This window comes from Vibrio sp. LB10LO1 (assembly GCF_010092875.1).
Taxonomy (GTDB): Bacteria; Pseudomonadota; Gammaproteobacteria; order Enterobacterales; family Vibrionaceae; genus Vibrio; species Vibrio campbellii.
Genome location: NZ_JAADJW010000024.1, coordinates 1 through 82,710, shown reverse-complemented (window position 1 = coordinate 82,710; position 82,710 = coordinate 1). Strand labels below are relative to the sequence as shown.

Genomic DNA, 82,710 nt, shown 5'->3' with positions numbered 1-82,710 from the left:
TGTTAGGCCTGCCGCCAGCGTTCAATCTGAGCCATGATCAAACTCTTCAATTTAAGATTTTGTTCGGCTCAATGAATACTGAACATTACATAAAGTAATGTTTGAATTGACTGTGCTGAATCTTTCGATTCAATGGTCACTTCGTATCATTGAAACCTAATTTGAAGCCGAAGCTTCTAATTGGATTATCATCAACGAGTGCCCACACAGATTGATAGGTCTATATTGTTAAAGAGCTTTCCTATTGAGCTTTGCTCAAATCGGACGGCCATTTTAGCGAGTTAAAGTTTAGTGTCAATCACTTTTTTCAAACTTTTTTCAAGCGTTTCCGCTTGGCTAATTGGCTTGCTAACTCAACCTCGTTTCTTTCGAAGCGTTGCCGTGTCAGCGAGGTGGCATTATAGAGATTGCGATCACATTGGCAAGCCCTTTTTCTCGTTTTTTTTGATTTTTTTATCGTTCGGATAAATTTGCGTCAAAAGCGGTCAAAAGAGCACGTTATTTCTACAGCTCTTTGAATTTATCTGCGAAAAGAGCCACTTTTTCCCAATTGGTGTATTCCACTTCTTTGGTCGTATCGGTTTCGCCACCTGTCATCGACATAATGAACTTAATCATCGTTTTGTCGAACCATCCGTAACGTGGGTAATAAAGAGCACCAGCAAAAACACCGATTAAGGTTGGTTTCCAAGGTGACTTAATTAGGAACTTACGAATGTAAGCGCTACCTTCTGGCGTATCCTTTCCTTGTTCTTCTTTACGAGCGGTTAAGTTTACGCAGAAAAACGCCACTTTACTTTGTTCAAGTTGATTGAGATTTCGCTCAATAAACTGGTACAGCTTCTTATTAAGATGACCATAACGAATAGATGCGCCAATCAATACTCTGTCGTATTGGCTGAAATCCATCGCCTCTACATTATGTAAATCCACCAGCTCGCAATCGAAGTCTGGTAGTTGTTCATCTATATAGTGGAGAATTTTTTTCGTCTGCCCTTCACGGGAAGAGTATAGAAATAATGCTTTTGCCACGATTTCCCCTTAGCTACGCCAAAACGTCGGCGTCAGTAGTATAAGTAAGGTAAAGATTTCCAAACGACCAAACAGCATAGAAACAATCAATACCCATTTTGCTTTATCGTTAACATCACCAAAGTGAAGTGCCACTTCTCCCAAGCCAGGGCCAAGGTTATTCAATGTTGCCGCTACCGCGGAGAACGCACTTAGTTCATCCATTCCAGTAGCAATCAAACACAGCATGCAAACCACAAATACCAGCGCATAAGCAGAGAAGAATCCCCAAACCGCATCCACGACACGTTGTGGTAGTGCACTGCCACCCACTTTAATGGTGTAAACCGCACGAGGGTGGACCAAGCGCTTCAGCTCACGAGCACCTTGTAAGGTCAGTAACAGAATACGGATCACTTTCATACCGCCACCAGTCGAACCTGCACAACCGCCTATAAAAGACGAGAACAACAGCAACACTGGTAAGAACAATGGCCAATCAGCAAAACCGGTTGTGGTAAAACCAGCAGTAGTAGATATAGACACGGTTTGGAATAGCGCCTGATCAAAAGCGTCATATGACGAGTCATATGAGTGGTGATTCAACAATAATAGGAAGCACACCAAAAACAAGACAACTTGTATGAAGATGAACGCACGGAACTCTGGATCTTTCCAATAGTATTTAGGATGTACGCCGCCGGACGCAAACGCGGCGAAGTGCAAAGAGTAGTTACATGCCGAAATCAACAAGAAGACAACGGTAATCATGTTAATGGCATAGCTATCGAAATAGCCCATGCTGGCATCGTGTGTGGAGAAACCACCGATGGCAATAGTAGAGAAGCTATGACTTATAGCATCAAACGGTGTCATACCTGCTAACCAAAATGCCAAGGCACACGCAATAGTCAGACTCAAATAGATGTACCACAGTGCCTTTGCTGTCTCAGCAATACGCGGGGTCATCTTAGTATCTTTTACCGGTCCTGGTATTTCAGCTCGATACAGCTGCATACCACCGATACCAAGAACAGGAAGAATGGCTACCGCCAACACGATGATACCCATGCCGCCAAACCATTGCAGGAGCTGACGATAAAATAAGATCGCTTTTGGCAGTTCGTCGAGCCCGACAATGACCGTCGCTCCCGTTGTCGTTAAAGCAGAGAAAGACTCAAAAAATGCGTCAGTCACAGATACATTGGGATTATCTGAGATAAGGAAAGGAATAGAGCCAGCACTACCAAGTACAGTCCAGAAAAGAACAACAATAAGGAAGCCATCACGCGCTTTAAGCTCGTGTTTATGCCTGCGGTTTGGGAACCAACATATCCCACCACATACGAGAAGTACGAAGAAAGTCGTGACAAAAGGTACACCCGCACCATCTCGATAGATAAGCGCAACCAGCGCAGGCGCGAGCATTGTGACACTAAAAAGTGCGAGCAATAGCCCGACGATTCGAATAATTGAACGAAATTGCATGGATTGATTGACTAGCGAAGCTGTCCCTGTGGCTTCCTATTTTTCATTATTGTCCGTCTAGTGGGGTGACAATTGCCTTTGCACCACTTTTGTTGATGATAGCTTGGGTAAACGCGCTCACTTCACGTAGCTCAATTTCCACCACTAATACCACCTGATCGCTGTATTCAGCATCCACTTCAACCGCACCAAACTGGGGCATAAGCGACTGTGCGATAGGCATAAACCCATAGTCTAACTCTAGTCGGAGTTTTGTGGTTATTTTTTTCTCAATTGTTTGAAGCAGCTTGAGCGCTTGTTGCACGCCGCCGCCATAAGCTTTAACCAAACCACCTGTACCAAGCTTGATGCCGCCAGAATATCGAGTCACTACAGCCGTAATCTCTCCAACCCCGGAGCCAGACAGCTGAGCAAGGATCGGTTTACCTGCCGTCCCTGAAGGTTCTCCATCATCACTAAAGCCCCACTTCATCGAATCTTCTGGTCGACCTGCAACAAATCCCCAGCAGTTGTGTCTTGCATCAGCATGCTTGGTTTTGATCTGCTCAACGAATGCTTTCGCCGCTTCCACGCTTGGCGTGTGTGCTAAGTAAGTAATAAAGACACTCTTTTTGATCTCTTCTTCAAATTGAGCAGGCTGAGCAGGAATCAGATAAGGCAGGTCATTCATAGGATTAGGTCACTTTTCTCTTTGTTCAAAGTCTATCACGAGAGGTAATTGTGAGTCGCATAAGATCTGCCTTAGCGCACAATGTTAAACACTTGTTTAAAAAATGTATTGAAATTAACCAATCTGAAGTCCAAACTAACTTCACTGGTCTAACCAGAGCAATAAATAAAACGACTTTCCTCTATATCTATTTGCTGCCCTACAGGCGCTCAGCCCGCAACAAATCGGTATACAGACAATCCAAGATTGTATGTCATGGAGATAGACAATGATTTACCAAGCCGAAACCCTACAGGTAAAGGAAGTACAAGATGGCATTGCAGAACTAAGCTTCTGCTCTCCAAAATCCGTTAACAAGCTCGACCTAGCAACACTAGAGTCACTCGACAAAGCCCTTGATGCACTAAAAGCGCACCAAGGACTGAAGGGCTTGATGCTCACCTCAGATAAAGACGCGTTCATTGTTGGCGCAGATATCACCGAATTCTTAGGTCTTTTTGCCAAGACAGACGCTGAGCTCGATCAGTGGTTGCAATTTGCTAACAGCATCTTCAACAAGCTGGAAGACTTGCCTGTCCCAACTATCTCGGTACTAAAAGGCCACACGTTAGGTGGCGGTTGTGAGTGTGTGCTTGCAACTGACATGAGAATTGGTGACAAGACCACCAGCATCGGTCTACCAGAAACAAAACTGGGCATCATGCCGGGCTTTGGTGGTTGTGTACGTCTGCCACGTGTTATTGGCGCCGACAGCGCAATGGAAGTGATCACTCAAGGTAAAGCGTGTCGTGCGGATGAAGCGTTAAAGATTGGTCTTCTGGATGCGGTTGTTGATAGCGACGCACTTTACGAGTCAGCACTCAAGACAGTGACCTCGGCAATCAACGAGAAGTTGGACTGGCAAGCTCGTCGCAAGCAAAAGACATCACCTCTAACGCTAAGTAAGCTTGAATCAATGATGAGCTTTACCATGGCGAAGGGTCTGGTGGCACAAAAAGCGGGTCCTCACTACCCCGCTCCAATGACAGCCGTTATTACTATTGAAGAAGGCGCTCGTTTCGCTCGTAACGAAGCACTCGACATTGAACGTAAGCACTTCGTAAAACTGGCTAAGTCTGAAGAAGCAAAATCACTGGTTGGCTTGTTCCTCAACGACCAATACATCAAAGGGCTTGCTAAAAAATCAGCGAAGTCAGCGAGTAAAGACACGCAACGTGCGGCTGTGCTTGGTGCGGGCATTATGGGCGGCGGCATCGCCTACCAATCTGCATTAAAAGGCGTACCGGTGTTAATGAAAGACATCGCGCAACCTTCACTCGATTTAGGTATGACTGAAGCATCTAAGCTGCTAAATAAACGCTTATCTCGTGGTCGCATTGATGGCTTTAAGATGGCTGGTATTTTAGCGTCTATCACACCAAGCCTACATTACGCAGGCATCGAAGAATCAGACGTGATTGTTGAGGCCGTAGTAGAAAACCCGAAAGTAAAAGCAGCAGTGCTGAGTGAAGTCGAATCACATGTCGGTGACGATACCGTTATCACCTCAAACACCTCGACGATTCCAATCAATCTATTAGCAAAATCGCTGAAACGCCCAGAAAATTTCTGTGGCATGCACTTCTTCAACCCAGTGCACCGTATGCCTCTTGTTGAGATCATCCGTGGTGAGCACACCTCTGATGAAACTATCAATCGTGTTGTTGCCTACGCAGCGAAAATGGGCAAATCACCAATTGTCGTTAATGACTGCCCTGGGTTCTTTGTAAACCGCGTATTGTTCCCATACTTTGGCGGCTTCAGCATGCTACTTCGTGATGGTGCGGACTTTACGAAAATCGACAAAATCATGGAACGTAAGTTTGGCTGGCCGATGGGACCTGCATACTTGCTCGATGTTGTTGGTATTGATACTGCTCACCACGCACAGGCCGTTATGGCACAAGGTTTCCCAGAGCGTATGGGTAAACAAGGCCGTGACGCGATCGATGCACTATTCGAAGCAAGCAAATACGGTCAGAAGAATGGCAGTGGCTTCTACAGCTATACCATAGATAGAAAAGGTAAGCCGAAGAAAACCTTCTCTGAAGAGATCTTGCCAGTGCTCGCTGACGTTTGTGCCGATAAGCAGGACTTTGACGATCAGACCATCATTCAACGCATGATGATTCCAATGATCAACGAAGTGGTACTGTGTCTGCAAGAGGGCATCATCGCCACTCCACAAGAAGCGGATATGGCACTGGTTTACGGTCTTGGCTTCCCTCCATTCCGCGGCGGCGTATTCCGCTACCTAGATAGCGTAGGTATTGCCGAGTTTGTTGCCATGGCAAAACAATACTCGGATCTCGGTGCAATGTACCAAGTACCACAGATGCTGATTGATATGGCGGCGAAAGGTGAAAGCTTTTACGGTGCACAACAGCAAGGTTCTATCTAAGGAGGGATTCTAAAATGACTAATCAAACAAGAAATGTTGTCGTAGTCGATTGTCTACGTACTCCAATGGGTCGCTCTAAAGGTGGTGCTTTCCGTCATACGCGAGCAGAAGATCTATCCGCACGCCTAATGAAAGGTATTCTTGCGCGTAACCCACAAGTAAACCCAAGCGAGATTGAAGATATCTACTGGGGCTGTGTACAACAAACCCTAGAACAAGGCTTTAACGTGGCACGTAATGCGGCGCTACTTGCTGGTCTACCAATTGAGATTGGCGCCGTGACGGTTAACCGCCTGTGTGGTTCATCCATGCAAGCGCTTCACGACGGTACACGTGCCATCATGACGGGTGACGCTGAAATCTGCCTAATTGGTGGTGTTGAGCACATGGGACACGTACCAATGAACCACGGCGTAGACTTCCACCCAGGCATGTCAAAGACAGTTGCAAAAGCAGCCGGCATGATGGGCTTAACCGCTGAAATGCTTGGTAAGTTGCATGGTATTAGCCGTGAACAACAAGACGAGTTTGCTGCGCGCTCTCATGCTCGTGCACATGCTGCAACCGTAGAGGGTCGTTTTAAAAACGAAATCCTACCAATTGAAGGTCATGCGGCTGACGGCACGCTGTTCACTCTGGATTACGATGAAGTCATTCGCCCTGAAACATCCGTTGAAGGTCTGTCTCAACTTCGTCCTGTTTTCGATCCAGCAAACGGTACAGTTACAGCCGGTACATCATCGGCACTGTCTGATGGCGCATCAGCAATGTTGATCATGAGTGAAGAGAAAGCCAATGAGCTTGGCTTGAAGATTCGTGCACGTATTAAAGGCATGGCAATTGCGGGCTGCGATCCTTCAATCATGGGTTACGGTCCTGTACCTGCGACGCAAAAAGCGCTCAAGCGAGCTGGTCTTTCAATTGAAGACATGGATGTGGTTGAGCTAAACGAAGCATTTGCAGCGCAATCTCTACCATGTGCTAAAGACTTGGGTCTGCTTGATGTTATGGATGAGAAGGTCAACCTTAACGGTGGTGCGATTGCATTGGGTCACCCACTTGGTTGTTCCGGCTCACGTATCTCGACGACTCTGATTAACCTAATGGAAGCGAAAGACGCGAAATACGGCCTGGCAACCATGTGTATCGGTTTAGGCCAGGGGATTGCGACGGTATTTGAACGACCATAGTTTGCTTGAGAAACGCTAGGTTGTAGTGATCAATCCAACAATCACAAGCAAATGAACCAATACTGAAAATTTTTAGTATTACACTTAAGGGCGGCATCTGATGTCGCCCTTTGTTTTACGCTAAATATTGCTTACATGCACAAAAAGCATACATTAAATGCTCAAGTTTCATTTTATTCATAGACAAAGAAGACATACACTTAGCAGCAGTTGATATCTTGCTGCATGTGACCCAGAGTCACGCTACCGCACAATCGGAGAACCTTATGTTTAATGCTCTAGTTCTAAATCAAGAAGACAAACGTACTATCGCTAACATCGAGCAAATCGATGAAACACAACTGCCTGAAGGCGACGTTCTGATTGACGTTGATTACTCATCGTTGAACTACAAAGACGGTCTTGCAATTACAGGTAAAGGTAAAATCATCCGTAACTTCCCGATGGTGCCGGGTATTGACCTAGCAGGTACGGTAGTAAGCTCAGAAGACGACCGCTACCAAGCAGGCGACAAAGTTGTTCTTACTGGTTGGGGTGTAGGTGAAAACCATTGGGGCGGTATGTCTCAACGTGCTCGTCTAAAAGCGGATTGGCTAGTACCACTACCAAAAGGTCTAGACAGCAAGAAAGCAATGATGGTTGGTACAGCGGGCTTCACTGGCATGCTATGTGTTCAAGCACTGCTTGATGCAGGCATCAAACCTGAAAACGGCGAAATCCTAGTAACTGGCGCAAGTGGCGGTGTAGGCTCAGTAGCAGTAACGCTTCTAGCACAACTTGGCTACAAAGTTGCTGCAGTGACAGGTCGCGTAGAGAAAAACGGCCCACTACTAGAAAAACTTGGTGCTAGCCGCATCATCGACCGCGTTGAATTTGAAGAGCCAGCACGTCCGCTTGAAAAGCAAGTATGGGCAGGTGCGGTTGATACTGTGGGCAGCAAAGTACTAGCAAAAGTATTGGCACAAATGGATTACAACAGTGCAGTTGCAGCTTGTGGTCTTGCAGGTGGCTTCGATCTACCGACGACAGTAATGCCATTCATCCTACGTAACGTTCGTCTACAAGGTGTGGATTCTGTTTCATGCCCATTTGAAAAACGTACTGCAGCATGGGAAAAATTGGTTGAGTTACTACCAGACAGCTACTTCGAACAAGCTTGTACTGAGGTAGAACTAGCGGAAGCACCAAAATACGCTGAAGACATCACAAACGGCCAAGTAACGGGTCGCGTGGTTATCAAACTATGAGCGTTAACCCTTCTATAGAATAAACAAAGCCGGGTCATTACCCGGCTTTTTGCTATTTCGATTATCGGAAAAATTAGTCCAATCCCATATCTTCAATTCGCTTGGCAATAAGACGACTACATTCTTCACGAACCACGGCACGCAGCCATTCTTGAGCGGGAGAGTGCTCGCAACGCGCATGCCAAATCATCGAATATTCAAACGGCGTGAATTGGAATGGTAATGGCTTCACCACTAAGTCATAGCGATCAGCAACCAAGTACGCTAAATCGGCCGGTACGGTAATGATAATTGGCAGAGTATCGACGATCGCCAGTGCCGCTTCCAAGTGATAAGCACGCAATACCATCTGACGTTGCGGCTTCTCCACCAGCGCTTGCTCAATCAGCGCCTTAACCCCATCACTGATGGCAATCATGGCATGCGGATGACTAAGATAATCATCCAGACTCATCTCTTTATCGGCTAATGGATGCTGCTTTGAGAGCATGCATAGCACACCGACTCGCCCTAGCACTTCACTACGTAGTGGCTCCACAGGACCTGTAGGGCGACAAATCGCTAAGTCCGCGCCTTCATATGTTAATTGATCAGATAAGCGGTCGTGTTGCAGTGGCAAGAAGTTAAACGACACATTTGGCGCTTCTTGATAGATACGCGGTAAAGCGAAAGGCAGAATGGTTTGCATCGCGTAGTCAGTTGTCGCGATATTAAACGTCTGATCGCAACTGCGTGGATCAAACTCACGTGGAGACAGCAATTGGCGTAGTGACTCCAAAGGCTCACCCAAAGATCGATCAATTTCTAACGCTTTTTGAGTTGGGATCAAGTGCTGACCTTGACGCGTAAACAGCGGATCACCAAGCAGGTCGCGTAAACGCCCTAGCACACGACTCATTGCCGATTGGCTTAAATTGAGACGCGTTGCTGCTTTACTGACACTGCTCTCTTCGATCAACACACGTAATGCGACCAATAAGTTCAGATCTCGACGATAGATGTCTTCTAATTCCACGATTTGCCACTTACCATGTAGGGGATTTAGGTAAATTGTACTCTTCAGGCAAAAAAAATCCCGCCTTTCAGCGGGGAAGCCCAAGAAAAATGGGGATAGTGTCGGAATGAAGTGTCGTTAAACTTGGTGAGCGGTGTATCAATAGGTTCCGATTACAGCAAGAAGCGCTAATTTTCTTGCTCAGATGCACCTGACCATTTGTGCATCTCAATCCAAATCCCAATAATCGTTGCACTCATGCCTACAAGAGGCAGCAATGAGGTTTCAGCTGGTGTTCTGAGTACTAATGCGCAGAACGAGATGAAACACAAAACCGAATAGATGGTTAGTCTGTCTAACGCTGTTAACATCGTGTCCCCTTACCAGTTGTTACCAAATTGTTAATTTAAGGTAAATCAAAAAATTCGGTTTGCCAAGTGGTTATTGAATATTTTTTCAACGAAAGTAAAATTCACCGCTCAGTTAGTTACGAGAATCACATTATGAGCTTTAATCCTGAACTGGCGACCAAGACATTAGAGGCGGAAGGATTACGCTGCCCAGAGCCAGTGATGATGGTCAGGAAGACAATTCGAAACATGCAAGATGGTGAGGTGTTGCTGGTTAAAGCGGACGACCCATCCACAACTCGAGATATCCCGAGCTTCTGCCGATTTATGGATCACCAGTTGATTGCGGCACAAACGGAGCAGCTTCCATACCAGTACCTAATTAAGAAAGGTTTGGAATAATCTCAGCAAGATCAAAAACGGCAGCCCAAAAGGCTGCCGTTTGTTTATTCATCGTATTCTAGTGTGCGAACTTCAGATTGTAGCTTGTTCAATTGCTTCCGCATTGCACGCATTTCCTCATGCATCGGAATGATATGAGCCACCCGAATCCACGCTTCTACCGTCAGACCAGTAAGAATAAAGGACCCTGCTACAATTGGTAGCCACATATCAGTCAGCACCATTGCTAGCAAGCAAAGTGCCAAACCAAAGGTGAATAAATAACTCTGACTCTTTGGGGTCATCCCCATGTAACGTGTAAGCATACCTTTGCCCTCTCGCTATCATTCACACCATTAAATTACCATGACAAGTATGACACTAATATGTCATCCGTCACGGTCTTGAACGATTTTGAGTCAGAGTTTGAAGTTGTGTATTACTTCACTAGTTATTGATAATTCACACCATTTTACGTGCAACAGATCAGAACAATGCCGCTCCGATAGCTAGCGCGATAAACAGGAATGCGGTCACCTTACGAATCAGCCCTAAAGGCATCTTATCGGCCGACAATTTACCAATCAGGACCACAGGTACATTCGCCAGCAGCATACCGATCGTGGTGCCAAGAATCACCCAACTCAATGCATCTGCGTATTGCGCACCCAAGATAGAAGTCGCAATCTGAGTCTTGTCGCCAATCTCCGCAACGAAGAAAGCAATAAAGCTGGCAATAAATGGACCACGGTTGGAGATCTGCTCGTCGTCATCCAGTTTATCTGGGATCAACACCCAAGCCGCCATGGCGACAAAACTGACCACCAGCACCCATTTGAGAACTTCAGGCGAAAGATAATCGGCCACCACCACACCTAACCATGCAGCCAAAGCGTGGTTGGCAATGGTTGCCAAAAAGATTGCTGCAATAATAGGGATTGGCTTGCGGTAACGACTGGCAAGTAATAGAGATAGCAATTGGGTCTTATCGCCAATTTCTGCTAACGCTACAGTAGTAATTGAAATAGCTAAAACGCTCACGACATGCTCATTGGGGCGGGATAATTATTTTTAACCTAAGACAAATCTCACGCCCCACCCCGGTTCATGATGATTTGTCTAAGGTCTTGCTAAACTCATCGGGCTGATGAGTCTCGAACGCCATGGTGATTTTGCACCAATTATGTTGACGAACGAACTGGATGAAACAGACATTTCATCGAGTAAGCTACTCCCCAAAGACAGGCGCAATTCTAGCCATGTTTCCTCATCACCTCAAGAGTGAAAGCCAGTGAAAACTCCCTTTTAGGAAAAATTCAGCAGATAAAGCGGTAAAAATCCATTAAAGGAGAAAATTGCCCACGAATTAATCAAGATTAGCTCTACTCCCATGCTCAATATCTGGGTATACTTGATTGTTAATTTATTCAACCGTAATTACTTTGAATCGCCATTGTTGAGGCAAGAAAACCCAACAAAAAAGAGACGAATTCACGAGTAATAAGAGAATCGCGCGAACCTGACTTATGCAAAAATACGATATCAAAACCTTCCAGGGAATGATCCTCGCGCTGCAGGATTATTGGGCTCAAAATGGTTGTACCATTGTTCAACCACTAGATATGGAAGTTGGTGCGGGTACCTCTCACCCAATGACCTGTCTACGAGCACTTGGCCCAGAGCCAATGTCTACAGCTTACGTACAACCTTCACGTCGTCCTACTGATGGCCGTTACGGTGAAAACCCTAACCGTCTTCAGCACTACTACCAATTCCAAGTAGCGCTAAAACCATCGCCAGACAATATCCAAGAGTTGTACCTAGGTTCTCTAGAGGTTCTTGGTGTCGACCCACTTGTTCACGACATCCGTTTCGTGGAAGACAACTGGGAAAACCCAACACTAGGCGCATGGGGTCTAGGCTGGGAAGTTTGGCTAAACGGCATGGAAGTGACTCAGTTTACTTACTTCCAGCAAGTTGGTGGTCTTGAGTGTAAGCCAGTAACTGGTGAGATCACTTACGGTATCGAACGTCTAGCAATGTACATTCAAGAAGTAGACTCTGTTTACGACCTAGTTTGGAACATCGCACCAGATGGCAGCAAAGTGACTTACGGTGACATCTTCCACCAAAACGAAGTAGAGCAATCGACTTACAACTTCGAGCACGCAGACGTTGAATTCCTATTTGGTTTCTTCGAACAGTGTGAGAAAGAGTGTAAAGAGCTGCTTGAGCTTGAAAAGCCACTGCCACTGCCTGCTTACGAGCGCATTCTAAAAGCTGGTCACGCATTCAACCTACTAGATGCGCGTAAAGCGATCTCAGTAACTGAACGCCAACGTTACATCCTACGCATCCGCAACCTGACGAAAGCAGTTGCAGAAGCATACTACGCATCGCGTGAAGCTCTTGGCTTCCCAATGTGTAAGAAAGAACAAGCGTAAGGGGTAGAGTAACATGGCAAAAGAATTTCTAATCGAGCTAGGTACAGAAGAGCTACCACCAACGCAACTTCGCACTCTAGCTGAAGCATTCGCAGCAAACTTCGAAGCAGAACTAAAAGGCGCTGAGCTTGCTCACGAAGGCGTTAAATGGTTCGCGGCGCCTCGTCGTCTTGCACTTAAAGTAGCAGCACTAGCAGACAGCCAGTCTGACAAAGTTGTTGAAAAGCGTGGTCCTGCGGTTTCTGCAGCGTTTGACGCGGAAGGCAACCCAACAAAAGCGGCTCAAGGCTGGGCACGCGGTTGTGGCATCACGGTTGACCAAGCAGAGCGCATGGTTACAGACAAAGGTGAATGGCTACTGTTCAAACAAGAAGTGAAAGGTCAGCCAACGTCTGAGATCGTAGTTGAACTTGCAGCGAAAGCACTAGCAAACCTACCTATCGCAAAACCAATGCGTTGGGGTAACAAAACGACTCAATTTATCCGTCCAGTTAAGACGCTAACCATGCTAATGGGCAGCGACCTAATCGAAGGCGAGATCCTTGGTGTCGCTTCTAACCGCACTATCCGTGGTCACCGCTTCATGGGTGAGCAAGAGTTCACTATCGATTCTGCTGAGCAATACCCTGCGATCCTAGAAGAGCGCGGTAAAGTAATGGCAGATTACGAAGCGCGTAAAGCAATCATCCTAGCTGACGCACAAAAAGCGGCAGCAGCGGTTGGCGGTATCGCTGACCTAGAAGATGACCTAGTAGAAGAAGTAACGTCTCTGGTTGAATGGCCAGTGGTACTAACAGCGAAGTTTGAAGAAGAGTTCCTAAAAGTGCCTTCTGAAGCGTTGGTTTACACCATGAAAGGTGACCAAAAATACTTCCCTGTTTACGACGAAAACAAGAAGCTACTACCTAACTTCATCTTCGTATCGAACATCGAATCAAAAGAACCTCGTTACGTAATCGAAGGTAACGAGAAAGTGGTTCGCCCGCGTCTTGCTGACGCAGAATTCTTCTTCAACACAGACCGTAAGCGTCCGCTTATCGACCGTCTGCCAGAACTAGAACAAGCGATCTTCCAAAAGCAACTGGGTACGATCAAAGACAAAACAGACCGCATCACAGAACTTGCTGGCTACATTGCTGAGCAAATCGGTGCTGACGTTGAGAAATCAAAGCGTGCTGGTCTACTAGCAAAATGTGACCTAATGACCTCAATGGTATTCGAATTCACGGATACTCAAGGTGTTATGGGTATGCACTACGCTCGCCACGACGGTGAAGCAGAAGAAGTTGCAGTAGCACTGAACGAGCAATACATGCCTCGTTTCGCAGGTGATGAACTGCCATCAAACGGCGTTTCAACTGCAGTTGCAATGGCAGACAAGCTAGACACTATCGTAGGTATCTTCGGTATTGGTCAAGCGCCTAAAGGCAGCGATCCATTCGCACTACGCCGCGCATCTCTAGGTGTACTACGTATCATCGTTGAATACGGCTACAACCTAGATCTTGTTGACCTAGTAGCGAAAGCGAAGTCACTGTTTGGCGACCGTCTAACCAATGACAACGTTGAACAAGACGTTATCGAGTTCATGCTTGGTCGTTTCCGTGCTTGGTACCAAGACGAAGGCTTCAGCGTAGACATCATCCAAGCGGTTCTAGCTCGTCGTCCGACGAAACCAGCAGACTTCGACCAACGAGTTAAAGCGGTTTCTCACTTCCGTGAACTAGAAGCAGCAGAGTCTCTAGCAGCAGCGAACAAACGTGTAGGTAACATCCTAGCGAAATTCGACGGCGAACTAGCAGCAGACATCGACCTAGCACTTCTACAAGAAGACGCAGAGAAAGCACTAGCAGAAAGCGTTGAAGTAATGACGGAAGCGCTAGAGCCAGCATTTGCTACAGGTAACTACCAAGAAGCCCTAAGCAAGCTCGCTGACCTCCGTGAACCAGTTGATGCGTTCTTTGATAACGTAATGGTAATGGCAGACGACGAAGCACTTAAGAAGAACCGTCTGACACTACTGAACAACCTGCGTAACCTGTTCCTACAGATCGCAGACATTTCTTTGCTTCAAAAGTAATTCATTACTCTTAGAAGTGATTAAGAAATAAGTAAAAGGGAAGCAGATGCTTCCCTTTTTTGTTGCCTTCAAATCGATGAAGGTGACGCTTATTATTCATTTTGTGAACAAGACTAAAATTTGTAGGGTGAGACGCGTTTAACTTGTTGGTGTAGAGCTCGGATTGTAGAGGCACAGTTTTGCTATAACTGGACTGTTTATTCGGGGGAAGGACACAATGAAAAAAACAATTCTCGCACTCTCTATCGGTCTACTGAGCGCCTGCAGCCAGATTCCAGAAAATGCCATCGTATTAAGCGTTGGTGATGACACCGCTGTTTTTGAGGAAAACTCACAAGGCTTACTTGTCGCCGAGCAAAAACTCGAAAAAGGCAGTTACACCTTTACCATTGCTGACAGCAAGCAAAGCTGTGGCAGTAGCTTTGCCCTAGCAGAAGAAGATCGCATCAAGTTCAATCGTCCATTAAAAATGGATAACTGCGCCACTGATGCACAAATGCCGCTGCGCATCTTCAAAGCCAATACCTATCAATTTACGCTCAACCCAACCACCAACGAGCTAACGGTCAAAATCAAACCAAAACAGAGTCAGGACATAACCTACTCTTGCCCTGTCGCAACTGACGCGCCAAAAACCATCAACGTTGCTCAAACCTTTAATGATGGCACTGTCGTTCGTGATGCCTTAACCGGACAAGAAGCCACAGTCGCCAATGGCAGCGTCACCATGCAGCCGGGTCCTATGAGTCAAGGTCTGTTGTTACTAGAAGAGGTTGAACAGCAAGCCGATAAACCGTTCAGCTGGGATAATGCGACGGTGTACTTCGTCATGACCGACCGCTTCTACAATGGCAACCCAGACAACGACAACAGCTACGGTCGCAGCAAAGATGGAAAATATGAGATTGGTACCTTCCACGGTGGTGACTTAGCGGGTCTGACGAAAAAACTCGATTACATCGAATCACTTGGTGTCAATGCTATCTGGATAACTTCACCACTGGAACAAATCCACGGCTGGGTTGGCGGCGGCGATAAAGGCGATTTTAAACACTACGGCTACCACGGCTACTATCACCAAGATTGGACCAAGCTTGATGCCAACATGGGTACCGAAGATGAACTCAGAACCTTCGTCGATACTGCCCATAAGAAAGGTATCCGCGTGATTTGGGATGTGGTCATGAACCACACAGGTTATGCGACATTAGCAGACATGCAGGAATTCGGATTTGGTCAGCTTTACCTTGATAACCAAGAAGCCAAAGAAGTCCTTGGTGAAAAATGGACCGACTGGCAGCCAAAATCAGGACAAAGCTGGCACAGCTTCAACGACTACATCAAATACGGTGATAGCGAAGCGTGGGATAAATGGTGGGGCAAAGATTGGATCCGCACTGACATTGGTGACTACGATGCTCCGGGCTACAACGACATCACCATGTCTTTGAACTACCTACCGGATCTCAAAACCGAATCGACTCAGAAAACCGGATTACCAAACTTCTTCCGCAATAAAGACACCAATGCGCAAGATGAGCTGCAAACCCCACGTGAACATCTGATTACGTGGTTATCCGATTGGGTGCGCGACTATGGCATTGATGGCTTCCGCGTTGACACAGCCAAACACGTTGAAATGGAAGCGTGGGCAGAGTTGAAAGCCAGCACCACCCAAGCGCTTGCTCAATGGAAGCAAAACAACCCGGACAAAGCCTTGGATGACCTACCTTTCTGGATGACAGGTGAAGTATGGGCACACAGCGTGGTGAAGAGCCCGTATTTCGATAACGGCTTCGATTCCATCATTAACTTCGAGTTCCAATCTGACGTAGCACCAAAAGCACTGAAGTGTTTCGCTCAACTCGATAATGATTACCGCCGCTATGCAGAGCGCATCAATACCGATCCTGAGTTCAACGTGTTGAGCTACCTGCCTTCACACGATACACAGCTGTTTTGGTCAGCGCGCAGCCGAAGCTTTGATGACCAAGCACGTGCCGCGAATGCACTGATGCTTGCTCCCGGAGCAGTACAGATCTATTACGGTGATGAGATCGCCCGTGATTTTGGCATTACTGGTTCAGATGCTCACCAAGGCACACGCTCAGATATGCCATGGGATAAGATTCATGGCGAGCGTGAAGATCTACTGCAACATTGGCAAAAGCTAGGCGAATTCCGTAAACGCCACCCAGCGGTCGCTCAAGGTAAGCACATTACTCGCAACCAAGAAGGTTACTACGCGTTCGAACGCCAATACCAAGACGACAAGGTGTTGATTGTTTACACCGGTGAGTAAATCACACTCTCTCCACCAGCAAGGGAAGCATAAGCTTCCCTTTTTTGTTGCTCTTTTTGCCTTTTTATCTCGTACCTCTGGTCTGATGACACACTTTTTTCTTTTTCGGCTTAATTCACACTTTGCGTTAATTACGCATTGAGGTAAGGTCAAGGATTACTCGATAAGCCGATAAAACATCGGCACAAACATACACAAAGCAATCACAATGAATTAGGTATAACGACAAATGCAGTTCTCAAAGTTTGGTGAAAAATTTAATCAGTATTCAGGTATCACGCAGTTAATGGACGATTTGAATGATGGTCTGCGCACACCAGGTGCCATCATGCTCGGTGGAGGTAACCCAGCCGCCATTCCTGCCATGCTCGATTACTTTCGCCAAGCCAGTGAGGAAATGCTCGCCAGTGGGGAGCTCGTCGCCGCCCTCGCCAACTATGATGGCCCGCAGGGTAAAGACGCGTTCGTTAAAGCGCTGGCTCAGTTATTCCGTGAAACTTACGGCTGGGATATTTCCGAGAAAAACATCAGCCTAACTAACGGCAGCCAAAGCGGCTTTTTCTACTTGTTCAACTTGTTGGCAGGTAAACAGCCAGACGGTTCGCACAAGAAAGTGCTACTACCTATCGCGCCTGAGTACATCGGCTATGGTGATGCAGGCATTGATGAAGATATCTTTGTCTCTTACCACCCAGAAATCGAGCTGCTAGATAACGGTCTGTTTAAATACCACGTCGATTTTGAGCAGCTCACCGTCGATGACTCTGTTGCGGCAATCTGCGCGTCTCGCCCAACCAACCCTACGGGTAACGTACTGACAGATGAAGAAGTACGTAAGCTGGACAAGCTAGCACGTGAGAACAACATTCCGCTGATCATTGATAACGCCTACGGTCTGCCGTTCCCGAATATCATTTTTGAAGATGTCGAACCGTTCTGGAATGAAAACACCATCCTTTGCATGAGCCTATCTAAACTTGGCTTGCCGGGCGTGCGTTGTGGGATTGTGATTGCGAGTGAGGAAATCACGCAAGCGTTGACCAATATGAACGGCATCATCAGCTTAGCTCCAGGCAGTGTTGGTCCAGCGCTGGCAAACCACATCATTGGTAAAGGCGATCTGCTTAAACTGAGCTCAGAGGTGATTAAGCCGTTTTATAAGCAGAAGTCGCAACGTGCGGTTGAACTGCTCCAAGAAGCGATTACCGATGAGCGATTCCGCATTCACAAACCGGAAGGCGCTATCTTCTTGTGGTTATGGTTCGATGAACTGCCAATTACGACAATGGAACTGTACCAACGCTTGAAAGCGCGTGGGGTCTTGATTGTTCCGGGTGAATACTTCTTTATTGGTCAGAAGGACGAGTGGGATCATGCACACCAATGCTTGCGTATGAACTACGTTCAAGACGATGAGATGATGCAAAAAGGCATTGCGATTATCGCTGAAGAAGTGGAAAAGGCTTACCGCGAAGGTAAATAGACCGATTAAACTCAGCCGTTCTTCTCTTTGAATAGCGGCTTTGAAAGCCCCAAACTAAAAAGAGCGCCCTTTTCCATAATGGAAGGCGCTCTTTCTCATTCTATAACCGTGTGGTTAACTGCTGTGTCATCAGCTGATTAGCTGTTTTCAATCAGATTGTTGCCACCGATAGCAATCTTACGCGGTTGCATCGCTTCTGGAATTTCACGAACTAAATCGATATGAAGTAGACCGTTTTCCATTGATGCACCAACGACTTTTACGTAATCCGCAAGTTGGAATTTACGTTCAAAATCGCGCTCCGCAATACCTTGGTAAACGTAGTTTTTACCTTCTTCGGCTTTACGCTCGCCCTTCACGATCAACATGTTTTCGTTTTGAGTCAAATCGAGCTGATCTTCAGCAAAACCAGCGACTGCCATAGTAATACGGTAGTTATGCTCGTCTTTTTGCTCGATGTTGTATGGAGGGTAACCGCCAGAAGTGTTCTTCGCAGAGCTTGCTTCCATCAGGTTAAACAGACGGTCGAAGCCAATTGCATTACGGTATAGTGGTGAGAAATCTACATTACGCATAATCTATCCTCTTTTAAGCAATAGTCTTAGCCCAGATGAAGGTCATCCACGTGGCGCATTTATGCAAGAAAACGCCGAGCTAAGGGATCCGATGATTCATTCCTCTGACCTACTCTTTAGGTGCGGGGACATGATGTCGAATCTAGGGTCAAGTTGTGTGCTAAAACTGAGTACCCTCTCCTGAGCGATCTCGTTTAGCGATTCCAGAGGCGCTGTTCTTCTCTTGTTGAGCAAGTCAGCCATCCCTCTTCATAACTAGATATAAGGTCGAAAAATGGGCTTTCAAGGGCTCCAATGAAAATATTTTTAGATCCCCGACTCGATCCCCTCTCCCTCTCGAAGCATTCCCATATTCATAGGGCGCAGCCGTTCTCGTATCTCGCCTCTTTTATCTTGTTTCTACCCAATAAAAAACGCCACCTCTTGCGAGATGGCGTTTTTAGTATGGTTTGACTGAGTCTGTACGACTACACGTCTAGGTTTGCTACTTTCAGCGCGTTCTCTTCGATGAAGTTACGACGCGGCTCAACTTGGTCACCCATTAGCGTTGTGAACAATTGGTCTGCGCCTACCGCATCTTCAATGGTTACTTGCATCATGCGACGTGTCTCTGGGTCCATTGTGGTTTCCCAAAGCTGATCTGGGTTCATCTCGCCTAGACCTTTGTAGCGCTGTAGGCTTAGACCACGACGCGACTCTTTGATTAACCACTCAAGTGCCGATGCAAAGCTTGATACTGGCTGAGTACGCTCACCACGCTTGATGTAAGCACCTTCTTCTAGCAGACCGTCTAACGCTTCAGATAGATCCGCTAGCTTGCCGTACTCTTTCGAGTTCAGTAGGTCAATGCTCAGTGCGTAGTCGTGAGTCACACCGTGAGTACGTACGATGATCTTAGGTAGGTTTAGACCTAGCTCTTCGTGCTGCTCAACTTCGAAGCTGTATTGGCTTGCGCCTACTTCTTTTGCGTTTAGCTGTTCAACTAGCTGTTTTGTCCACGCTTCTACTGCTGCTGCATCGTGACATTGCTCCGCCGTTAGACGCGGCGTGTAGATTAGCTCATGAACTAGTGCGCTTGGGTAACGACGGCTCATGCGATCCGCCAGTTTGATACCTGCGTTGTATTGCTGAACTAGCTTCTCTAGCGCTTCGCCTGCCAATGCTGGCGCTTCTGCGTTTACATGTAGCGATGCGTTATCAAGTGCCAAAGCAACTTGGTATTGGTTCATCGCGTCTTCGTCTTTGATGTACTGCTCTTGCTTACCTTTCTTCACTTTGTAAAGCGGTGGCTGAGCGATGTACACGTAGCCACGCTCGATAAGCTCTGGCATTTGACGGTAGAAGAAGGTCAACAGTAGCGTACGGATGTGCGAACCATCGACGTCAGCATCGGTCATGATGATGATGTTGTGGTAACGCAGTTTGTCCGGGTTGTACTCGTCACGACCGATACCACAGCCTAGTGCCGTGATCAGCGTTGCTACTTCTTGAGAAGAAAGCATCTTGTCGAAACGCGCTTTTTCTACGTTAAGAATCTTACCTTTTAACGGTAGGATTGCTTGGTTCTTACGGTTACGGCCTTGTTTTGCGGAGCCGCCTGCCGAATCACCCTCCACTATGTATAGTTCAGAGAGTGCTGGATCTTTTTCCTGACAGTCTGCAAGTTTGCCTGGCAGACCAGCTAGGTCTAGTGCGCCTTTACGACGAGTCATTTCACGAGCTTTACGCGCCGCTTCACGAGCACGAGCTGCATCGATGATTTTCGAACAAACCATCTTCGCTTCTGCCGGGTTCTCAATTAGGAACTCAGACAGTTTCTCACCCATTGCTGATTCAACCGCTGACTTCACTTCAGAAGAAACCAGTTTGTCTTTAGTTTGGCTTGAGAACTTAGGATCAGGCACTTTAACCGAAACAACCGCAGTTAGACCTTCACGCGCGTCATCACCAGACGTTGCTGTTTTCGCTTTCTTAGAGAAGCCTTCTTTGTCCATGAAAGAGTTCAGTGTACGCGTTAGCGCTGCACGGAAACCGGCAAGGTGAGTACCACCGTCGCGTTGTGGGATGTTGTTAGTGAAACAGTAGATGTTCTCTTGGAAACCGTCATTCCACTGCATCGCCACTTCTACCGAGATACCATCTTCGCGCTCAAAGTCGAAGTGGAAGATTTTCTCGATGATTGGTGTTTTGTTGGTGTTTAGGTGCTCAACAAACGCTTGGATACCACCTTCAAACATGAAGTGGTCGCTCTTGTCTGCTTCACGCTCATCAACCAGTTTGATTGAAACACCAGAGTTCAGGAAAGAAAGTTCACGTAGACGCTTCGCTAGGATGTCGTAGTGAAATTCTGTGTTCGAGAATGTTTCTGCACTTGGCCAGAAACGGATTTGTGTACCAGTTTGGTCAGTATCACCAATTACTGCTAGTGGCGCTTGAGGCTCACCATGATGGTAAGTTTGCGTATGGATATGACCGCCGCGGTGGATAGTCAGAACCACTTTCTCAGACAGTGCGTTTACTACTGAAACACCTACGCCGTGTAGACCGCCTGATACTTTGTATGAGTTATCATCGAACTTACCACCAGCGTGAAGTACCGTCATGATAACTTCTGCAGCAGATACTTTTTCTTCTGGGTGCATTTCTGTTGGAATGCCACGACCATCATCCGTAACTGAAACCGAGTTGTCCTCATGAATTGTCACAACGATGTCTTTACAGTGACCTGCCAACGCTTCATCAATTGAGTTATCCACCACCTCGAAGACCATGTGGTGAAGACCAGTGCCGTCGTCCGTGTCGCCGATGTACATACCTGGACGCTTACGTACCGCATCCAGACCCTTCAGTACCTTAATACTCGATGAATCGTAATTTTCAGACATGAGTTTCTCTCTTCTAGTTTGACTCTATCCTGCCATGTTCCACATGAAACAATTTGCCCGTATCGTCCAACATATCGGCGATTTGGCTTTCAGTGATAGAGCTTACAAATACTTGTGCGCCCGTCTCTTTCAAGCAGTCAGCAAGACGCTTGCGACGTTGGCTGTCTAATTCCGACGCAAAGTCGTCAATTAGGTAAATACATTGTTTGCCGGTCATTTCGGTAAGGTGTTGCCCCTGCGCGACACGCAAAGCACACACCATGAGTTTTAATTGACCGCGTGACAAAACGTCTTCAACTGGCGTTCCGTTCACTTTAATGCGCAAATCAGCTTTATTTGGACCACTAAAGGTGTAACCCAATGACTGATCACGCTCGAAATTCTTTTCTAGTATCTCATGATAAGGGGTGTCTTTGTCCCAACCACGATAATACTTTAATTGGATCTCAAATTCTGGCAAAAACGTCTGACAGATGGTTTCTGCTACGGTTTTCATCTGTTCGATGTACAGCGCTCGCCATTGACTGATGTTTTCAGCCAAACGCGCCATCTCTTGATCCCAATAACTGAGTTCGCGATAACTTCTGGCGGTTTTAAGCAGTGCATTACGTTGCTTGTTAAGACGCTTGAAACGTCCCCATGCATCATAGAAAGCGGGCTCGGTATGAAACACTCCCCAGTCGATGAATGCACGACGATGTTTTGGACCATCCGTTAGTAGATCAAACCCTTCCGGATGTATCAACTGCAAAGGCAAAACTTGTGCAAGTTGCGCCAGTTTTTGTCCAGATTGACCGCCTATTTTAACCTCTGTTGAGCCATCACGCTGCTTATTAATGCCGATAGGTAGCTCAAATTGATCCGAGTTCAAAAAACGACCATGAACAAACAGTTCGTCACACTCATTTTGGATAACTCGACCCGTCAGCGAACTCTTGAAAGAGCGTCCGTGTCCGAGCAAGTAAATTGCTTCTAGAACACTGGTTTTACCGCTGCCGTTCGGCCCAATAAGAAAGTTAAAGCCTGCTGATAGGTCAATATCACAGGCTTTAATGTTTCGAAACTGCTGAATGATGAGGCGAGAAAGTGGCATTCAGATGGCTTATAGACGTATTGGCATCACCACGTACATTGCACTGTCGTCATCTGCGTTTTCAATCAACGCACTGGCGTTGGCATCCGACATCGACACACGCACGTTGTCGCAACGCAGGGTATTAAGTACATCAAGCACGTAGCTTACGTTGAAGCCGATCTCGATAGCGTCACCTTCAAAGGTCACGTCGAGCATTTCTTCCGCTTCTTCTTGCTCTGGGTTGTTAGCGGTAATGCGCATTTCACTGCCCGCAAGATTTACACGAACACCACGGAATTTTTCGTTAGAAAGAATCGCAGCGCGTGAGAAAGCCTGACGCAGTTCATCACAACCGGTTTCCAACGTTTTGTTGGTACTTTGTGGCAATACGCGGCGATAGTCAGGGAAACGACCATCAACCAGCTTAGAAGTGAAGATAAAGTTGTTCACTTCTGCACGCACGTTTGAGCTACCGATTTGTAGCACAACAGGTTGCTCTGGTGCGTCCATCAGTTTAACCAACTCTTGTACACCTTTACGTGGCACGATGATTTGCTTCTGCGCAAAATCCGCACCGAGCTGAGTTTGAGATACCGCCATACGGTGACCGTCAGTAGCTACGCTGCGTAGCGTCGTACCATCGATTTCAAACAACATGCCGTTTAGGTAGTAACGAACGTCTTGGTTCGCCATTGAGAATTGCGTTTTTTCGATCAGCGTACGCAGATCAGACTGAGTCAGTGATACTTCCACTTCACTCTGCCAATCTTCGATGTTCGGGAAATCGTTCGCTGGAAGTGTTGCCAATGAGAAACGGCTACGGCCAGAACGAACTTGCACGCGATCGCCTTCTAGTACGAAGGTGATGATAGAGTCATCCGGCAGACCACGGCAGATATCAAGAAACTTACGAGAAGGAACGGTAATGCTGCCCGCTTCGAAATCCCCTTCTAGAGTCACTTTGCTCACCAATTCCACTTCCAAATCGGTCGCGGTCATGGATAACACGTTCTCTTCTACTTTAAGCAGTAGGTTACCCAGAATTGGTAGGGTTGGTCGGCCACCTAGTGCGCCCGAAACCTGTTGTAGCGGTTTGATTAAATGACTACGTTCAATGGTAAATTTCATGCTTGGCTCTTTACGCTGTCAGCTCAATTAATGATTTGCTTAGAATACTGTCATTCTAACCGATTACGAAGACAGGGTGCGAATCAAGTTAGAGTAATCTTCTTTAATATCGTGGCTCTCTTCACGCAGCTGCTCAATCTTGCGACATGCATGCAGTACCGTGGTGTGGTCACGACCACCAAACGCATCGCCAATTTCTGGTAAGCTGTGATTGGTCAACTCTTTTGCCAACGCCATCGCCAACTGACGAGGACGAGCAACCGAGCGAGAGCGACGTTTAGATAGTAGGTCAGCAACCTTAATCTTGTAATATTCAGCGACCGTCTTTTGAATGTTATCGATCGTCACCAACTTCTCTTGCAGAGCAAGCAAATCGCGCAGCGCTTCACGAACAAAATCAATCGTAATTGGGCGGCCAGTAAAGTTTGCGTTTGCGATTACGCGGTTCAGTGCACCTTCCAGTTCACGAACGTTAGAGCGTAGACGCTTAGCAATAAAGAACGCCACTTCATCCGCTAAGTGGATTTGGTGGTCTTCGGCTTTCTTCATCAAGATCGCCACACGAGTTTCTAACTCAGGCGGCTCGATCGCGACGGTTAGACCCCAACCGAAACGTGATTTCAGACGATCTTCTACGCCGCTGATCTCTTTTGGATAACGGTCAGATGTCAGGATGATCTGTTGGTTACCTTCTAATAGTGCATTAAAGGTATGGAAGAATTCTTCTTGTGAGCGCTCTTTATTAGCAAAGAATTGGATGTCATCGATAAGTAGCGCATCAACACTGCGGTAGTAGCGTTTGAACTCTTCAATCGCGTTGTTTTGCAGTGCTTTCACCATATCTTGCACAAAACGCTCAGAGTGCATGTACACCACTTTTGCGTTTGGATTGTTATCCACAATCGCGTTACCTACCGCGTGCAAAAGGTGGGTTTTACCCAAACCTGTACCACCGTATAAGAACAGTGGGTTATAGGCTGCGCCTGGGTTATCCGAAACTTGACGAGCAGCAGCAAGACCCAATTGGTTCGACTTACCTTCTACGAAGTTGTTGAACTTGTGTTTTGGGTTCACGTTTGAACGGTGGTTGATATCAGCGATCGCTTGCGCGTCGTCATCCCACGTTTTATGCACAGGCTTACGTGCTTGCAGTTGAGCAGGCGCTGAAGATTCTGCAGCCACGTCTGCCGGCGTACGTGTCGGTGCCGGTTTTGGTGCTGCAACTGGGCGACTGCCCACTTCAAAGCGCAGGCTAGGTACGTCGTTACCACAGTATTCTTGCAGTAAACGATTGATGCTGTTCAGGTACTTGTCGCGAACCCAATCCAACACGAAGCGGTTAGGTGCGAACAGAGTGAGAGTATTGTCATTGAGCTCCGCTTGTAACGGACGAACCCACATGCTGAATTCTGTAGCTGGTAGCTCTTCTTGAAGCTGCTGCAAACATTGCAACCAAAGCGAAGATGACACGGTGCCCCCACTGAGTATTTGAATTATCGGAAAAGACTGGCAATTTTACCTGTTGATAACCAAGATCGCCAGCAATTGATCGACGATCCAGTGAATAAGATCTAAGTTATTCACAATATTTTCGCTCAACTTAGAGAGATCAACACATCTTGCCCCAAAATTGCCCACACAACGATCCACATTTGGGCAAAATAGGCCAGATCGAGTAATTGGTGATAACTCTGTGTATGAATTTCCGTTCACTGATATTTTTCGATCGTCATTTCTGCTCTTTCCGATCGTTTTTTCATCATTTATCCCTATATCTTGGCTACTATCTATACCAAATAAGATCTTATTACTCTGAGGTCTAGGTTATTGCACTTGGTTATTTCTTTAATTGAGCTAACTGACAGTAGTATTTCCAACCATAAAAGTATGGAGATGTATTATGAAAAACTGGATTAAGGTTGCCGTTGCAGCCATCGCTTTGTCTGCTGCGACCGTTCAAGCGGCTACTGAAGTAAAAGTAGGCATGTCTGGCCGCTACTTCCCATTCACCTTTGTGAAGCAAGATAAATTGCAAGGCTTTGAAGTGGATATGTGGGATGAGATCGGTAAACGTAACGATTACAAGATCGAATACGTCACAGCGAACTTTTCTGGTTTATTTGGCCTACTAGAAACGGGCCGTATTGATACCATCTCGAACCAGATCACCATGACAGATGCGCGTAAAGCGAAATACCTATTTGCTGACCCATACGTAGTAGACGGTGCGCAAATTACCGTTCGTAAAGGCAACGACAGCATCCAAGGTGTCGAAGATCTAGCAGGCAAAACCGTTGCAGTTAACCTAGGCTCTAACTTTGAGCAGTTGCTTCGCAGCTACGACAAAGACGGTAAGATCAACATCAAGACTTACGATACCGGTATTGAACATGATGTAGCGCTGGGTCGTGCTGATGCCTTCATCATGGACCGTTTGTCTGCTCTAGAACTGATTAAGAAAACCGGTCTACCGCTGCAACTTGCGGGCGAACCATTTGAAACGATTCAAAACGCTTGGCCATTCGTGGATAACGAAAAGGGTCGCAAACTCCAGGCGGAAGTGAATAAAGCACTAGCAGAAATGCGCGCAGACGGAACAGTAGAGAAGATTTCTGTGAAATGGTTTGGTGCCGACATCACTAAGTAAAACTTCTCTTCTTTTAGGACGCAGAGCTTTATCTCGCGTCCTTTTTTAACTCAATGACAAGGTGGAACTTCGTATTCCACCTTTTCTTTTCTCAAGGTAAGTCGTATGGGATTTGATTTTAATTACATGTTGGAACTGTTGCCGATACTGCTCAAGTATCTTGGCACAACCATGGAAATGGCCACATGGGGATTGGTCTTTTCACTGATTCTAGCCGTCATTTTAGCGAACATTCGCGTATTTAAGCTGCCAGTTCTCGATCAATTGAGCCAACTTTATATCAGTTTCTTCCGTGGTACCCCACTTCTAGTACAACTGTTTTTGCTTTACTACGGCTTACCGCAAATCTTCCCGTTCATGGTGGGCATTGATGCCTTTTCAGCGGCAGTGATTGGTTTGACATTGCACTTTGCCGCCTACATGGCAGAGAGCATTCGTGCCGCTATCATTGGTATTGATCGCAGTCAAATGGAAGCGAGCTTGTCAGTGGGGATGACAACACCTCAAGCGATGCGTCGGGTTATTTTGCCACAAGCAACGCGAGTCGCACTGCCTTCATTGATGAACTACTTCATCGATATGATTAAGTCCACTTCCCTCGCCTTCACGTTGGGTGTGGCTGAAATTATGGCTAAAGCGCAAATGGAAGCCTCTTCTAGCTTCCGCTTCTTCGAAGCTTTCCTTGCCGTCGCTCTTATTTACTGGGGTGTGGTGGTGATTCTGACTCGAGTACAAATTTGGGCAGAGGCAAAATTGAATAAGGCGTACGTACGATGATCAAATTAGAAAATATCCACAAACGCTTTGGCGAAACAGAAGTCCTCAAAGGTATTGATCTCGATATCAAACAAGGTGAGATCATCGTTATTATTGGCTCAAGTGGTACGGGTAAATCGACCCTATTGCGCACCGTTAACTTCTTAGAGCAAGCGGATGAAGGTCGCATTACCATCGATGACATCTCCGTAGATACACAAAAACATACCAAAGCCGAAGTATTGGCTCTACGCCGCCGAACTGGGTTTGTTTTTCAAAACTATGCCCTATTTACTCATATGAACGCGCGTCAGAACATCGCAGAAGGCTTGATCACGGTACGCGGTTGGAAAAAAGAAGACGCTCTCAAGCGTGCTCAAGAAATTCTGGATGACATAGGTCTTGGCGATAAAGGAGAAAGTTATCCAGCGGCTCTGTCTGGTGGACAACAACAACGTGTTGGTATCGGCCGAGCGATGGCGCTACAACCGGAACTGCTGCTTTTTGATGAGCCAACGTCTGCGCTGGATCCGGAATGGGTCGGAGAAGTTCTCTCATTAATGAAGAAGTTAGCTAATCAACATCAGACCATGTTGGTGGTTACACACGAGATGCAATTTGCCAAAGAAGTGGCGGATAGAGTGATCTTTATGGCCGAAGGCAACATTGTTGAACAAGGTTCTCCACAAGATATCTTCGATAATCCACAAGATCTTCGTTTGAAAAAATTCCTTAACCAAGTTGGAATAGAGTAAAGATCAAGCATCAAGATCAATCGATCCTTGAGATTTTACTCACACTACGTATAATCGCCCGGCCGGAATTTCGTACTCATGAGTCATTGACACATTATGTGAGTGTGATTACAATTCCGCCTCTTTGTTGAGAGGCGTCGGTTGTTCTTCTTTAATAAAGAGCTTCTTTATATAAAGAAAGCAAAATGCCCACGCCGGGTTTAACAAGAACCTAAAACTACTGATCAGTAAAGGTAATTATCATGAAACGCACTTTTCAACCTACAGTTCTAAAGCGCAAGCGTACTCACGGCTTCCGTGCTCGCATGGCAACTAAGAACGGTCGTAAAGTTATCAACGCACGTCGTGCAAAAGGCCGTGCGCGCCTATCAAAATAATCGCTAGTTTATTTTGAACACGTACGCGTTTAATCGGGAGTTACGCTTGTTAACTCCCGAGCATTATCAAAACGTCTTCCAGCAAGCTCATCGAGCTGGCTCGCCTCATTTCACCATCATTGCTCGCAATAACAAACTTTCTCACCCACGATTAGGTTTAGCTGTTCCGAAAAAGCAAATCAAAACTGCTGTCGGTCGTAACCGTTTTAAGCGTTTGGCTCGTGAAAGCTTTCGTAACAATCAACATCAGCTTCCAAATAAAGATTTTGTTGTGATCGCGAAGAAAAGCGCGCAAGATTTAAGCAATGAGGAATTATTTAAGTTGTTTGATAAGCTATGGCATCGCCTGTCTCGCCCTTCACGTGGATAGCCATTGGGCTCGTTAATCTTTATCGCTGGTTTATCAGCCCTCTGATTGGTCCTCGCTGCCGGTTCACACCAACTTGTTCCACTTACGCGCTAGAAGCTTTGAGAGCTCACGGTTTTGTAAAAGGATGTTGGTTATCAGGCAAACGTCTATTAAAATGCCACCCTTTGAATGAAGGGGGGTATGACCCCGTTCCACCAGTCCAAAAACAAGACAGAGATAACTAACGATGGATTCTCAACGTAATATCCTGCTCATTGCTCTGGCACTGGTTTCTTTCTTGCTGTTCCAACAGTGGCAAGTCGCAAAGAACCCAGCACCTCAAGCAGTTGAACAGGCTCAATCAAGCAGTACTCTACCTGCACCATCTTTTGCTGACGAGCTAGACCCAGTTCCTGGTCAACAGCAAGCTTCTGCAAAAACTATCACAGTAACGACTGATGTTTTAACTCTGTCGATCGACACCGTTGGTGGCGATGTGGTACATGCCGACCTAAACAAATACTCTGCTGAACTTGATTCATCAGACCCATTCGTTCTGCTAAAAGACACTAAAGGTCACCAGTTCATCGCGCAAAGCGGTCTAGTGGGCCCTCAAGGTATCGACCTAAGCAGCACTAACCGTCCTCACTACCACGTGAGCGCAGACAGCTTTACTCTAGCTGACGGTCAAGACGAACTACGCGTTCCAATGACATTCACTGCGAACGGTATCGAATACATCAAGACTTACGTATTCAAACGTGGCAGCTACGCGCTAAACGTAGAATACGATGTCGTGAACAACTCTGGTAACAACGCGACATTTGGTATGTACGCTCACTTGCGTCAAAACCTAATGGACGCTGGTGGTAGCATCACAATGCCTACTTACCGCGGCGGTGCTTACTCAACAGAAGACGTTCGCTACAAGAAATACAGCTTTGAAGATATGCAGGATCGTAACCTGTCTATCAACCTAGCAGATGGCCAAGGTTGGGCAGCAATGATCCAACACTACTTCGCTGCAGCTTGGATCCCACGCAACGAACCAGGTACTAACCTGTACACTCGCGTAATTGGTAACCTAGGCGATATCGGCGTACGTATGCCAAACAAAACTATCGCAACGGGTGACCAAGCGAAGTTTGAAGCAACACTATGGGTTGGTCCTAAGCTACAAAACGAAATGGCAGCTGTGGCACCAAACCTAGACCTAGTAGTGGACTACGGCTGGCTATGGTTCATCGCTAAACCACTGCACTCACTGCTTGCTTTCATCCAAAGCTTTGTGGGTAACTGGGGTGTGGCAATCATCTGTTTGACCTTCATCGTTCGTGGTGCAATGTACCCACTAACGAAAGCGCAATACACGTCTATGGCGAAAATGCGCATGCTACAGCCTAAGCTGCAAGCAATGCGTGAGCGCATCGGTGATGACCGTCAGCGCATGAGCCAAGAGATGATGGAACTGTACAAGAAAGAGAAAGTGAACCCACTGGGTGGCTGTCTACCTCTTATCCTACAGATGCCTATCTTCATCGCGCTTTACTGGGCACTAATGGAATCGGTTGAGCTACGTCACTCTCCATTCTTCGGCTGGATTCACGACCTTTCAGCGCAGGACCCTTACTACATCCTGCCTCTACTGATGGGTGCGTCAATGTTCCTAATCCAGAAGATGAGCCCAACAACAGTAACGGATCCAATGCAGCAGAAGATCATGACCTTTATGCCGGTTATGTTTACCTTCTTCTTCTTGTTCTTCCCATCAGGCCTAGTTCTATACTGGTTGGTGTCGAACATCGTTACGCTTATCCAGCAAACTTTGATTTACAAAGCGCTGGAGAAAAAAGGCTTACACACTAAGTAACCTTGATAGAAAAGCATAAGAAAGGCGGCCAAAAGGTCGCCTTTTTGTTTTTGGCTGATTACAATTCAGCTAATTAATTGGTTCTGGCTCCCTAGGGGTGTAACCCTATAGCCCAGCTCAAAAGGCAAGATTATGACTACAGATACGATTGTCGCTCAGGCTACCGCACCAGGTCGTGGTGGTGTCGGCATTATTCGTGTTTCTGGCCCTAAGGCCAATCAAGTGGCGCTAGAAGTCACAGGTAAGACGCTAAAGCCTCGCTACGCAGAGTATCTGCCATTCCAAGCGGAAGACGGCACAGTGCTAGACCAAGGCATTGCCCTGTACTTCCCTAACCCACACTCGTTTACAGGCGAAGACGTACTTGAACTGCAAGGTCATGGTGGCCCTGTTGTAATGGATATGCTGATTAAGCGTATCTTGGGTATTGACGGTGTGCGTGCCGCTCGACCTGGTGAGTTCTCAGAGCGCGCTTTCCTAAACGACAAGATGGACCTCACTCAAGCAGAAGCGATTGCCGACCTGATTGATGCCAGCTCGGAAGAAGCAGCAAAATCAGCACTGCAATCACTGCAAGGCCAGTTCTCACAACGCATCCAAACGCTGGTGGAATCGCTGATCCACTTACGTATCTACGTGGAAGCGGCAATTGACTTCCCAGAAGAAGAAATCGACTTTTTGGCCGATGGTAAAGTGTCTGGTGACCTACAAGCGATCATCGATAACCTTGATGCAGTACGTAAAGAAGCCAACCAAGGCGCGATCATGCGTGAAGGCATGAAAGTTGTGATTGCTGGCCGTCCTAATGCGGGTAAATCTAGCCTTCTGAATGCCCTATCTGGCAAAGAATCCGCTATCGTTACCGATATCGCCGGTACCACTCGTGACGTATTGCGTGAACACATCCATATTGATGGTATGCCTTTGCACATCATCGATACCGCTGGTCTGCGTGATGCTTCTGATGAAGTAGAGAAAATCGGTATCGAGCGTGCATGGGATGAAATCGCCCAAGCAGACCGTGTTCTGTTTATGGTAGATGGCACCACAACCGAGGCAACGGATCCAAAAGACATTTGGCCAGACTTCGTTGATCGCTTGCCAAACAGTATTGGCATGACGGTGATCCGCAACAAAGCGGATCAAACGGGCGAAGATATGGGGATCTGCCATGTAAATGATCCGACACTGATTCGCCTCTCAGCAAAAACAGGCGCAGGTGTGGATGCTTTGCGTACTCACTTAAAAGAGTGCATGGGCTTCTCAGGCAATACCGAAGGCGGCTTTATGGCTCGTCGTCGTCACCTAGATGCGCTAGAACGTGCTGCTCAGCATCTTCAAATCGGCCAAGAACAGCTTGAAGGCTATATGGCGGGGGAAATCTTGGCAGAAGAGCTGCGTATTACTCAGCAACACTTGAATGAGATTACTGGCGAGTTCAGCTCTGATGACCTTCTCGGCAGAATCTTCTCCTCATTCTGTATCGGTAAATAATCAAAACGCGCGGTGTTAAGCATAAGTTTAACGCCGCGTTTCTTTTTGTACTTACGCACGGTGGTTACCCAAGGCGTGAGTATGGCTCAATAAAGGAAGACACATGATCCACATTATTACAGGCAGTACGTTAGGTGGCGCAGAATACGTAGGTGATCACCTGAGTGATCTGCTCAATGAAAACGGTTTAGAAACGACGATCCACAACCAACCAGAATTGTCATCGATCGAGAACCAAGGCACTTGGCTAGTGATCACTTCAACTCACGGCGCGGGCGAATACCCAGATAATATCCAACCTTTTATTGCTGCGTTACAAAACACACCACCTAAAATGGCCGATGTGAAGTTCGCAGTGATTGCGATTGGAGATTCAAGCTACGATACATTCTGCGCTGCAGGTCAGCATGCTTATGACCTGTTAGAAGACATTGGTGCAACGCCTATCACAGACTGCTTGAAGATTGATGTACTCAGCCATGATGTACCTGAAGACGCCGCAGAGGTGTGGTTGAAGGAGAATCTGGCACGCTTTACCGCTTAATACCTCTCTTACAGAGTCGCATCGCGGCTCTGTTTCTCCTCTTTGTGAATAACTTCCTACAAAACTTTTTGTTCAACCGCTCAAAAAACAGCCAAACTCGCTGTGGATAAGTAAGGTAAGATCCGGTGACTTTCCTTTAGTTATCCCAATAACAACTTTGATCCGTTTTACCCCCTGTGTATAACCCCGCATTTTGATCTCAGGAAATCCTCGATCTGATCAAGTCATGATCACAAGATATGATCCAAAGAAGATCCATGATCTTGTTGATCATTTTCTAGTTATCCACAGAAACGGTCGATCCTAATAATAGATCCAATAAAAGATCATATATATAGATCTTATATATATAGTCTTAGGGACTAAAATTTGAAAAGCGAGAAAACGATTCTCTCTCACAGAGAAAAAAGGTAAAATACCGCTCTTTTTTATCTGTCCATTAAATCCTTTGAATACCTGAGGTCAGTTCATGCTTTATCACGAAAACTTTGACGTCATTGTTGTCGGTGGCGGACACGCAGGAACGGAAGCCGCGCTCGCATCTGCACGCACAGGACAAAAAACACTCCTTCTTACCCATAACATCGATACATTAGGCCAGATGTCATGTAATCCGGCGATTGGTGGTATCGGTAAAGGTCACTTAGTAAAAGAAGTGGATGCTATGGGCGGTCTGATGGCAGAAGCCATTGACCATGCGGGTATTCAATTCCGAACGCTAAATGCCTCTAAAGGTCCAGCAGTTCGTGCAACTCGCGCGCAGGCTGACCGTGCATTGTACAAGGCGTACGTACGCAACGCGCTAGAAAACGCACCAAACCTAACTCTGTTCCAACAATCGGTTGATGATCTGATTGTGGACCAAGATCGTGTGGTTGGCGTTGTGACTCAAATGGGTCTGAAATTCCATGCAAAAGCTGTGGTTTTAACCGTAGGTACTTTCCTTGGCGGTAAGATCCACATTGGTATGGAAAGCTCTTCAGGTGGTCGCGCTGGGGATCCACCATCGATCGCATTGGCGGATCGATTACGTGAACTCCCATTCCGTGTGGATCGTCTGAAAACGGGTACACCACCACGTATCGATGCTCGCAGTGTCGATTTCTCTGTGTTAGAAGCACAGCACGGTGACAACCCAACACCAGTATTCTCATTCATGGGGAAACGTGAGCATCAGCCGCGCCAAATCCCATGTTTTATTACTCACACCAATGAGCAAACTCATGATGTGATCCGCAATAACCTTGATCGCAGCCCAATGTACGCAGGCGTGATCGAAGGTATTGGTCCGCGCTACTGCCCGTCTATCGAAGACAAAGTGATGCGTTTTGCGGATAAAAACAGTCATCAAATCTTCATTGAGCCAGAAGGCCTAACCACGCACGAGTTATACCCGAATGGTATTTCCACCAGCTTGCCGTTTGACGTGCAAGTACAAATCGTTCGTTCAATGAAAGGTTTTGAAAACGCACACATCGTTCGCCCAGGTTACGCGATTGAGTACGATTTCTTCGACCCACGTGATTTGAAGCAAACTTACGAGACCAAGTTCATCAGCGGTCTGTTCTTTGCGGGTCAAATCAACGGTACGACTGGCTACGAAGAAGCTGCTGCACAAGGTTTGATGGCTGGCTTGAACGCAAGTTTGCACAGTCAAGGCAAAGAAGGTTGGAGCCCACGCCGTGACCAAGCTTACATGGGTGTATTGATTGACGACTTGTCGACCATGGGTACCAAAGAACCGTACCGCATGTTCACATCTCGTGCGGAATACCGTCTGTTACTTCGTGAAGATAACGCCGATCTACGTTTGACGGAAAAAGCGCGTGAACTTGGTTTGATTGATGATGTGCGTTGGGCACGATTCAACGAAAAAATCGAGAACATGGAAACCGAGCGTCAACGTCTGAAATCGACGTGGATGAACCCAAATTCTGCAGGTATCGATGAGCTGAACAAGCTATTGAAAACACCAATGGCACGTGAAGCAAGCGGTGAAGATCTTCTTCGTCGTCCTGAGATCTCATACTCACAATTGACGCAATTGGATGCTTTTGCTCCTGCTCTCGAAGATCAACAAGCGTCAGAGCAAGTTGAAATTCAAGTCAAGTACGATGGTTACATCAAGCGTCAGCAAGAAGAGATCGAAAAATCACTGCGCCATGAGCACACTAAGCTCCCTGCGGACTTGGATTACAAAGACGTGAAAGGTCTGTCCAACGAAGTAGTCGCTAAGCTGACGGAAGCGAAGCCAGAAAGCATCGGTATTGCATCACGTATTTCTGGTATCACGCCGGCTGCGATTTCGATTCTGCTTGTTCACCTGAAGAAGCACGGTTTGCTGAAAAAAGGTGAGGAAGAGTAATGAGCGCTTTACGCACAAGATTGGATGCTCTGATCGCCCAAACTGATTTGGAAGTGTCTGAAAAACAACGCGAGCAGTTAGTCGGTTACGTCGAGCTGCTCGACAAGTGGAACAAAGCATACAACCTGACGTCGGTTCGTGACCCACTTGAGATGCTAGTGAAACATATCCTTGATAGCATCGTCGTTAGCACTCACTTACCAGGTGAGCGTTTTATCGATGTTGGCACAGGACCAGGTTTGCCAGGTATTCCACTGGCAATCATGAATCCAGAGAAGACCTTCTTCTTGCTCGATAGCCTTGGCAAACGCATCCGCTTTATCAAGCAAGTTGTGCACACGCTAGGGCTGAAAAATGTGACGGCAATTCAAAGTCGCGTCGAAGAATTCCAGCCAGAAGAAAAATTTGATGGCGTTTTGAGTCGAGCTTTTGCTTCAATGACGGACATGGTGGAATGGTGTCATCATCTGCCTAAACAAGATTCTGGGGTGTTCTTGGCTTTGAAAGGTCTTCACCCTAAAGATGAAATAGATCTGCTTCCTGAATGGTGTAGTGTGACGGAGATCATATCTTTAGCTGTTCCTGAGTTGGAAGGTGATCGTCATCTAGTAATCTTATCGCGCAAGGAAAATTAGCGAGGTAATCGTGGGTAAAATTGTAGCAATCGCCAACCAGAAAGGTGGGGTCGGCAAAACAACAACGTGCATTAACTTAGCAGCTTCGATGGCGGCAACAAAGCGCAAGGTTTTGGTGATCGATCTCGACCCTCAAGGCAATGCTACGATGGCCAGTGGCGTCGACAAGTACATGGTTGACGCGACGGCGTATGATCTTCTGGTTGAAGATACCCCGTTTGATCAAGTGGTTTGTACTGAAACCACAGGGAAATACGATCTGATTGCAGCGAACGGCGACGTCACTGCTGCAGAAATCAAACTGATGGAAGTATTCGCGCGCGAGGTGCGTCTGAAAAACGCCCTTGCGTCAGTTCGCGATAACTATGATTTCATCTTTATTGATTGTCCTCCTTCTCTAAACCTTCTTACAATCAATGCTATGGCCGCAGCCGACTCTGTGCTGGTGCCGATGCAATGTGAATACTTTGCGTTAGAAGGTTTAACTGCGCTTATGGATACAATCAGCAAGTTAGCGGCCGTGGTCAATGAAAACCTCAAAATCGAAGGTTTACTGCGTACCATGTACGATCCACGTAACCGCCTGTCTAATGAAGTATCCGATCAACTTAAAAAACACTTTGGTAGTAAAGTTTACCGTACTGTGATCCCACGTAATGTGCGTTTGGCCGAAGCGCCGAGCCACGGTAAACCTGCAATGTACTATGACAAGTACTCTGCGGGCGCCAAAGCGTATCTTGCTTTAGCGGGCGAAATGCTCCGCCGTGAAGAAATCCCAGTTTAACTCTCTAACCTAAGGAATTCCTCCTATGTCTAAGCGTGGTCTAGGAAAAGGACTGGATGCGTTGTTGTCGACCAGTTCGTTGGCTCGTGAAAAACAGCATATTGCATCGCACAGCCAAGCATTGTCGGCAGACGGTGAACTGACTGATTTGGCGATTGGTCAATTGCAGCCTGGTGTTTACCAACCGCGTAAAGATATGGCGCCAGAAGCGCTAGAGGAGCTCGCAGCTTCAATTCAATCGCAAGGCATCATTCAGCCAATCGTGGTTCGCCAAGTGGCGAGTGGCCAGTTTGAAATCATCGCTGGTGAACGCCGTTGGCGCGCAGCAAAACAAGCCGGTCTAAAACGAGTACCTTGTTTGGTGAAAAAGGTCGAAGACCGTGCCGCTATTGCGATGGCGCTTATCGAGAACATTCAACGTGAAGATTTGAATGTGATTGAAGAAGCTCAAGCGCTTGAGCGTCTACAGGATGAATTCACGCTAACGCATCAGCAAGTGGCCGATGTGATTGGCAAATCAAGAACCACTGTTAGTAACCTATTACGTCTAAATCAGTTAGAAATTGATGTAAAAGGTCTGGTTGCAGACAAAAAATTAGAAATGGGTCATGCTCGAGCTCTGTTAGCCTTGGAAGGCGAGCAGCAGGTTGAAGTGGCTCAGCAAGTGGCTAAGAAGCAAATGACCGTTCGCCAAACCGAACAGTTAGTAAAAAAGTGCTTAGCCCCACAAAATGAGCAAAAAGCTCAACAAGAAGATACCGAAGCGGAGCAAATGTCGCATAAATTGAGTCAACTGCTTGATGCTAAGGTTTCTTTGGTCCGTTCTGCAAACGGCAAAGCGAAAGTGACGATAAGTCTTGATGAGCCTCACAAATTGGATCAACTGATTGCCAAGCTAGAGGCCTAAATGAGATAATTGATTTAGGTCAATTAATTAAAATAATCGAATTTTGTGTGAAAGTTGTCGGATTGTAAACAAAACTGTAAGTTTTTGATGCAATATAATTGCATTCAATTGTTCGCACCGTATAATTTTCGCCAATTTCCCTGCACAGAGAGTTTAGTGCAAAGTGGATATTACTAGAGGTACGAATACATGGTAGCTGCGTTAGCTAGACCAGGACGAGAGCTCGCAAAGCAATTGTTAATGATCCAGTCTGGCGCGGTTATTTTTGTGGCTGCAGGAATGGCGATAGCCGTGAATCCTGAATGGGGAATTTCAGCGCTGGTAGGTGGAGGCATCTTTGTTGTTGCCAATGCTGTCTTTGCGCTATGTGCTTTTATGTTTAGTGGGGCTCGCGCTGCCAAGCGTATCGCGGCGTCTTTCTATACAGGCGAAGTTCTGAAAATCCTCATCACGGTTGTGTTGTTCTACGTAGCCTACATGTATATGCAGGTGGAACTTGTTCCCCTCAAACTAACCTATTTGCTGGTACTAGGTATTAATATCTGTGCACCAGTGCTATTCATTAACAACAAAAAATAGGATGAGTTATGGCTGCGCCAGGTGAAGCGCTAACATCGTCCGGTTACATTGCCCACCACTTATCAAACCTATCTTTAGCTAAGTTAGGCTTGGTAGCGGATGAAGCAAGTTTCTGGAACGTACATATCGATAGCCTGTTTTTTTCTTGGTTTACTGGTTTAATCTTCCTCGGAATTTTTTACAAAGTAGCAAAGAGAACAACAGCGGGTGTACCGGGTAAGCTTCAGTGTGCTGTAGAAATGATCGTTGAATTTGTCGCGGAAAACGTCAAAGACACGTTCCATGGACGCAACCCACTGATCGCGCCTTTAGCACTGACTATCTTTTGTTGGGTATTTTTGATGAACGTGATGGACTTAGTTCCGATCGACTTCTTACCGTACCCAGCAGAGCATTGGCTAGGTATCCCTTATCTTAAGGTTGTACCGTCTGCTGATGTGAATATCACCATGGCTATGGCTCTAGGCGTTTTCGCATTGATGATCTACTACAGCATCAAAGTGAAAGGTCTAGGTGGATTCGCAAAAGAACTTGCACTACATCCATTCAATCACCCACTGATGATTCCGTTTAACCTACTGATTGAAGTGGTATCGCTACTAGCGAAGCCTCTATCACTTGGTATGCGTCTATTCGGTAACATGTTCGCGGGTGAGGTTGTATTCATTCTTTGTGCGGCAATGCTACCATGGTACTTGCAATGGATGGGTTCACTACCGTGGGCAATCTTCCATATCTTGGTTATTACGATTCAAGCCTTCGTATTTATGATGTTGACAATTGTTTACCTGTCAATGGCACACGAAGATTCTGATCATTAATTTTTTAAGCTTTTTATTTGGGCACATAAGCCAACAACTATAAATTGGAGATAGTAATGGAAACTTTACTGAGCTTTTCTGCAATCGCCGTAGGTATTATCGTCGGTCTTGCTTCTCTTGGTACAGCGATTGGTTTCGCACTACTAGGTGGTAAATTCCTAGAAGGTGCAGCACGTCAACCAGAAATGGCTCCTATGCTACAAGTTAAGATGTTCATCATCGCAGGTCTACTTGATGCGGTTCCAATGATCGGTATCGTAATCGCGCTACTATTCACATTCGCAAACCCATTCGTTGGTCAACTAGGTTAATCACCTTTAACTCGGGACGAGCTCAGGCTTGTCACTGATTAACACTAAGTCCAAATAGAGGGGTAGCTGTTGTGAACATAAACGCAACTCTGCTAGGTCAAGCAATCTCGTTCGCACTATTTGTGTGGTTCTGCATGAAGTATGTATGGCCACCGTTGATGCAAGCGATCGAAGAGCGTCAGAAGAAAATTGCTGATGGTCTTCAAGCAGCGGAACGTGCTGCAAAAGACTTGGATCTAGCACAAGCCAACGCTTCTGATCAGTTGAAAGAAGCGAAGCGCACAGCAACTGAGATCATCGATCAAGCGAACAAGCGTAAGTCTCAAATTATTGACGAAGCTCGCGAGGAAGCTCAGGCAGAACGCCAGAAAATCCTAGCGCAAGCAGAAGCAGAACTTGAAGCTGAACGCAATCGTGCACGCGATGAGCTGCGCAAACAAGTTGCTACTCTGGCTGTAGCTGGTGCTGAGAAAATCCTTGAGCGTTCTATCGATAAAGACGCTCAGAAAGATATTCTCGACAACATTACTGCAAAACTTTAAGTCTGGGGGCGCATATGTCTGATTTGACTACAATCGCACGCCCCTATGCTAAAGCAGCCTTCGACTTTGCTGTAGACAAAGACCAGTTGGACCAATGGGGCCAAATGTTGTCTTTTGCTGCTGAAGTCGCTAAAAACGAGCAAATGAACGAACTTCTAACGGGTTCGGTTTCTGCTGACAAAATGGCAGAGATTTTTGTTGCAGTTTGCGGCGAACAAGTTGATACGCACGGCCAAAACCTGATTAAGGTAATGGCTGAGAATGGTCGTCTAACGGCCCTTCCTGATGTTTGTGAACAATTCTTCCTATTGAAGAAAGAGCATGAGAAAGAAATCGATGTTGAAGTGATTTCAGCAAGCGAACTTTCTGATGAACAACTTGCAAACATTGGCAGCAAACTTGAAGTGCGTCTAGAACGCAAAGTGAAGCTGAATTGCAGTGTAGATGAGACCCTACTTGGTGGGGTTATTATTCGAGCCGGAGACCTAGTCATCGATGACTCAGCGCGTGGTCGTTTGAACCGCCTGAGCGATGCATTGCAGTCTTAATGGGGATTGGAGCATGCAACTTAATTCCACGGAAATTAGCGATCTGATCAAACAACGTATCGAATCTTTCGAAGTTGTTAGTGAAGCTCGCAACGAGGGTACTATCGTATCGGTAAGCGATGGTATCATCCGCATCCACGGCCTAGCGGACGTGATGCAAGGTGAAATGATTGAATTACCGGGTGGCCGTTATGCACTAGCACTTAACCTTGAGCGTGACTCGGTTGGTGCGGTAGTAATGGGCCCATATGCTGACCTTAAGGAAGGCATGAAAGTTACAGGTACTGGCCGCATTCTTGAAGTGCCAGTTGGTCCAGAACTTCTAGGTCGCGTAGTGAACACACTAGGTGAACCTATCGATGGTAAAGGTCCAATCGAAGCTAAATTGACTTCGCCTGTAGAAGTAATCGCACCAGGTGTAATCGACCGTAAATCGGTAGACCAACCTGTGCAAACTGGTTACAAATCAGTTGACTCAATGATCCCAATCGGTCGTGGTCAGCGTGAGCTTGTAATCGGTGACCGTCAAACTGGTAAAACAGCAATGGCGATCGATGCGATTATCAACCAGAAAGACTCTGGTATTTTCTCAATCTACGTAGCAATCGGTCAGAAAGCATCGACTATCGCTAACGTAGTTCGCAAACTAGAAGAGCACGGCGCGCTAGCTAACACTATCGTTGTTGTTGCATCTGCTTCTGAATCTGCAGCGCTACAATACCTAGCGCCATACGCAGGTTGTGCGATGGGTGAATACTTCCGCGATCGCGGTGAAGACGCACTGATTGTTTACGATGACCTATCTAAGCAAGCGGTAGCTTACCGTCAGATCTCTCTACTACTAAAACGTCCACCAGGCCGTGAGGCATTCCCAGGTGACGTATTCTACTTACACTCGCGTCTACTAGAGCGTGCAGCTCGTGTAAACGAAGAGTACGTAGAGCGTTTCACTAACGGTGAAGTGAAAGGTAAGACTGGTTCTTTGACTGCTCTTCCTATCATCGAAACTCAAGCAGGTGACGTTTCAGCATTCGTACCGACTAACGTAATCTCGATTACCGATGGTCAGATCTTCCTACAAACTGAGCTATTCAACGCGGGTGTACGCCCAGCCGTTGACCCAGGTATCTCAGTATCTCGTGTAGGTGGTTCAGCTCAGACGAAAATCATCAAGAAGCTATCTGGCGGTATCCGTACTGCACTAGCTCAGTACCGTGAACTAGCGGCATTTGCACAGTTCTCGTCTGACCTTGATGAAGCGACGAAGAAACAGCTAGACCACGGTCAAAAAGTTACAGAACTAATGAAGCAGAAGCAGTACGCTCCAATGTCTGTATTTGACCAAGCACTAGTAATCTTCGCGGCAGAGCGCGGCTATTTAGCAGATGTTGAACTAAACAAACTGCTAGATTTCGAAGCGGCTCTACTATCGTACGCTCGCGGTCAACACGCTGAATTTGCAGCTGAGATCGACAAGACGGGTGCATACAACGATGAAGTTGAAGCTCAGTTGAAGAAACTGACTGACGACTTCGTAGCAACCCAAACTTGGTAATTAGGTCGGTGGCAGTTTCTGCCACCAACTAACGGAGAGTAACGATGGCCGGCGCAAAAGAGATACGTAATAAAATCGGTAGTGTTAAAAGCACGCAGAAAATTACGAAAGCGATGGAAATGGTAGCAGCTTCAAAAATGCGTCGTTCTCAAGACGCAATGGAAGCTTCTCGTCCATACGCTGAAACAATGCGTAAAGTGATCGGTCATGTGGCTAACGCAAACCTAGAGTACCGTCATCCGTACCTAGAAGAGCGTGAAGCTAAACGTGTTGGTTACATCATCGTTTCGACAGACCGTGGTCTGTGTGGTGGTTTGAACATTAACGTGTTCAAGAAAGCCGTTACAGACATGCAATCATGGAAAGAGAAAGGTGCTGAAGTTGAGCTAGCTGTAATTGGCTCAAAAGCAACAGCTTTCTTTAGAAATGGTGGCGCAAAAGTTGCGGCACAGGTTTCTGGTCTGGGTGATAACCCAAGCCTAGAAGACCTAATCGGTTCTGTTGGCGTAATGCTTAAGAAATACGATGAAGGTGAACTGGACCGTCTATACGTAGTGTTCAACAAATTTGTGAACACTATGGTTCAGCAACCAACGATCGATCAATTGCTACCTTTGCCTAAATCGGACAGCGAAGAGATGCAGCGTGAGCACTCATGGGACTACATCTATGAGCCTGAACCAAAGCCTCTATTGGACACACTTCTAGTGCGTTACGTAGAGTCTCAGGTATACCAAGGTGTAGTAGAGAACCTTGCTTGTGAGCAAGCGGCTCGAATGATTGCGATGAAGGCTGCAACGGATAACGCAACCAACTTGATTGAAGATTTAGAACTTGTGTACAACAAAGCCCGTCAGGCTGCGATCACACAAGAACTATCAGAAATCGTTGGTGGTGCATCTGCGGTTTAAGCTTAGGTAAAACGAAATAGTTTAGAGGATTAACGATGGCTACAGGTAAGATCGTACAGATCATCGGTGCGGTAGTCGACGTAGAGTTCCCACAGAGCGAAGTACCAAGTGTATATGACGCTCTAAACGTTACGGACTCAAAAGAGCGTCTTGTTCTTGAAGTTCAACAACAGCTAGGCGGTGGCGTAGTTCGTTGTATCGTAATGGGTAGCTCTGATGGTTTACGTCGTGGCGTTGAAGTGGTTAACACTGGCGCTCCAATTTCAGTACCAGTAGGTACTAAAACTCTAGGTCGTATCATGAACGTCCTAGGTGACGCGATTGATGAGCGTGGTGAGATCGGTGCAGAAGAGGTTTACTCTATCCACCGTGAAGCACCAAGCTACGAAGAGCAATCAAACGAAACAGCACTTCTAGAAACTGGTGTTAAAGTAATCGACTTGGTTTGTCCATTCGCTAAGGGTGGTAAAATCGGTCTATTCGGTGGTGCAGGTGTAGGTAAGACCGTTAACATGATGGAGCTTATCAACAACATCGCACTTCAACACTCAGGTCTATCAGTATTTGCTGGTGTTGGTGAACGTACTCGTGAAGGTAACGATTTCTACTACGAGATGCAGGAAGCGGGCGTTGTAAACGTTGAGAATCCTGAAGAATCTAAAGTAGCGATGGTTTACGGTCAGATGAACGAGCCACCAGGCAACCGTCTACGTGTTGCACTGACTGGTCTAACAATGGCAGAACGTTTCCGTGACGAAGGTCGTGACGTACTTCTGTTTGTTGATAACATCTACCGTTACACACTTGCAGGTACTGAGGTATCAGCACTTCTAGGTCGTATGCCTTCTGCGGTAGGTTACCAGCCAACTCTTGCAGAAGAGATGGGTGTACTACAGGAGCGTATCACGTCAACTAAGCAAGGTTCTATCACGTCTGTACAGGCGGTATACGTACCTGCGGATGACTTGACTGACCCGTCTCCAGCAACAACGTTCGCGCACTTGGATGCAACGGTTGTACTTAACCGTAACATCGCAGCAATGGGTCTATACCCAGCGATCGACCCACTAGATTCGACTTCTCGTCAGCTAGACCCACTAGTAGTTGGTCAAGATCACTACGACACAGCTCGTGGCGTTCAGCAGACACTTCAGCGCTACAAAGAGCTGAAAGATATCATCGCGATTCTAGGTATGGACGAGCTATCTGAAGAAGATAAGCAAGTTGTATCTCGTGCACGTAAGATTGAGCGTTTCCTAACTCAGCCTTACCACGTAGCGGAAGTATTTACAGGTGACCCAGGCGTTTACGTACCTCTTAAAGAGACACTACGTGGCTTCAAAGGTCTACTAGCTGGTGAATACGATGACATTCCAGAGCAAGCGTTCATGTACTGCGGTACGATTGACGATGCTATCGAGAATGCGAAGAAGCTATAAGGCTAACTAGGAGGCGATATGGCACCAATAACCTTTCACCTAGACGTAGTAAGCGCTGAGAAACGTATTTTCTCTGGTCGCGTAGAAACGTTTCAGGTGACCGGTAGCGAAGGTGAGCTGGGTATTTTCCACGGCCATACTCCGCTGCTGTCCGCTATTAAGCCTGGTATGGTGCGTATTGTGAAACAGCACGGCCACGAAGAGTTCATTTATGTCTCTGGTGGTATGGTCGAGGTTCAGCCTGGTACTGCTACAGTACTGGCTGATACAGCGATTCGTGGTGAAGATCTAGACGCAGCGAAGGCAGAAGAAGCCAAGCGCCGCGCTGAGGAGCAAATCCAGAATCAGCATGGTGACATGGACTTCGCACAAGCGGCCAGTGAACTGGCTAAAGCCATTGCTCAGCTACGAGTTATCGAGCTGACCAAAAAGCGTCGCTAAGCTCAATTAGCAACGTTGCATGAAAAAAGGCGGCCATTTGGTCGCCTTTTTGATTAATTTTAGTTGTAAATTTACATCCTGCCATTAACTATTCCTTCCAAGCTGTTTAAAATAACGGCCATTTAATATAAAACGTCAATAGGTTATCAATGAAATTCAGTGCTGTGATTCTTGCTGCGGGTAAAGGTACCCGTATGTACTCGAACATGCCTAAAGTGCTTCACACTTTGGCAGGGAAGCCAATGGCAAAACATGTTATCGATACATGTACAGGTCTTGGCGCACAAAACATCCACCTAGTATATGGTCACGGTGGTGATCAAATGCAGCAGACGCTTGCTGAAGAGCCAGTTAACTGGGTACTGCAAGCGGAACAATTAGGTACTGGTCACGCGGTTGATCAAGCGTCTCCAAAGTTTGAAGACGATGAAAAAGTACTGGTGCTTTACGGTGATGTTCCACTGATTTCAGCTGAAACAATTGAAAACCTATTAGATGCACAGCCAACAGGCGGTATTGCACTACTCACAGTAATGCTAGATAAACCAATGGGTTACGGTCGTATCATTCGTAAAAATGGCCCTGTAGTCGCGATCGTTGAGCAAAAAGACGCAACAGAAGAGCAGAAGCTCATCAAAGAATGTAATACTGGTGTGCTGGTGGCGACAGGTGGTGACCTGAAACGTTGGCTTGCTGGTCTAAACAACGAAAACGCACAAGGCGAATACTACTTAACAGACGTTATCGCAGCAGCGCACGATGAAGGTCGCGCGGTTGAGGCGGTGCACCCAGTAAATGCGATTGAAGTGGAAGGCGTTAACGATCGTGCTCAATTGGCTCGTCTTGAGCGTGCATTCCAATCAATGCAGGCGCAAAAGCTATTAGAGCAAGGTGTGATGCTGCGTGATCCAGCGCGTTTCGACCTACGTGGTGAACTGCAATGCGGTATGGATTGTGAAATCGATGCGAACGTAATCATCGAAGGCAAAGTATCACTGGGTGATAACGTTGTCATCGGCGCTGGTTGTGTACTGAAAGACTGTGAAATAGACGATAACACCATCGTTCGCCCATACAGCGTAATTGAAGGCGCAACTGTTGGTGAAGAGTGTACAGTTGGTCCATTCACACGCCTGCGTCCTGGCGCAGAGATGCGTAACGACTCTCACGTGGGTAACTTCGTTGAAGTGAAAAACGCGCGTATCGGTGAAGGCTCTAAAGCAAACCACCTGACTTACCTAGGTGATGCAGAGATCGGTCAACGTACTAACATTGGTGCAGGTACTATCACTTGTAACTACGACGGTGCGAACAAGTTCAAGACCGTTATCGGTAACGACGTTTTTGTTGGTTCAGATAGCCAGCTTGTTGCGCCAGTGACGATTGCTGATGGTGCAACGATTGGTGCCGGCACGACATTGACCAAAGATGTTGCGGAAGGTGATCTTGTGATCACTCGCGTGAAAGAGCGCAAAATCACTGGTTGGCAACGCCCTGTGAAACAAAAGTAAGCCTCAGCTGCTTTCTTTAACTGAAATAAACCAAAGCCGCTCATCATGAGCGGCTTTGTTGTATCTAGTGGTGTGAAAGGACAGTTTAGTGACTTGGTATCGCGATGCGCTTCTCTAGCCAACGCACCGCTTGGGAAACCAAAAGAATCAGCACCAAATACTCTAAGACGAGAAACGTATAGATTTCTAGTGGTAAGTACTCATTCACCACCAATTCATTAGCACGCCTTGTTAAGTCGCTTAGACCGATTACGCTGACTAAAGAACTCATCTTAAGGATATAAACGAATTGATTCCCCAGTGGCGGTAAGATTTGGCGAAATGCTTGGGGAAGAATTACCAATCGCATTTTTTGCCAGTAGTTTAGCCCAAGCGACTCTGCTGCTTCATGTTGTCCGCGGCTGATGGCTTGGATTCCTCCTCTAAACACTTCCGCCATAAAGGCACTTTCTGCAATGGTTAATGCAATCACACCTGCCCAAAAATGATTCAGGGAAACATCAAGCAGTGTCGGCATTCCGTAATACACCCACAGCAACAATACCAAAACTGGAATAGAGCGGATCACTTCCACATAAACACGGTTGATCCACTTAAGTGCTGGAGAATCTGACAGGGCGGGAAGGGCAACGATCAATCCGATGGTCATCGCAAACAGCATACTGAGTAGCGACACTTGGATCGTGTCATTAAAGCCTGCGACCAGAAACTTTATGTTTGTCAGGCCTTGCTCGGTTGATGGGTCAAGAACATACCAACCCCATTGATAATCGGAGCAACCAGTGAGAAGCAGCAACGAAATCAGCCATAGATGTCTATAGTTCACATTTACTCCCTGAACTGACTAAAAAACTTCCTTTGTTACTGCTATGTTATCAATGAAGTTGCATTAATAGTTAATAATTAAAGGGAATATCTCCCATCATCATTCTTTTAAGGGAATTGAAATGAAAAAAACGTTGCTTGCGCTAGGAATGTGTTTAATTGCGATGACCCAAGTCGCTCATGCTAACAGCCGTTTACAAGAGGTGTTGGATAAGGGTGTTTTGCGTGTCGGAACGACAGGGGATTGGAATCCGATGACAATGAAAGATCCCGCTACCAATAGTTATCGTGGTTTTGATATCGATGTCACCACAGAGCTTGCCAAAGATCTTGGCGTTAAGGTGGAATATGTTGCGACCGATTGGAAAACACTAGTCAATGGCATTACTGCCAACAAATACGATATTACCGGTAGTGCGTCATTGAATATGTCACGCGCAAAAGTAGCGGGTTATAGCCAACCGTATTTCTATCTTGCGTTTGTGCCTGTGGTGCAAAAGAAAGACTTAGCAAAATTCTCAGATTGGGCAGACTTTGACAAGCCTGATGTAAAAGTGGCGGCTACGCTGGGGACCGTGCAAGAAAAGATGGTCAAAGACTTCTTCCCATCTGCACAGCACATTGTGATTGAAGCGCCGGCGCGTGATTTCCAAGAGCTTCTGGCTCGTCGTGCCGATGTCTCCGTGACGTCCAACGTTGAAGCGGCAACGCTGGTGGAGAAATTTAAACAGTTAGCGATTGTCCCAGTCAAAGAGCCTCGCAAGCCAACGCCTATTGCGATGCTGTTGCCTCAAGACGACCAAGTCTGGATTAACTATATTAACCACTGGGTTGAGTTGAAGAAAACTCAAGGCTTCTTTAAGCAAACCGCCGAGAAATGGGGCTTAAAGAGTATGTAAGGTTTTGCCTTATTCTTTCGCCTATAAAAGACAAAGAGCCGCATTAAGCGGCTCTTCTATATTATGTAGTGGGGTTGAGCTTGACGAAGAATTAGAGCTCGTCTTCACTCACTACGCGAGCGTTGTCCGGAGTCGTGAAGTGCTGAGACAATTCGCGGTTAGACAGGATATAACCTATCCACAGACCGCCCATACAAATCACAATTGCTACACCCGTTACCATCTGAGCTTGGCTTGCCATCGCCGCAACCAGTGCGCTTGATAGGCTGCTTACGGTAATTTGTAGGCTGTTCTGCAGACCAGCTGCGGTTGCTGGACTTTGCTTTGCACTCGCTAATGCACGGTTTACTACGATTGGGTAAAGAGCACCATTTGCCACCGCAATCAAACAGAATGGCGCCAGGATTGGCCAGATAGAGGTCAGTTGCCACTGTGATGCAGCGAAGATAAGTAGAGCAGCAACACTAAACAAACCAATCAACTGACGCAGAATCTTCTCGTCACCGTATTTGCGAACGCCAACCTTACCTAAGTAACCACCCACCATGAAGGCGATAGTTTGTGGAATAAAGCTCAAACCAATGTCCTTCGCTTCATAGCCAAGTTGAGACATGATTTCTGGCATACCCGTTAGGTAAGCAAAGAAAGCCGCAGACGCTGTAGCAAACATAAACACGTTACCTAGGTAAGTTTTAGAACCTAGTAGTGATTTGATGTCTGAAGACATGCTGGTTTGTTTTACTTCTACTTTTTCATTTTTTTGCGCCATTGTCGCAACAACAAGCAGTACACCCATCAGTGTCAATGCAACAAAAATACTGTGCCAGCCAAAGCTGTCAGCCAGCAGTACACCTAATTGAGGTGCTAGTGCAGGAGACAGTGCTACAAGCGGCATGATAGTGGCAAAGATCTGCTGGCTCTGGCCTGAGTGACGCTTGATCACCATCGCTTGCCAGATTACCGCAGGAGCACAAACACCAATCGCTTGAACGAAGCGTAGCGCGAGTAGTTGCCAAACTTGCTCACTGAATGCGAGACCAAATGAGGCGACAGTGAACAGCGCCAAACCAGCTGCTAACGTGTTGCGATGACCGAATTTGTCTGAAGCTAAGCCCCACATCAATTGACCAAAAGCCATACCAACAAGAAAGACAGTTAATGAAAGTGCGATCTGTTCAGGGCCAGTAGCAAAGTCGACTTCCATCGCTTTGAAGGCAGGTAAGTACATATCGGTGGCAATGAAGCCGAGCATAGACAGGGCTGCAAGGTAAACGAGTTGTAGTTTTGAGATTTTCATGATTCAACCAATCAAATTATTTAATCATTTTTTGTTCAGTATCAGTTGGCGCCAACCCTGATTTATTTACCTCGCCATTCTATTTTTCGATTTTGAGAAAATAAAACGCTAAAATTGTTGGTTATCAATCAAATTTTTTGAAAGGTAGAAATCATGTTCTCCAAATCTTCTCTGGAAATGCTCGATACCGTTGCTCGATTAGGCAGTTTTACAGCGGCAGCAGAAGTACTGCATAAAGTCCCTTCAGCGATCAGCTACGGAGTGCGTCAAGTGGAGCAGGAGTTAGATGTGGTTCTGTTTCGTCGATTACCGAGAAAAGTGGAGTTAACGCCGGCCGGTGAGTTGTTTATCGAAGAGGCGCGCTTACTGCTCAGACAAATGGCAGAAGTGAAAGCGCAAACTCGCCGCGCTGCACATGGCTGGCAGTCAACATTGAAGCTCACGCTGGATAATGTGGTTAAGCTGGATAAGCTCAAACCTTTGGTTGAAGACTTCTACCGTGAGTTTGAATTCGCAGAGCTGCAAATCAACATGGAAGTGTTTAACGGCTCATGGGAAGCTATCGCACAGGGGCGTGCTGATATTGTCGTTGGAGCAACGTCAGCGATTCCTGTTGGTGGGGATTTTGAGGTCAAAGACATGGGCGTGCTCGATTGGGCATTCGTGATGTCGCCGGCTCATCCATGCGTACGCCAGCAAGTATTGACCGAAGAGTTTGTCAGTCAATTTCCGGCGATCTGCCTCGATGATACCTCGAACGTGCTACCAAAACGCCACACTGGACATTATGCAAAGCAGCGTCGTTTGCTCCTACCAAATTGGTATAGCGCGATTGAATGTCTGAAAAATGGAGTCGGAGTGGGCTACATGCCACGCCATATTGCGATGCCGCTTATCCATGAAGGAGTGCTGGTGGAAAAAGTTCTGCAGGATGATAAGCCATTGAGCCAATGTTGCTTGGTATGGCGTAAAGATGACAATCACAAGTTGATTCAATGGATGGTGGATTACTTAGGTACACCAAATAAACTGCATCAGGATTGGCTGCAGTACTAACAAAAAGCCACTTTCAAGGAAAGTGGCTTTGTTGGTTCTAGGACAAGAAAAACTTGTAAGACGGATTATCTGTTTCGTCTTTGCATTGATAGCCAAGTTCACGTAAATGTGCAGAAAACTGAGCTAAGTCGCTTTCATCTAACTCGAAACCACATAAAACGCGTCCGTAGTCCGCACCGTGGTTACGGTAGTTGAACAAGCTGATATTCCAATGGGTGCCGAGTGTACTTAGGAACTTAAGTAGTGCTCCCGGATACTCTGGAAATTCAAAGCTGTAGAGGCGTTCTTTAAGCGGCTTAGACGGCTTGCCACCAATCATGTAGCGCACGTGTAGTTTCGCCATTTCATCGTCAGACAGGTCAACTACAGGGTAGCCACCATCACGTAAATCATGAATGATGTTTTCTAGTTCTTCCTGACCGCCTTGCAAACGCACACCGACAAAGATATTTGCCAGTGCATCATCGTTGTAGCGGTAGTTAAACTCCGTTACAGCACGGCCGCCAATCAAGTTACAGAACTCAAAGAATGCACCTTGACGCTCAGGAATGGTGACCGCAAGCAAACCTTCACGTTTCTCACCAAGCTCGCAACGCTCAGAAACATAACGCAAACCATGGAAGTTAGTGTTGGCACCAGACAGCACGGTGCCTAGATTTTTGCCTTTGAGTTTGTTTTGCTCAGCAAACTTCTTCAAACCTGCCAGAGCAAGCGCCCCTGAAGGCTCAGCAATGGCGCGAGTGTCTTCAAAGATGTCTTTTACTGCTGCGCAGATTTCATCGCTAGAGACTGCAATATGGCCATCAATGTACTTTTGGCATAGACGGAAAGTCTCTTCGCCAATGCGTTTTACAGCGACGCCATCGGCAAACATGCTGACTTGGTCTAGTACCACTGGCTCACCAGCATCCAATGCTGCTTTGAGGCATGACGAATCTTCTGGCTCAACTGCGATTACTTTGATTTCTGGCATTAACTGCTTCACAAGCACCGCAACACCGGCAGCCAAACCGCCGCCGCCGACAGGAACGAAGATGTAATCAAGGTGACCATTTTGCTGCAGCATTTCCATGCCAATTGTGCCTTGACCTGCAATCACCAGTGGGTGATCGAAGGGAGGGACAAAGGTGTACCCGTTTAACTCGGATAGACGCTCTGCCTCGGCTTTTGCCTCATCAAAGTTACTGCCGTGCAGCACCACGTTGCCACCGAAACCACGTACTGCATCAACTTTGATGTCTGGCGTAGTTTTTGGCATCACGATAGTGGTTTTAATGCCCAGCTTAGTGCCAGAAAGCGCCATACCTTGAGCATGATTACCCGCAGAGGCGGCAATCACACCTGCGGCTTTTTGGGCTTCAGACAGGCTTGCCACCATGTTGTATGCACCGCGTAATTTGAACGAGTGCACGGGCTGGCGATCCTCACGCTTGATTTGCACATTGTTACCAATACGTGCAGCAAGGCGAGGCATCTCTTGCAGTGGTGTCACTGTCGCGACTTCATACACAGGAGCACGCAAGATCTGGCGCAGATAATCTGCACCAGATTGGTTTTCCTGTTTTAAGGGAAAGGGTTGACTCATAAAGCTAGCCCTCGAGCTTAGATTTGTCTCGTACTGCACCTTTGTCAGCACTGGTCGCCATACTTGCGTACGCTTTGAGTGCAAATGAAACTTCACGTTGGCGGTCAACAGGTTTCCAGCCTAGCTCGTCTTGTTTTGCACGGCGCTCAGCAAGCTCTTGTTCAGAAACTTGAAGTGAGATTGAACGGTTTGGAATATCAATCGCGATCATATCACCTTGTTTAACCAAACCAATGGCACCGCCGTTTGCAGCTTCAGGAGAAGCGTGACCGATAGACAGGCCAGATGTACCGCCAGAGAAACGGCCGTCAGTTAGAAGAGCACACTCTTTACCGAGTCCCATTGATTTTAGGTAAGTGGTTGGGTAGAGCATTTCTTGCATGCCCGGACCACCTTTAGGGCCTTCGTAGCGGATAACAACCACGTCGCCGGCTTTAACTTTGCCGCCTAAAATACCTTCTACGGCGTCTTCTTGGCTTTCAAATACTACGGCCGGGCCTGTGAACTTATGGATGCTCTCATCAACGCCAGCGGTCTTAACGATACAGCCATCAAGTGCGATGTTGCCTGATAGAACCGCTAAGCCACCTTCTTGGCTAAAGGCATTTTCTTTGGTTCGAATACAACCTTCTGCACGGTCGTCATCAAGGCGATCCCAACGACAATCCTGAGAGAATGCCTGAGTGGTACGGATACCAGCAGGACCTGCGCGGAAGAACTTTAATACCTCTTCATCTTCGGTCTGGATGATGTCGTACTTCGCTAACTGCTCTTTCATTGAAAGACCAAGAACGGTGCGCGCTTCGTTGTGTAGCAGGCCTGCACGGTCAAGTTCACCAAGGATAGCCATTACACCACCAGCGCGGTGTACGTCTTCCATGTGATACTTCTGAGTAGATGGTGCCACTTTACATAGGTGTGGTACTTGGCGAGATAGGCGATCGATATCTTCCATATCGAAATCCACTTCACCTTCTTGCGCTGCAGCCAGTAGATGCAGAATGGTGTTGGTTGAGCCGCCCATTGCGATGTCCAGTGCCATGGCGTTTTCGAAGGCATCAAACGTAGCGATGTTGCGTGGCAGTGCTGATTCGTCATCTTGCTCGTAGTAACGACGAGTCAGTTCAACGATACGACGACCTGCATTAAGGAACAGTTGTTCACGGTCAGCGTGTGTTGCCAGCATAGAACCGTTACCTGGTTGAGAAAGACCCAGGGCTTCCGTTAGACAGTTCATTGAGTTTGCAGTGAACATGCCTGAACACGATCCACACGTTGGACATGCGCTGCGTTCGATCTGTTCACTTTGCTCATCAGATACTTTTGGATCCGCGCCTTGGATCATCGCATCAACAAGGTCTAGTTTGATGATCTGATCAGAAAGCTTGGTTTTACCCGCTTCCATTGGACCACCAGAGACAAAGATAACAGGGATGTTAAGACGCATAGATGCCATCAACATTCCAGGAGTGATTTTGTCACAGTTAGAGATACACACCATCGCATCGGCACAGTGTGCGTTAACCATGTATTCTACTGAGTCTGCGATCAGTTCGCGTGAAGGCAGTGAGTACAGCATGCCGCCGTGACCCATTGCGATACCATCATCAACCGCGATGGTATTGAATTCTTTAGCGATGCCGCCGGCTTTTTCGATTTCACGTGCTACAAGCTGACCCATGTCTTTTAGGTGTACGTGACCCGGAACAAATTGAGTAAACGAGTTTACGACGGCGATGATTGGCTTACCGAAGTCTTCATCTTTTACGCCTGTTGCACGCCACAGCGCGCGAGCACCCGCCATGTTACGACCATGTGTGGTGGTAGCTGATCTATATTTTGGCATTTCCTAATCCTTCTTACTTCTGTTCTGGGTACACATAGTCTAACCAGCCCCACTTATCTTCCGTGGTGCCGTTAAATAGGCCAAAGTAGGCCGCTTGTAGTTCTTTAGTGATTGGGCCGCGTTTACCGGTGCCCACTTCAATTTTGTCGATGGTTGCTACTGGCACAACTTCGGCTGCTGTACCTGTCATAAAGACTTCATCGGCAAGGTAAAGTGCTTCACGCGCAATGTTCGCTTCGCGCACTTCATAACCTTTATCGCGTGCGATGGTCATGATTGAATCACGAGTGATGCCCGGCAAAATTGCACTGGTTGCTGGTGGTGTGGTGATCACGCCGTCTTTGATAACAAAGATGTTTTCACCAGCACCTTCCGATAGATAACCGTCTACGCTCAGTGCGATACCTTCGTCGTAACCGTGACGACGCGCTTCACCACCGACTAGTAGCGAAGATAGGTAGTTACCGCCTGCTTTAGCCGCAGTTGGGATGGTGTTTGGTGCTGCACGGTTCCAGCTTGAAATCATTGCATCAACGCCAGCTTCTAGCGCTTCTTCACCCAAGTAAGAGCCCCAAGGGAAAGCGGCAATGATTAGGTCCATCTCTGTGCCAACGGGAGGACATACGCCTAAGCCAACATTACCGACAAAACCCAATGGGCGAATATAAGCACTGTCGAGTTTGTTCTGGCGCAGGGTTTCACGCGTCGCTTCCATGATTTCTTCTACAGAAAACGGGATCGGGAAGCGGTAAATCTTGGCAGAGTCTTTTAAACGCTGTGCATGCTCGCGGTGACGGAAGACAATTGGTCCTTTCGGTGTGTTGTAGCAGCGTACGCCTTCAAATACAGAGGTACCGTAGTGCATCGCGTGAGTCAAAACGTGAACGTTCGCCTCTGCCCATGGAACCATCTCACCATTAAACCAAATGAAATCTGCAGTTTTCGTTGCCATTTATTGCCTTCCTTATGCACTCACGTGTTGTTGTAAGTTGTGATTTGGGAGCTCATCGCTGCGGATTTTGAGTACCTCAACGGTGCGAATATCCCACAACTTCTCAATTTGATTGACCAAAAACGAGATAGGTCGATCGCTGTCGACGATGATCTCTACGCTGGCTACTTTGCTTTCGTGGTTTTGGGTAGCAGCGACTTGTTTGATCACAAAGCCTCGGTGACGAATCACACGAAGAACGCGCTCCAACAATACCGGTTTATCGTCGGCTTTGATGTCGAGTAAATATCTGTCCATGCGATTGTCTCCTAAGTGTTTTCCAACATATCACTGTTTGATGCACCAGGTGGTACAAGTGGCCACACGTTCTCTTCTTCATCGATTAAAACGTGAAGCATGTAAGAAGTCTTACTTTCTAGCATCTCTTTGAGAGCCGGTTCGACTTCTTCTTTCTTGGTGATGGTTTTACCCGGGATATCGAACGCTTTTGCCAGCATCACGAAGTCTGGGTTGTCATCAAGAATGGTTTCGCTGTGGCGGCCGTCAAAGAACAATGACTGCCATTGGCGAACCATGCCAAGACGTTGGTTGTTAAGAAGGACAATCTTTACTGGAATCTGACGACGCTTCAGCGTGCCCAATTCCTGCACGTTCATCATAAATGAACCGTCACCTGTAATAAGGATAGACTGATCATCAGGACGTGCGACAGCGGCACCCATTGCTGCTGGCAAGCCGAAGCCCATGGTGCCAAGACCAGCAGAGGTGATGAAGTTTTGTGGATCGCGCGGCTGGATGTGTTGCGCTGCCCACATCTGATGCTGGCCGACGTCAGTCGAGACAATTGAGCTATCCGGCATCATGTCAGACAGTTGCTTAAGTAATAGCGGTGCGTAGATCAATTCGCCTGGATGGTCGTAGCGCCATTTGAATCCGCTGCGCAGGCTTTCACTGTGATGTACCCAAGGAGTGATGTCTTGAGTCAGCTCTAATTGAGGAAGAATCTTGCTGATTTCGCCACGCAGTGGTGCATTGGCGTGGCGAAGCTTATGGATTTCAGCCGCATCGATGTCGATATGAATCACTTTCGCATGCGGTGCAAACGTGTCGAGCTTGCCTGTCACGCGGTCATCAAAACGTGCCCCAACTACAATCAAAAGGTCACATTCTTGAACCACTAGGTTTGCGGCTTTGGTGCCATGCATGCCTAGCATGCCTAAGTAGTGCGGGTCGTGGCGTTCAATGGTGCCCAAACCTTTTAGTGTGCTTACTGCAGGCATAGGGTTTAAACGTAGGAACTCGCGTACTGAGTCTGTCGCTTTGGCAATTTGCACGCCACCGCCGACGTATAAAACTGGGCGAGTTGAAGCGGCTAGTACTTCTTGAGCGCGCTGGATATCGGCATCACTGACTTGTGGAGCGATTGGTGGAACAAAAGGAGGCAGCAGTTCGGTTGGCGCTTGAGCAAGCTGAACGTCTTTGGCGATATCAACAATCACCGGGCCAGGTCGACCTGCTTTTGCTACTTCGAACGCTTCGGCTAGCGTTGGGGCAAGGTCTTCAATCTCAGTCACTAGATAACTGTGTTTGGTACAGGCTAGAGACATTCCGATCACATCCATTTCTTGGAACGCGTCGGTACCGATATGAGAGCTAGCAACCTGACCTGTGATGGCGACTAGAGGAACGGAATCGAGGAAGGCGTCGGCAAGGCCAGTAACAAGGTTGGTGGCGCCTGGGCCGGAAGTGGCCATACAAACTGCAACATCTTGCGTTGCGCGGGCCATCCCGATGGCGGCCATTGCAGCCCCTTGTTCATGACGGCATAAGATGTGCTCGACACCTCCGTCATACAACGCATCGTAGATTGGCATTATGGCTCCACCAGGATACCCAAACACCGTTTCGATGCCTTGTTGTCTTAAAGCGGCTACGACTAGTTCTGCACCGGTCATCGTAAACCTCCTTTGCTACGTTGTGGCTCGTAGCTATCGCCATGTGTTTTGCACTTCATGTGCACTCCCATTCTTCCCGTTAAGCTGTCTAAGGGTTAGACAGATGACAACTTGTAGTTGTAAAAAAACCCCCGGACTTCTCAGTGCGGGGGTTTTTTGTAATTTGTGGTTACCTTTCGCCCACAATACCCCGCGTGGTGCCAATAATGACCACGATAATCAGGGCTAGCAGTGAGTTGATGTGAGCGAATAAGTTCATCTGTCTGTCGTTCTGTTTTCGTTAATAAGTCTTGTGTAATGTTCTACGAAAATGTTTGCGTCACTAGTGGTAACACACAAATCTGCTGCATGACAAGCAAAAAGTCATTCTTTTTTCACATTAAGTACCCATCTGTACAGGCTATATAACATATCCATATAAAAAACATTTGGTTAGATAACGTACAATAATTTGAGGGAATTATGGGGCTGGCAATCATTCATAGTCGAGCAAGTGTGGGTGTGCAAGCGCCATCGGTAAGCGTGGAAGTCCACATCAGTAATGGGATGCCGGGCTTTACCTTGGTGGGGTTACCTGAGACCACAGTAAAAGAATCCAAAGATCGCGTACGAAGTGCGATCGTCAATTCTAACTTTCAGTTTCCTGCAAAACGAATCACGGTCAATTTGGCACCTGCGGATTTGCCCAAAGAAGGCGGGCGCTTCGATCTGCCGATTGCATTGGGAATTTTAGCGGCTTCAGAGCAAATCGCGACAGATAAGCTCAAAAACTACGAATTTGTCGGTGAATTAGCCCTTTCTGGTGGGTTGAGAACGGTAAAAGGCGTATTGCCCGCTGCATTGGCTGCGAACAAAAAACAGCGCCGTTTAGTGGTACCTCATGCTAATGGCGATCAGGCGGCACTTGTCGGCAAAGAGCAGCACAAATCTGCCCAATCACTATTGGAAGTTTGTGCTGAGCTGTGTGGCCAACATCAACTGAACTTGTATCAAACGCCCAAGAAAAAAGAGCTCAAAGCACACGGTCGTGACTTGCAGGATATCATTGGTCAGCAGCAGGGAAAGCGCGCTTTAGAAATTGCGGCAGCTGGCAATCACAACCTGCTTTTCCTTGGCCCTCCAGGCACTGGCAAAACCATGTTGGCCTCTCGATTATGCGATTTGTTACCTGAGATGAGTGATGAAGAGGCGATGGAAACGGCTTCTGTGGCGTCACTGACTCAAAGTGAAATCAATGAACACAACTGGAAGACGCGGCCGTTTCGTGCCCCGCATCATTCCAGCTCCATGGCGGCTTTAGTTGGTGGTGGATCTGTGCCGAGACCGGGCGAAATATCTCTAGCTCACAACGGGTTATTGTTTTTGGACGAGATGCCGGAGTTTGATCGTAAGGTGCTCGACTCTTTACGTGAGCCATTGGAGTCCGGTGAAATTATTATCTCTCGGGCGCAAGGTAAGACGCGTTTTCCTGCTCGGTTCCAAATTGTAGGGGCGCTTAACCCGAGTCCGACAGGGTATTACGAAGGCAACCAAGCCAGAACGAATCCGCAAGCCATCCTGCGTTACCTTGGCCGATTATCAGGCCCACTTCTTGATCGCTTTGATATGTCATTAGAAATTCCTGCATTGCCGAAAGGAACCCTCTCTGAAGGTGGCGATAGAGGGGAACCCACGGCTATCGTCAAAGAGCGGGTGAATCAAGCACGTGACTGTATGCTGGCTCGTAGTGGTAAGGTGAATGCATTATTGGGCAGTCGTGAAATTGAAGCCTTCTGCCCGCTGCAAAAAAGTGATGCGGAGTTTTTGGAAAATGCGCTGCATCGCCTTGGATTGTCGATTCGTGCTTATCACCGCATCATTAAAGTTGCGCGTACTATTGCCGATCTGGAGGGTTCACCGCAAATTGAGCGAACGCACCTAGCAGAAGCTTTGGGCTATCGAGCAATGGATAGGTTACTTAAACAGTTAACCGCGCAAGCCGTTTAAACCCGAATGTTTAGCCTTGCTTGCGAGCGTGCTTGTCTTGATACAGTGCTTTATCGGCGTCTTCTAGACATTGCTCTAGATTGTCATTGCAGGCCATCAGACCAAAGCTAAACGAAATACCATGGAGGTGAATGTCGCTTTCCACCGCTTGGCGGATTTGCAATAAGGTTTCTCTAGCATCAGATATCTGCATGCAATCGAACACAATCACAAATTCATCGCCACCAACGCGATAGAGCGTGCCACTTTCTCCCAGCTGTTGCATGGTCAGTGTGGCGAAGTCTACTAGGACTTTGTCACCAATCGCGTGCCCATAGGTATCATTGACCTGTTTGAATTTATCCAGATCAAGGTACGCCACAAGGCAACAGTCACAGCCTTTTTGTATCGCAGACATCAAGGCTTTTTTGTTCATGGCACCAGTGAGGTGATCAAAATGAAGGCTTTGTTTGAGGCGGTTTTGCTCCTCAATGCGGGCCGTAATATCCCATGCCATTAGTACAATGTGGCGCACACCATTCACATCAGTAAGATAGCGTATGGACTCAAAATGGTGATTCTGAAAGGTTTCGATATCGACACGCATAGGTGCGTTACCGTCGAGCAATGCCTGATCGTTGCGCTTACATTGCATCAGCAAGTCACACAAATCATCATTTTGGCAGTTTGCGATCATAGTATCTATGCTGACGCCGAGAATGTCTTCTTCGAAGAAAGCGCGATAGCGTTGGTTGAGAGCGACATGCTTGCCATTTTCCTTGCGCACAGCGATAAACCCAGGGAAGTTCTGAGAAAGAACACTCATTAAGCTTTGCTCTGAAGCGTAGTTAGGATCAATGTGCACAAATCACTCTCTTAAATAGTAAACGGGTCGCACATTATCCATATGAAAATAAGTTTGGCTATTGTTTGAGCTATGAATTGTTTTTATTGTGACGATCAGGGCATTTTATAATCAAGGGGGAGAGTCTCCCCCGTGCTTAAGTGCTTAGAAACTGTAGTTTAAACCGGTTGATAGCAGAAATTCTTTTTCATCGTAGAAGGTGATGTTTGAACTGGTACTGCTGTAACCTGCGAGTGAAATGAATGACCAGTTTTGCCAGTCAAAGACATTCTTGTACTCGTATGCGGTGAAAAAACTCAGAGTGCCATCATTGCGAGTTTTGCCAAATGTCGCGCTAGCTGCGTCAAAGTCTTTAGCGGCATAGCCTGCTGTGAGTACGATGCGGTGTCGCTGGATAAACTTGAACCAGCTAAGGTCGAGCCCATACGAGTTATAGGATTCAGCATCGCCATCCGCATCATGGTGGATGTAGGTAAATGCTGGCTGCAGCATTGACGTGCGACTCAGTGGAATACGGTAGTCACCTTTGATGTGGTAGATCTTTGCATCACGCAGTAGTGATGGATCTGTCACGGTATCTTTCTCTACGTCTTTGTCTGCGTAAGCCAAATCAAGATTAAAGTTGTTGTCTAAGAAGCGGTTGATTTGGAGACGAAACGCATTGCCGCCTTCATCGGTGGTTTTTCTCGATTGCCCAGTTAGGTATGGGTCTTGCCATGTTTCTCCTTTCAGTATGGTCGGTAGATAGGAAAAATCGAGTACAGTGCCCGAAGCGAGTTGGTACTTATAACCGATCTGGAAGGCGAGGGTACCGATCGCGATATCGGAGCGCGTGGTACCGGCATACACTTGGTGATTGAGTTTGTTGCCAAAGGTATATGCTGCGCTGCCAAGGGGCGCAACGATAAAAGATTCATCACTTTCGGCGCGTTGATTTAGTGATGGAATGGTACTGTCGCCATCTGTGTTGAAGTTGGACTCTGATGAGACGAAGCCTGCGTTTAACGAAATTTCACCGCTAAAACCTGCGGTTTCTTCAAGTTGAGCTTGTGCTGAACTGACGATAAAAGCCAAAGGCAGTAAGGTTAGCCTTGGATTCATTCGCTTTCTCCTTGTTTGTCGAATGAAAGTGGTAATTCGAGTTGAGCGTTGGTCTAGTTTTACAGTGAAACAAATCTGACCATTCTTACAAATATTCCAATGTGACAACGGATTCGTATAATTACACGCTGTTTTATTATTCACGCGATATAGTTACTGATTGATTCCCATGCTGACCTATTTGTTACTCATTTTTAACGCTTCCTTTGTGATTATAAACTCTGCGGTTTGTTCCATCGCAATTTGTATCATCGCAATTTTTAAGTTGTTGCTTCCAACAGCTAAGCTCAAAGCGAAAGGCACCGAGGCTGCCAACAAAATGATGTGGGTTTGGGCCACAGTCAACGCTGGCATTCTTGCCTTGTTCAACCGCGTTGAGTGGGATATTCAAGGTGGCGAAAATCTCAAGAAGGACGGTTGGTATCTGCTTATCAGTAACCATCTTAGTTGGACTGATATTGTTGTACTGTGTTGTGTATTTAAAGATCGCATTCCAATGCCAAAATTTTTCTTAAAACAGCAATTATTGTATGTGCCTTTTATTGGTATGGCTTGCTGGGCGCTGGATATGCCATTTATGCGTCGCTATTCTCGAGAGTATTTGATTCGCAACCCACACAAGCGCGGTCAGGATTTGCAAACTACGCGCCGTTCTTGTGCAAAGTTCAAACACACGCCAACTACGGTAGTAAATTACGTTGAAGGCACTCGTTTCACCGAGGAAAAGCAACGCAAGAGTCGTGCGGGTTATCAACATTTGCTGCAGCCAAAATCAGGTGGCATTGCTTACACATTAGCGGCCATGGGCGATCAGTTTGAAAACATCATTGATGTGACCTTAGCGTACCCAGAAAACACCAATAAGCCATTTAAAGACATGATGATGGGACGTATGACGAAGATTGTCGTGCGCGTAAATGTTTTACCAGTCGATGAACGCGTGTTGGGTGATTACTTCAATGACAAGCCATACAAGCGCCAATTCCAGCAATGGCTGGGTGATGTGTGGCAAGAGAAAGATCAGTTACTGCAAGATATCCATAAGTAACCAGACCTAAAGGTTAAAGTTAAAAAAGGGGAGCAAGATGCTCCCCTTTCGTTTGATGTTCGACTCGAGTTACTTAAGCGTCAGTAGGTAATCAACCAAGGCAAAGTATTCCTCAGTGGATTTAATACCTTGTGCTTGAACTAGGTACTTGTTGTTGACGATAACAGCAGGAACGCCAGTTAGACCGCTATTTTCAAATTGCTTGTCCATACGACGAACCATTGAATCAACCGCAAAGCCTTTGAATGCTGCATCGAATTTCTTCGCGTCTACGCCTTCATCTAGGAAGATTTGACGAAGCTCTGCGTCATCACGAGGTGCTTTACGCATATTGTGAATGCGGTTAAACATCACTGGCACCATCTTGTCTTCAACTTTAAGTGCAACCATAGTCGCGTAGGCTTTGCTCATTGAAGGGCCCATGTTGCCGCCCATGAAAGAAACGTGGTTCTTTTGTAGCTTCGCGCCTTCAGGTAGCTGCTTCTTAAGTTGCTGGATAATTGGCTCAAACGTATTACAGTGTGGACAGTAGAAAGAGAAGAACTCAGTCACTACAGGCTTTTTCGACGCCTCTAGATCCAATACTTTGTAGTGCTCACCTTCTTTGAATTGCGCTGCATGTGCCGACAGGCTTAGCATCAGCATAGAAAACAGTGCGAACAGTTTTTTCATTTAATAATCTCCATTTTGAATTGTTCGGCCTGACTTACCATTGAGGCATTAAAGACAGTGGTGCTTCTTCTAAGCTGGCAATCTGCTCTTTAAATGCAAGGACCTGACCTTCCCAGTATTTTGGCTCATTGAACCATGGAAAAGCGAGCGGAAATGCCGGGTCATGCCAACGTTTTGCTAGCCATGCCATATAGTGCACCATTCGTAGACCGCGAAGAGGCTCGATTAGTTTCAATTCTGCCGAGTTAAAATCGCAAAACTCTTGGTAACCTTCTAAAACAATATCTAATTGCATCAGTTTGTCTTGGCGTTCGCCGTTGAGCAGCATCCATAAATCTTGGACAGCAGGGCCATTACGTGAGTCATCCAAATCGACAAACATTGGGCCATCACGCCATAAGATGTTTCCCGGATGGCAATCGCCATGCAGCCGAATGGTGTTGAAGCCTTCCTGCCAGTGACTTTCAATCGACTTGATTAGCATATCCAAATCATTGAAGAAGCTGTTCTCCAAATGCATCGGGATCATGTTGGCACTTTGCAGAATCTCTCTCGGTTGGTAGAGGTATTCTTGTAAGCCAATGGTTGGTCTATGTTGGAAGGCTTGTCGGCTACCTACTTTATGGATACGGCCGAGGAAACGACCTACACCTTCGAGCTGATCTAAGTTATCGACTTCGTATTGACGACCGCCGACACTTTCAAACAAAGCAAAGCCATAACCCTGATAATGATGCAGTGTTTCACCGTTGATAAGTACAGGTGGTGCGACAGGGATTTCGTTGTCGATCAGTTCAAGGGTGAAGTCGTGTTCTTCTTGAATCTGCTCATTGCTCCAGCGTTCTGGACGGTAGAACTTCACCACGTAGCGCTGGCGTTCTTCGTCTGTGAATTGGTAAACGCGGTTTTCGTAGCTGTTGAGTGCTAGAAAGCCCGATTCTGCTCGAATGCCGATGCTCTCTAGCGCATACCACATAAAGTCGGGCGTGAGGGCATCAAAGTTGAAAGTACCTTGGGACATATAAATAAAAAGGCTCATTGCTGAGCCTTTTTCCATTAGTCATCGAAGTTATAGCTTCTTGATAAATCGGCTTTCTACTTCGATAGTGAATTCGTTACTCTTATCGGTGAGTATAAACTGAATTGTCGTGATCGCAGAGTCTAGCTTGTCAGGATCTGCGCCGAGGCTCATTGGTAAGTTCAATACTTCACCCGGTTCAACTTGAATGGTTTGTTTGCCATACCAGCTGACATCACTTAGTCCTTCTACATTCAAATCGTATTCTTGAACTTGTTGAGTTTTGTTGATGACTTTCAGCGTGTAGGTGTTTTCCACTTCGCCAGAGCTGTTCACTCGGAATAATTGGTTACGGTCACGCAGTACGCTCATGCCTGCAGGATCAACCGATGCGACTTGGAGGAAGAACAAACCAATCATCACTAGTAGTACCGCACCATAGCCAAGCAGTTTTGGACGCATGACTTTGGTACTCTTACCTGAGAGACGATGCTCTGTGGTGTAATTGATCAGACCTTTCTCGTAACCCATGCGTTCCATGGTGTTGTCACACGCATCAATACATGCACCACAGTTGATACACTCATACTGCAAACCATCACGGATATCGATGCCAGTTGGGCATACCTGAACACACAAATCACAGTCGATACAGTCGCCCAAGCCAAGTTGTTTTGGATCGGCTTTGCGTGAGCGAGGGCCGCGCTTTTCACCACGTTTAGAATCGTAGCCCACGATGAAGGTGTCTTTGTCGAACATCGCCGATTGGAAGCGCGCGTAAGGACACATGTGAATACACATAATAGAACGCATCCACCCAGCGTTGCCGTAAGTACAAATGGCAAAGAACATCACCCAAAATACTGGCCAGAAGTTAGCATTAAAGGTAAAAAAGTCGATAACCAGTTGCTTCATTGGCACAAAGTAACCGACAAAGGTAAAGCCAGTTGCGAGGGCTATCGAAAACCACGCTATGTGTTTGAGGGCTTTACGCATCGCTAAGTTAGCGGTTAGCTTGTTGGAATCCTGTTTACGACGCTTATTGGCACTGCCTTCTAGTTTTTCCTCAAACCATATATACATAAAGGTCCACACGGTTTGCGGACACAGATAGCCACACCAAACCCGGCCTAAGAAGGTAGTGATGAAGAACAGTCCAAACGCGGCTATCACAAATAGCAGAGCGAGTAGGGTGAGGTCTTGTGGGTACAGCGTGGTGCCGAAAAAGTTGAACTGCTGGTTACCGATGTCCAGCAAAATGGCTTGGCGCTCGCCGTAAGGAATCCAAGGAATCAGGGCAAAAAACAGCAACAAAAACCAACCGCCGTAGCGACGCAGTTTTTGGAACGTACCTTTGCTTTCGCGAACATAGATTCGATTGCTTGGGTTGAAACGGTCCCCGTTGCCTTTGTGGGTCTTGGGGTTAAAGGTCTTTGGAGTCACATCTTTGATATCAATCTTATCCTGACTCATGCACTCATCCTTCTTTAGGCTTTCTTATAATGTACGGCGGCACTTCTAATGATGTCGCTCGATGACATTGCTGTTTGGTCCAAACCATGACACATGGTTGAACATAATTATTTTAGTAAATACTGATGAACGGCGATTATACAATCAATAACAATTCCGTTTCTTTAACGCAGTCAATGTTTAACAACAAAAGTCAGTACAGTTAACCAGATAAATGACTGAACAGTTATAACTGCCGTTTGAACTGTTTGATTTAGTTATAAAAAAAGCGACTCAAATGAGTCGCTTATCAATGCTAGGTTTTGCGCGGTTTACTTGATGATACCGCGCGCGCGTAGAATCGCGGTCTTAAAGTCGTCTTCTTGGTCTTTCTTTAGACCCGGGATCATTTCGTCTTTACCGCTGTTGCGCATTTTTAGGTGGTAGATCAGCACGTCATCGGTCAGATCTTCCAATTTACCTTCATAACCTGCTTCGTTCGCCAGCTTCATGATGAATTGTAGCAAGTTCATTTCTTGGTCTTTGTGCCACTCAGGCTCTAGTAGCTCAAGCAGCTCTTCAATACGATGACACTTCATTTCTTTCTCCACATAATTTATAGGTGTTATTTGCTACTAAAGGTATCAAATTGCTCGGCGAACACCAAATAGGAAAAGGGTAGAGAGAAAAGAAAAAAGCGCGGTGGTTGCCGCGCTTTTTAATTAAGCTGCTTTGATAACTTTGTTTGGAACACTTGGCATAATCGCTGTTTTCTCAACCAGAGTCATTGCTGGCGCAACTTGTTTTGCCTTTGGCGCAGCAGTGAAACCACTGCGACGGCGCATTGCACTACGATTTGTATGTGCGAACCTGACTGTTGTTGGGCGCATTTAGATACCTAACTGCCAGGCATATCCATTGCCGATGTAATGGCCTGAGTCACTATGAGTTGAGCTTCAACTGCTTGAAGGGTGGCTCTTCTGGCTTTCGCCAATCCAAATAATGAATCAGGAATAACGATATGCATGCATATCATGTATAGGTTAGCATTCCTGCCATAATTGGTCGATAGTTGAGCAGTTGAATTGTATGGATTTTATGGTTTTTAGTGCGAAATCGAGACGAATTTTGTTTTGATCCGGTGATCAGCAGTAGTAGTATGAGATTTCTACAAAGGAGGTGCATATGTCATTTTTGAAGAAGACACTTGCGAGCTTTGGGATTGGCAGTGCGAAGGTAGACTCGATCCTGAACCAAGACGTGCTGTATCCCGGTCAGAGCGTGGATGTTTCAATCCATGTTTATGGCGGCGCAACGGAACAAGCGATCGATAACATCGATCTTAAGCTTTGCTGTCGTTACATCGCAGAAGCACCAGATGATCGTGGGGCGCGAGAAGGACACAGTATGCGTCGTGTACCGCAAACGCATGTGTTGGCGAAGTGGAACCTCCCGTACGCATTTACCATCCATCCGGGTGAAGATCGCACCTTTGAGGTCAAACTCGATGTGCCATGGAACACCCCTGTCACCATCGGTGATGCCAAAGTTTGGTTAGAGACCGGCTTAGACGTTGCGATGGCGCTCGACCCTACCGACAAAGATATTCTTACCGTTAGACCCGATCCACTTATGGATGCCGTTTTGTCTGCTTTTGAATCACAAGGTTTACGCATTCGCCAAGTAGAGTGCGAAGAAGTCAAAGGCTTCGATCTACCATTTGTGCAAGAGTTTGAAATGGTGCCAACCGATGGCCCATATCATGGCGTATGGCGAGAGTTGGAATTTGTTGCTCATCGCGACGAGCAAAATCTCAAACTGTGGTTTGAAGTTGACCGTACTCGCACTGGTGCAAGTGGCATGCTGGCAAGTTTATTGGGAAGCGGAAAACTCAAACGTGAGCTGAGCATTCCGGTGAACACCAAACTGGACGAAGTTGGTTCGCTGATCCTCAATTACCTCGAACAAACCACCGCTGCCCACGAGTCTTAATTTAAGCTTACACGTGTACGCTTAATGTGCCATACTAGAGTGAATATTCAAAACTCTAGTATAGGCGCGTTCATGTCCTCACCACAGAAAGCACAATACAGTCAGGGCGAAGAGCTAGCCAATTCCATTACTCATGGTATTGGAATGATCTTCGGTATTGTTGGTTTGGTTCTGCTTCTTATCAAAGCTGTCGATCATCAAGCGGACACGCTGACCATTACCAGTATGGCGATCTATGGTTCTAGCATGATTGTGCTGTTTCTGGCCTCTACGCTCTACCATGCTATCCCATACCCTAAAGCCAAGCGTTGGCTGAAAACCTTCGACCACTGCGCCATCTATCTTTTGATTGCGGGTAGCTACACACCATTCTTGTTAGTAAGTCTGCGCACACCGTTGGCGATTGGGTTGATGATAGTGATTTGGACCATCGCGCTGATCGGCATCATCATGAAAGTCGCGTTTGTCTATCGATTCAAAAAACTATCTTTGATGACGTATCTGGTGATGGGCTGGCTATCGTTGATAGTGATTTACCAACTGGCAATAAATCTGGATATTGGCGGTTTGACGCTTTTAGCCGCAGGTGGGTTGGTGTATTCGATAGGGGTGATTTTCTACGTTGCCAAGCGAATCCCATTTAATCACGCAATTTGGCACGGCTTTGTGTTGGCGGGTTGTGTGTGTCACTTCTTCGCGATTTATTACTTTGTCGAGCCTATCTAGCTGATAGAGATAAACCCGACAAAGCATGTCTTATCGTATTAGCGTGTTTTGACTTCTAATACTTCTGCTGAGAACTGGTATTGCTGCGACTGTGGCACTGCCAGTTTAATCGCTTTACCTTGTTCGGCCTGTTGTGGGCGAAGGTAGGTATCTGCCATACGTTTGATAGATTGCCAAACCGTGACGCTTTGTTTCGCCAATGGTTTGCCAGTCATATCGAATACCTGTACTTCCACTTCTACCTGAATCACCGATTGTGAGCTTTGGTTAGTGATAGAGGTAGGGAAGATCAGTTCACCATCTTCGTATCTTGCCGAGCCAATCAATACATCCACACCTGAATCAGACAGCTGCATGGTTGGCTTCTTCGCGTTTACAACAACGGTGGTGCCGACTTTCTTGCTCACAACCGGAATCGTCGCCATCTTTGTTGTTGCAGGGGCTGATGTTGCCACGGCTTCAACGGCAGTCGTTGAGGCTACGACAGCCGCCGCTTCTACTGCTTCAACTTTTTCTAGCGTGGTCTCTGTGGCTTTTGGCGTGGCCTTTTTCACGACATATTCCCATGTGAAGTCGTCGTTCAGTTTTACTTCGCGTCCATCCGCCAGTTTCACTATTTCGGCAGCGTAAACCGATGACGTGGCGAGTAGGGTCGCCAGAGTGATCCATGTTTTCATTGTTATACCTTTTATTTGAGTCTGTTTAACGGCGCCAAAACGCAGGGAAGAACAGTACAAGAATAGTCAGAATTTCCAAACGGCCCATCAACATTCCAAAGCTTAGCAGCCACTTAGCAGCGTCTGGTAACGGTGCAAAGTTTCCTGTTGGGCCAATCACGCTGCCCATGCCCGGACCTACGTTCGCTACCGCGGTAATCGAACCAGAAATACTGGTCACAGGGTCTAGGCCAAGCGCACTTAAGCAGCCTGCAATGAAGATGATGGTGATAAAGAACATCAAACCAAATGCCACTACTGAGCGAACAATATCGTCATTCACTGGGCGTTGGTTGTAGCGCTGAACGAACACGCCTGATGGGTGAATCAGCTTCATGATTTGCTTGTTAAGCAGCGTCATCGCGATCTGGAAACGGAAGATTTTAATCCCGCCAGAGGTCGAGCCTGAACACGCGCCCGCCATCATTAAGAAGGCAAACAGTGTGGTTGGCAAAGCGCCCCATGCGGTGAAGTCTTCTAGACCAAAACCCGTCGTGGTGACGACCGACACGATGTTGAACATTGAAACGCGCAGTGCATCCAAAATGGTGTAACCATCGCGGAGCACCAGCCAAGCTGAGATCACTAAGCTAGAGAACAAGAACAAGTAGGCAAAACCGCGTACCTGAGCATCTCTAATTAATACTTCGACACTGCGCTTGCGTAGCGCGGCAACAAACAACAGAAATGGCAGGCCACCAAGGAACATAAAGGTGGTTGCGACCCAATGTGCACCATTGGAGAAATGGTTCATCGAACCATCTGACGTTGAGTAACCGCCTGTTGAGAGGGTTGTGAAGGCGTGGTTGATCGCTTCAAAAAGGTTCATGCCAGTCAGCAAATAGCCGACGATACACAAGCCTGTGAGCATCAAGTACACCAATACGATGTTCTTCGCGACGGTTTTGGCTCTAGGGCTGCTTTTGTCTGACCAATCGGAGGATTCAGTTTGGAACAGCTTCATACCACCAACGTTAAGCATCGGTAGGATAGCTACTGCCATTACGATAAAGCCGATACCACCCAACCATTGCAAAATAGAGCGCCACAATAAGATGCTTGGAGCCATATTATCTAAGCCACTTAACACGGTCGAACCCGTAGTAGTGATACCTGACATGGTTTCGAAGTAGGCGTCGGTAAAGCTAATGTGGTTGATAAACACAAATGGTAATGCAGCAAACGCACTGGCGATGGTCCATACCAAGCTGGTGATGAGGAACATATCGCGCACGCTGAGTTTGAATTTGGCGGTTCGACCAATCGTCAAACAGATGAATGCGGCAAGGTGAGTGATCACAACGGCTTGGGCGAAATCGAGGAATCCGCCCGTACCGGTGAAAAACGCGACCAAAGTCGGCACGTACATAAAAAGGGCCAGTTTGGATAGAACCAGCCCGATAACAAACAGTACGGGACGTAAGTTGACCATAGGAAAATCCTAGAGGAAGAATGGGCTCGGCTGGAACAGCGCTTCGACGTCTGGTACGTACTTTTTGTCGACCAGGAACATCACGACGTGGTCATCTTGCTCGATGACGGTACGATCGTGTGCGATAAGTACTTCTTCGCCACGAACGATGGCACCAATGGTGGTTCCTGGTGGGAGTTTGATATCGCCAATCGCGCGACCGACCACTTTCGATGTGGTTTCGTCACCGTGCGCAACGGCTTCGATGGCTTCTGCTGCGCCACGACGCAGAGAAGAAACGTTAACGATGTCAGCACGACGAACGTGCGTGAGTAGGGCAGAAATCGTCGCTTGCTGTGGGGAGATCGCCACATCAATCACGCCGCCTTGTACAAGATCGACATAAGCGCCGCGTTGGATCAGCACCATCACCTTCTTTGCGCCCATGCGTTTTGCCAACATCGCTGACATGATGTTGGTTTCATCTTCGTTAGTCAGCGCAATGAACACATCTACTTGGTCGATGTTTTCTTCAGTAAGCAGCTCTTGGTCTGCCGCATCACCACAGAAAACGATGGTGTTTTCTAGTTGCTCAGACAGCTTCTCTGCACGCTGATAGTTACGTTCGATCAGCTTCACACTGTAAGTTTGCTCAAGGCGTTTGGCTAAGCTCGCACCGATGTTACCACCACCAACAATCATGATGCGGCGGTAAGGTTTCTCGAGGCGCTGAAGCTCACTCATTACCGAGCGAATGTGGTTACTTGCAGCAACGAAGAACACCTCATCATCAGCTTCAATGATGGTAGTGCCTTGCGGGCGAATAGGACGACCCTGACGGAAAATAGCAGCAACACGAGTATCGATGTGTGGCATGTGCTCACGCAGAGCAGACAGAGCGTTGCCTACAAGCGGACCACCGTAATAGGCTTTAACGGCTACTAGGCTTACTTTTTGCTCGGCAAAGCTTACTACTTGCAGCGCGCCTGGGTATTGAATGAGGCGCTCGATGTAGCTGGTTACCAACTCTTCTGGTGCGATAAGGTGATCGACAGGAATAGCACCAGACTTAAATAGGGCTTCTTTTTCTGCCAGATATTCTGGAGAACGAATACGTGCAACACGGTTGGGGGTATTGAACAGAGTGAACGCAACCTGACAGGCTGCCATGTTGGTCTCGTCGGTGTTGGTTACTGCGACAAGCATATCAGCGTCTTGCGCTCCTGCTTCATGCAGAACGTCTGGGTGGCTTGCGTGACCGTTGACCACTCGTAGGTCGTACTTGTCTTGCAACTCACGCAGTCGGTCGCCATTTTTGTCGACGATGGTGATGTCGTTATTCTCACCAACTAGGTTTTCCGCCAGTGTGCCGCCAACCTGACCAGCACCAAGAATAATGATTTTCATACTCTTTACTCGTTATCTGAAAAAGGCGATTGAATTCACTTCAATCGCCCTATTTAGCATGCTGTTACGCGTGTTTTTTTGTTAGCACTGCGTAGTAGAAACCATCCATATCTTCTTCACCTGGCAGAATCTGACGACCAGGTTGCTTTGGATCGGAGTCCACTAATTGCGCGTTTGCAGTGCGCGCTAAGAACGCTTTTACTTGTTCCACGTTTTCTTGTGGTGTGATTGAACAAGTTGCGTAAACCATGGTGCCGCCAGGTTTCAGTTGCGTCCACATTGCATCAAAAATTTCGCTCTGTAGTTCCGCAAGTGCGGCAATATCATCAGCACGACGTAGCCATTTGATGTCTGGGTGACGACGAATTACGCCCGTTGCAGAACATGGTGCGTCCAGCAAAATGCGATCAAATTGTTCGCCTTGCCACCATTCTTGAGGATGACGCGCATCGCCGCAAACCACTTTTGCCTGAAGGTTGAGACGTTTCAGGTTTTCGTGCACACGTTTAAGACGTGTGTCGTCGCAGTCAATGGCAACCACTTCGCTGCCAGACGTACGCTCAAGAATGTGTGCCGTCTTACCACCAGGTGCTGCACAGCAGTCTAGGATCAGCTCGCCATCTTTTGGTTCAAGATAGTTAATCGACAGCTGTGCTGCCGCATCTTGCACCGATACCCAACCTTTTTCAAAGCCCGGTAGTTTCATCACATCGCATGGCGCCGCCAATTTTAGGGCGTCCATTGCTTGTGTGTGTGGCGTGCTATCAATGTTTTCATTTTTGAGTAGCGCAAGGTATTCATCACGAGTGTGGTGCTGGTGGTTTACACGCAGCCACATTGGCGCTTTTTGGTTGTTGGCTTCAACAATGCTTTCCCACTGCTCTGGGTAAGCTTCTTGCAGCAGTTTAAGTAACCAGCTTGGGTGGCCGTACTTGCCCGCATTGTTGCTGACCGCCATTTGGTCTAATTCTTCTTGGTTGCGCTGGTAGTTACGCAATACCGCGTTGATAAGACCGCGCAAACGAGGGCCTTTCAGCTCTTTTGTACCTTCAACCGTTTCACCGACTGCAGCGTGCGCAGGAATACGCATGAAGCTTAGCTGATAAATGCCTACCAAAATAAGGTGATGGAAAACGCGTTGTTTGCCTTTTAGCGGCTTATCCATCAACTGGTTTGCAATCATTTCTAGGCGAGGGAGGTAACGTAGAGCGCCGTAACAGATCTCTTGCAGAAGAGCGTGGTCACGTGGTCGTACGTTTTGTTGAGCCGCTGGAAGAGCGCTTGAAAGTGAGTGGCCCTTGTCGACGACAAGATACAAGACGTTGGCAGCCGCAGCGCGAACATTCATGATGAGTACCTTAAAGTAAAGGAGGGCATCTCTGCCCTCTAAAAGTTCGTATTATTGGTCTTTGACACTATTGTCTGGCTTTTTAAACCAGTTGAGTGCCAACTTCAAACCAAGATGCACGTGAGTTCAGAATATCTTGAACTGACATGGCTTTTTTACCCGGAACTTGCAGTTGTTCCAGTACCAGTGTGCCATTGCCTGTCGCAACATAAATACCGGTTTTATCTGCTTGCACAATAGTGCCCGCTGGCTTGTCATTGGTTTGTTCTGCCACACGGCTTTGCCATACTTTGATGCTGTTTTCAGCCGCTTCAAAGTGGCTCATTGGCCATGGGTTGAATGCGCGAACGCAGCGTTCAATGTGTGCCGCGTCGTCATTCCAATCGATACGCGCTTCTTCTTTGCTCAGCTTCTTCGCGTAGTTTGCTAGCTCATCATCTTGCTTCACTGGCTCTGCTTTGCCAGCGGCGATATCCGCTAGACAGTCGATCAGTGCATCTGGGCCTAAGCCAGCCAGTTTCTCGTACATCGAAGCACTGGTGTCACATGCTTCAATCGGCAATGTCGCGATTTTTAGCATGTCACCCGTGTCCAGACCGATATCCATCTGCATGATGGTCACGCCAGTTTCTGCATCACCTGCCCAAATTGAACGTTGGATAGGGGCTGCGCCGCGCCAGCGAGGAAGAATCGAACCGTGTACGTTGATACAACCTAGTTTAGGTGTGTCTAGTACAACTTGTGGAAGTAATAAGCCGTACGCAACAACTACCATGATGTCGGCGTTCAGATCGGCAAGCTCTTGCTTTGCTTCGTCTGATTTGAAGTTTTCTGGTTGGTATACCGGAATGTCGTGCTCAAGCGCGATGGTTTTTACTGGGCTTGCAGTAAGCTTCTTACCACGACCTGCTGGGCGGTCTGGTTGAGTGTAAACCGCAATTACTTCGTGCTCCGAAGACAACAACGCCGCCAAGTGACGGGCGGCGAAATCCGGAGTACCTGCAAAGACAATACGTAAAGACTGACTCAAGGTAGGCTTCCTTCTAATTAAATTGTATCGAGATTAAGCGTTTTGCTGTTTCTCGTTAAAGCGTTTGATTTTTGCTAGCTTGTCTTGAATACGCTTACGCTTCAGTGGCGATAGGTAATCCACGAACAGTTTGCCCATTAGGTGGTCTAGTTCGTGTTGAACACAGATTGCTAGCAGATCGTCGGCTTCAAAGGTGTATTCTTTGCCATCGCGATCTAGCGCTTTAACCGTAACTTCAGCAGCGCGAGGCACAAGTGCACGCGCACCTGGTACCGACAGACAGCCTTCTTCGATGCCATCTTCGCCACGCTTTTCTAGAATCTCAGGGTTGATAAGCACCATAGGCTCATCACGAGTTTCAGAAATATCAATCACTACGATACGTTTGTGGATATCAACCTGCGTTGCAGCCAGGCCAATACCTTCTTCGTCGTACATGGTTTCAATCATGTCATCGACGATTTTTTGAATCTCAGGTGTCACCTCTTCTACAGGTTTTGCAACGGTACGCAGGCGATCATCTGGGAATGTTAATACTTGTAATACAGACATATTCACTCGAAATATTGAACTGTGCCGTAACAGCACAAACCTTGTTGGCTCAATTCTAGACATTTTATGACCTAAATGACAGCATCCTGATACCAATTTCCATTCTGGTAACTGCCTAACAGACCAAGGACGAGGGTCATGAATCGAATTTTCCGCAACGTTTCTCGTATTACGTTGCCGTTACTTTTCTCTTTCAGTGCCGTAGCAAACACGGATTCCCAACCACTTACCGTTAAAGATGATGCACCCAAAACTTACGTTGTGGTTAAAGGTGACACGTTGTGGGATATTTCGGCGATGTATCTGGATAGCCCTTGGTTGTGGCCTCGTCTATGGCAGGTAAACCCAGAAATTGATAACCCACATCTGATTTACCCTGGCGATAAGTTGTCGTTAGTGTGGATTAATGGCCAGCCAGTTTTAAGCTTAAAACCGGTCAAAAAGCTCAGCCCAAAAGCCCGTATCACGGAAAAGAAAGCGGTACCGACTGTGGCGGAAGGGTTGGTGATGCCATATCTGAAGTCTGATCGTTTAGTTGATGATGAGACACTAGATAATGCAGCGAAAGTGATGGGTAGCAGCAAAGGCAATAAGTTCCTTACTGCAGAAGACACGCTGTACATCAGTGGTCAGCAAACTTCGACTGGGTGGGCCATCTATCGACCGGTGGAGACCTTTTCACGCGAGGATGTATCACAAAAAATTACGGCTCTGCGTTTGATTGCGAAAGGGGAGCTTGTTGAAGCATCCAGTGAGTTTTCTGGTTTGAAGATCACCACGCAACTGCAAGAGATTATCCGTAATGATATTGCTTTGCCGGTACAAGCGTTAGATAACGGCGACTTCACGGCGACGTTCTATCCTCTTCCATCCCCACAAGGCACCTCTGCCAAACTATTGGGTAACATTGAAGGTATTCGTTATAGCTCGACCAACCAAGTGGTGGTGATTGATAAAGGTACATCGGATGAACTTCGCCAAGGCAGCGTGTTTGATTTAAAAGAGGACGCGCATCCAGTATTCAAGAGTGGAGACGATTTTGCTAAAGACAACGGTGTACTCGATACTGAGATTACTTTGCCAAAAAGCAAAGTAGGTGAGTTACTTGTGATTCGCCCTTATGAATATTTCAGCCTTGCTTTGATTACTAATAGCACCAAGCCAATCAACAAAGAGGTATCTGTGGTTTCTCCTCTGGCTGAGGAATCAACCACTAATGAAACCACACAATGATACTGATCTCGCTGCCTGGTTAAAGCTTAGCTGTTTACCGGGCATTGGTGGGGTCAAGATGAATAAGTTGCTCAGTAAAGATACGCCGAGCAATATTGTCCAATACTCGACAGAGCAGCTTCAGCTTTTAGGCTTAACGGCAAAACAATTGCAAGCGTGGTCGCAGGTCGATAAAGAAGTCGATGCTTGTCTGGCTTGGGTTGCTGCATCTTCTCATCATCATATTCTTACTTTGGCGGATGCTTTGTATCCGCCACTCCTTAAACAAACGGTCGCACCGCCTCCTTTACTCTTTGTAAAAGGAGAGGCGAGCTGTTTGTCTCAACCTCAAATAGCCATGGTTGGTAGCCGTAATGCCAGTGTGGATGGGCTACAACATGCAAGAACTTTTGCATCTGATTTGGTGCAACACGATCTGATCGTCACCAGTGGCTTAGCATTGGGTATTGATGGTCATGCTCATGATGGTGCGCTGTTGGCTGGCGGTAAAACCATCGCAGTGCTCGGCTCGGGATTAGAACAAGTATACCCAGTAAGACACCGAGGTTTGTCGCAGCGAGTGACCGAAAATGGAGCGCTTGTTTCAGAGTTTCGTCCAGATGCTAAACCTCGCGCAGAAAACTTTCCACGGCGCAATCGAATCATCAGTGGCTTGTCGCTGGGTGTGTTAGTGGTAGAAGCGGCTGAAAAAAGTGGCTCCTTGATTACGGCGCGTTATGCTTTAGAACAAGGTCGAGAAGTTTTCGCTCTGCCAGCTTCGATTAATGCACCCAACGCCAGTGGCGGTAATCAATTGATTCAGAACGGGGCTTGTCTCGTACAAAATACTCAAGAGGTGCTGAATGAAATACAGTCTTTGCTCGACTGGTCTATAAATCAGAGCTTAGATTTATTTTCTGCGCCAATTGATGAAGAAGAATTGCCATTTCCTCAGCTGTTAGCTAACGTAGGAAATGAGGCTACACCAGTTGATATTCTTGCAAGCAGGACCAATATACCTGTCCAAGAAGTCATGATGCAGCTCTTAGAGCTTGAGCTTTCAGGGCATGTTGTTGCAGTATCCGGTGGCTATATTCGAAAGGGGAGGGGCTAGCTATGATGATGGATATACTTATGTATCTATTCGAAACCTACATCCATAGCGATGCAGAGTTACAGGTCGAACAAGACGAGTTGGAAGATGAATTGCTTCGTGCAGGCTTCCAGCAAAAAGACATCTACAAAGCCCTTGTCTGGTTAGAAGAGCTGGCGGCATTGCAACAAAGCGATGAACATTCAGCCATTTCAACCTGCATTGCATCGGCATCGACACGTATCTATACCGCATCTGAGATGCAGCGACTAGACCTCGAATGTCGTGGTTTCTTGTTGTTCTTAGAACAAATCAATGTTCTGACCACAGAAACGCGTGAGATGGTCATCGACCGTGTGATGGGGCTTGAAACCAATGAGTTTGAGCTTGAGGACCTTAAATGGATCATCCTTATGGTGCTGTTTAATGTTCCAGGCAACGAAAACGCCTACACGCTGATGGAAGAGCTGCTGTACACCAAGGAACAAGGTATTCTTCATTAATATCTTCGCTTGAGCGGTGAGTATGAGTAGTAAAATCGATCACAACCTTTTCTCGGCACACGAGCATGCACTTGAGCGCGAACCTTGCCCTAAATGCGGTGGGGAAGTTTCGCTTAAGCACGGTAAACACGGCCCTTTTCTAGGTTGTAGCCAATACCCAAGTTGCGATTACATTAAGCCGCTACACAGCAATGATGGTCACATCGTGAAAGAGTTGGGTGTGCCTTGTCCTGAGTGTGGCAACGAGCTGGTACTCCGCCAAGGGCGCTACGGCATGTTCGTTGGTTGTAGCCATTACCCAGCCTGTCATCATATTGAGTCGATTAACCAACCTGAACCACAGCAGCAGGCAAAAGAGCAACATGCTTGCCCTGAATGTGGTAAAGGGCATTTGGTTGAGCGTAAGACCCGATTTGGTAAAACATTCTACGCGTGTGATAACTATCCGAAGTGCAAATTTGCGGTGAACTTGCCACCTGTAAGAGGCCGCTGCGAGGAATGTGGATTTACCTTGTTGGTAGAAAAGAAACTGGCCAGTGGGGTTAAACTGCAATGCGCGAGCCGTAAGTGCCAGCATACTCAATCACAATAACTTTCAGTACGAATTAAAAAGGGTCGCATCATGCGACCCTTTTGCTATTTATTCCGATGCTTTTCTAGGCTTGCCACTGCTTGGCAAATTCATGCACAGCAGGGAAAGCCTGTTCATCCAGAACTTCTGCTAATGCACAAAGTTTGCGATTAAGTTCGCCAGTGTAGTCACCACATACGTTGATGTGGCCCATCTTACGACCCGCACGTTTTTCTTTGCCGTACCAATGAATGTGGCAACCATTCATCGCTAGCAATGCTTCTGGTAGTGTGTCTTCACCAAGAATATTAATCATCGAGGTTTCACGAACCAGTTTCGTGCTACCCAAAGGCATGCCACACACGGCGCGTAGGTGGTTCTCAAACTGACAAGTTTCCGCACCCTGTTGAGTCCAGTGGCCAGAGTTGTGTACGCGTGGTGCGATTTCGTTAACCAGCAAAGTGCCGTCAACGTCAAAGAACTCCAAAGCTAACACGCCAACGTAATTCAAGTTGTTGGCAACAGCTGTGAACATCTGTTTTGCTTGCTCTTGCAACTCTGGCGCATCAATCGCAGTAGAAAGGCTCAATACACCATTGGTATGGACGTTCTCTGCCAGAGGGTACACTTCAACGCTGCCATCTTTACCGCGAGCACCAACCAGTGAAACTTCGCGGTTAAAAGGGACAAATTCCTCAGCAACAATCGCTTGAGTTGGTGTTGCCGCGATGCACTCTGCCATCTCTGTCCAAATGTCTTCGACTTGAGAAGCTTCTTTTAAGCGCCACTGGCCTTTACCATCGTAACCACCCAATGCACTTTTCAGAACCATTGGCATACCAACGTGTTCAATTGCGCGGTCAAAGTCTTCACGAGTTTCGATGACGTAGTATTTCGCATTACGCACACCAGCATCATCAAGTAATGCCTTTTCAATGCGGCGATCACCACCTGCTTTGATGGCTTGTGTACTTGGTAGGAACTTGCCGCTCGCTTCGCAAACATCGAGCACATCATGTGGGATATGCTCGAACTCAGCAGTAATGACGTCGACTTGTTCAATTGCATTCTCTAAGCCGCTGCCTAGTACGTGCTGAGTCAGTGGATGAACGATATTACCGCTACCCACGTCGTAAGCTGAGATTTGAATATTCAGTGGCGCACCAGCCAGAGACATCATACGAGCCAACTGACCCGCACCAAGAACCAGTACATGCATCTGATTAATCCTCAGCAGGGTTTGGGTTCGCCAATACGGTTTCCGTTTGTTCGTTACGGAACGCTTCGACTTTTGCCATGATCGTTTCATCATGTGTACCAAGGATTTGAGCTGCTAGGATGCCAGCGTTTGCTGCGCCTGCTTCGCCAATCGCCAATGTACCAACCGCAATACCTTTTGGCATCTGTACGATAGAAAGCAGTGAGTCCATGCCTTTCAGCGCACGAGACTGTACAGGGACGCCAAGTACCGGAACGCTAGTAAACGCCGCCGCCATACCTGGTAGGTGAGCAGCACCGCCAGCCCCTGCGATGATGACTTTAATGCCACGTTCTTTCGCGCTGCTTGCGTAATCAGCCAACAATTGAGGAGTACGGTGAGCTGACACCACCTTTGTTTCGTAAGACACGCCAAATTGATCCAGCATGTCCGCTGCTAGTTTCATGGTTGGCCAATCTGATTTAGAACCCATGATGATACCGACTTTCATCTCAAACTCCTTCAAGCTGCAAAATTAGGTGAGCTGATAAATTTGTGCGCATTATACGGGGATTTTTACCTCAAGCAAACGTTTGCGTGCGTTTGTAAATGCTATTGATACATTTTATAAACAAATTGCTTTAGTCTCTGAGAATGAATATTTGTACACTTAGTACAAACACAACAGAAAAGATTATCAGGAAGTATCGGTGGAGAACTTTGAACAGGTGCTAAAAGCACTACAAACAGGTGAAGTGATTGCCTACCCAACAGAGGGGGTGTTTGGTGTTGGATGTGACCCAGATAACCCGGAAGCGATTCAAAAACTGCTAGAGCTAAAACAGCGTCCAGTAGAGAAAGGTTTAATCCTTATTGCTGCGAGCTATGAGCAGCTTCTGCCTTATATTGATGAATCTCAGCTGACTCAAGAGCAATTAGATAAAGTCCATGTAACTTGGCCTGGGCCATACACGTGGATCATGCCTGCAAGTGACAAAGTTTCTCACTGGGTATCGGGACAATTTGATTCAATCGCAGTGCGTGTGACGGATCATCCTTTAGTACAAAAGATGTGTAATGCGTTCGGAAAGCCGCTAACCTCTACCAGCGCGAATCTTACTGGTCAGCCTCCTTGTATGACGACGGAAGAAGTTGAAGAGCAGTTAGGCGATAGACTTGTGGCGATCTTACGTGGTGAAACTAGCGGTCGTGACAAGCCGAGTGAAATTCGTGATGCTAAAACCTCGCAAATATTAAGACAGGGCTAACCCTGCTAGTCAGCAATTAATAGGTACTACACGTATGTCAGCAATCGATAAGCACGCCGTAAAGCAGTTCTTGATGTCCCTTCAAGATTCCATTTGTCAGCAGTTAGAACAAGAAGATGGAAAGGCCGTCTTTGTCGAAGATGCATGGCAACGTGAAAAAGGAGAGCGTCTTGGTGGCGGTGGCCGTACTCGCGTATTGCGTGATGGTCATATCTTCGAGCAAGGAGGAGTGAACTTCTCTCATGTAGAAGGTAATGAAATGCCAGCATCAGCGACGGCACATCGCCCAGAGTTAGCGGGTCGCCGTTTTGAAGCAATGGGTGTTTCCTTGGTTATTCACCCTAAAAACCCTTATGTACCGACTTCGCACGCCAATGTCCGCTTCTTTATTGCAGAGAAAGATGGCGAAGACCCAATCTGGTGGTTTGGTGGTGGTTTTGACCTTACGCCTTTCTACCCTTTTGACGAAGATTGCCAATCATGGCACGACACAGCAAAACAGCTTTGTGCGCCATTTGGTGACGAAGTTTACCCAGAGCACAAAGCGTGGTGTGACAAATACTTCTTCCTTCCACACCGAAATGAAACTCGTGGTGTTGGTGGCCTGTTCTTTGATGACTTAAACCAGTGGGAATTCGACAAGTGTTTTGACTACATCAAAGCGGTTGGTGAGGGATACTGCCAAGCGTACTTACCGATTGTTTCTCGTCGTAAAGACATCGAGTTCGGTGAGCGCGAGCGTGAATTCCAGCTTTATCGTCGTGGTCGCTACGTTGAGTTCAACCTAGTGTACGATCGCGGCACGCTATTTGGTCTGCAAAGTGGCGGTCGTACAGAGTCAATTCTTATGTCGATGCCACCACTTGCACGTTGGGAATACAGCTACGAACCACAGGCTGGCTCTCCAGAAGCTGAACTTTACGAGCGATACCTAACGCCACGAGAGTGGTAAGCGTTGAATCTCCTTTTCTGTATAGATAGATAGTGATAGGGTCATCGGTAATCAGATGGCCCTGTTTTTATTATATGGGTAAGGAATAAAGGTAAGGAAATGACTCTGCAAATTGATCGTTATGCCGTGTTTGGTAACCCTATCGGACACAGCAAGTCGCCATTCATTCACACCTTGTTTGCTCGTCAAACCAATCAGTCATTGGTGTATACCGCAGAAACAGCCCCTGTTGATGGCTTTGTTGAAGCAGCAAAAGCTTTTTTCGCTGACGGTGGGAAAGGGTGTAACGTGACAGTGCCTTTTAAAGAAGATGCTTATCGATTTGCCAATCGTCTTACTGAGCGAGCAGAGCTAGCCGGTGCTGTGAATACACTGAAGAAGCTAGATGACGGAGAAATCATTGGTGACAACACCGATGGGGAGGGCTTGGTACAAGACCTACTGCAGCATCAAGTCGTATTGGAAGGCGCGAGAATTCTGGTCATTGGCGCTGGTGGTGCTGCTCGTGGTGTGATTAAACCACTCCTTGATCAGAAACCTGCTTCTTTAACGATTACTAACCGTACTTTTAGTAAAGCACAACAGCTTGCAGACTTATTCGTCTCACACGGTCCTATTGTGGCGAAGGAGATGACTACAATAGAAGAAGCGTACGACGTGATTATTAACTCAACCTCTGCTTCATTAAACGGTGAGTTGCCCGCGGTCTCTTCTGCTATCTTCTCCACCAATAGCACTAGCTACGACATGATGTATGGCAAGGGGTTAACAAGCTTTAACCAGTGGGCGAAAGAACACGGAGCGGCTCATGCTTATGATGGCCTTGGAATGTTGGTCGGACAGGCGGCTGAAAGCTTTATGTTATGGCGTGGTTTGCGTCCTGGCGCGAAGCAAATACTCAGAGAATTAAGAAAGAACCTCGAAGGTCAATAAGAGATGAATCAATCCATTCTATTCCCAGACATGCAATCATGGGATGAAGCATCACAATCAATCAATTTCGCAGCCCAACAAGCTGGCGCATTGATTGAATGCTACGTAACCAAACAAAAGTTAGAAAAGTTGAGTGGCTTAATCATAGCTAATGAGCAAGCTGCCATTGAGGCTTTCGTTGATAATCGCTTTGATCTAGAAGAAATAGCAGAAGAGTTAATAGAAGATGAAGCCTTCAATGAAGAAGGCCACATTATCATCGACTAGCTGACTGTGCCAGACTACTTATTGATGTCTTCAACCTCATTAATGTAGTCGTTTTTGTTTTGTACATAATTGTTAGCAGACTTTTGTAGGAAAGCTCGCTCTTGTTCTGATAAAGGGCGAGCTTGTTTTACTGGGCTTCCAACATATAGATAGCCGCTTTCTAACCTTTTCCCTGGTGGGACTAAACTGCCTGCACCTATCATTACTTCTGATTCTACAACCACATTATCCAAAACTATCGCACCCATACCTACTAATACGCGATCGTGTATCTCGCAGCCATGCAACATTACTTTGTGACCAATGGTGACATCATTACCGATGATGAGAGGATAGCCGAGTGGGTTATCCGCATTCTTATGTGTCACATGAAGCACGCTGCCATCTTGAACGTTGGTACGGTCACCGATATGAATGTGGTTTACATCGCCACGAGCTGCAACCAATGGCCAGATACTAGAATCATCACCAATCCGGATATCACCGACTAAAACAGAGGTTGAGTCGACGTAGACACGCTTTCCCAACTGAGGACGTATACCTTTATAACTTCTAATTGAACTCATCTTTATTCCTTATAAAGCGCTAATAACGGTGATATTTGATAAGAAGAATAGTAAAAACTCGCCTTTTAGAATAAAAAACACTCAAACGGCAAAAAAATCAAAAAAAACGAGAAAAAGGGCTTGCCAATGTGATCGCAATCTCTATAATGCCACCTCGCTGACACGGCAACGCTTCGAAAGAAACGAGGTTGAGTTAGCAAGCCAATTAGCCAAGCGGAAACGCTTGAAAAAAGTTTGAAAAAAGTGATTGACACTAAACTTTAACTCGCTAAAATGGCCGTCCGATTTGAGCAAAGCTCAATAGGAAAGCTCTTTAACAATATAGACCTATCAATCTGTGTGGGCACTCGTTGATGATAATCCAATTAGAAGCTTCGGCTTCAAATTAGGTTTCAATGATACGAAGTGACCATTGAATCGAAAGATTCAGCACAGTCAATTCAAACATTACTTTATGTAATGTTCAGTATTCATTGAGCCGAACAAAATCTTAAATTGAAGAGTTTGATCATGGCTCAGATTGAACGCTGGCGGCAGGCCTAACA

General features: G+C 46.9%; 80 protein-coding genes. 45 read left to right on the top strand and 35 right to left on the bottom strand.

What is annotated here, in order from left to right; translation table 11 throughout:
• Positions 1 to 504 precede the first annotated feature (504 nt).
• From hemG to GXP65_RS17115, 3 genes are read right to left on the bottom strand one after another with little or no spacing between them, the layout of a single operon-like run.
• Positions 505 to 1,032, bottom strand: coding sequence for a menaquinone-dependent protoporphyrinogen IX dehydrogenase (gene hemG / locus GXP65_RS17125; protein WP_050904783.1), 528 nt, complete (start codon positions 1,030 to 1,032; stop codon positions 505 to 507).
• Positions 1,033 to 1,041: 9 nt separating this feature from the next.
• Positions 1,042 to 2,499: a TrkH family potassium uptake protein gene (locus GXP65_RS17120; RefSeq protein WP_045371853.1), complete on the bottom strand. Its 1,458-nt coding sequence runs from the start codon at positions 2,497 to 2,499 to the stop codon at positions 1,042 to 1,044.
• A 46-nt stretch (positions 2,500 to 2,545) separates the two neighbouring features.
• Positions 2,546 to 3,169, bottom strand: a complete 624-nt coding sequence (locus tag GXP65_RS17115) for a YigZ family protein (RefSeq protein ID WP_005440863.1) — start codon at positions 3,167 to 3,169, stop codon at positions 2,546 to 2,548.
• Positions 3,170 to 3,437: 268 nt separating this feature from the next.
• On the opposite strand from GXP65_RS17115, the gene fadB reads away from it, so the two are divergent.
• From fadB to GXP65_RS17100, 3 genes are all read left to right on the top strand, one after another.
• Positions 3,438 to 5,609 (top strand): fatty acid oxidation complex subunit alpha FadB, encoded by a 2,172-nt coding sequence (gene fadB / locus GXP65_RS17110; protein WP_162093340.1) that lies wholly within the window; start codon positions 3,438 to 3,440, stop codon positions 5,607 to 5,609.
• Between the two features lie 14 nt (positions 5,610 to 5,623).
• Positions 5,624 to 6,799 carry an acetyl-CoA C-acyltransferase FadA gene (gene fadA / locus GXP65_RS17105; protein WP_005426042.1) on the top strand — a complete coding sequence of 392 codons (1,176 nt, stop codon included), beginning with the start codon at positions 5,624 to 5,626 and terminating at the stop codon, positions 6,797 to 6,799.
• Between the two features lie 266 nt (positions 6,800 to 7,065).
• Positions 7,066 to 8,046, top strand: a complete 981-nt coding sequence (locus tag GXP65_RS17100; protein WP_005426044.1) for an MDR family oxidoreductase — start codon at positions 7,066 to 7,068, stop codon at positions 8,044 to 8,046.
• Between the two features lie 73 nt (positions 8,047 to 8,119).
• Here GXP65_RS17100 and GXP65_RS17095 read toward each other — a convergent pair whose 3' ends face one another.
• Both GXP65_RS17095 and GXP65_RS17090 read right to left on the bottom strand, forming a co-directional pair.
• Positions 8,120 to 9,061 (bottom strand): LysR family transcriptional regulator, encoded by a 942-nt coding sequence (locus tag GXP65_RS17095; protein ID WP_009708063.1) that lies wholly within the window; start codon positions 9,059 to 9,061, stop codon positions 8,120 to 8,122.
• A gap of 167 nt (positions 9,062 to 9,228) precedes the next feature.
• Positions 9,229 to 9,411 carry a hypothetical protein gene (locus tag GXP65_RS17090; protein ID WP_009708062.1) on the bottom strand — a complete coding sequence of 61 codons (183 nt, stop codon included), beginning with the start codon at positions 9,409 to 9,411 and terminating at the stop codon, positions 9,229 to 9,231.
• Positions 9,412 to 9,543: 132 nt separating this feature from the next.
• Between GXP65_RS17090 and tusA the strand changes: the two genes are divergently transcribed.
• Complete coding sequence (gene tusA, locus GXP65_RS17085; protein ID WP_005426051.1) at positions 9,544 to 9,792, top strand: sulfurtransferase TusA; 249 nt, start codon at positions 9,544 to 9,546, stop codon at positions 9,790 to 9,792.
• A gap of 44 nt (positions 9,793 to 9,836) precedes the next feature.
• Here tusA and GXP65_RS17080 read toward each other — a convergent pair whose 3' ends face one another.
• Positions 9,837 to 10,097, bottom strand: coding sequence for a hypothetical protein (locus GXP65_RS17080; RefSeq protein WP_009708061.1), 261 nt, complete (start codon positions 10,095 to 10,097; stop codon positions 9,837 to 9,839).
• Between the two features lie 160 nt (positions 10,098 to 10,257).
• Entirely contained in the window at positions 10,258 to 10,812 is a 555-nt protein-coding gene (locus GXP65_RS17075) for a TMEM165/GDT1 family protein (RefSeq protein ID WP_010444803.1), read from the bottom strand.
• 485 nt (positions 10,813 to 11,297) lie between these two features.
• On the opposite strand from GXP65_RS17075, the gene glyQ reads away from it, so the two are divergent.
• From glyQ to GXP65_RS17055, 4 genes are all read left to right on the top strand, one after another.
• Positions 11,298 to 12,215, top strand: a complete 918-nt coding sequence (gene glyQ / locus GXP65_RS17070) for a glycine--tRNA ligase subunit alpha (RefSeq protein WP_005440855.1) — start codon at positions 11,298 to 11,300, stop codon at positions 12,213 to 12,215.
• 13 nt (positions 12,216 to 12,228) lie between these two features.
• Positions 12,229 to 14,295 carry a glycine--tRNA ligase subunit beta gene (gene glyS / locus GXP65_RS17065; RefSeq protein ID WP_162093339.1) on the top strand — a complete coding sequence of 689 codons (2,067 nt, stop codon included), beginning with the start codon at positions 12,229 to 12,231 and terminating at the stop codon, positions 14,293 to 14,295.
• 217 nt (positions 14,296 to 14,512) lie between these two features.
• Positions 14,513 to 16,597, top strand: coding sequence for an alpha-amylase (locus GXP65_RS17060; protein WP_162093338.1), 2,085 nt, complete (start codon positions 14,513 to 14,515; stop codon positions 16,595 to 16,597).
• Between the two features lie 229 nt (positions 16,598 to 16,826).
• Entirely contained in the window at positions 16,827 to 18,080 is a 1,254-nt protein-coding gene (locus GXP65_RS17055; protein WP_009699313.1) for a valine--pyruvate transaminase, read from the top strand.
• A gap of 137 nt (positions 18,081 to 18,217) precedes the next feature.
• Here GXP65_RS17055 and GXP65_RS17050 read toward each other — a convergent pair whose 3' ends face one another.
• From GXP65_RS17050 to dnaA, 5 genes are all read right to left on the bottom strand, one after another.
• Complete coding sequence (locus tag GXP65_RS17050) at positions 18,218 to 18,655, bottom strand: Hsp20 family protein (protein WP_005426066.1); 438 nt, start codon at positions 18,653 to 18,655, stop codon at positions 18,218 to 18,220.
• A 467-nt stretch (positions 18,656 to 19,122) separates the two neighbouring features.
• Positions 19,123 to 21,540 carry a DNA topoisomerase (ATP-hydrolyzing) subunit B gene (gyrB, locus tag GXP65_RS17045; RefSeq protein WP_017191016.1) on the bottom strand — a complete coding sequence of 806 codons (2,418 nt, stop codon included), beginning with the start codon at positions 21,538 to 21,540 and terminating at the stop codon, positions 19,123 to 19,125.
• Positions 21,541 to 21,553: 13 nt separating this feature from the next.
• Complete coding sequence (gene recF, locus GXP65_RS17040) at positions 21,554 to 22,633, bottom strand: DNA replication/repair protein RecF (protein WP_045371904.1); 1,080 nt, start codon at positions 22,631 to 22,633, stop codon at positions 21,554 to 21,556.
• Between the two features lie 9 nt (positions 22,634 to 22,642).
• Entirely contained in the window at positions 22,643 to 23,743 is a 1,101-nt protein-coding gene (gene dnaN, locus GXP65_RS17035) for a DNA polymerase III subunit beta (RefSeq protein WP_012126666.1), read from the bottom strand.
• Between the two features lie 63 nt (positions 23,744 to 23,806).
• Positions 23,807 to 25,213 carry a chromosomal replication initiator protein DnaA gene (dnaA, locus tag GXP65_RS17030; protein WP_005532851.1) on the bottom strand — a complete coding sequence of 469 codons (1,407 nt, stop codon included), beginning with the start codon at positions 25,211 to 25,213 and terminating at the stop codon, positions 23,807 to 23,809.
• A 430-nt stretch (positions 25,214 to 25,643) separates the two neighbouring features.
• On the opposite strand from dnaA, the gene GXP65_RS17025 reads away from it, so the two are divergent.
• From GXP65_RS17025 to glmU, 23 genes are all read left to right on the top strand, one after another.
• Entirely contained in the window at positions 25,644 to 26,390 is a 747-nt protein-coding gene (locus GXP65_RS17025) for an amino acid ABC transporter substrate-binding protein (protein WP_045371911.1), read from the top strand.
• A 105-nt stretch (positions 26,391 to 26,495) separates the two neighbouring features.
• Positions 26,496 to 27,167 (top strand): amino acid ABC transporter permease, encoded by a 672-nt coding sequence (locus tag GXP65_RS17020; protein WP_005440833.1) that lies wholly within the window; start codon positions 26,496 to 26,498, stop codon positions 27,165 to 27,167.
• Positions 27,164 to 27,901 (top strand): amino acid ABC transporter ATP-binding protein, encoded by a 738-nt coding sequence (locus GXP65_RS17015; protein ID WP_038892425.1) that lies wholly within the window; start codon positions 27,164 to 27,166, stop codon positions 27,899 to 27,901. Before GXP65_RS17020 ends, GXP65_RS17015 begins: the two co-directional genes overlap by 4 nt.
• 242 nt (positions 27,902 to 28,143) lie before the next feature.
• Positions 28,144 to 28,278 carry a 50S ribosomal protein L34 gene (gene rpmH / locus GXP65_RS17010; RefSeq protein WP_005378825.1) on the top strand — a complete coding sequence of 45 codons (135 nt, stop codon included), beginning with the start codon at positions 28,144 to 28,146 and terminating at the stop codon, positions 28,276 to 28,278.
• A 46-nt stretch (positions 28,279 to 28,324) separates the two neighbouring features.
• The gene (rnpA, locus tag GXP65_RS17005) at positions 28,325 to 28,648 is read left to right on the top strand and encodes a ribonuclease P protein component (protein ID WP_009699098.1); all 324 of its coding nucleotides are present in this window, start codon (positions 28,325 to 28,327) and stop codon (positions 28,646 to 28,648) included.
• Positions 28,615 to 28,872, top strand: a complete 258-nt coding sequence (gene yidD / locus GXP65_RS17000) for a membrane protein insertion efficiency factor YidD (protein WP_005451046.1) — start codon at positions 28,615 to 28,617, stop codon at positions 28,870 to 28,872. Before rnpA ends, yidD begins: the two co-directional genes overlap by 34 nt.
• Before the next feature lie 2 nt (positions 28,873 to 28,874).
• Positions 28,875 to 30,497, top strand: a complete 1,623-nt coding sequence (yidC, locus tag GXP65_RS16995) for a membrane protein insertase YidC (RefSeq protein WP_045398819.1) — start codon at positions 28,875 to 28,877, stop codon at positions 30,495 to 30,497.
• A 132-nt stretch (positions 30,498 to 30,629) separates the two neighbouring features.
• Positions 30,630 to 31,991 (top strand): tRNA uridine-5-carboxymethylaminomethyl(34) synthesis GTPase MnmE, encoded by a 1,362-nt coding sequence (gene mnmE, locus GXP65_RS16990; protein ID WP_050904773.1) that lies wholly within the window; start codon positions 30,630 to 30,632, stop codon positions 31,989 to 31,991.
• A 103-nt stretch (positions 31,992 to 32,094) separates the two neighbouring features.
• Positions 32,095 to 32,535, top strand: coding sequence for an FMN-binding protein MioC (gene mioC, locus GXP65_RS16985; protein WP_005440825.1), 441 nt, complete (start codon positions 32,095 to 32,097; stop codon positions 32,533 to 32,535).
• Between the two features lie 469 nt (positions 32,536 to 33,004).
• Positions 33,005 to 34,900: a tRNA uridine-5-carboxymethylaminomethyl(34) synthesis enzyme MnmG gene (gene mnmG, locus GXP65_RS16980; RefSeq protein ID WP_005440822.1), complete on the top strand. Its 1,896-nt coding sequence runs from the start codon at positions 33,005 to 33,007 to the stop codon at positions 34,898 to 34,900.
• The gene (gene rsmG / locus GXP65_RS16975) at positions 34,900 to 35,535 is read left to right on the top strand and encodes a 16S rRNA (guanine(527)-N(7))-methyltransferase RsmG (protein ID WP_005440819.1); all 636 of its coding nucleotides are present in this window, start codon (positions 34,900 to 34,902) and stop codon (positions 35,533 to 35,535) included. The genes mnmG and rsmG overlap by 1 nt, the downstream gene beginning before the upstream one ends.
• 10 nt (positions 35,536 to 35,545) lie before the next feature.
• Entirely contained in the window at positions 35,546 to 36,319 is a 774-nt protein-coding gene (locus tag GXP65_RS16970) for a ParA family protein (protein ID WP_005440815.1), read from the top strand.
• A gap of 25 nt (positions 36,320 to 36,344) precedes the next feature.
• Positions 36,345 to 37,226, top strand: a complete 882-nt coding sequence (locus GXP65_RS16965) for a ParB/RepB/Spo0J family partition protein (protein ID WP_005440814.1) — start codon at positions 36,345 to 36,347, stop codon at positions 37,224 to 37,226.
• Positions 37,227 to 37,415: 189 nt separating this feature from the next.
• Complete coding sequence (locus tag GXP65_RS16960) at positions 37,416 to 37,805, top strand: F0F1 ATP synthase subunit I (RefSeq protein ID WP_005440813.1); 390 nt, start codon at positions 37,416 to 37,418, stop codon at positions 37,803 to 37,805.
• A gap of 8 nt (positions 37,806 to 37,813) precedes the next feature.
• The gene (gene atpB / locus GXP65_RS16955) at positions 37,814 to 38,626 is read left to right on the top strand and encodes a F0F1 ATP synthase subunit A (RefSeq protein ID WP_005429781.1); all 813 of its coding nucleotides are present in this window, start codon (positions 37,814 to 37,816) and stop codon (positions 38,624 to 38,626) included.
• 56 nt (positions 38,627 to 38,682) lie between these two features.
• Complete coding sequence (atpE, locus tag GXP65_RS16950; RefSeq protein ID WP_002540812.1) at positions 38,683 to 38,937, top strand: F0F1 ATP synthase subunit C; 255 nt, start codon at positions 38,683 to 38,685, stop codon at positions 38,935 to 38,937.
• A 71-nt stretch (positions 38,938 to 39,008) separates the two neighbouring features.
• Complete coding sequence (gene atpF, locus GXP65_RS16945; RefSeq protein WP_005429802.1) at positions 39,009 to 39,479, top strand: F0F1 ATP synthase subunit B; 471 nt, start codon at positions 39,009 to 39,011, stop codon at positions 39,477 to 39,479.
• Positions 39,480 to 39,493: 14 nt separating this feature from the next.
• Complete coding sequence (gene atpH / locus GXP65_RS16940) at positions 39,494 to 40,027, top strand: F0F1 ATP synthase subunit delta (protein ID WP_038892416.1); 534 nt, start codon at positions 39,494 to 39,496, stop codon at positions 40,025 to 40,027.
• 13 nt (positions 40,028 to 40,040) lie between these two features.
• Complete coding sequence (atpA, locus tag GXP65_RS16935) at positions 40,041 to 41,582, top strand: F0F1 ATP synthase subunit alpha (RefSeq protein ID WP_162093337.1); 1,542 nt, start codon at positions 40,041 to 40,043, stop codon at positions 41,580 to 41,582.
• Positions 41,583 to 41,626: 44 nt separating this feature from the next.
• Positions 41,627 to 42,493, top strand: a complete 867-nt coding sequence (gene atpG, locus GXP65_RS16930; RefSeq protein ID WP_005429827.1) for a F0F1 ATP synthase subunit gamma — start codon at positions 41,627 to 41,629, stop codon at positions 42,491 to 42,493.
• Between the two features lie 35 nt (positions 42,494 to 42,528).
• Complete coding sequence (gene atpD, locus GXP65_RS16925; RefSeq protein WP_005532839.1) at positions 42,529 to 43,932, top strand: F0F1 ATP synthase subunit beta; 1,404 nt, start codon at positions 42,529 to 42,531, stop codon at positions 43,930 to 43,932.
• A gap of 18 nt (positions 43,933 to 43,950) precedes the next feature.
• Positions 43,951 to 44,373 (top strand): F0F1 ATP synthase subunit epsilon, encoded by a 423-nt coding sequence (locus GXP65_RS16920; RefSeq protein WP_005429758.1) that lies wholly within the window; start codon positions 43,951 to 43,953, stop codon positions 44,371 to 44,373.
• A gap of 149 nt (positions 44,374 to 44,522) precedes the next feature.
• Positions 44,523 to 45,884, top strand: a complete 1,362-nt coding sequence (glmU, locus tag GXP65_RS16915; protein ID WP_162093336.1) for a bifunctional UDP-N-acetylglucosamine diphosphorylase/glucosamine-1-phosphate N-acetyltransferase GlmU — start codon at positions 44,523 to 44,525, stop codon at positions 45,882 to 45,884.
• 85 nt (positions 45,885 to 45,969) lie between these two features.
• Here the strand turns inward: glmU and GXP65_RS16910 are convergent, their stop codons facing one another.
• Positions 45,970 to 46,710: an amino acid ABC transporter permease gene (locus GXP65_RS16910; protein WP_005429752.1), complete on the bottom strand. Its 741-nt coding sequence runs from the start codon at positions 46,708 to 46,710 to the stop codon at positions 45,970 to 45,972.
• Positions 46,711 to 46,831: 121 nt separating this feature from the next.
• Between GXP65_RS16910 and GXP65_RS16905 the strand changes: the two genes are divergently transcribed.
• Positions 46,832 to 47,608 carry a transporter substrate-binding domain-containing protein gene (locus tag GXP65_RS16905; RefSeq protein ID WP_162093335.1) on the top strand — a complete coding sequence of 259 codons (777 nt, stop codon included), beginning with the start codon at positions 46,832 to 46,834 and terminating at the stop codon, positions 47,606 to 47,608.
• Positions 47,609 to 47,699: 91 nt separating this feature from the next.
• On the opposite strand, the gene punC is transcribed toward GXP65_RS16905, so the two are convergent.
• On the bottom strand, positions 47,700 to 48,905 hold the full coding sequence (punC, locus tag GXP65_RS16900; RefSeq protein ID WP_005429760.1) for a purine nucleoside transporter PunC: 1,206 nt from the start codon (positions 48,903 to 48,905) through the stop codon (positions 47,700 to 47,702).
• Between the two features lie 153 nt (positions 48,906 to 49,058).
• Here punC and punR point away from each other — a divergent pair, with 153 nt between their 5' ends.
• Positions 49,059 to 49,961 (top strand): DNA-binding transcriptional activator PunR, encoded by a 903-nt coding sequence (gene punR / locus GXP65_RS16895; RefSeq protein WP_005429759.1) that lies wholly within the window; start codon positions 49,059 to 49,061, stop codon positions 49,959 to 49,961.
• Between the two features lie 37 nt (positions 49,962 to 49,998).
• Here punR and ilvA read toward each other — a convergent pair whose 3' ends face one another.
• The 5 genes from ilvA to ilvG are packed head-to-tail and all read right to left on the bottom strand — an operon-like array spanning position 49,999 to position 56,299.
• Entirely contained in the window at positions 49,999 to 51,546 is a 1,548-nt protein-coding gene (gene ilvA, locus GXP65_RS16890; protein ID WP_162093334.1) for a threonine ammonia-lyase, biosynthetic, read from the bottom strand.
• 4 nt (positions 51,547 to 51,550) lie between these two features.
• Positions 51,551 to 53,392, bottom strand: coding sequence for a dihydroxy-acid dehydratase (ilvD, locus tag GXP65_RS16885; RefSeq protein ID WP_162093333.1), 1,842 nt, complete (start codon positions 53,390 to 53,392; stop codon positions 51,551 to 51,553).
• Between the two features lie 13 nt (positions 53,393 to 53,405).
• Positions 53,406 to 54,344 (bottom strand): branched-chain-amino-acid transaminase, encoded by a 939-nt coding sequence (gene ilvE, locus GXP65_RS16880; protein WP_005429790.1) that lies wholly within the window; start codon positions 54,342 to 54,344, stop codon positions 53,406 to 53,408.
• Between the two features lie 12 nt (positions 54,345 to 54,356).
• Entirely contained in the window at positions 54,357 to 54,641 is a 285-nt protein-coding gene (gene ilvM, locus GXP65_RS16875; protein ID WP_005429819.1) for an acetolactate synthase 2 small subunit, read from the bottom strand.
• Positions 54,642 to 54,652: 11 nt separating this feature from the next.
• Positions 54,653 to 56,299, bottom strand: a complete 1,647-nt coding sequence (gene ilvG, locus GXP65_RS16870; RefSeq protein ID WP_045451523.1) for an acetolactate synthase 2 catalytic subunit — start codon at positions 56,297 to 56,299, stop codon at positions 54,653 to 54,655.
• A 462-nt stretch (positions 56,300 to 56,761) separates the two neighbouring features.
• Between ilvG and GXP65_RS16865 the strand changes: the two genes are divergently transcribed.
• On the top strand, positions 56,762 to 58,285 hold the full coding sequence (locus GXP65_RS16865) for a YifB family Mg chelatase-like AAA ATPase (protein WP_005429794.1): 1,524 nt from the start codon (positions 56,762 to 56,764) through the stop codon (positions 58,283 to 58,285).
• A 10-nt stretch (positions 58,286 to 58,295) separates the two neighbouring features.
• Here GXP65_RS16865 and GXP65_RS16860 read toward each other — a convergent pair whose 3' ends face one another.
• On the bottom strand, positions 58,296 to 59,129 hold the full coding sequence (locus tag GXP65_RS16860; RefSeq protein WP_021017937.1) for a sensor domain-containing diguanylate cyclase: 834 nt from the start codon (positions 59,127 to 59,129) through the stop codon (positions 58,296 to 58,298).
• Between the two features lie 144 nt (positions 59,130 to 59,273).
• Entirely contained in the window at positions 59,274 to 60,230 is a 957-nt protein-coding gene (locus tag GXP65_RS16855) for a DUF2860 domain-containing protein (RefSeq protein ID WP_050920131.1), read from the bottom strand.
• 169 nt (positions 60,231 to 60,399) lie between these two features.
• On the opposite strand from GXP65_RS16855, the gene GXP65_RS16850 reads away from it, so the two are divergent.
• The gene (locus tag GXP65_RS16850; protein WP_005429796.1) at positions 60,400 to 61,278 is read left to right on the top strand and encodes an acyltransferase; all 879 of its coding nucleotides are present in this window, start codon (positions 60,400 to 60,402) and stop codon (positions 61,276 to 61,278) included.
• A 69-nt stretch (positions 61,279 to 61,347) separates the two neighbouring features.
• Here GXP65_RS16850 and GXP65_RS16845 read toward each other — a convergent pair whose 3' ends face one another.
• The 5 genes from GXP65_RS16845 to GXP65_RS25085 all read right to left on the bottom strand — a co-directional run bounded on the left by GXP65_RS16845 (position 61,348) and on the right by GXP65_RS25085 (position 65,310).
• Positions 61,348 to 61,950 (bottom strand): thiol:disulfide interchange protein DsbA/DsbL, encoded by a 603-nt coding sequence (locus tag GXP65_RS16845; RefSeq protein ID WP_005429765.1) that lies wholly within the window; start codon positions 61,948 to 61,950, stop codon positions 61,348 to 61,350.
• Between the two features lie 34 nt (positions 61,951 to 61,984).
• The gene (locus tag GXP65_RS16840; protein ID WP_053301550.1) at positions 61,985 to 62,971 is read right to left on the bottom strand and encodes a serine/threonine protein kinase; all 987 of its coding nucleotides are present in this window, start codon (positions 62,969 to 62,971) and stop codon (positions 61,985 to 61,987) included.
• A gap of 48 nt (positions 62,972 to 63,019) precedes the next feature.
• Positions 63,020 to 64,441 (bottom strand): cytochrome c oxidase accessory protein CcoG, encoded by a 1,422-nt coding sequence (ccoG, locus tag GXP65_RS16835; RefSeq protein WP_005429824.1) that lies wholly within the window; start codon positions 64,439 to 64,441, stop codon positions 63,020 to 63,022.
• A gap of 311 nt (positions 64,442 to 64,752) precedes the next feature.
• A complete protein-coding gene (locus GXP65_RS16830) occupies positions 64,753 to 65,019 on the bottom strand; it encodes a YihD family protein (protein ID WP_005429763.1) in 267 nt (88 codons plus the stop codon).
• 123 nt (positions 65,020 to 65,142) lie between these two features.
• Positions 65,143 to 65,310 (bottom strand): hypothetical protein, encoded by a 168-nt coding sequence (locus GXP65_RS25085; RefSeq protein WP_005536917.1) that lies wholly within the window; start codon positions 65,308 to 65,310, stop codon positions 65,143 to 65,145.
• A gap of 295 nt (positions 65,311 to 65,605) precedes the next feature.
• On the opposite strand from GXP65_RS25085, the gene GXP65_RS16825 reads away from it, so the two are divergent.
• On the top strand, positions 65,606 to 66,412 hold the full coding sequence (locus tag GXP65_RS16825; RefSeq protein ID WP_045371942.1) for a sporulation protein: 807 nt from the start codon (positions 65,606 to 65,608) through the stop codon (positions 66,410 to 66,412).
• A 72-nt stretch (positions 66,413 to 66,484) separates the two neighbouring features.
• Complete coding sequence (locus tag GXP65_RS16820) at positions 66,485 to 67,138, top strand: hemolysin III family protein (protein ID WP_038892396.1); 654 nt, start codon at positions 66,485 to 66,487, stop codon at positions 67,136 to 67,138.
• Positions 67,139 to 67,176: 38 nt separating this feature from the next.
• Here the strand turns inward: GXP65_RS16820 and GXP65_RS16815 are convergent, their stop codons facing one another.
• The 6 genes from GXP65_RS16815 to def form a co-directional block, all read right to left on the bottom strand.
• Positions 67,177 to 67,815 (bottom strand): DUF3157 family protein, encoded by a 639-nt coding sequence (locus tag GXP65_RS16815; RefSeq protein WP_162093332.1) that lies wholly within the window; start codon positions 67,813 to 67,815, stop codon positions 67,177 to 67,179.
• A gap of 25 nt (positions 67,816 to 67,840) precedes the next feature.
• Positions 67,841 to 69,286, bottom strand: a complete 1,446-nt coding sequence (locus tag GXP65_RS16810) for a TrkH family potassium uptake protein (protein WP_162093331.1) — start codon at positions 69,284 to 69,286, stop codon at positions 67,841 to 67,843.
• A 9-nt stretch (positions 69,287 to 69,295) separates the two neighbouring features.
• A complete protein-coding gene (trkA, locus tag GXP65_RS16805; protein ID WP_005429806.1) occupies positions 69,296 to 70,672 on the bottom strand; it encodes a Trk system potassium transporter TrkA in 1,377 nt (458 codons plus the stop codon).
• Between the two features lie 64 nt (positions 70,673 to 70,736).
• Positions 70,737 to 72,020, bottom strand: coding sequence for a 16S rRNA (cytosine(967)-C(5))-methyltransferase RsmB (gene rsmB, locus GXP65_RS16800; protein ID WP_005535508.1), 1,284 nt, complete (start codon positions 72,018 to 72,020; stop codon positions 70,737 to 70,739).
• An 82-nt stretch (positions 72,021 to 72,102) separates the two neighbouring features.
• Entirely contained in the window at positions 72,103 to 73,050 is a 948-nt protein-coding gene (gene fmt, locus GXP65_RS16795) for a methionyl-tRNA formyltransferase (RefSeq protein WP_162093330.1), read from the bottom strand.
• Between the two features lie 33 nt (positions 73,051 to 73,083).
• On the bottom strand, positions 73,084 to 73,602 hold the full coding sequence (gene def, locus GXP65_RS16790; RefSeq protein ID WP_005450979.1) for a peptide deformylase: 519 nt from the start codon (positions 73,600 to 73,602) through the stop codon (positions 73,084 to 73,086).
• Between the two features lie 138 nt (positions 73,603 to 73,740).
• On the opposite strand from def, the gene GXP65_RS16785 reads away from it, so the two are divergent.
• Genes GXP65_RS16785 through GXP65_RS16770 form a run of 4 tightly spaced genes read left to right on the top strand, consistent with a single transcriptional unit; the run spans position 73,741 to position 77,002 of the window.
• Positions 73,741 to 74,835, top strand: coding sequence for a LysM peptidoglycan-binding domain-containing protein (locus tag GXP65_RS16785; protein ID WP_162093329.1), 1,095 nt, complete (start codon positions 73,741 to 73,743; stop codon positions 74,833 to 74,835).
• Entirely contained in the window at positions 74,819 to 75,928 is a 1,110-nt protein-coding gene (dprA, locus tag GXP65_RS16780; protein ID WP_162093328.1) for a DNA-processing protein DprA, read from the top strand. The genes GXP65_RS16785 and dprA overlap by 17 nt, the downstream gene beginning before the upstream one ends.
• Before the next feature lie 2 nt (positions 75,929 to 75,930).
• Positions 75,931 to 76,410: a DUF494 family protein gene (locus GXP65_RS16775; RefSeq protein ID WP_005429833.1), complete on the top strand. Its 480-nt coding sequence runs from the start codon at positions 75,931 to 75,933 to the stop codon at positions 76,408 to 76,410.
• A 22-nt stretch (positions 76,411 to 76,432) separates the two neighbouring features.
• Positions 76,433 to 77,002 carry a topoisomerase DNA-binding C4 zinc finger domain-containing protein gene (locus GXP65_RS16770; protein WP_005535498.1) on the top strand — a complete coding sequence of 190 codons (570 nt, stop codon included), beginning with the start codon at positions 76,433 to 76,435 and terminating at the stop codon, positions 77,000 to 77,002.
• Between the two features lie 64 nt (positions 77,003 to 77,066).
• On the opposite strand, the gene GXP65_RS16765 is transcribed toward GXP65_RS16770, so the two are convergent.
• Both GXP65_RS16765 and purE read right to left on the bottom strand, forming a co-directional pair.
• Positions 77,067 to 78,200, bottom strand: coding sequence for a 5-(carboxyamino)imidazole ribonucleotide synthase (locus GXP65_RS16765; RefSeq protein ID WP_012126633.1), 1,134 nt, complete (start codon positions 78,198 to 78,200; stop codon positions 77,067 to 77,069).
• A gap of 4 nt (positions 78,201 to 78,204) precedes the next feature.
• Entirely contained in the window at positions 78,205 to 78,690 is a 486-nt protein-coding gene (gene purE / locus GXP65_RS16760) for a 5-(carboxyamino)imidazole ribonucleotide mutase (protein ID WP_005429815.1), read from the bottom strand.
• A gap of 199 nt (positions 78,691 to 78,889) precedes the next feature.
• Here purE and GXP65_RS16755 point away from each other — a divergent pair, with 199 nt between their 5' ends.
• The 4 genes from GXP65_RS16755 to GXP65_RS16740 all read left to right on the top strand — a co-directional run bounded on the left by GXP65_RS16755 (position 78,890) and on the right by GXP65_RS16740 (position 81,599).
• Positions 78,890 to 79,447 (top strand): L-threonylcarbamoyladenylate synthase, encoded by a 558-nt coding sequence (locus GXP65_RS16755; RefSeq protein ID WP_162093327.1) that lies wholly within the window; start codon positions 78,890 to 78,892, stop codon positions 79,445 to 79,447.
• Between the two features lie 34 nt (positions 79,448 to 79,481).
• Positions 79,482 to 80,399, top strand: coding sequence for an oxygen-dependent coproporphyrinogen oxidase (gene hemF, locus GXP65_RS16750; RefSeq protein WP_086371194.1), 918 nt, complete (start codon positions 79,482 to 79,484; stop codon positions 80,397 to 80,399).
• 99 nt (positions 80,400 to 80,498) lie between these two features.
• A complete protein-coding gene (gene aroE / locus GXP65_RS16745) occupies positions 80,499 to 81,332 on the top strand; it encodes a shikimate dehydrogenase (RefSeq protein WP_045398868.1) in 834 nt (277 codons plus the stop codon).
• Positions 81,333 to 81,335: 3 nt separating this feature from the next.
• Complete coding sequence (locus GXP65_RS16740) at positions 81,336 to 81,599, top strand: DUF1488 domain-containing protein (RefSeq protein WP_005429835.1); 264 nt, start codon at positions 81,336 to 81,338, stop codon at positions 81,597 to 81,599.
• Positions 81,600 to 81,613: 14 nt separating this feature from the next.
• Here the strand turns inward: GXP65_RS16740 and GXP65_RS16735 are convergent, their stop codons facing one another.
• On the bottom strand, positions 81,614 to 82,165 hold the full coding sequence (locus tag GXP65_RS16735; protein ID WP_050913670.1) for a gamma carbonic anhydrase family protein: 552 nt from the start codon (positions 82,163 to 82,165) through the stop codon (positions 81,614 to 81,616).
• Positions 82,166 to 82,710 lie beyond the last annotated feature (545 nt).

What these genes read in the sequence shown, in the direction of transcription:
- GXP65_RS17120 (WP_045371853.1), bottom strand. Translation starts at nt 2,499, where the DNA reads ATGCAATTTCGTTCAATTATTCGAATCGTCGGGCTATTGCTCGCACTT.
- GXP65_RS17115 (WP_005440863.1), bottom strand. Translation starts at nt 3,169, where the DNA reads ATGAATGACCTGCCTTATCTGATTCCTGCTCAGCCTGCTCAATTTGAA.
- fadB (WP_162093340.1), top strand. Translation starts at nt 3,438, where the DNA reads ATGATTTACCAAGCCGAAACCCTACAGGTAAAGGAAGTACAAGATGGC.
- fadA (WP_005426042.1), top strand. Translation starts at nt 5,624, where the DNA reads ATGACTAATCAAACAAGAAATGTTGTCGTAGTCGATTGTCTACGTACT.
- GXP65_RS17100 (WP_005426044.1), top strand. Translation starts at nt 7,066, where the DNA reads ATGTTTAATGCTCTAGTTCTAAATCAAGAAGACAAACGTACTATCGCT.
- GXP65_RS17090 (WP_009708062.1), bottom strand. Translation starts at nt 9,411, where the DNA reads ATGTTAACAGCGTTAGACAGACTAACCATCTATTCGGTTTTGTGTTTC.
- tusA (WP_005426051.1), top strand. Translation starts at nt 9,544, where the DNA reads ATGAGCTTTAATCCTGAACTGGCGACCAAGACATTAGAGGCGGAAGGA.
- GXP65_RS17080 (WP_009708061.1), bottom strand. Translation starts at nt 10,097, where the DNA reads ATGCTTACACGTTACATGGGGATGACCCCAAAGAGTCAGAGTTATTTA.
- glyQ (WP_005440855.1), top strand. Translation starts at nt 11,298, where the DNA reads ATGCAAAAATACGATATCAAAACCTTCCAGGGAATGATCCTCGCGCTG.
- glyS (WP_162093339.1), top strand. Translation starts at nt 12,229, where the DNA reads ATGGCAAAAGAATTTCTAATCGAGCTAGGTACAGAAGAGCTACCACCA.
- GXP65_RS17060 (WP_162093338.1), top strand. Translation starts at nt 14,513, where the DNA reads ATGAAAAAAACAATTCTCGCACTCTCTATCGGTCTACTGAGCGCCTGC.
- GXP65_RS17055 (WP_009699313.1), top strand. Translation starts at nt 16,827, where the DNA reads ATGCAGTTCTCAAAGTTTGGTGAAAAATTTAATCAGTATTCAGGTATC.
- GXP65_RS17050 (WP_005426066.1), bottom strand. Translation starts at nt 18,655, where the DNA reads ATGCGTAATGTAGATTTCTCACCACTATACCGTAATGCAATTGGCTTC.
- gyrB (WP_017191016.1), bottom strand. Translation starts at nt 21,540, where the DNA reads ATGTCTGAAAATTACGATTCATCGAGTATTAAGGTACTGAAGGGTCTG.
- recF (WP_045371904.1), bottom strand. Translation starts at nt 22,633, where the DNA reads ATGCCACTTTCTCGCCTCATCATTCAGCAGTTTCGAAACATTAAAGCC.
- dnaN (WP_012126666.1), bottom strand. Translation starts at nt 23,743, where the DNA reads ATGAAATTTACCATTGAACGTAGTCATTTAATCAAACCGCTACAACAG.
- GXP65_RS17025 (WP_045371911.1), top strand. Translation starts at nt 25,644, where the DNA reads ATGAAAAACTGGATTAAGGTTGCCGTTGCAGCCATCGCTTTGTCTGCT.
- GXP65_RS17020 (WP_005440833.1), top strand. Translation starts at nt 26,496, where the DNA reads ATGGGATTTGATTTTAATTACATGTTGGAACTGTTGCCGATACTGCTC.
- GXP65_RS17015 (WP_038892425.1), top strand. Translation starts at nt 27,164, where the DNA reads ATGATCAAATTAGAAAATATCCACAAACGCTTTGGCGAAACAGAAGTC.
- rpmH (WP_005378825.1), top strand. Translation starts at nt 28,144, where the DNA reads ATGAAACGCACTTTTCAACCTACAGTTCTAAAGCGCAAGCGTACTCAC.
- yidD (WP_005451046.1), top strand. Translation starts at nt 28,615, where the DNA reads ATGGCATCGCCTGTCTCGCCCTTCACGTGGATAGCCATTGGGCTCGTT.
- yidC (WP_045398819.1), top strand. Translation starts at nt 28,875, where the DNA reads ATGGATTCTCAACGTAATATCCTGCTCATTGCTCTGGCACTGGTTTCT.
- mnmE (WP_050904773.1), top strand. Translation starts at nt 30,630, where the DNA reads ATGACTACAGATACGATTGTCGCTCAGGCTACCGCACCAGGTCGTGGT.
- mioC (WP_005440825.1), top strand. Translation starts at nt 32,095, where the DNA reads ATGATCCACATTATTACAGGCAGTACGTTAGGTGGCGCAGAATACGTA.
- mnmG (WP_005440822.1), top strand. Translation starts at nt 33,005, where the DNA reads ATGCTTTATCACGAAAACTTTGACGTCATTGTTGTCGGTGGCGGACAC.
- rsmG (WP_005440819.1), top strand. Translation starts at nt 34,900, where the DNA reads ATGAGCGCTTTACGCACAAGATTGGATGCTCTGATCGCCCAAACTGAT.
- GXP65_RS16965 (WP_005440814.1), top strand. Translation starts at nt 36,345, where the DNA reads ATGTCTAAGCGTGGTCTAGGAAAAGGACTGGATGCGTTGTTGTCGACC.
- GXP65_RS16960 (WP_005440813.1), top strand. Translation starts at nt 37,416, where the DNA reads ATGGTAGCTGCGTTAGCTAGACCAGGACGAGAGCTCGCAAAGCAATTG.
- atpB (WP_005429781.1), top strand. Translation starts at nt 37,814, where the DNA reads ATGGCTGCGCCAGGTGAAGCGCTAACATCGTCCGGTTACATTGCCCAC.
- atpE (WP_002540812.1), top strand. Translation starts at nt 38,683, where the DNA reads ATGGAAACTTTACTGAGCTTTTCTGCAATCGCCGTAGGTATTATCGTC.
- atpH (WP_038892416.1), top strand. Translation starts at nt 39,494, where the DNA reads ATGTCTGATTTGACTACAATCGCACGCCCCTATGCTAAAGCAGCCTTC.
- atpA (WP_162093337.1), top strand. Translation starts at nt 40,041, where the DNA reads ATGCAACTTAATTCCACGGAAATTAGCGATCTGATCAAACAACGTATC.
- atpG (WP_005429827.1), top strand. Translation starts at nt 41,627, where the DNA reads ATGGCCGGCGCAAAAGAGATACGTAATAAAATCGGTAGTGTTAAAAGC.
- atpD (WP_005532839.1), top strand. Translation starts at nt 42,529, where the DNA reads ATGGCTACAGGTAAGATCGTACAGATCATCGGTGCGGTAGTCGACGTA.
- GXP65_RS16920 (WP_005429758.1), top strand. Translation starts at nt 43,951, where the DNA reads ATGGCACCAATAACCTTTCACCTAGACGTAGTAAGCGCTGAGAAACGT.
- glmU (WP_162093336.1), top strand. Translation starts at nt 44,523, where the DNA reads ATGAAATTCAGTGCTGTGATTCTTGCTGCGGGTAAAGGTACCCGTATG.
- GXP65_RS16905 (WP_162093335.1), top strand. Translation starts at nt 46,832, where the DNA reads ATGAAAAAAACGTTGCTTGCGCTAGGAATGTGTTTAATTGCGATGACC.
- punC (WP_005429760.1), bottom strand. Translation starts at nt 48,905, where the DNA reads ATGAAAATCTCAAAACTACAACTCGTTTACCTTGCAGCCCTGTCTATG.
- punR (WP_005429759.1), top strand. Translation starts at nt 49,059, where the DNA reads ATGTTCTCCAAATCTTCTCTGGAAATGCTCGATACCGTTGCTCGATTA.
- ilvA (WP_162093334.1), bottom strand. Translation starts at nt 51,546, where the DNA reads ATGAGTCAACCCTTTCCCTTAAAACAGGAAAACCAATCTGGTGCAGAT.
- ilvD (WP_162093333.1), bottom strand. Translation starts at nt 53,392, where the DNA reads ATGCCAAAATATAGATCAGCTACCACCACACATGGTCGTAACATGGCG.
- ilvE (WP_005429790.1), bottom strand. Translation starts at nt 54,344, where the DNA reads ATGGCAACGAAAACTGCAGATTTCATTTGGTTTAATGGTGAGATGGTT.
- ilvM (WP_005429819.1), bottom strand. Translation starts at nt 54,641, where the DNA reads ATGGACAGATATTTACTCGACATCAAAGCCGACGATAAACCGGTATTG.
- ilvG (WP_045451523.1), bottom strand. Translation starts at nt 56,299, where the DNA reads ATGACCGGTGCAGAACTAGTCGTAGCCGCTTTAAGACAACAAGGCATC.
- GXP65_RS16865 (WP_005429794.1), top strand. Translation starts at nt 56,762, where the DNA reads ATGGGGCTGGCAATCATTCATAGTCGAGCAAGTGTGGGTGTGCAAGCG.
- GXP65_RS16855 (WP_050920131.1), bottom strand. Translation starts at nt 60,230, where the DNA reads ATGAATCCAAGGCTAACCTTACTGCCTTTGGCTTTTATCGTCAGTTCA.
- GXP65_RS16850 (WP_005429796.1), top strand. Translation starts at nt 60,400, where the DNA reads ATGCTGACCTATTTGTTACTCATTTTTAACGCTTCCTTTGTGATTATA.
- GXP65_RS16845 (WP_005429765.1), bottom strand. Translation starts at nt 61,950, where the DNA reads ATGAAAAAACTGTTCGCACTGTTTTCTATGCTGATGCTAAGCCTGTCG.
- GXP65_RS16840 (WP_053301550.1), bottom strand. Translation starts at nt 62,971, where the DNA reads ATGTCCCAAGGTACTTTCAACTTTGATGCCCTCACGCCCGACTTTATG.
- ccoG (WP_005429824.1), bottom strand. Translation starts at nt 64,441, where the DNA reads ATGAGTCAGGATAAGATTGATATCAAAGATGTGACTCCAAAGACCTTT.
- GXP65_RS16830 (WP_005429763.1), bottom strand. Translation starts at nt 65,019, where the DNA reads ATGAAGTGTCATCGTATTGAAGAGCTGCTTGAGCTACTAGAGCCTGAG.
- GXP65_RS25085 (WP_005536917.1), bottom strand. Translation starts at nt 65,310, where the DNA reads ATGCGCCCAACAACAGTCAGGTTCGCACATACAAATCGTAGTGCAATG.
- GXP65_RS16825 (WP_045371942.1), top strand. Translation starts at nt 65,606, where the DNA reads ATGTCATTTTTGAAGAAGACACTTGCGAGCTTTGGGATTGGCAGTGCG.
- GXP65_RS16820 (WP_038892396.1), top strand. Translation starts at nt 66,485, where the DNA reads ATGTCCTCACCACAGAAAGCACAATACAGTCAGGGCGAAGAGCTAGCC.
- GXP65_RS16815 (WP_162093332.1), bottom strand. Translation starts at nt 67,815, where the DNA reads ATGAAAACATGGATCACTCTGGCGACCCTACTCGCCACGTCATCGGTT.
- GXP65_RS16810 (WP_162093331.1), bottom strand. Translation starts at nt 69,286, where the DNA reads ATGGTCAACTTACGTCCCGTACTGTTTGTTATCGGGCTGGTTCTATCC.
- trkA (WP_005429806.1), bottom strand. Translation starts at nt 70,672, where the DNA reads ATGAAAATCATTATTCTTGGTGCTGGTCAGGTTGGCGGCACACTGGCG.
- rsmB (WP_005535508.1), bottom strand. Translation starts at nt 72,020, where the DNA reads ATGAATGTTCGCGCTGCGGCTGCCAACGTCTTGTATCTTGTCGTCGAC.
- def (WP_005450979.1), bottom strand. Translation starts at nt 73,602, where the DNA reads ATGTCTGTATTACAAGTATTAACATTCCCAGATGATCGCCTGCGTACC.
- GXP65_RS16785 (WP_162093329.1), top strand. Translation starts at nt 73,741, where the DNA reads ATGAATCGAATTTTCCGCAACGTTTCTCGTATTACGTTGCCGTTACTT.
- dprA (WP_162093328.1), top strand. Translation starts at nt 74,819, where the DNA reads ATGAAACCACACAATGATACTGATCTCGCTGCCTGGTTAAAGCTTAGC.
- GXP65_RS16775 (WP_005429833.1), top strand. Translation starts at nt 75,931, where the DNA reads ATGATGATGGATATACTTATGTATCTATTCGAAACCTACATCCATAGC.
- GXP65_RS16770 (WP_005535498.1), top strand. Translation starts at nt 76,433, where the DNA reads ATGAGTAGTAAAATCGATCACAACCTTTTCTCGGCACACGAGCATGCA.
- GXP65_RS16765 (WP_012126633.1), bottom strand. Translation starts at nt 78,200, where the DNA reads ATGCATGTACTGGTTCTTGGTGCGGGTCAGTTGGCTCGTATGATGTCT.
- purE (WP_005429815.1), bottom strand. Translation starts at nt 78,690, where the DNA reads ATGAAAGTCGGTATCATCATGGGTTCTAAATCAGATTGGCCAACCATG.
- hemF (WP_086371194.1), top strand. Translation starts at nt 79,482, where the DNA reads ATGTCAGCAATCGATAAGCACGCCGTAAAGCAGTTCTTGATGTCCCTT.
- aroE (WP_045398868.1), top strand. Translation starts at nt 80,499, where the DNA reads ATGACTCTGCAAATTGATCGTTATGCCGTGTTTGGTAACCCTATCGGA.
- GXP65_RS16740 (WP_005429835.1), top strand. Translation starts at nt 81,336, where the DNA reads ATGAATCAATCCATTCTATTCCCAGACATGCAATCATGGGATGAAGCA.
- GXP65_RS16735 (WP_050913670.1), bottom strand. Translation starts at nt 82,165, where the DNA reads ATGAGTTCAATTAGAAGTTATAAAGGTATACGTCCTCAGTTGGGAAAG.